The organism is Fulvimarina uroteuthidis (assembly GCF_034321785.1).
Classification (GTDB): Bacteria; Pseudomonadota; Alphaproteobacteria; order Rhizobiales; family Rhizobiaceae; genus Fulvimarina; species Fulvimarina uroteuthidis.
In genome coordinates, this window is sequence record NZ_JAXLPB010000004.1 from 341,112 (window position 1) to 446,929 (window position 105,818).

The following is a 105,818-nucleotide window of genomic DNA, read 5'->3' on the forward strand; positions in this document are numbered from 1 at the left end:
GGATGATCGCGAACAGCGTCTCGACTTCGGCCGCATCGAGGCTGGCCGTCGGCTCGTCGAGGATGAGCACCTTGCCGGACAGATCGACGGCGCGGGCGATCGCGACGATCTGCCGGATGGCGACCGAATAGTCCGACAGCAGGGCCGCGACGTCGATCGCAAGGCCGTAACGCGACACGATCGCGGCCGCCATGCGGTTCATCGCGCGCACGTCGATGAAACCGAAGCGTTTCGGCTCGCGTCCCAGAAACAGGTTTTCGGCGACCGTCAGGTTCGGCAGCAGGTTGACCTCCTGATAGACCGTGCCGATGCCCAGCGCCTGGGCTTCGGTCACGTCGCGCGGATCGACCGGCACGCCGTCGAGGCGGACCGTGCCGCCATCCCTGCGATAGGCTCCGGTCAGGACCTTGATCATCGTCGACTTGCCCGCGCCGTTCTCGCCGAGGAGCGCGTGGACCTCCCCGGCTCGCAGCGAGAAGTCGACCTGATCCAGCGCCTTCATGCCGAGAAAGGTCTTCGTGATCTGCCGGGCGTCCAGAAGCGGGTGGCCCGCACCCTCGCCCGCTGCGGGCATGGACGCGCGCTGCGCCCCCGATCCGGCAGCCCGATCGGCCAAACGGTCATCGACCATCCCTTGCTCCGAAGTCAAAGCGGCCGACCGCACGAGGACATGATCGTCGACGCGGACAAGACGGTTGCGGCCGTGAAGAACGAGTGGCAGGGGCGCGCCCCGATCCCGCATGTTGGGAAAGGGACCCGGGCGCGCCCTGCCGTGCGAGGACGAAGAGCGCGACGGCTTAGTAGCCGAGGCCCTTCTTTTCCTCGTAGACCTTCATCGGGTCGTCCGCCTGGGTATAGAGCTTGGATTCGGTCTGAATCCATTTCGGCGGCTCGGTCCCGTCGGCCTTGTACTTTTCGAGGGCATCGAAGGCCGGGCCTGCCATGTTCGGCGTCAATTCGACGGTGGCGTTCGCCTCGCCGGCCGCCATGGCCTGGAAGATGTCCGGAACCGCATCGATCGAGACCACCTTGATATCGGTGCCGGGCTTGAGGCCCGCTTCCTTGATCGCCTGGATGGCGCCGACCGCCATGTCGTCATTGTGCGCGTAGAGGGCGCAGATGTTCTTGCCGCCGTCTTCCGCCTTGATGAAGCTTTCCATCACTTCCTTGCCCTTGGTCCGGGTGAAGTCGCCGGTCTGGGATCGGATGATCTTGATGTTGTCGTGGCCGGCGATCGCCTCCTCGAAACCCTGCTTGCGGTTGATCGCGGGCGAGGAGCCCGTGGTGCCCTGAAGCTCGACGACGTTGCACTCCGCATCGCCGACATCCTTGACCAGCCATTCGCCGGCCACCTTGCCTTCATGCACCTGATCGGACGTGACGGCGGTCAGATAGAGATCCTCCGGCGCATCAATCTGGCGGTCGAGCAGGACGACCGGAATTTCGGCATCCTTGGCTTCTTCCAGAACGCCTTCCCAACCGGTCGCCACGACCGGTGCGATCAGGATCGCGTCGACGCCCTGGGCGATGAACGAACGGACCGCCTTGATCTGATTTTCCTGCTTCTGCTGGGCATCGGCGAATTTGAGGTCGATGCCGCGCTCTTCCGCCTGACTCTTGGTCAGCGAGGTTTCGGCGGCGCGCCATCCCGATTCGGAGCCGATCTGCGAAAAGCCGACGGTCATGTCGGCGGCACCGGCTGCGATGGTGGTGGAGGCCATGAGGCCCGAAATCAGGGTTGCGGCAAGCGCACGGCGGATGAGCATGAAATTCCTCCCAGAAGTGAACGAGGGCGACCTCCCGTCGCCTCGATCGAAAAGTATTACTATATTACTCAACAGCGCAATCTCTTTTTTCGGCCCGATGACGCAATCCCGACGGCGACCGCGTTCGCAGCGCGATCGTCGCTCTCTCGCACGTCCAGAGATCGCGGGCGCGTCGGCAGGCACGGAGGCACGGTTTTCCGGCTCACCGGAACCAATTCCGGTCGCATCGATTGTGGTGGCGTCGATCTTCCGGCACAGTTGCGACCGGCGATCCTTCCCCTCTTTCCTTCGAGGCGCTCAATGAGCATGCGATACCGTTTCGGCTGTGACCTTTCCTACGAGGTGACGGCACCGACCCTTTTCGTCTTCAATGTGGAGGCGGCACGGATCCCGCACCATCGCCGGCTTTCCGAGACCTTGACCCTCACGCCGGATTATGCGCGTCGGATCCACGTGGTGCCGGGCAACGACACGCGCTATCTCGCGATCAATGCGGAGCCGGGTCCCTTCAACCTGCATTACGAAGCGAGCGTCGATCTCGACGTCCTCCACGCCGATCCGGCCTCGATCGCCGAAACGCCGGTCAGCGACCTGCCGCTCGAGGTGCTGCCCTACCTCCTGCCCTCGCGCTTCGTCTCCTCGGACAGGCTCGCCTCGTTCGCCTTGCGCGAATTCGGCCAGCTGGACACCGGCTTCGAGCGCGTCACGTCGATCTGCAACTGGATCTGCGCCAATATCGACTACAAGCGCGGCACGTCCGATGGCGAGACGACGGCGGACGAGAGCCTTCTTTTGCGCGCCGGCGTGTGCCGCGACTTCTCCCACATCGCGATCGCATTCTGCCGCGCGCTCGGCATTCCGGCCCGGTTCGTCAGTTGCTACGCCTACGGCCTCGTCCCGCCGGATTTCCACGCGATCTTCGAAGCCTATATGGGCGGACGCTGGTGGTTGTTCGACGCGACCCGACAGGCCGATCTCGACGGTCTCGTGCGCATCGGCGTTGGCCGCGACGCGGCGGAGATCGCGTTCTGCACGCCGTTCGGGCAGATGCAGGCCGGCCCGGTCAACGTCTTCATCGAACGTCTCGACGGCGAAGGCGAAAGCGCGCCGCGCACCACCGACGCGGTGTCGACGGACGAGTCGGCCCCGCCTCCCGAACATTGATGTTGCGGATCGCGGGCGGCCGGTGGCACCGGCGACCGGCAAAAAAAATGACTGGGTGCCTTTTTGAGGAAAAGGCACCCAGTCATGACGTTCGGTCCGGAAGGGACGGGACGAACCGAACGTGTCCGTGAATTCGCTGGGACAGGATTAACGCCGTCTGGATGAACGGTGCATGAACCCGCTTTCCTGATCGAGACGATGGCGCGGTTGCGCCGATCGTCCGCGATCGCGTCGTTCACCCACCCCAGATCATGCGGATCGGCATCCAGAGGCCCATGCCGATCATGACGAGGTTCTCGGTCAGCGACACGAAGCCGAGCGGAACGTTGGAGCCGCCGCCGACACAGGCGCATTTCAGTTCGCGCTTCTGGATATAGACCGCATAGAAGACCGACACCGCGCCGATCGTTCCGATCACCAGGGCGATCGGCGCGGACAGCCAGGTGAGCGCGCCGGAAATCATCAGGATACCGGCCAAGGTTTCCGCGAACGGATAGATGTAGCCGTAGCGCACCCAGCGCTTGGCGAGGAGATCGTAGTTGAGGAACATGGTCGAGAAGCTCTCGACGTTCTGCAGCTTCTGGATTCCGAGCAGACACATGGAGATCGCGAAGAACCACTCGATCGCGCGCAGCGTGAAGATCGTGTCGTAGGTCACGTAGGACACGGCGAGCCCCATCAGGAACGCGACGGAAAAGATCGCGATCACCGGCTGGTAGCTGGTCTCGTCGGCCGATTTCACGTGCTGGCCGAAATGCTCGCGAAGCCCGTCATAGCCGCCGACGCGCTCGCCCCCGATGAAGGTCTGGGGCGTCGTCTTCACGTCATGCTTTTGCTTGAAGGCGTCCGTCTCGGCCCGGCTCGTCAGCCAGTGGTCCTCGACCTCGTAACCCTTGCGTTCCAGAAGATCCTTCGATTTCAGCCCGTAGGGGCAGGTGTGCTTCTCCATCACCATCCGGTAGAGAACCGCGTGTTTTCCCGTGTCTGCGGCTTGTGTCGCGCTCATGCCTGTCGTCCTTTGTTCGTTGTCCTTAAGCCAGCCGATGGACCGGGCGCATGATCTGCCATGCCCGATCTCCAACGCGCCGGTTCACGGCTGCCGGCGCCGGCAGCACGTCGATCCTGAAAATGTGTCCTGTTGCGGCTTCGGAGGCGCCGCGGCGATGCTTGCCTGATAGCCGGCGGCCTTCACCGCCGAAAAAAGGTCGGTCGGCGCCGCCCTCCCCTCGACCTTCGCGGTCTTCGACGCCGGATCGGCATGGACGGCCGTGACGCCGGGCACCGCGATCAACGCCTTTTCGATCGTCGCGGCGCACCCGCCGCAATGCATGCCGCCGATCGCCAGCATCGTGACGTCGCCCGTTCCAGCCTCATCCATCATCGTCCAACCCTCGTGCGTTCGCGTGCCGCCAACCGATCTCCATGTGGGGATTCCAGTGGCTGGAAGGTCAAGAGAGCGCCATGCGATTTTCCGGCAATGTTCGAATGCGGCGGTTCGAATGGAGAATTCGCTCGCGCATCGGCCCGAAGATCGGAAGGTCGGCGAAGGCGAAGGCGAAGGCGAAGGCAAAGGCAAAGGCAAAGGCCGAACCGGGTGCGGTGGATCAGCCGGACGGTGAGCGGAACCGCGAGGACGGGCGCGTCGCGCACCATCCCGGCACCCGGCAGGATCAGGATCTCAGACCGCCCGCCCGGCGGCGATCCAGTCCAGGCGCATTCGGATTCCTTCTCATCCCGCGAAGAAGCGCGACGAGCTCGGCGGCAACGGTTAACCGTTCCTTACGAACGTCATGATAGCAAGAGATCCGCAACCGATGCGGTTTGTCGAGAGAAGCGACGTGCCCGTGCAGAAGAGATTGACGTCGACGGGCGCGTGCCGAACACTGCGACCCCGGCCGGCCGACCTTGCGTGCCACGTCACCGCCTTTCCATCGCATCCGACGAAACGATACGATCCGAAGAGCCGATCATGCCGAAAGCCTTGACCATCACCGCCGGCGAATTCACGTTCGATGCGCGTCTCGAAACCGAGCTCGCGCCGAAGACCTCGGCCGCCTTTCTGGAGCGCATGCCCTTCGAAAGCCGCATCGTCCACGTCCGCTGGAGCGGCGAAGGCGTCTGGCTGCCCTTGGGCGACATGGATTTCGGAGTCTCCTACGAGAACCATACGAGCTATCCCGCGCCGGGCCAGATCATTCTCTATCCCGGCGGCATCAGCGAAACCGAGATCCTGCTCGCCTATGGCGGCGTCGCCTTCGCCTCCAAGGTGGGGCAGCTTGCGGGCAACCACTTCATCACGATCACGTCGGGCCTTTCCACCCTGCACGAACTGGGCACGAGCGTCCTGTGGAACGGCGCCCAGCCGATCCGCTTCACGCTGGCCTGAGACGCCGGCCGGGACGCTCGCGCCGGGGCGAAGGCCCACCCGCGCGGCGGCCTTGGCAAGGGAAAACGCCCGACCTTTCGGCGGGGGCTTGGCAAGCGAGGCGGCGGACTGCAAACTCCCGTCACTGCAACCGGTTGTCGCGCGTCCCGCCGAGGGTTCGATCGCCCGACGCCCAGCCTCCGCAAAAAGGCCCGTCCCATGCCCGAGATGCTTTCGCCCGACGCGATCCGCACCCTGTTCTCGGCCGCAATGTCCGAGATGTATCGCCAGGAAGTGCCGCAATACGGCACGCTGATGTCGCTCGTCGAGGACGTCAACCGGGCCACGCTCTCGGCCGAACCGGAGCTGGCGCGACGCTTGGAGCGCGCGGGCGAACTCGCTCGCCTGTCGGACGAGCGGCACGGCGCGATCCGCCTCGGCACCGCGCAGGAGCTTGCGACCATGGCGCGGCTCTTTGCCGTCATGGGCATGCATCCCGTCGGCTATTACGATCTTTCCGTCGCCGGCATTCCGGTTCACTCGACCGCCTTCCGCCCGATCGACGACGCCGCGCTGCGAGCCAACCCGTTCCGCGTCTTCACGTCCCTGCTGCGGCTCGACGCCATCGAAGACGAGGCCCTTCGCGGCGAAGCCGAGGCCATTCTGTCCCGCCGCGCGATCTTCACGCCGCAGGCCCTCGAGCTCATCGAACGCGGCGAGGCGAAGGGCGGCCTGACCGCGCCGGAGGCGACGCAGTTCGTCGCGCAAGCGCTCGAAACCTTTCGCTGGCACGCGCACGCGACCGTCGATCGGGCGACCTATGAGCGCCTGTCGCGCGTCCACCGGCTCGTCGCCGACGTCGTCTGCTTCAAGGGCCCGCACATCAACCATCTGACGCCGCGCACGCTCGACATCGAAGCGGTGCAGCGCCAGATGCCGGCGCGTGGCATCGACCCGAAGGCGGTTATCGAGGGCCCGCCCGAGCGCGCCTGCCCGCTCCTCCTGCGCCAGACGAGCTTCAAGGCGCTGGAAGAGCCGGTCGTCTTCCCCGCAGACGACGGGAGCCCGCAGGCTGGCGAGGCCGGCACCCACACGGCGCGGTTCGGCGAGATCGAACAGCGCGGCGCTGCGCTGACGCCGAAGGGCCGCGCACTCTACGACGCGCTTCTGGCAAAGGCGCGCGCCGCGGCCTCCGTCGGCGCCGGTGGCGAGGGATCGCAGGATTACGAGACGGGGCTCGCGGACGCGTTCACCGCCTTCCCGGATACGGTCGACGCGATGCGGACGCAGGCGCTCGCCTATTTCCGCTACACCCCGACCGAGGCCGGCCTTGCCGCCGCCGGACGGGGAGAAGCCGCATCGGACATCGAGGCCCTGATCGATGCCGGTCATGTCCGCTTCGACCCGATCGTCTACGAGGACTTCCTGCCGGTCTCGGCCGCCGGAATCTTCCAGTCCAATCTCGGCACGGACGCCCAGTCGAACGCCGATGCGAGCGGCAGCCGCACGGCCTTCGAAGCCGCGCTCGGACAGCCCGTGGCCGACGAGTTCGCGCTGTACGAAGAGGCTGAGGCGCGATCGGCCGCGGCCGCGCTCGAAGCGGTCGGAGCATCCGCGTTCGCCTCCGGCGCACCGCGCCGCGCGGCCCTTGCCCGATGATCGGGCACGGCAGCCATCGTCCATGCTGAACGATGGCCGCACCCACGGGCTTTGGGAAAGGACCGCGCCGCCCGCGCCCGCCACCGAAGCGTTGAACGGTTACCCCCACGTCGATGTCGCGGTCGTCGGAGCAGGCTTCACCGGCCTGTCCGCGGCCCTTCGTTGAGCCAGGCCGGCGTCGGGACCGCAGTCCTCGAAGCCGTCGAGATCGGGTTCGGCGGATCGGGCCGCAATGTCGGCCTCGTCAATGCTTAGCTGTGGACCCTGCCGGACGAGCCGGCGAAAATCCTCGGAGCCGAAACCGGAGAGCGTCTGGTCTCGATGACATGGGGCTGCAAGGGATGGACCGCAGGTCTTTGGAATTGCCCGCGTGCTCGGGGGCGCGTTCGATCCGGCCCCTGGCGGCGGCTGGTGGGATCGGTCGCCTCCGCTTCGATCGAATGAACGGTCCGGCACCCGGGCACCCGCGCGGTGATTCAAGAAATATTATCATCTGCAAGTGATTCATGATCATACCTGTTTCTACCGAAGACGGCGCCCGCGATCATGGTTCCCCAACACTTCGTATTCCTGATTGGCCTGCCGGTCTTCGTGGGGGTCGCCTACGGGCTGACCGCCATCCTGAAGCGGCTCGTCGCCTGAGCCGTTCGGCTGCCGCGCGCCCGGATCCCGCCCCCGCCCACACCGCCATCCACGGATCCGCGGACACGGGTCCGCCACCGAATGCAGTCGGTCGGCCCTCCCTCCTCTTCTGTCCCCGTGCAGGCCCCGACCAGCCGGTCCACCGCCGGACCGGGCCGGCTTTCGGTCCCGCGCACAGTTTTCCGCTTATGTCACAAGACGAGCCTCCCGGACCCACGGTTCGCACGCGCTCCCGCGAACGCTACGCGCGGTCGTCGGACGGTTCGATCGCGATCACCGCCGCATGACGATTGCCGCGCGGGCGGCGTCCAATCATCATATCATTGAGTGGTATACCCCGAAAAACGGCTTGCGATCCGGTATGGGAACCTCTAATAGTATGACTATTGGACTTGAGTGGGAGGCTCAAATCGATGACGAGCCCGGCTCGCAAACCCGGACGAACACCTGAACTTGCCGGCGAATACGGTCGGCGCATCACGGCCGGACTGCTCAAGCCGGACGACAGCCTGCCGATCGAGGCCGAGCTGGCGGCCGAATGGCGCGTGTCGCGCACCGTCGTCCGCGAGGCCATGCGACTTCTGGCCGCCAAGGGCCTGCTCAAGGTCGGACCGAAGGTCGGCACCCGCGTGCTTCCGGCCGAGCACTGGAACATGCTCGATGCCGACGTCATGGCTTGGCATCTGATGGCGTCCGAGCCGCGCGAATTCGTCGAGGCGCTCTACGAGATGCGGCTGATCAACGAGCCGGCCGCCGCGCGCCGGGCCGCCCGCAACATCACCCATGTCGATCGCCAGCGCCTCGTCAGCGCGCTGGACGCCATGGGCCGGTTCGAGCGCGGGACGGACGAGCTGATCGCGGCTGATCTCGCCTTTCACCGGATCGTGCTGGAGGCCAGCGGCAATCCGATCCTCAGATCGCTGGGCGCGATGATCGAGAAGAGTCTGTCGATCTCCTTCTCGCTCTCCTGGCGCCAGAATCCACAGGCCGAAACGCTGCGGCAGCACAGGCGCGTCTGCGACGCGATCTGCGCGGGCGACGGCGAGGCCGCGGAACTCTTCATGCGGCGGCTCATCGAAAGCGCCTTCGAGGACGTGATGACGGCGCTCTACGCGCAAGGCGGCCCCCCATCACCTGCGCGCCGGGGAGACGATGCTCGCACGCAGGCAAAGAACGAAGCGGCCTGAACGGCCGCCTCGACGACTGAACACACCAAGGGAGGATATCTCATGAAACGACTGAAGACACTTGGCATCGCACTGGCCACCGCGGGCTTCATGGCCGCGCTGCCGATGGGCGCGACGGCGCAGGAAAAGGGCACCGTCGGCATCTCGATGCCCACGAAATCGTCCGCGCGCTGGATCGATGACGGCAACAACATGGTCAAGCAGTTCGAGGAAGCCGGCTTTGCCGCCGACCTGCAATATGCCGACGACGACATTCCGAACCAGCTCTCCCAGGTCGAGAACATGGTCACGAAGGGCGTCGACGCCCTCGTCATCGCCGCGATCGACGGCACGACCCTGTCCAACGTTCTGGCGAACGCGGCGGCCTCGGACATTCCGGTCATCGCCTACGACCGCCTGATCCGCGATTCCGGCGATGTCAGCTATTACGCGACCTTCGACAACTTCCAGGTCGGCGTCCTGCAGGGCCAGTCGATCGTCGACGGCCTGAAGGAGCGCTTCCCCGACGAGGAGACCTGGAACGTGGAACTCTTCGGCGGCTCGCCCGACGACAACAACGCGTACTTCTTCTACGATGGCGCGATGAGCGTGCTCCAGCCCCTGATCGACGAGGGCAAGATCGAGATCGTCTCCGGTCAGACCGGCATGGCGACGGTCGGCACGCTTCGCTGGGACGGCTCGGTCGCCCAGGCCCGCATGGACAATCTTCTGTCGGCGAACTACACCGACAAGCGGGTCCACGGTGTCCTCTCCCCCTATGACGGCCTTTCGATCGGCATCATCTCCTCGCTCAAGGGCGTGGGCTACGGGTCGGGCGACCAGACCATGCCGATCATCTCCGGCCAGGACGCGGAGGTCCAGTCGGTCAAGGCGATCGAGCGCGGCGACCAGTATTCGACGATCTTCAAGGACACCCGCGAACTCGCCAAGGTGACCGTCTCGATGGTCGAGGCCGTGCTGAACGGCAGCGAGCCCGAGATCAACGACACCGAAACCTACGACAACGGCGTCAAGGTCGTCCCGTCCTATCTGCTGAAGCCGGTTCTGGTGAAGAAGGACGACATCGGCTCGACCCTCGTCGAGAGCGGCTACTACACCGAAGACCAGCTCAAATAGGCAGACCGCAGAAGACCGGCGTGCGGGGGGCGGCACCGTCCCCCGCACGCCGGACGCCCGAACGCCGTTCCCATCCTTCACGCGAGATCATGTTCATGCAGCCCATTCTCGAAATGCGGGGCATCACCAAGACGTTTCCGGGCGTCAAGGCGCTCGACAACGTCAATCTCCGGGTCGCGGAGGGCGAGATCCACGCGCTCTGCGGGGAGAACGGCGCCGGCAAGTCGACCCTGATGAAGGTGCTCTCCGGAATCTATCCGCATGGCAGCTACGAGGGCGAGATCGCCTTTCGTGGCGAGGTCTGCCGCTTTTCGGGCATTCGCGATTCCGAAAACCTCGGCATCATCATCATCCACCAGGAACTGGCGCTCATCCCGCTCCTGTCGATCGCCGAGAACATCTTTCTGGGCAACGAACGCGCCTCGAAGGGCATCATCGACTGGAAGAAGACCTTCGAGCGGACCGGCGAACTCCTGAAGCGCGTCGGCCTGAAGGAAAGCCCCCAGGAACTCGTCACCAATCTCGGCCTCGGCAAGCAGCAGCTCGTGGAGATCGCCAAGGCCCTGTCGAAGGAGGTGAAACTCCTCATTCTCGACGAGCCGACCTCGTCGCTCAACGAGACGGATTCGCAGGCGCTCCTGGAACTGCTCCTGGAATTCAAGCAACGCGGCATCGCCTCGATCATGATCAGCCACAAGCTGAACGAGATCGCCAGGATCGCCGATTCCATCACCGTCCTGCGCGACGGCTCGGCCGTCTCGACCCTCGACTGCAGCGACGGCCAGGTCTCCGAAGACGATATCATCCGGGACATGGTGGGGCGCTCGCTCGACGATCGCTACCCGCCCCGGCACCCGAAGATCGGCGAGACGATCTTCGAGGTGCGCAACTGGACTTCGACGCATCCGCTGCACGCCAGCCGCAAGGTGGTCGACGATGTTTCGTTCGCGGTGAGGAGCGGAGAGGTCGTCGGCATTGCCGGGCTGATGGGCGCGGGCCGCACCGAACTGGCCATGAGCGTCTTCGGGCGCTCCTACGGCAACTATGTCTCGGGCGAGGTGCTGCTGCGCGGCAGACCGGTCGACACGTCCACCGTCGGCCGGGCGATCGCGGCCGGCATCTGCTACGTCACGGAAGACCGCAAGGGCTACGGTCTCGTCCTCGACGAAACCATTCGCCGCAACGTGCCGCTCGCCAACCTGCCGGGCATTTCCAACGGCATCGTGATCGACGAGCGCAAGGAGGCACGGATCGCGAACGAGTATCGCGACCGCCTGCGCATCAAGAGTTCGTCGATCGCACAGGAAACCGTCAACCTGTCCGGCGGCAACCAGCAGAAGGTCGTGCTCGCCAAATGGCTGTTCGCGGGGCCCGAGGTGCTGATCCTCGACGAGCCGACCCGCGGCATCGACGTCGGCGCGAAATACGAAATCTATTCGATCATCGGCGAGCTTGCCGCCCAGGGCAAGGCGGTGGTCGTCATCTCGTCGGAAATGCCGGAACTTCTGGGCATCTCCGACCGGATCTACGTGATGAACGAGGGGCGCTTCGTCGGCGAGATGGCGACGCGCGAGGCCTCACAGGAAAAGATCATGGCGGCCATCATACGGTCGTCGGGCCGGGCTTGACGCCCCGCCGGCCCTTCAGGGAGGAACCGACATGTCCCAGCAATTGACCACCGAGGCCGCGGTCGGCGCGTCCGCAGACAAGGCCAGCCCCTGGTCCTTCCTGCGCCGCCACATGCGCGAATACGGTATTCTCATCGCGCTCGTCGTGATCATGGCGTTCTTCCAGGTCGCCACCGACGGCATCCTGATGAAGCCGATCAACCTGACGAACCTCGTCCTGCAGAACAGCTACATCATCATCATGGCGCTCGGCATGCTGCTCGTCATCGTGTCCGGCCATATCGACCTGTCGGTGGGCTCGGTCCTCGGCTTCGTCGGCGCGCTCGCCGCCGTGATGATCGTCCAGTGGGACATGAACTTCGTCGTCGCCAGCATCATCTGCCTCTGCGTCGGCGGGATCATCGGCGCGGCACAGGGCTACTGGATCGCCTACTGGAAGATCCCGAGCTTCATCGTCACGCTCGCCGGCATGCTGGTCTTCAAGGGCCTGACGCTGTGGCTCCTCGCCGGCCAGTCCGTCGGCCCGTTCCCGGCCAACTTCCAGCTTCTGTCCTCCGGCTTCCTGCCCGACGTCATCGACGTGCGCGGCTTCCACCTCGTCTCCTTCGTCATCGGCGCGGGCGTCGCCGCCCTGATCCTCGGTATGGCGCTGAAGCACCGGTTCCAATCGCGCGCCGGCGGCCACGACGACGAGCCGTTCGGCTTCTTCCTCGCCAAGACCATCCTCATCTCGGTCGCGATCCTCTATCTCACCTGGCTGCTCGCGACTTTCCGGGGCTATCCCAACGTCCTCATTGTGATGGCGGTGCTCATCGCGATCTATTCCTTCGTCACCTCCCGGACCACCATCGGACGGCGGATCTACGCGATCGGCGGCAACGAGAAGGCGGCAAAGCTCTCCGGCATCAACACCGAGCGCCTGACCTTCCTCACCTTCGCCAACATGGGCATGCTGGCCGCCCTTGCGGGCCTCGTCTTTGCCGCCCGTCTCAACACGGCGACGCCGAAGGCGGGCCTTGCCTTCGAGCTCGACGTGATCGCGGCGGTGTTCATCGGCGGCGCCTCGATGGCCGGCGGCGTCGGCACCATCGTCGGCGCCGTGATCGGCGCCTTCATCATGGGCGTGATGAACAACGGCATGTCGATCCTCGGCATCGGCATCGACTATCAGCAGGTGATCAAGGGCCTCGTGCTCCTGCTTGCCGTCATCTTCGACGTGGTCAACCGCTCGAAGGCGACCTGACGCGAGCGAACGACCTTCGACCCGCGGCCGACGACGTTCGTCGGCCGCAGAACCCATGAACGTGAAGCGAAGAAATGCAGACCATGTCCCCTCTCCGCCTCGGCCTCGTCGGCGTCGGCAAGATCGCCCGCGACCAGCATGTTCCCTCGATCGAGGCGACGAGCGGCATCACCCTGACGGCCGCGGCCAGCCGGTCCGCGACGATCGAGGGCGCGGCGAACTTCGCCTCGCTCATCGACATGCTGGAGGGCGCCCGGATCGACGCGGTCGCCCTGTGCACGCCGCCCCAGGTCCGCCATGCGCTGGCGCTCCAGGCGCTGCGGGCCGGAAAGCACGTGCTGCTCGAGAAGCCACCGGGCGCGACCCTGAGCGAGATGGACGATCTGGTCGCCGCCGCGCGCGACGCCGGCGTCACGCTGTTTGCCACCTGGCATTCGCGCTTTGCGCCCGCCGTCGAACCGGCACGCGACTATCTGAAGGACAAGCGCGTGCTGCGCGCGGTCATCACATGGAAGGAGGACGTGCGGCGCTGGCATCCGGGACAGGACTGGATCTGGGAGCCCGGCGGGCTCGGCGTCTTCGATCCCGGCATCAACGCCCTGTCGATCGCGACGCGCATACTTCCCAAGCCGTTCTTCCTCACCGGCGGCACCCTCGAGACGCCGGAAAACCGGCAGGCGCCCATCGCCGCAAGGCTCTCCTTCACCGATGCGGACGGGCTCGATCTCTTCGCCGATTTCGACTGGCGGCAGGAAGGTCCGCAGACCTGGGACATCGAAGTGGAACTGTCCGGTGGCCACGGGCTGAAACTGTCCGGCGGGGGCAAGACCTTGCACATCGACGGCGAAAAGCGCATCGACGCGCCGGACGCGGAATATCGCGGCATCTACCGGCATTTCGTCGACCTTGTCGCGAGCGGCCGGAGCGATGTCGACGTCTCGCCGCTGCGCCACGTCGCCGATGCCTTCATGCTCGGCCGGCGCGAAACCGTCGCAGCCTTTCACGACGAGACGGCCGCGCATTGAGCGCGCCTGCCCCATCGACCACACCCGAAGAGCGGATGCCCGTCGCCCGTTCTTTCTTCACGTGACAATCACCAGGAGGTTCCCCATGTCCGAGATCACGACCACCAAGGCCAGGCAGCTCCGCTCGCGCGCATGGTTCGACAATCCGGACAATCCGGACATGACCGCGCTCTATCTGGAACGCTATCTCAACTACGGCATCAGCCAGGAAGAGCTGCAGTCCGGCAAGCCGATCATCGGCATCGCACAGACCGGCTCGGACCTTTCGCCGTGCAACCGTCACCATCTGGAACTGGCCAAGCGCGTGCGCGACGGTATCGTCGAGGCCGGCGGCATTCCAATGGAGTTTCCGGTCCATCCGATCCAGGAGACCGGCAAGCGCCCGACCGCGGCGCTCGACCGCAACCTTGCCTATCTCGGCCTGGTCGAACTTCTCTACGGCTATCCGCTGGACGGCGTGGTGCTGACGATCGGCTGCGACAAGACCACGCCCGCCTGCCTGATGGCCGCGGCCACCGTCAACATCCCGGCGATCGCCCTCTCCGTCGGGCCCATGCTGAACGGCTGGTTCCGCGGCGAGCGCACCGGCTCGGGCACGATCGTGTGGAAGGCGCGCGAGATGATGGCGGCCGGCGAGATCGACTATGCCGGCTTCATCAAGCTCGTCGCCTCGTCGGCGCCCTCCACGGGCTATTGCAACACGATGGGCACCGCGACGACCATGAACTCGCTCGCCGAGGCCCTCGGCATGCAGCTTCCCGGCGCCGCCGCGATCCCCGCACCCTACCGCGATCGCCAGGAATGCGCCTGGAAGACCGGCAAGCGCATCGTCGACATGGTCCACGAGGACCTGAAGCCCACCGACATCATGACGCGACAGGCCTTCGAGAACGCGATCCGCGTCAATTCCGCCATCGGCGGCTCGACCAACGCACCGATCCATCTCAACGCCATCGCCCGGCATCTGGGCGTCGAACTCGACATCAACGACTGGCAGGATCTGGGCGAGGACATTCCGCTGCTCGTCAACCTCCAGCCGGCCGGGGAATATCTCGGCGAGGACTATTATCACGCCGGCGGCGTTCCGGCCGTCGTCAACCAGTTGATGGGTCAGGGTCTCATCCACGAGGACGCGATCACCGCCAACGGCCGGTCGATCGGCGAGAACTGCCGCAACGCGGCCATCGAGGACGGCAACGTCATCAAGACATTCGACGCGCCGCTGCGCCAGCGCGCCGGATTCCGCGTGCTGACGGGCAATCTCTTCAACTCCGCGATCATGAAGCTTTCGGTCATCTCCGAGGAATTCAAGAACCGGTACCTGCAGAACCCGGACGATCCGATGGCCTTCGAGGGGAACGCCGTCGTCTTCGACGGCCCCGAGGACTACCATCACCGCATCGACGACCCCTCGCTCGCCATCGACGAACACTCGGTGCTCTTCATGCGCGGCACCGGACCGATCGGCTATCCGGGCGCGGCAGAGGTCGTGAACATGCGCGCGCCGGACTATCTGATCAAGCGCGGCGTCACCTCGCTCGCCTGCATCGGCGACGGTCGCCAGTCCGGCACGTCGGGCAGCCCGTCCATTCTCAATGCCTCGCCGGAAGCGGCCGCCGGCGGCGGTCTCGCACTCCTGAAGACCGGCGACAGGGTTCGCATCGATCTCGGCCGGGGCACGGCCGACATCCTGATCCCGCAGGAAGAGCTCGAGGAACGCCGTGCACGGCTCGAGGCCGACGGCGGCTTCCCCTACCCCGCCCACCAGACCCCGTGGCAGGAGATCCAGCGCGGCCTCGTCGGCCAGATGGAGACCGGGGCCTGCCTCGACATGGCGACGGCCTATCGCGCCGTCGCCCAGACCAAAGGCATTCCGAGGGACAATCACTGACATGGCTCTGTCGCTTTCCGCAGTCCGCCCGTTCCGGGGCGTCTATCCCGTGGCTCCGACGATCTTTCACGAGGACGGGGCACCCGACATCGAGGGCCAGAAGCGCGCGCTCGACTTCATGATCGACGCCGGCTCGACCGGCATCTGCATCCTGGCGAACTTCTCCGAACAGTTTCTCCTGTCGGACGCGGAGCGCGACGAGCAGATGCGGCTCTGCCTCGATCATGTCGCGGGCCGCGTGCCGGTGATCGTCACGATCAGCCACTTCTCGACCGACATTACGGTGGCGCGGGCGAAAGCCGCCGAGGCCGGGGGCGCCGCCATGGTCATGGTCATGCCGCCCTATCACGGCGCCACGATGCGGGTCGGCGAAGGCCAGATCATGGCCTTCTTCCAGGCCCTGTCCGACGCGATCTCGATCCCGATCATGATCCAGGACGCGCCGATCTCCGGAACGCCCCTGCCGCCCTCGCTTCTGGCGCGCATGGCTGGCGAGATCGAGAACGTCGCCTATTTCAAGATCGAGACGGCGGGTGCGGCCTCCAAGCTGCGGGACCTGATCGCGCTCGGCGGCGCCGCGATCGAAGGCCCGTGGGACGGCGAGGAGGCGATCACGCTGATGGCGGATCTCGATGCCGGCGCGACCGGCGCCATGACCGGTGCGGGCTTTCCCGACGGCATCCGCCAGATCATCGATCCGTTCTTTGCCGGCGATCGGGACGGCGCGGTCCGGGCCTATGCCCGCTGGCTGCCCTTGATCAACTACGAGAACCGGCAGACGAGCTTCGCCACCGCCAAGATCCTCATGAAGGAAGGCGGCATCATCGCGAGCGATGCGGTCCGCCGGCCGATCGCGCCGGCTCACCCGGCGACCCGCGCGGGCCTCGTGGAACTGGCGCGCACGCTCGATCCGCTCGTTTTGCGCTGGGGCGCCTGAGCCCCCCGCAAAGCCCCGGACAGGCCTCCCTGCGGGAGGCTTGCCCGCATATTTCGTCACAACAGAACTGGAAGACCCTCATGACACTCGACCTCAAGGCCAAGCATCTGATCGCCGGCGAATGGGTCGGCTCCAGCGAGAGCTTCGAATCCTCCCCGCTCGACGCTGCCCCGCGCACCTTCGCCGCCGGCACGCCCGAACTCGTGGACCGGGCGGCCGAGGCCGCCGAGGACGCGTTCTGGACCTATGCCTATCTGTCCCGCGAGGCCCGCGCCGCCTTCCTCGACACGATCGCCGACGAAATCGAGGCGCGCGGCGAGGCGATCACGCAGATCGGCACCGAGGAGAGCGGGCTGCCGGCCGGCCGGCTTCAGGGCGAGCGCGGCCGCACCACGGGCCAGCTCAGGCTCTTTGCCAAGCACATTCGCGAGGGCGCCTATCTCGACAAGCGCCACGATGCGGCGATGCCGGACCGCGAGCCCGCCCCGCGTCCCGAACTCAAGATGATCCAGCGGCCGGTCGGCCCCGTCGCGGTCTTCGGCGCGTCGAACTTCCCGCTCGCCTTCTCGACGGCCGGCGGCGACACCGCGGCCGCGCTCGCGGCCGGCTGCCCGGTCGTTGTCAAGGGTCACGAAGCCCATCCCGGCACCGCGGAGATCGTCGCCGACGCCATCCATGCCGCGATCCGGGCGCACGATCTGCATCCCGGCGTCTTCTCGCTGGTGCAGGGCGGCAGCCGCGCGGTCGGCGAGCGCCTCGTCACCCATCCGCTGATCAAGGCCGTCGGCTTCACCGGTTCGCTCGGCGCAGGCCGCGCGCTCTTCGACCTTTGCGCCCAGCGCCCCGAACCGATCCCGTTCTTCGGCGAACTCGGCTCCACCAATCCGGTCTTCGCCATGCCGGAGGCCCTCAAGGCCCGCGGCGAGGCGCTCGGCAAGGGCTGGACCGGATCGCTCACCATGGGCGCCGGCCAGTTCTGCACCAATCCGGGCATCGTGATCGCGATCGACGGGCCGGAGGTCGACGGTTTCGTTTCGGCCGCCGTCGAGGCCGCGAAGGCGAGCGACAGCCAGGCCATGCTCACCGACGGCATCGCCGCCGCCTATCGCAAGGGCGCAGAGCGCGTTTCCGGCACCAGCGGCGTCACCGCCCTGACCGGCAAGGCCGACGACAGCCGGCACGCCTCGCCCTACATCTTCGAGACGACGGGCGAGGTCTTCGAGAAGGATGAGAGTCTCGGCGAGGAAGTCTTCGGTCCGCTCGGCATCGTGGTGCGGGTCGAGAATGCCGAGGCGATGCAGCGGATCGCCCGGAAGCTGCACGGCCAGCTGACGGTCACCCTGCAGATGGACGAGGGCGACGCCGAGGCGGTCAAACCGCTGATTCCGATCCTGGAGCGCAAGGCCGGCCGTCTGCTCGCCAACGGCTTTCCGACGGGCGTCGAGGTCGCGGAAGCCATGGTCCATGGCGGACCCTATCCGGCGACCACCAATTTCGGCGCGACCTCGGTCGGCACCCTTTCCATCAGGCGCTTCCTGCGCCCGGTCTGCTACCAGAACCTGCCCGCGTCGGTTCTGCCCGAAGACCTGCGCTGACCGGTTCTTCCGAGCGGAAACCCGATCCCGCCGCCGCGGGATCGGGCACGGTCCGCTCGTTCATGCAATCAACGCTCCGATTGGGCTTGCGTGACATCGCCGAACCGATTATCTCTCGCCCCGACGGAGCGTAGCGCAGCCTGGTAGCGCACTTGGATGGGGTCCAAGGGGTCGGAGGTTCGAATCCTCTCGCTCCGACCATTTTCTTCCAGAAAGCACCGAGAACGACGCGCCTTCGGGCGCCCGGCCTGTGGCGTTCGGCATTCATCCTGCGCCAGCGGCCGACACCGTCTCGCACGAGCCGCCCTTGCAGGTGCGCCTGCGCCGCCGGGCCTCCGGTACCGTCCGGCCGCTTCGGCCGGACGGTGCGCGGCCTTTTCTCAGACCGCGTCCGCACCGATCGCGGCAAGCCCGGCGCGTCCGACCTCCAGATCCTGGTCGCCGGTGCCCGAACCCACGCCGATTCCGCCCACGACCTCGCCGTCGAACTTGATCGGAAGGCCGCCCGGCAACCCGGTGACGCTTAGCTGCGTCGCCATTTCCAGATGCGGCCGCATGGCCGCCGGCACGTCGCCGGACGCCCCGCGGTTCGATGCGGCCGTCCGCGCCTTCGTCGCCGCGCTCTTGCGGCTGAGGAACTTCGCGCCCGTCATCCGCACCTCGGCGACGACTTCGCCGGACGCATCGACGACGACGATGCATTGCGGCTGGCCGATCTCGTCGGCCTTGTCGATGGCGGCCGACAGCATCGCCATCGCCCCCTGATGGGTGAGAATCCGGGCCTGTCTCGTATAGTTCGTCAAAGCGATTCCTCCGCCAAATGCTAGGTGTTTGTGAGCAGATGGAACAGGGAGGGCGTGCGGCAAATCTAATTCGGCTGGACCGCGGTTCCGTTCGCACCAGCCGCCACCGATGCCGTCAGCGCGCGCTCGAGCCGGCCTTCGAGATCGATCGTCCTGCTGATATAGGGCACGATCCGCCCTTCGATGGTGCAATCAGTGCCCACCAGTCGGCCGTCCGCGTCGAGCGCACCGGCGCACAGCGCCGTCCCCGGCAGGCGCAGCTTGTCGGCTGTCAGACCGAGAAAGTCGAGGATCACGCCGTTGGACGAAGGCTGGCAGCCGATCCCGATCGTCGCCTCGAAGGTTCCGCCATTCTCGATGAATGTCGAGACGGTGTGCGCGTTCTGGTTCCAGCGCAGATTGGGATCGATCGGCAGGTAGCTCGGAATCGCGACGCCGAACAGGCTCGTGACATCGTTGAGATCGAGGGAAAGCGGCGCGCAGACGTCGGAGGCGTTGAGCCGCGTGGCAAGCTCTTCGGCGGTGAAGTTCGCCTTCGGGCCGTCTGCCGGAGCCTGCGCCGGCGCTGCGGTTGTAGCGGGGGCCGAACCGGTCGCCGGAGCTGCCGGTGTCGTCGCCGGCGCCGGTTTTGCCGCCGCGTCGGCGGCCGCACCGGCCGCGTCTTCCGCCGGGATCCGGGCCGTCTGCGCCAGGGACGGATGGGCTGCGCCGCTTAAAAAGGCCATCGTCGAAATCGCCAGAACCGTGATCGTCCGCATCAAACTCGTTCCTTTCGCCGCAAGGGGCGCTCGTCCGTTTCGTGTCCGCTCGTACCGCAGCTTTATGCCGGCGCGTGTGACCGCAGGCTGAACGATGCCCGAAGGCATCCGCCGGATCGCCGCGGTCAGGCCGCCTTCTTCTGCGCGTCGTCCACCATTCTGGCCAACTGGCTGGCAATGGTCGCGGTTCCATTGAGGCGCTTTTCGGGCGTCGCCCAGTCCCGGATGAGGACGATCGACTGGTCCGGCCTGATCTTGGCCGAAGAGCCCTGCTCGGAGATATAGCGGATGAGCGCTGCGGGATTGGCGAAGTTCTTCTCCCGGAACTGGACGACCAGCCCCTTCGGACCGGCATCCAGCTTCTCGATATTGGCCTTGCGGCACATGGCCTTGATCACCATCACCTTCAGCAGATGCTCGACCTCGTCCGGCATCGGTCCGAACCGGTCGATCAGCTCCGCGCCGAAGGCGTCGATCTCGCGAATGTCGAGAAGCTCGGCGAGCCTGCGATAGAGCGTCATGCGCAGCTGCAGATCGGGCACGTAGCCTTCCGGAATCATCACGGCCGTTCCGATCGCGATCTGCGGCGACCAGGTCCCGCTCGCCTCGCTCGCCTCGCCCTTCATTTCGGCGACCGCCTCTTCCAGCATCTGCTGATAGAGCTCGTAGCCGACTTCCTTCACATGGCCGGACTGCTCGTCCCCCAGGAGATTGCCGGCGCCGCGCTGGTCGAGATCGTGGGTGGCGAGCTGGAAGCCCGCGCCCAGCGTGTCCAGCGACTGCAGGACCTTCAGCCGGCGGTCCGCCCCCTTGGTCGGCGTCTTGTTGGCGGGGATCGTCATCAGCGCATAGGCGCGCAGCTTGGAGCGCCCGACGCGGCCGCGGATCTGGTAGAGCTGCGACAGGCCGAACATGTCGGCCCGGTGCACGATCATCGTGTTGGCGCGCGGCACGTCGAGGCCGGATTCGACGATGGTCGTCGACAGGAGAACGTCGTACTGGCCTTCGTAGAAGGCGTTCATGATGTCGTCGAGTTCGGTCGCCGCCATCTGTCCATGGGCGACGGCGACTTTCAATTCGGGCACCTGGGCGTCGAGAAACGCCTTCACCCCGGCAATGTCGGAGACGCGCGGGCAGACATAGAAGCTCTGGCCGCCGCGATAGCGCTCGCGCAGCAGCGTCTCGCGCACCACCAGCGCGTCGAACGGCACGACAAAGGTGCGCACCGCCATGCGGTCGACCGGCGGCGTGGTGATCAGCGAAAGCTCGCGCACGCCGGTCAGCGCCAGCTGCAGCGTGCGGGGGATCGGCGTCGCGGACAGGGTCAGGACGTGAACGTCCGATTTCAACTCCTTCAGCCGCTCCTTGTGCTTGACGCCGAAATGCTGCTCCTCGTCGATGATCAGGAGGCCGAGATTCTTGAAGTCGACGCCCTTGCCGAGAAGCGCATGGGTACCGACGACGATATCCACAGTCCCCTCCGTCACGCCCTTCTTCGTCGCCGCCAGCTCCTTGCCGGTGACGAGGCGGGAGGCCTGCGCGACATTCAGGGGCAGGCCCCGGAAACGCTCGGAAAACGTCTTGAAATGCTGGCGCGCGAGCAGCGTCGTCGGCACGACGACGGCCACCTGCAGGCCGTTCATCGCCGCCACGAACGCGGCCCGCAACGCGACCTCGGTCTTGCCGAAGCCGACATCGCCGCAGATCAGCCGGTCCATCGGGCGCCCGGCGGCCAGATCGTCCACCACCGCGTCGATGGCGTTCGCCTGGTCTTCGGTCTCTTCGTAGGGGAAGCGCGCCGCGAACTCGTCGAACAGGCCGTCCGGCGGCAGCAGCCTGGGCGCGCCGCGCATGGCGCGGGCCGCCGCGATCCGGATCAGCCCGTCCGCCATGTCGAGAAGGCGCTTCTTCAGCTTGGCCTTACGCGCCTGCCAGGCGCCGCCGCCGAGCCGGTCGAGATTGGCCTCCATCCCCTCGCCGCCATAGCGCGACAGGAGCTCGATGTTCTCGACGGGCAGGAACAACCGGTCGTCATTGGCGTAGCGCAGTTCCAGGCAATCGTGCGGCGCGCCCGCCGCCTCGATCTGGCGAAGACCCACGAAGCGCCCGATGCCATGGTCCACGTGAACGACGATATCGCCCTCGTCGAGACCGGAGACCTCGGAGATGAAATCGGAGCCGCGCCGCTTGCGCCTGGACTTGCGCACCAGCCGGTCGCCGAGAATATCCTGCTCGCCGACGACCACCATGTCGGGCGTCGCGAAGCCGGCTTCGAGGCCGACGACGGCGGTGACGACGAAGTTCTTCGGCGCCTCGCGCACCTGCTTGAAGCTTGCGACCGGCTTGATCTGGCCGAGCCCGTGCTCTTCCAGCACCTGGGTCAGCCGGTCGCGCGAGCCTTCCGTCCAGGCCGCCACGACGACGCGCAGGCCCTTGGCCCGCTCGTTCGAGATATGGTCCACCGCCGCGCGAAAGACGTTGGCATCCTCGCTCTGGCGCTCGGCGGCGAAGTTGCGCCCGCGCGTGACCTCCAGATTGTACGTTTCGCGAAGGCTGGTCTCGGCCGCCGCATAGGCCGACAGGCGGATCGGGTCGGCGATCGCCAGCGCCCCGTCGAGTTCGTCCTTCGTCAGGTACAACTCGCCCGGATCCACCGGATTGTAGACGACGCTCTCCGCGTTCTTTGCGGCCGCCTCGCCGCTGGTGCGCTTGCGCGCCTCGTAATGGTCCTCGATCGTCGTGCGGCGCTCGCCGACGCTTTCGAGCGTCAGATGGTCGAGGACGATGGGAAAGCCCGCGCAATAGTCGAACAGCGTATCGAGCGTCTCGTAGAAGAACGGCAGCCAGTGTTCCATGCCGGCGAAGCGCTTGCCCTCGGAGATCGAGGCATAGAGCGCGTCGCCCCGCTCGGCCGCGCCGAAGCGCTTCACGTAATTGGTGCGGAACCGGCTGATCGTCTCCTTCGTCAGGGACACTTCGGAGACGGGCGCGAGTTCGAAGCTCTTGCGCTGTTCGGTGGTGCGCTGGCTTGCCGGGTCGAAGGCACGGATGGTCTCCAGCGTATCGCCGAAGAAGTCGAGCCGCACCGGCTCGTCCTCGCCCGGCGCGAACAGGTCGAGAATGCCGCCGCGCACGGCGAACTCGCCGCGATCGCGCACGGTCGCCACCCGCTCGAACCCGCCGCGCACCAGCGCCTCGACGATATCGTCCATCTTGATGCGGCCGCCGGCTTCCGCCTTGACGGCCTCCTTCGCCAGGACGTCGGCCGGTGGCATCTTCTGGAGCAGCGCGTTCGCGCTCGTCAGCACCAGCGCCCGGTGCGGGTTCCGGCGCAGCGCGTTGAGCGCGGCCATGGCCGACAGGCGGCGGGCCGCAGCTTCCCCGGAGGGGCCGACGCGGTCGTAGGGCAGGCAGTCCCAGGCCGGCAGCGTCAGAACGGGAAGGTCGGGCTGCACGAAGCGAAGCGCTTCTTCCAGCTCCGCCATGCGGCTGCCATCGCGCATGATGTAGACGACGGGCGTCTTGCCGCCGCGCTCGCGCGCGATGTCGGCGAGCAGGAACGCCTCGTAGCCGTCGAGCACATTGCCGATTTCGATCCCGCCGCCCTTCTTGAGCGCGCGCTTCAGTTTGTCGGAAAGGCTCATGGATCTCGGTCTTCGTCGCAAAACTTCGGGTTGATCGACATGCAATGGCCCTTCGAGGCAAGCCATTCAAGGAAAAATGCCACGGCGGGCCTCATCCGGCGACAAAGGGTCCGGACCGAAACGCTTCGGCTTCCAGCATCTGGCGTCTATCCGGACACACGATTGTCTGCCCTCGCCACCTGTCCGGTTTCACGCTTCGGTCTGTCCGAACATCGGTTTCGATTTTCGGGCCGCGGCGCGGAATGTTTCGCAAGGCGGAGCGATCCGGTCGCACGGGGATGAACGGCCCGGCCTTGAAAAAGAGCGACGGGGCGTGGCCATAGCGGCCCCGCCGAACCGGCACGCTGACCCCCTCGGACCCTCAGGCGCCCTTTTCCGCCGAACTCAGCGCGTCGATGTCGAAGCGCGTGTAGAACGCCTTGATGCGCCGGAACACGGTCGTATCGTAATTGCCCGGCACCTCACGCTCGCCGGACACCCATTTGAAGATGTCGGGATCGGGCGCGAGCATCAGCTCCTCGTAGATCTGCATCTCCTCGTCCGAGAGCGAGGCGATCTCGGCATCGGCAAAGCGCCCGAAGACCAGATCCATCTCCCTTGTACCCCGGTGCCAGGAGCGGAACAGCGCCTTCTTGCGCCGCACATCGAGATCGGAAGACGAGCGTTGGCTGCCGGTTTTCATCGTGTCGGGGACCTTTCGTTGCACAGATCCTATAGCGAAAAAGCACCCGCGCGTCAGCCGCGACGTTTCGTTGCTCGACAGCGTTCGGTCGCCCGCGCACAGGCGTTGGTGATGCCGACCGTTCCGACCCGTTCGAAACGGTCGGCATAAGGTGCCGCTCATCCTCGGGCGCAGGCGGGTTAGCGTCCGTCCCGCGAACCGTGTATGCCGGGCGGCGATGACGAACGAGATCCACTCCCGCACCTATGTGCTGAATGGCACGACCCGCGAGGCGCCGCGTGCCGAGCGCGGGCTCTATCTCGTGGCGACGCCGATCGGCCATCTGGGCGACATCACGCTGCGGGCGCTCGATCTGATCGCGGGGGCCGATGTGCTGGCCTGCGAGGATACGCGGGTCACCGGCAAGCTGCTCTCGCGCTTCCAGATCAAGCGGCGCATGACGCCCTATCACGATCATTCGTCGGACGAGACCGCTGCAAGCCTCGTCGAGACGGTGCAGGCCGGCAGATCGGTCGCCATCGTGTCGGATGCGGGAACGCCGCTTGTGTCCGATCCGGGATACCGCCTCGTGCGCGCCGCGATCGAGGCCGATGTTCCGATCTTCGCCATTCCCGGCGCCTCGGCCATCCTCACCGCGCTTGCCGTTTCCGGCCTGCCGTCGGACGCGTTCTTCTTTGCCGGCTTCCTTCCATCGAAGGAAAAGGCGCGCCTCGATCGGATCGCGGCGCTGACGCGGGTTCCCGGCACGCTGGTGATCTACGAGGCGCCGCACCGGATTGCTCAAAGCCTTGCGGCGATGGCCGAAGGGCTGGGCGACCGGGAGGCCGCCGTCTGCCGCGAACTCACGAAGATGCACGAGACCGTCTATCGCGGCACGCTGACGCGGCTTGCGCAGGATTTTTGCGCGATGGATCAGGTCAAGGGCGAGATCGTGGTCTGCATCGCCCCGCCGCCGCAGGAGGCAGCGCCGGCCGAGCAGGATGTGGATGCGATTCTCGCCGGCCTTCTGGCCGAGATGAAGCCGACGCAAGCCGCGCGCGAAGCCGCCAGGCTCACCGGCCTCAACCGTCGCGACCTCTACCAGCGCGCGCTCGCCCTCAAGGATGGGCAGGCATGAGCAGGGAGGCGGAGAAAGCGGAGCGCCGCGCGCGGTTTCGGCGCGGTCACCTGTCGGAATATTACGCCGCCTTCGCCCTGATGTTGAAGGGCTACCGGATCGTCGCGCGGCGCTACAGGGTGACGGGCGGGGAAATCGATCTCATCGCCCGGCGCGGCGACCTCGTCGCCATCGTCGAAGTGAAGGCGCGCACGAGCCTTGCGGCTGCGATGGATGCGGTGGGGCCGATGGCCCGGCGCCGGATCGAAAACGCCGCCGACCACTGGCTGCGTACCCAGCGCGATCACGCGGCGATCAGCCTGCGCTTCGACATCGTGGCGGTGCTGCCGCGAAAGTGGCCGATGCATGTCCCAAATGCTTGGACGGCCCGATAGAGCGGGCCGTCCGGCGTTTCATGGGGCGAATCAGTGGATGCTGACCGTCTCCAGCATGTTTTCGCTGGCGCTCGTGATGATCGAGCCGGGATCGTCGGAGACCGCCAGCGGCGTTCCATCGGCGCCGAACAGCGCCCACAGGTCGAGGCCCGGCTGGATCTGGTTGGCGACGGGAAAGCGCCGGATCATCTCGTCGGACGACATGCGGCGCATATAGGCGATGTTGCCCTCGCCGATCGATGCGAGTTCGGTCGTGGAAATGGTGTCGATTGTCATGTCAGTCATAGTCGTCTCCTCGTGAGGCAAACGGAAATGTCGGCTTATTCTTCCACCGCGATTTCAATCCGTCTGACGATCTTTTCCGGTTCCGGCTTTGCCAGATCGATGGACAAAAGGCCGTTTTTCAGTTGGGCACCGATGATTTCCATGCCGTCGGCCAGAAGAAAGCCTTTTTGGAACTGCCGTGCGGCTATTCCCCGATGAAGGTAGACCCGTTCGCCGTCCTCGGCCTGACGGCCACGGATGATGAGCTGGTTTTCTTCCGTCACGACTTCCAGATCCTCCGGGCGGAAGCCCGCGACCGCGAGCGTAATCCGGATCATCTGAACGTAGGCTGAAGCCTTCGAGGCCTCGATGCGTTCGATGTTGTAGGGCGGATAACCGTCGCCGCCCTTCGCGAACCGTTCGAGGGTCCGCTCGATTCCGTCGAATCCGAGAAGCAACGGGCTGGAAAATACAGTGGTTCGGCTCATGGTGCGGGTTTCAGATCCTTCGTGAAGCGACCTCGACGCAGGCAGCCCCCAAGGCACCGCTGCCGTCCCACCCGATATGGGGCTCGACATGCCTCGCTTCAATGAGAGCCGGCGCACCCTTCATGCGCAAAACGCCGCGTTCCAGGCGGAACGCGGCGTTCGCGACGGCTTCACGGATAGAATGCGTGTCCGTCAGCCTACGCTGGTCGCGCCGGGCACGAAATTCAGCGCGACGCCATTGAGGCAGTGACGCTTTCCCGTGGGCTTCGGACCATCGTTGAAAATATGACCGAGATGACCGCCGCAGCTTGCGCAGTGAACCTCCGTGCGCGGATAGATCAGCTTGTAGTCGGTTGCGGTGCCGACGGCGCTTTCGCTGAGCGGAGCGTAGAAGCTCGGCCAGCCGGTGCCGGAATCGAACTTCGTCCGCGACGAATAGACCGGATTGTCGCACCCCGCGCATGCATAGATGCCGGCCTTCTCGTTCTTGTTGAGTGGGCTGGAGAACGGCGCTTCGGTCGCCTCTTCACGCAGCACCGAGAACTGGGCCGGCGTCAGGCGCTCGCGCCATTCCTCCGTCGACAGGGACACCGGAAATTCGCCCTCGGCGCTTTCCGCGTTTCCACGCATGAAGAGCCCGAACGTGGCGGCGCCGACAAGAGCCGTGGCCGATGCGAGGAAGGTTCGTCGTGGCATGGACATCACTCGTCTCCGTTTCATGCCACCCCGCCGGCCTTCCGAACGCGATGACAAGGTTTTTCATCAATATAAGAAGACATTCGCGAAAGCGGACCGAATTGTTTCATGGCACGCCCGGACCTTTCGGATCCCGCCGTTCCAACCGGAAAGACCCGGCATGTCTCTCGTCAACGCGAACAAACGCGAATGACCTGCCCGCCCCTTGAGGCAAGGAGCGGGCAGGTCGTCATAGTCCCGGCCCCGTCGAAGACGGGATGGCGAAACCGATTACTCGGACGGCATCAGGACGGTGTCGATGACATGCACGACGCCGTTCGACTGCGTCACGTCGGCCTGCGTGACCGTCGCCTTGTTGCCCTGCGCGTCCGTGACGACAATGCTCTCGCCTTCCATCGTCAGGGTGATCTCTTCCCCTTCGATGGTCTTGACCGCGTGCGAGCCGCCATCGTCCTCGATCATCTTCATAACCGCTTCGGACGTCGCCTCGGCAGGCACCACGTGATAGGTCAGGATCTTGGTGAGCTTTTCCTTGCCTTCAGCCTTCATGAGCTCGTCGACGGTGCCTTCGGGCAGCTTTTCGAAGGCTTCGTTGGCCGGCGCGAACACCGTGAACGGCCCTTCGCCCGCCAGCGTCTCCTCGAGTTCGGCTGCCTTCACGGCCGCGACAAGGGTCGTGAGATTGGAAGCCTGCGAGGCGTTCTCGACAATGTTCTTCTGCGGATCCATCGGAGCGCCGCCGACGACCGGCATCTCGTCCGACATGGACGTCGTCGCGGGGGTTTCGGCAGCGGGGGTCTCGGCCGTCGGCGCGCTCGCGCCATTGTCCTGCGCATAGGCTGCGCCGGCTGCGAACAGCGTTGCGATGGCGGTGGTGCGGATAAGGGTCTTCAACATAAGGGGACCTCCTCGGTCGTCGTCTTGTTTCCTGTCCTTCGCGAAACGCCGACAGGCGCCTTTCTCTTGAAGGATCATGTGGAAGATACGCACTCGGCCGGGGTTTCGTTTCCAAACGACGCTTCACAAAATCGTTTTTCTTCGAAAACGCTTTTCCGAGGACGACGACAGACCTTCCAATACAGGGAATTCGCAGATTTTTACCCCGACATTGTTAAATCTGGAAGAAACGGCAAGACGTTTTGCCACGCCTGATGTTCATTCAAGGTTCATATGACTTTAGGGCAAGGTTCGGTGCCGAGGGCTGCGGCGGGGGCTTCGGCGTGGTCGCCCCGATCCGTGAGGTGGGCGGGCCTTCTGCCGGTCCCCGCGCGCCGTCGCCGGCTTCGGACAGCGCGGCGCCCGCGCCTGTGCAGAGATCACCCCGTCACCGCACCGATCATCCGTCGTCGACCCTGCCGCGCATCGCCTTGATCGCGCCGCGCCCCTTCTTCTCCTTGATGCGCCGCTCGATCGACCCGCGCGAGGGCCGGGTCTTCTTGCGCGGCGGGGGCGGCGGCTTCAGCGCTTCGATCACGAGGGCGCGCAACCGATCGCGCGCATCTTCCCGGTTGCGCTCCTGGGTGCGATGGCGCGAGGCCTCGATCAGGATCTCGCCCTCCTTCGTCGCCCGCCGTCCCGCCAGCTTGATCAACCGGCGCTTGGCGTCCGGACTGATCGCTCCCGATTGCGCCGCGTAGAACCGCAACTGGACGGCGCTCGCGACCTTGTTGACATTCTGCCCCCCCGGACCGCCGGCCGTCAGGAACTGCTCGGCCATCTCGTAGTCCGGTATGGTGATGCGATGGGTGATGACGAGAGGGTCGGGCATTCACGCTTCCAGAACCGTGCGCAGCGGAAAATTCCGTTCCTTATAGAACGCCGGGCGCCGCGCAGAAAGTCTTCCGCGCGGCCGAGCGCAAGACAACGGGGGCGAGCCGGGGCTCCGCCGGCACCGTTCGAGACAAAAGAGCCCGTGCCGCCGAAGGTGGAGGCACGGGCTCTTGCATGGCGCGATCATCGTCCGGAACGCCCGGACGGGGCGTCACTCGGCGGCGATCTGAAAGCTCGGCGCCGCATCGATGACGGAGCTGTCCACCGAATCCTCGAAGCGATGGAAGTTTTCCCGGAACATCTCGATGAGACGCTTGGCCTGCCGGTCATAGGCATGCGGATCGGCCCAGGTCGACCGCGGATCGAGAATGCGGTCCTCCACCCCATCGACCGAGACGGGAACGGCAAAGCCGAAGTGCGGATCGGTTCGGAACTGCGCGCTTTTCAAGGATCCGTCGAGCGCGGCGGCGAGCAGGCGGCGCGTCACCTTGATGGGCATGCGCTGGCCGGTGCCGTAGGCGCCGCCCGTCCAGCCCGTATTGACGAGCCAGCAGTCGACTCCGTGCCTGGCGATCAGGTCACGCAGCAGATTGCCGTATGCGGACGGATGGCGCGGCATGAACGGCGCGCCGAAGCAGGTGGAGAAGGTCGCCTCCGGCTCGGTCACGCCCTTTTCCGTGCCCGCCACCTTCGCCGTGTAGCCCGACAGGAAATGGTACATGGCTTCCGACGGCGTCAGCCGCGCGATCGGCGGCAGCACGCCGAAGGCGTCGGCGGTCAGCATGACGATCGAGGTCGGATGCCCGTCGCGCCCGGTCGCCGATGCGTTGGGAATGTAGTGGAGCGGATAGGCCGCCCTGGTGTTCTCGGTCAACGAGCCATCGTCGAAGTCCGGCACGCGGTTCGCGTCGAGAACGACGTTCTCGAGCACGGTCCCGAACTTGCGGGTCGTGCCGAAGATCTCGGGCTCGCTGTCCTGCGAAAGCCGGATCGTCTTGGCGTAACAGCCGCCCTCGAAGTTGAAGATGCCCTCCTCGCCCCAGCCATGCTCGTCGTCGCCGATAAGCGTCCGGGCGGGATCGGCCGAAAGCGTCGTCTTGCCGGTGCCGGACAGGCCGAAGAAGACGGCGGAATTGCCCGCATCGTCGACATTGGCCGAGCAATGCATCGGCATCACCCCGGTCTTCGGCAAGCGGTAGTTCAAAGCGGTGAAGACGCTCTTCTTCATCTCGCCGCCATAAGACGTGCCGCCGATGAGAACGACGAGGTTTTCCAGATCGCAGCCGATCACCGTCTCGGTCCGGCAGCCGTGGCGCTCGGGGTCCGCCCTGAAGGACGGCAGGTCGATGATCGTCATCTCGGGCACCAAGTCGGCCAGCGCTTCGGTGGCCGGACGGATGAGAAGGTTGCGGATGAAGAGGGCGTGCCAGGCGAACTCGGTCACCACGCGCACCTTGATGGCGTTGGCCGGATCGGCACCGCCGATGAGATCCTGGACGAAGATGTCCTTGCCGCGGGCATGGGCGATAAAGTCCTCGCGCAGCGCTGCGAAGGCGGCCGGCGTCATCGGCTTGTTATTGTCCCACCAGATCGCGTCCTCGGTGGCTTCGTCGCGCACGACGAACTTGTCCTTGGCCGAACGCCCGGTATGCTTGCCGGTCGTCACGTTCAGCGCGCCGTGCGCGGTCAGCTCGCCCTCCCCGCGCCGGACGGCCGCCTCGACGAGTTCCGCCTCGGACAGGTTCCACCGGATGGAGGACAGGTCCGCAAGTCCCGTCGTCTCGATGCCCGCCTTCGGGTTGCGTGGTCCGATCTCGTTCATGGTGCCCTGCCCGTCCTTGAAACAATTGCGGCCTGGCAAACGCCAAGCCGTTGAAGATGGCAGGAGGGTACCGCACCGTCGGGAATGTGACAACAGTATTACTAGCCGGAACCAAGCACATTCAAATATTTAATCGATTATATGGGGTGATTGGCAAATTCAAACGGTTTGATTTGGCATTCAATCGGTTCAAGAACCAAGTTGATGGAAAGCTCAGCCAGGTGGAACCGTCCGTTTCATCTCATGGGACGGACGTTGCCGGACTCGTCAGGCAAACTGATCTGTTCAATTGGACCCATCGTGCAGCTTTGCGGGCATCCTCGATCATCCGTTGCACCAGTCGGTCGGCCGGAAAGGTTGAGGCGAGATGTCCACGAACCGGACAATCCTAACGAAATCCTATGAGAGGTAACGTTCGCTTAAGGATCATGGTTTCATAATGGGGGCTTGTAAGTGATGTGTTTCGAAGGCCATTCCATGATGAATTTTGTTGCCACCGCTGCGGGAGCCGGCATTGCTGCCGTGATTCTCGTCGCCAATCTCCAGGGCGGCCCGCTCCCCTCCGAGACCACACGGGCCGGCGCCACGCTCATCGATCCCATGACCACGGCGGCCGTCGCCCCCGTCACCCAGACCCCGAAGACATCGCCGACCATCCGCATGATCGATCTGCGCAGCGGCGCCACCTGCCGGATTCCCGACCTCGGCGGTGCGACCGCGCAGTACACGATCGCTCCGCTCGGTCCCGATTGCCAGACCTCGCCGGCCCTCGCGCAGATCGTGAAATGGCGTCAGACGGCCGAGGGCACGCTGGAAATGGCCGACGAGCACAGCAAGACCATTCTTCGCTTCATGCCGGGCGACGGCGTTCTGTACGAAAGCTTCTATCCCGCCGAGGCGCTGATCACCATCGTGTCGGCGAACGGATAAGCGACGAGCCCAGCCTATCGCGACAGGTCTGACGCCGCGCTCGTGAGCGATCCGAGCGATCGGCGCTGCATGCCGTCGCGATCGAAGTTCGCCGCGTCGAGCCATGTCGCGAACGCCGGCTCCAGCGCCGCCCATTCACGGTCGAGGACCGCGTACCAGGCCGTATCGCGGTTGCGGCCCTTGACGATCTGGTGCTGGCGGAACACGCCCTCGAAGCGCAAGCCGAGCCGCTCGGCCGCACGCTTGGACGGGACGTTCTCATCGTTGCATTTCCATTCGAGGCGCCGGTAGCCGAGATCCCGGATGACGTGCCGCATGATCAGGTGAAACGCCTCCGTCGCCGCCGGCGTCCTTTGAAGGGACGGGGCAAGGCAGATGTGACCAATCTCGATCACCCCGTTCGCAAGGTCGGCCCGGAACAGGGCCGCGACACCGGCGGCCCTGCCGCTCCCGTTCGGAACGATGGCGTAGAAGCGGTGGCCGTCCTGCAGGTAGACCCGCGCGGCGAACGCCCGGAACTGCGCTTCGTCCGCGAACGGGCCATCGTGCATCCAGCGCCACAGTTCGCCGTCCGTGTCGGCCGAATAGGCCTGCCACAGCGCGCCGAACGCCCGGTCGTCGACGATCGGCTCGAGCGTCGCGAACCGGCCGATCAAGGATGCAAGGCCCGGAAATCGGCGCGGCTCGTAGGATCTGAGATCGTCTCCATTCGTCATGGTCGACAAGCCTTCAGGAGCGCGCCGCGATGAAGGCCAGCACGTCGGCCCTGATCGACTGGTCGCTGAGCTTCAGGGCGGTTGCGAACGAGGTGATCGCGCCGATGTGATCGACGCCCGGAACGATCCGGGACGTCACGGGAATGCCCGCCGCCTTCAGCCGCGCGGCGAACAAGCGCGTGTTCTGCGGGTCGACGGTCGTATCGGCGCTCCCAGCGATCAGCAGCATCGGCGGTTCGTCCCCGTCGACGAAGTTGATCGGCTGGCTGGCCTCGCGCGACGGCTCTGGAAAGACGCGCTTGTAGCGATCCTCGGTGAGCGGCAGGAAATCATAAGGCCCGGCAAGGCCGATGAACCCGGCGATCCGGCCGATCGCGCCGCCGGCCCGCGCCAGGTAGCGCGCATCGGTCGAAAGCAGGCCGGCGATCTGCGCGCCCGCCGAATGCCCCATCAGGAACAGCGGATGCCGGCCGGCGGGAATGCCGTTCCGGCCCTCGCGCGCCATCGCATCGACCGCCACCACGGCCGACGCGCCGTCCTCGACGAAGCCGGGAAACGTCACCTGGGGATAGAGGCGATAATTCGGAACCGCGACGATGATGCCCTGGCTTGCGAGCGACTGGCCGACGAAGAGGTACATGTCCTTGTCGCCCATGTCCCAGCTACCGCCGTGAACGAACACGACCAGGGGGGAATTGGGGCCGGCGCTCTCCGGCACGTAGAGATCGAACGTGCCGCGCGCGCCCGCCGCGTAGGCGACGTCCTCGACGAGCCTATAGCCGGCTCCGGTGGTGACGGCGTTGAGGGCGCCCGCGCAGCCGGCGAACGCCATGGCCATCAGCGAGGCGACGAACGCCGCCGCGATACGGCCCGAGCGGTGCTGGCGGGGAAAGCGGCGGATGGCGGGGGGGCTCTCGTTCATGGGCGGGCTATCTAAGCCACGCTCACGCGAGCGCAATGCGGCCCTTGCGCCGCCCACAGGCTTGTGATCGCACCGTCACGACAGCCGGCTCGTCAGGCTTTCCATCAGCTGGGAGGCACGGTCCATCGCCCGCGCGAAGCGGGTCCTGAGATCGGAGAGCCGGGCATCGAGGGTCACGATGCGCTTTTGCAGCGTCTCGTTCTCGGCTTCGAGATAACGGATGCGGACCTTCGCGTCGGACAGTTCGTCGGCGGTCATGATGGCGGCCATGATGGTCAGGCGCTGGTCGCCGATCTGCCCGACGCCGTCCTTCAGCCCGGCGATCTTTTCCTCGATGTCGAGGGCGAGCTCGTGCAGATGGTCCTCCTCGCCCGGCCCGCAGGCCATGCGATAGGTCTTTCCATCGATTTCGACGACCACCTGCGGCATCGGCGCTCTACCCCCTTCCCGGCTTCGTCGTCGCGCGCGCCCTGGCTTGGGTCATTCCGGCGCCTCGGGCGGTGAAATCACGTCGCGCACCCGCTCCATGGCGTCGACCAGACGGTGCGAGACCTCGCGATTGGCCTTTTCCAGACGCTCGCTGCGGGCCAGCGCGCCGTCGAGTTCGCGGGCAAGGCGGCCGCGATCGGTCGTCATGCGCTGGATCATAGCCTCGGTGTCGACGAGCACGCTCTCGCGCGCGAGCCGTGCCTCGATCGCCCCTGAAAGCGCTTCGCCGGCCGCGGCCAGCCGCGCCTCGCTCCTGTCGAACTCGTCGTCCATCACCGATCTTACCTGTTTGGCGTCCGCGCTGCACACCGTGCCGGATCCAGCCATGGTCTAGCCTGCATGAGGCGGAAGGAAAAGGCGAGAGGGCCTTCCACGCAACGCCGACAGGATCGTCCGGCCGGCATTTTGCCGCCCCGGTGCCCGCATTGACAGCGCAAAAGACGTGTGATGTGTCACCGGGCACTTGCCGGGAGGACAGCCTCGCCGAGGCATATCGCGTGAAAACGAGAAGACTGGGGCCCGATCCATGACGACAGGTGAAACCGCGCGCGACATGGCGAACGCCATTCGGTTCCTCAGCGCCGACGCGGTGGAAAACGCCGCTTCGGGTCATCCCGGACTGCCGCTGGGGGCGGCCGATATCGCCACTGTCCTCATGACGCGGTTCATGACGTTCGACCCGACGCAGCCCGACTGGCCGAACCGCGACCGGTTCGTGTTTTCGGCCGGGCACGGCTCGATGCTGCTCTACAGCCTGCTCTATCTCCTGGGTTACAAGGATATCGGGCTCGACGAGATCCGAACCTTCCGCCGCCTCGGCTCGAAAGCGGCGGGCCATCCCGAATACGGCCACGCCGCCGGGATCGAGACGACCACCGGCCCGCTCGGCCAGGGCATCGCCAACGCCGTCGGCATGGCGATCGCCGAGCGCCACCTGTCCGCCCGCTTCGGCGAGGACATCGTCGATCACCGCACCTACGTGCTGGCCGGCGACGGCTGCCTGATGGAGGGCATCTCCCAGGAAGCCATTTCCCTGGCCGGCCATCTCAAGCTGTCGAAGCTCGTCGTTCTGTGGGACGATAACGGCATCACCATCGACGGCAAGGTGTCGCTGGCCGATTCCACCGACCAGATCGCCCGTTTCGAGGCCTGCGGCTGGTCGACCTTCACCTGCGATGGTCACGATCAGGAGGAGATCGCCGCTGCCCTCGAGGCCGCCAACGCCTCCGACAGGCCGAGCCTCGTCGCCTGCCGCACGACGATCGGGTTCGGCGCAAGCACCAAGGCCGGCACCGCGAAAGCGCACGGCTCGCCGCTCGGGACCGACGAGATCAAGGCCATGCGCGAGACGCTCGGCTGGCCGCACGAGCCGTTCGAAATTCCCGCCACCATCGTCGATCAGTGGCGCATCGCCGGGCTGCGATCGAGCGCGGCACGGCGCACATGGGATCAGAAGCTGTCCAGCCTCGACGCCGTGCAGCGCGGCGAATTCGACCGCGTCCACCGCGGCGACCTGCCGAGCGGCCTGAAGCAGGGCATCGAACGGGCCAAGCGCGAGGCCAACGAGACACGGCCCGACATCGCGACGCGAAAATCTTCGGAACTCTCGCTCGCGATCATCAACGAACTGGTTCCCGAAACCATTGGCGGTTCCGCGGATCTGACAGGCTCGAACAACACGCTGACCGGATCGCTCGAACGGCTCGACGCCGACAATTATGGCGGGCGCTATCTGCACTATGGCATTCGCGAGCATGCCATGGCCGGCATCATGAACGGCATGGCACTGCATGGCGGCGTCATTCCCTATGGCGGCACGTTCCTGGTCTTCTCCGACTATGCACGGGGCGCCATCCGGCTGTCCGCCCTCATGGGCATCCGCACGATCTACGTCCTCACCCATGATTCGATCGGGCTGGGCGAAGATGGCCCGACCCATCAGCCGGTCGAGCATCTGGCGGCGCTTCGGGCAATTCCGAACCTGGCCGTCATGCGCCCCGCCGATTACGTCGAAACCCTCGAGTGCTGGGACATCGCGCTGCAGTCGCGCACGATGCCGAGCGTGCTCGCGCTGTCGCGCCAGAACGTGCCGGCGCTGCGTACCGACCAGCACGACGAGAATCGCTCGGCGCGCGGCGCCTACGAGCTTGCGTCCGCCAACGGCGAAGCCGCCGTCACGCTGTTCGCGACGGGCTCGGAGGTTCAGATCGCGATCGAGGCCAAGGCGGTGCTCGACCGCGACGCCATCGCGACCCGCGTCGTCTCGGTCCCCTGCTTCGAACTCTTCGAACGGCAGAGCGAGGAATATCGCGCCGCGTTCCTCGACGACCGCTCCCTCAAGGTCGCGATCGAGGCAGGCGTGCGCCAGGGCTGGGACGCGCTGATCGGCCGGCGCGGCCTCTTCGTCGGCATGGACGGGTTCGGCGCCAGCGGACGGGCGGGCGAGCTCTACGCCCATTTCGGCATCACCACCGACACCGTGGTGAGCCGCGTTCGAGCGGCCCTTGCCGCCACGCCCCGGGCCGAGGCCCCTCAGCCCGACGGGTCCTGATCAGCCCGGATCGGCGTGCGCGCGCGTCTCGCCATCGGACGTGCCGCGCTCGCGGGCGTAGGCCCAGGTGAATTCGGCACCGAACAGGAAGATCTGGCAGGTGTAGAAGATCCACAGCAGGATCGTGACGAGCGAGGCGGCCGACCCGTAGGTCGACGTGATCCCGCTCCGGCCGATATAGAGCCCGATCAGGAACTTGCCGATCTCGATCAACGCGCCCGTCAGCGCCGCGCCGACGATGACCGTGTGCCATTCCAGCCGCTTTTCCGGCAGCAGCCGAAAGATCAGCGCGAACATCGTCGACGCGATCAACCAGGCGAACAGCACGTTGAGCACGACGATGAAGGGCCGCATGTCCTCGAAGCGATCGAGGAGATAGGACGACAGCGCCGTGAGGCCGGCATCGAGGACCAGCGAGATCAAGAGCAGGAAGCCGAGGGTCAGCACCAGGGCGGCGCTGATCAGCCGGCTCTTGATCATGACCCACACATTGCCGCCCTCCGGCTGCGAGCGAAAGATGATGTTGAGGTCGTCCTGCAGCTCGACGATCGCACCGGTCGCCAGGATGAAGAACATCGCGATGCCGAACAGGAGCGACAGGGGTCCGGTGCCGAACTGCTTGGCCGCACTCAGCATGGAATCGAGCGCGGCGGCGGCATCGGCCCCGATCAGGCCGCCGGCCTCGTCGACGACCGCAAGACGCGCCGCGTCCTGGCCGAAGAAGAGCCCGGCAATGGTCACGCTCGCCAGAAGAACCGGCGCCAGCGAGAACAGGGCGTAGAACGAGATCGCCGCGCCGAGGCTGAGCGCACGGTCGTTCCACCAGCCGACCATGGCAGCCTTGGTCACGCGCAGGAAAGTCTTCATGCCTGCCCTTTCCGGGAGTGAGCGTTTGGACAAACGCGTTTCGGCCATCGGCGCCGCGGCGGGCCTTCGATGCCGGGAGCCGATCGAATGGGACGAGAAGCGGCGATTCGCCAAGCGGGCGATCCATGATCGCCCGCCCGCCGCTCCGCAACCATCGTCGCGCCGGCCCGCGATATCACAAAAGCTGATGAGCGTTGCACATTGATCACGGAGAAACTTGTCGTTACGTGCATAGCCAACGCCCGGCGTCCTGCCCGGCTATCCACGAAGACCTCGAACGAACCGGGAGACACCCCATGGCAGTCCGCGTCGCAATCAACGGTTTTGGCCGCATCGGCCGGAACATCCTTCGCGCCATCATCGAATCGGGCCGTACCGATATCGAGGTGGTCGGCATCAACGATCTCGGCCCGGTCGAGACCAACGCTCATCTCATCCGCTATGATTCGGTGCACGGCCGCTTTCCCGGCGAGGTCCGGGTCGACGGCGACACGATCGATGTCGGCCGCGGCCCGATCCGCGTCACCGCCGAGCGCGACCCGAAGAACCTGCCCTGGGGCGAACTCGACGTCGACGTCGCGCTGGAATGCACCGGCCTCTTCACCGCCCGCGACAAGGCATCGGCCCATCTGGATGCGGGCGCCAAGAAGGTGCTCATCTCCGCGCCCGGCACCGATTCCGATCTCACCGTCGTTTACGGCGTCAACCACGACAAGCTGACCGGCGAGCACAGGGTCGTCTCCAACGCGTCCTGCACGACGAACTGCCTCGCGCCGGTCGCCAAGGTCCTCAACGATGCCATCGGCATCGAGCGGGGCATGATGACGACGATCCACTCCTATACGGGCGACCAGCCGACCCTCGATACGATGCACAAGGATCTTTATCGGGGCCGCGCCGCGGCGCTGTCGATGATCCCGACCTCGACCGGCGCGGCCAAGGCCGTCGGTCTCGTGCTGCCGGAACTCAACGGCAAGCTCGACGGCTTCGCGATGCGCGTGCCGACCCCGAACGTCTCGGTCGTCGATCTGAAGTTCATCGCCAGCCGGACGACCAGCGTCGACGAGATCAAGAGCCTGATCAGGGCCGCTGCGGACGGTCCGCTGAAGACCATTCTCGGCTACACCGACGCTCCCAATGTCTCGATCGACTTCAACCACGATCCGCATTCCTCGATCTTCCACATGGACCAGACCAAGGTCATGGACGGCACCTTCGTCCAGATCCTGTCCTGGTACGACAATGAGTGGGGCTTCTCGAACCGCATGTCGGACACGGCGATCGCCCTGCACAATGCCGGCTGACCAGCCGCACGCGGCCTGACGGCAAAGCGGACATACGATCAGCCGGACACGGGCCGCGTCATGCGGCCCGTTTTTTTTCGCGGCGCACATGAAAATCCGTGGCCGGGGCGTGCCGCAGGCGCATATCCTCCGCCGAAGCCATTCTTTCGGCGAAAACCCGCCGCAAGACCGATCGCGGCGGGCTTGTTCGATCGGCGTCCGCGATCGCGGTGGATTAGCAGGCGCCCATGCTCGACGACCTCTATATTCTCATCCTCGTCGGCACGCTTCTCGTGCTGCTTGCAGCATTTTCCAGCATTCTCGCCTCGCGGTTCGGCACGCCGCTCCTGCTGCTCTTCCTGTCCGTCGGGCTGATCGCCGGCACGGACGGGCTCGGCCTCGAATTCGACAACGCCCCGCTGGCCTATTTCGTCGGCACGCTGGCGCTGGCCGTCATCCTCTTCGATTCCGGATTCCAGACGCCGTTCTCGACGTTCCGGCAGGCCGCCGCGCCCGCCATCACACTCGCCACCATCGGCGTTCTCGTCACCTCGGTCCTGTTCGGCCTCGCCGCCGAGTGGCTCCTGGGCGTCGGACTGCTGGAGGGCATCCTGCTCGGGGCCATCGTCGGCTCGACCGATGCGGCCGCCGTCTTCTTCCTCCTGAAGACCAGCGGCATCACGCTGCGGGACCGGGTCAAATCGCTGCTCGAGATCGAATCGGGCACCAACGATCCGATGGCGATCTTCCTGACGATCGCGCTCGTCGAACTGTTGCGGGAGGGCAGCGGCACGGACGCGCTGGGTTTCGGCATTCTCCTCGGCTTCATTCAGCAGATGGGCCTCGGCCTCGTCGCCGGCCTGATCGGCGGGCGCGGCATCGCCTATTTCATCGCCAAGCTCGACGTCGACCGCGCGCTCCTGCCGATCCTCATCATCGCGCTGTCGCTCGCCGTCTTCGCCCTGACCGGCGCGCTCGACGGCTCGGGCTTCCTCGCCGTCTACGTCGCGGGGCTCTATGCGGGCAACGCCAACCTCAAGCGCGCCGCCTCCATCAAGCGGTTCCAGGAGGGCATGACCTGGCTTGCCCAGATCATCATGTTCCTCATTCTCGGACTGCTGGCGACGCCGCGCAACTTCGACACGATCCTCATCCCCGGCGTCTTGCTGGCGCTCTTCCTCATCTTCCTCGCCCGCCCCCTCGCCGTCTGGCTCTGCCTCGTCCCGTTCGGCTTTCGCCGCCGCGAGACCGTGTTCGTCTCGTGGGTGGGCCTGCGCGGCGCGGTCTCGATCCTTCTTGCGATCCTGCCGATCCTCGCCGGGCTCGACGTCTCGACCACCTTCTTCAACATCGCCTTCGTCATCGTCCTCACCTCCCTTCTCCTCCAGGGCTGGACGCTGGCGAGCGTCGCCCGCTGGCTGCGTCTCACGGTCCCGCCCCGCATCGGCCCGGTCGAGAAGTTCGAGCTGGAGCTGCCTGGCGATGCCAGCCACGAGCTCCTGTCCTACAAGGTGGTGGAAAACAGTCCCGTCGCGACCGGCGCCCGGGTTCCGCGCTGGGCCCGGCCCTCGCTCGTCATCCGCGACGGGCGCTCGATGCGCTACCAGTATGCCGGTCGCCTGAAGCCCGGCGACTACGTCTTCCTGTTCATCTCGCCGCGCTACCCGCCGCTGCTCGACCGCCTGTTCGCAAGCCCCGCGCCCGTGGCCGACGACGACGACGAGTTCTTCGGCGAGTTCACGATCAATCCCGCGTCCCTTGCCGGATCCCTCGCCGAAGCCTACGGGCTTCAGCTCGGCGAGGACGAGAGCACCCTGACGGTCGCGGCCCTCATCGCGCGGCGCCTGGGCGGGCGGGCCTCCTACGGCGACCGGGCGGTGATCGAGCCGGTCGAGCTCATCGTGCGCGAGACCGATGCGGACGGCGTCGTCACCAGCGCCGGCCTGTCCCTCTCGCCGCCCGACGATTCGCTGCTGCCGTTTCCGGTGCCGACGAACCCGCGCGAGACCTGGCGGACGATCAAGCGGCTCTTCCGGCGCCCCTAGCGCCCCGCACGGAGGCGAAATCCGACGCTGGCCACGCGAAACCGCGCGCAAACGACATCGCGGAACGCACGGCACGCTTGCCGCGATGGCAGGCATCGCCTTAAACCTGTCTCATGCAGGCGACATAGGATGTCGCAGACTGTTCCCCCAACGACCAATCAGGGCTCGGCACGCTTTTCATGACCTTTCAGTTCAGAACACTCGACGATGCGGACGTCACCGGAAAGCGGGTTCTCCTGCGCGTCGATTTCAACCTTCCGATGAAGGACGGACGCGTCACGGACGCGACGCGCATCGAAAAGGCGCTGCCGACCATTCGCGAACTGTCCGACAAGGGCGCGCGGGTGATCCTCCTTGCCCATTTCGGCCGTCCCAAGGGCAAGCCGAACATGGAGATGTCGCTTCAGCCCATCGCACCGGTGCTCGCCGACCTCCTGGGCAAGCCCGTCGGCTTTGCCGACGATTGCATCGGCCCGGTCGCCGCCGGCATCGTCGAGGCGCTGTCCGACGGCGATGTCGTGCTTCTCGAAAACACCCGCTTCCACGCCGGCGAGGAGACGAACGATCCCGCCTTCTCCGAAAGCCTCGCCTCCCTCGGCGAACTCTATGTGAACGACGCGTTTTCCGCCGCGCACCGCGCCCATGGCTCGACCGAGGGCCTCGCCCACCATCTTCCCGCCTATGCGGGCCGCACCATGCAGGCCGAGATCGAGGCGCTCCAGAAGGGCCTCGAAGCACCGGACAAGCCCGTCATCGCGATCGTCGGCGGCTCCAAGGTCTCCACCAAGATCGACGTCCTGACCAATCTCGTCGGGCGGGTCGACATCCTCGTCATCGGCGGCGGCATGGCCAACACGTTCCTGGCCGCCCAGGGCATCGCCGTCGGCAAGTCGCTGTGCGAACACGATCTGGCCGACACCGCGCGCGCGATCATGGCGCGGGCGCAGGAGACCGGCTGCGAGATCGTCCTGCCGACCGACGCTGTCCTCGCAAGAGGCCTCCGCTCGGGCGCCTCGACCGAAACCGCGCCGATCGACGAGGTGGCCGAGGACATGATGATCCTCGATGCGGGACCGAAATCGCTCGAGACGATCAAGGACCGGATGGACCGTGCCAGGACGCTTGTCTGGAACGGCCCGCTCGGCGCATTCGAGATCGAGCCCTTCGACGAGGCGACGATGGGAGCGGCGCGGCATGCGGCCGAATTGACGCGGGCCGGCAGGCTCGTCTCCATCGCCGGCGGCGGCGATACGGTCGCGGCCTTGAATCAGGCGGGGGTCAGTGACGACTTTACCTATATCTCGATGGCGGGCGGTGCCTTCCTCGAATGGATGGAGGGCAAGGTCTTGCCCGGCGTGGAGGTCCTGAAGGCATGAGCCAGTTGCGCATCGACGATCTTCTGCCGGCGCTGAACGGCTTCGACGCAGGCGGCATCTCGGCGTCCGGCAAGACGGCGCTGATCTCGTGGCTGATGTTCCCGGTCTACATCTGGCAGGGCCTCAAGGCGCGCAAGCAGATCGTGCGCCTCGGCCTTCCGGAAGGCCCGCTCACCGGCACGATCGGGGCCCCGTCGATGGATGCGGCGGACGTTCGCCTGCTGGTCATCGGCGATTCGTGCGCGGCCGGCGTCGGCGTCGACGATATCGGCGATTCCCTCGGCCCCAAGCTGGCCGAGCGGATCTACGCCATCACCGGCAATTCCGTGTTCTGGCGGACGGCCGGCTCCAACTCGGCGGTTTCGGCCGAGGTGCGCGACCATGTCGTGCCGAACCTGGCCCGCGAAGCCTATACCCACATCGTCCTGATGATCGGCACCAACGACGCCAAGAACTTCCATGGCGCGCGCCGGTTCAAGAAGAATTTCGGCACGCTTCTCTATGCGCTGAAGGCCAAGTGGCCCGAGGCCCGCATCATCTGGTCGCCGCCCGTCGACTTCAAGCGCGTGCCCGCTTTGCCGAAGGCGCTCGCGCACGTCCTCGAACTGCGCGCGCGGATCATCCGGCGCACGGGCGCCGATCTGTGCTACGAGCGCGGCGCGTTCGTCTCGACCACGCTTCCGCGCGTTGAGCCGATCGGCTTTTCCAAGGACGGCTTCCACGCCTCGGTCGACGGTTACGTCTACTACGCCAACCATCTCCTGGATTACGTGATTCGCCGGGGCTGAGGAAACGGCGTCCACTCTCGTCAACCTTACCCGAAGCTTGACGCGCGCAGGCTTCGGGGATGGTTTCGCGTTCCCCGCCCATTTGTGGACGAATTTGTTGCCTACCAGCAACAGGGTGCGAACGAAATCGTGCGGGCGGCGGCCATGGCCGCGTCCGGCTTCGATTTCGCCGCAGTTGGGCGCTTCTCATCCTCCTCGACGGGGACAGGTGCGGGGACACGATGGTCAAATTCAGGGACGAAATTGTCAGGGGGCTCTCAAGCATGAACCGATGGAACCAGGCGGATCGCTTTCGCCTGCTCAAGACCCTCGTGGGCGAGCACCGGACGGCAGGTGAACTCGCAAACCGTTTCGTCGCCAGCACGTCCTTCCGTTTCATTCTTCTCGCTGTCGCCATTTCCTGCGTCACCTTCGCGGTGCGCACGAGCGACGCATTCCAGAGCGCGCAGTTCGCCGCCCTGAAGGCCGAAACGAAAGAACGCGTCGCAAGCGCCTCCGACATCACGACCGCCCCTTACCTCCAGGCGACCCAGATGACCGCCGCCGAACCGCGCCTTCTGAAGCCCGTCGCGCTGAAGAGCGCCGACCTTCCGCCGGCCGAGCCCGACGCGCCGGCCGCCGCCGCCGCCGCCGCCGCCGAAGATGACGGGATCGCCGATCCGGTCAGACTCTGCAAAGCGTTCGATGGCGCGAACTGGAACGAAAGCACGCTGTTTTCCGGACAGAAGGAATGCTTCTCGCGCAGCGAGGGCAAGGGTTTCGCCTTGGCGCAGATCGCTCGCGGCACCGCCGGCGATCGCGTCGACACGATCCGCATGAAGCTCGACGTGGAGAGCGACGATGCCAGCGACGAAGCCGGATCGTCCCTCAGCGAGAATCTCGACGAAGCGCTCGAAATCGCCGATATATCCGCCCCCTCCAGCTTCCTGGAAAGCGTTGCCAAGCTCGAATCCGCGCGGGCCGAAGCCGGTGAACTCGCCTTCAAGCTGGAGCAGGAGGTCGGAAGCCCCAACCGGTTCACCCTGATCGTCGAGAAGAAGGAAGACGAGAAGAATCCGATCTTCGTTCAGCTCCGTCCCTGATTCTCTTCTCGACACGCTGCCGATCGTCCCGGGGCCGGTTTCAGGAAGCCTCGCATTCCGTCCCCCAGACGGCGACGTGGCAAAGGGGGCCGATCGTCGAACGGGATTCGCGGCCGCGACACCTGCATGACATCACGGCGCTAACCCTCTGATCGGAAAGCGTCTGATGCCGTCAGCCGCGTCGGGCCCGGGTTCGGCCGCGCAGCACGAACGCGCCCGATGTGGCGATTTGCCCGAAGAATCCGCGCTCAACAATGCTTGATGCCGCTTGTGCCTGCGATTGCCGGCTCCACATCAATGGCCTACGAAGCTGCCAAACTTGCAGCTGCCAACGAACAATGGACGACACAATCATATGGCTGACAAACTGAACGAAACCGATGCCCGCCAGGGTCGCACGGGCAGGCCCATTCTGTTTGTCCTGATCGCCGGCGTGGCGCTGATCGTGATCGGTTACATCGTGGTCGCAAGCATCGGCGTCTCCACCTCGCCCGACGGCAGCAGCCTCGAGGAGACCGAGCAACTGGCGGCCCCCGAAGCGGATGGTGCCGCAGGCGGCGAGGCCGCGACCGGCGAGCTCGTATCCCCGTCCGAAGCGGAGCCAGCCGGCGCCGGCTCCGACGCCAACGCGGTCGACGTTCCCGACTGATCATCGGGTTGAAGTGGAGACGGAGGCGGGATCCTATTCCGCCTCGTCCTCGTAGCCGACAAGGTGGAGTGGTCGGGCCTTGACCCCGGCCAGTTGACACCAGCGCACCAGCGCCTCCTCGCGGCCATGCGTCACCCAGATCTCCTCTGCCTCCACATCGCGGATCGTCTGCGTCAGCTCGTCCCAGTCGGCGTGGTCCGACAGGATGAGCGGCAGTTCGACGCCGCGCTGGCGGGCGCGCTGGCGCACCCGCATCCAGCCGGATGCGAACGACGCCACGGGGTCGGGAAAGCGCCGCGCCCATTTGTCGGCGAAGGCCGAGGGCGTTCCGATGATCAGCGCGCCCGCGAAATCGCCCTTCTTGCCGTTCTCGATCGTCGCGGGCGGGAGCGCGCCGAGGTCGATCCCTTCGCTCTGATAATAGTCGCAGAGTTTCTTCAGCGCGCCGTGAATGTAGATGGGTCGGTCGTGGCCGGCCTCGCGTACATGGCGTATCACCCTCTGGGCCTTGCCGAGCGCATAGGCGCCGACGATGTGGGCCCGCTCCGGAGAGCGCCGCATCGACGCCAGCAGCTTGTCGATCTCGGACGCCGTGTCGGGATGGCGGAACACCGGCAGGGCGAAGGTGGCCTCGGTGATGAAGACATCGCATTTCACCGGCTCGAAGGTCAGGCAGGTCGGGTCCCGACGCCGCTTGTAGTCGCCGCTCGCAACGATCCGCAGCCCCTTCCATTCGACGGCGATCTGCGCCGAGCCGAAGACGTGGCCGGCCGGGTGAAAACTCACGCTCACATCGCCGATCCCCACCGGCCTGCCCAGCTCTGCGATCTGACGCGTCTCGCAAAAATCGTCGCCATACCGGATCGCCATGATGTCGAGCGTCTCGCGCGTCGCCATCACGGCGCGGTTTCCCGGCCGTGCATGGTCCGCATGGCCATGGGTCACGAGCGCCCGGTCCACCTTGCCGACGGGGTCGATGTAGAAGTCGCCGGGCGGGCAATAGAGCCCCTTGGGCGTCGGATGCAGCAGATCGTCGGGTTTCATCCTGACGAAGTAAGGCAAGAACCCGTGCTTTGCCACGCCGTGCCGTCCGCATGCCGGACGGGCGGGCATGCGGCGTATGAGACCCTCCGCCCCGGAAAAGCAGCAGGAATGCACGTTTAACGAACATTTATAAAGTTTGCGTCATGTATTTCAACCATAAGGGGAGCAAAATCACATGAATGCAACTCATCGATTTTACGGCCGCTCGCTGGAGCTCGGCATTCTCACCGAGCTCGTCGACTACATGTTCGCCAGCCTTACCCCGGTCGCCATGTCGGTGCTGTTGTTCACGCTCCTGACAGCCTATGCCGCGACGGGCACCGACGACGACGTTCTCCTGGCGATCGGCCTTGCCGGCATCCTCGCCGGGGTCGTCAGGTGCGCCTATGCCATATCCTACAAGAGAGCGCGTCTCGTCATCCGTTTCCCCGATCGCGGGCAGCTCGAACGGTGGCAGATCCGATATGGCCTTCTGGGTTTTTGCTATCCCATCGCCGTCGGACTGTTTGCCGGCCGCGCCGCCTTCGTCGATCATCCGGTCGTGTTCATGCTCGGCTTCCTGCAGGCCACGACCTTCGCTTTGGGTATCCTGGCCTTTCTGTCGGTAAGGCCGATGATCGCGAATGGGATGTCGTTGACGACCTGTGGCCTTGCAATGGCCATGACATTGATGTCGCCCCACGAGGAACACGCCAAGCTTGCGCCTCTCTACATCATCTGCATGATCGTCTGCCTCAGGTCGTGCAAGCAGCAATATGTCTCGCTTTCGGAGCTCTATCGCACGCGCCTCGTGCTTGCGCGCATCGCCCATGTGGACGGGCTGACCGGCCTTGCCAACCGACGCGCCTTGGACAGCGAGCTGGAGCGGCGAAGCGCGGACGTTGCGTCCGTGCTCTTTCTCGATCTGGACGGGTTCAAGTCCGTCAACGATACGCTCGGACACGAAGCCGGAGACGAGATCCTGAAACAGGTCGCCGACCGGATCCGCGCAAGGCTTTCTCCGGGTGACTTCGCGGCGCGTATCGGCGGCGACGAATTCGTCGTCCTGTGTCGGCATGGCCCGCCGGAAGCTGCGCACGCACTTGGAAAGGTTTTGGACGAAACGATCTCCGGCCACTACGCGATCGGCATGGATCGGGTCGTCCTCGGCGTCAGCGTGGGCATCGCTATCGGCCGAAACTGCGCTTCGAACGACGGCAGGCTGCTTCGCGAGGCCGACAGGGCCATGTATGCGTCCAAACGGGCAAAGCGAGCCTGCGGCGGGGGATTTGCGGCAACGCCGGGCCCGTCGCCCGCTCGGCTGGCGAAGGCCGCCGCATGCGCCGAACCCGCACGAACCCTGCCGCTTTGCCAGATCGTGAATTCCAGACTAGGGTCGCCGTCTCGCAGCGCAGCATAGGGCAAGGCGTCATGGCGGACAGTGTGCCATCCAACTCCGCGACGTCGGACGCCGGTCGGGACACCGGCGTAAAAGCGCCCGCCCCTCGTCCGATCCGCTGGCGGTTCGGCGATTGGCATGCGACCCCCACCCATCACACGCCGATCGAGGATGCGCAGGCGATCCTGACCGGCGTGGTGCTGGCCACGCTCGGTATCGCGATCCTCTCGCATCTCGGCTTTCTGACGAGCGGCGTGGCGGGACTGGCGCTGATCGCCTCCTACGCGTTCGGCATCAATGTCGGGCTCGCCTTCTTCCTCATCAATCTGCCGTTCTACGTCCTTGCGGCGACGCGCATGGGCTTTGCCTTCACCTTCAAGACCTTCCTCGCCGTCGCGCTGCTGTCGATCGCGACCGCGATCCAGCCGGACTATCTCACCTTCGGCACGATCAACCCGGCCATCGGCGCGATGACGGCCGGGCTGCTCCTCGGCTTTGCACTGCTCGCCCTCTTCCGTCACCGCACGAGCCTCGGCGGTGCGGGCATTCTGGCGATCTTCCTTCAGGATACGCTGGGATGGCGCGCCGGGCTGACACAGCTCGGCATCGACCTCGTGATCCTCGGCCTTGCCTTCTTCGTCGTCGACGGCGTGTCGGTGCTCTACTCGATCCTCGGCGCGATCTGCCTCAATGCGTTTCTGGCGATCAACCACCGGACGGACCGGTACCTGGCGCGCTGAACGCCTCTCAGCCTTCGGCGCCCTGCATGTTCTCACCGATCTTCACCTCGCGCTCGCGGGGGAAGTAGGCCGCCTTGCCGCCCGGTTCCCCGCCTGCGGTGTCTTCCAGTCGCGCAGCCGAGGCCAGCAGATGCTCGCGCATGCGGCATTGCATGTTCCAGCCCCTGATGGGATCGGGAGCCGGGGCGACGAAGCGGACCAGCATGCCTGTCGCATCATGACCAACGACCTGGACCTTGGTTTCCGACTTGTCGGTGATGTCTTCCTCGTCCTTGACGAACGCCTCGAACGCCTCGCGCAGCGCATCCACGTCGGCCCGGTGATCGAGCCGCAATTCCACCAGCTTGACGATGGTCGGGTCCTGCTTCGACCAGTTCTCGAACGTGTTGGAGACGAGTTCCGACACCGGGATGATCAGCCGGCGTTCGTCCCAGCTGCGCACCTGCACATGGGTGAACTTGATCTTCTCCACATAGCACCAGTTGCCCTGCCACAGGATCGCGTCGCCGATGCGGGCGGTCTTGGCGATGGCGATCTGCAGGCTCGCCATGATGTCCGCCAGGAGCGTGCGCGCGGCGAAGGCGAGAATGAGGCCGATCACGCCGGCCGAGGCCAGCAGCGAGAAGCCGAGGGTCTGCGCGGCGTTGGTCTGGATCAGGATCAGCGCGCCGCCCACCAGGATTGCGACGACCACGGCCATGCGCCGGATGGCGGAGATGTTGGTGTACAGATCGCGGGTGTCGGCATCCTCGTTCTCGGTCAGGTCCTCCATGTTCCGCGCGACGAGACGCTCAAGAATGGCGTCGACGATGCGGACCGCGATGAGTGCGAGGGCGGTGACGAAGAGCAGCGTCTGGAGCGGTCCGAGAAACTGGCTGACCGGGCCCGAAAAGGTGAACAGGAACCCCTTCACGAGCGAGAAGACGCCGACGAAGGCCAGAAGCGCGATCGGCACCTGCACCGCGTCGAGAATTTCGCGGACGATGCGGCGGACCTTGCGGCGCTTGACGCGGGCGACGCTCTTGTAGGCGACGCCCCCGGCGCCCAGCGCCAGAAGGAACACCAGCGGCAGCGCGATCACCTCCCACCATTTCAACGTCCAGAAGGCCGGCGCGCGCAGGACCTCCGGCATCGCCTGCTCGAGCCGCGAGGGCCCGTAGATCTCGTACAGCGCGTTGATGTTCGCGACGGTTTCGGACGAGAACACCCAGACCGGCTCGCCGTCCTCCGGCTTGAGCCGCTCGATGCGGATCGAGACGGGACGGTTCTGAAGCTCCAGGACCCCGAGCCGGATATTGCGGCGTGTCTCCCCGGCCATCGGGTTCTTCGACGAGGACATCGCTTCCAGCGCATCGGGCCGGTCGGAATAATCGTTCCAGTCGATGGACATGCCGCGCTGGATCACCTCGAAGAGCCGCTCGGTGAGAAACGGCGCGACATCGCTCCGGATCTCCGGCGCGACGCCGTTCAGGTTGAGCGTATACATGGCACGGCCCCAGTCCTCGTCCTGGCCCGCGAACCAGAACGTCTCCATCATGGCCTGCGGGGTGTCGCGATCGACGAAGGGCGGTGTCGGCGGCAGGCCTTCATTGAGGCTGTCGACCTCGAACCAGCGCGTCGCAGGTCCCGAATCCGATTGGGCGCCGGCCGACATGCCGGACACGACAAGGCATGCCAGGGCCATGGCGATGGTCAAAAGCCGCATTCACGTCTCCCGTCTGGCGGCGTGTCTGGCGATACGCCGCATCATTTGCCCGGCGCGCGCATCAAAAGCGCGCGCAGCAGGCGACAAAGTCCCTCGTCAGACACACATTGGACAGGCTGGCCACAAGTCCACGCCAGACGTCCGGCCAAGAACAGGACTTTTCAGACCCTTGAACGACCGTTTCGCCCCGCCTGCCCCAATGAATGCCGACGCGGCGACCGCGTCCTTCGTGCTGCCCAAGGCGTTCACCGACTGGTTCGATCGCAACGGCTGGGCGCCGCGCCCCCATCAATTGGACCTCATCGCGCGCGCGCAGGACGGGCGATCGGTGCTTCTCATCGCGCCCACCGGCGCTGGCAAGACGCTGGCCGGCTTCCTGCCCGCGCTGGTCGATCTTGCGGGCTTGACGCCGCGCAGGCCCGGCACGCGCGCCCGCGGCGTCCACACGCTCTACATCTCGCCTTTGAAGGCGCTTGCCACCGACATTCGCCGCAATCTGGAACGGCCGGTGGAGGAGATGGGCCTGCGCGTGACGCTGGAAACCCGCACGGGCGACACCAGCCAGGCCAAGCGCCAGCGCCAGAAGCTGAAACCGCCCGACATTCTCCTGACGACGCCGGAGCAGCTTGCCCTCCTCATCGCCGGCAAGGACGCGCGGGACTTCTTCGCGGACTTGAAATATGTCGTCTTCGACGAGCTCCACGCCCTCGTCACCTCCAAGCGCGGCCATCTCCTGGCACTGGGGCTCGCGCGCCTGCGCAAGCTCGCGCCGGGGCTGCAGACCGTCGGCCTCTCGGCCACCGTCTCGCAGCCGGCCGAGCTCTGCCGCTGGCTCGTGCCCCAGGTCCAGGGCGCCGACGCGCAGGCCGACCTCATCGAGGTGTCGGGCGGCGCCAAGCCCGACATCGCGATCCTGGAGAGCGAGGCCCGCGTGCCCTGGCAGGGCCATACCTGCCTTTATGCCATGGGCGAGATCTACGAGGCGGTGAAGGCCCACCGCACCGTGCTGCTGTTCGTCAACACGCGCTTCCAGGCCGAGCTTCTGTTCCAGGAGCTGTGGAAGATTAACGAGGACACGCTGCCCATCGCGCTCCATCACGGCTCGCTCGACGTCGCCCAGCGCCGGCGCGTGGAAGCGGCGATGGCGCGCAACGCGCTGCGCGCGGTGGTCGCCACCTCGACCCTCGACCTCGGCATCGACTGGGGCGACGTGGATCTCGTCGTGCATGTGGGCGCGCCCAAGGGCGCCTCGCGCCTCGCCCAGCGCATCGGCCGCGCCAATCACCGCATGGACGAGCCGTCGAAGGCGATCCTCGTGCCGTCCAACCGCTTCGAGGTGATGGAGTGCCAGGCCGCGCTCAACGCCAACTATCTGGGCGACCAGGACACGCCCCCCTTGCGCGAGGGCGCGCTGGACGTTCTTGCCCAGCACGTGCTCGGCATGGCGGTCGCCGAACCGTTTCACGCCGACGCGCTCTACGACGAGATCGTCACCGCCGCCCCCTACGCCTCCCTTGCATGGGAAACCTTCGAGCAGATCGTCGATTTCGTCGCCACCGGCGGCTACGCCCTGCGCGTCTACGAGCGCTACGCCCGCATCCGCCGCACCGAGGACGGCACCTGGCGCATCACCCATCCCCGCATCGCGCAGGCCTACCGGATGAATGCCGGCACCATCGTCGAGGCCCTCTCCCTCGACGTGCGGCTCGTGAAGAAGCGCACCAAAAGCACCATCCAGCGCGGCGGCTTCATTCTCGGCAAGATCGAGGAGGCCTTCCTCGAGACCCTCGGGCCGAAGGACACCTTCCTCTTCGGCGGCGAGGTCCTGCGCTTCGAGGGCATCTTCGAGACCAGCTGCCTCGTCACGCGCGCGCCGGGCACCGAACCGAAGGTGCCCTATTGGGGCGGCTCGAAATTTCCCCTCACAACCTTCCTGGCCGGCGAGGTGCGCGCCATGCTCGCCGACCCCGCCCGCTGGTCGCAGCTGCCCGAGCAGGTCGGCCAGTGGCTGGCGCTGCAGGCGCAGAAATCGGTGATCCCCGGCCCGCAGGACCTTCTGGTCGAGACCTTCCCGCGCGGACCCCATTTCTTCATGGTGCTCTACCCGTTCGAGGGCCGCATCGCGCACCAGACCCTCGGCATGCTGCTCACCCGCCGGCTGGAGCGCGCCCGCGCCAAGCCGCTCGGCTTCGTCGCCACCGACTACGCCATCTCGATCTGGGGCAAGGCGGACATGGGCGCGATGATCCGGGACGGACGCATCGCGCTCGACGATCTCTTCGACGAGGACATGCTCGGCGACGATCTGGAAGCCTGGATGGGCGATTCATGGCTCTTGAAGCGCACCTTCCGCCAGTGCGCGGTGATCGCCCAGCTCGTCCAGCGCAACCAGCCGGGGCAGGAGAAGACCGGGCGCCAGGTGACGGTGTCCACCGACCTCGTCTACGACGTGCTGCGCGCCCACGAGCCGGACCACATCCTCCTGAAGGCGACCTGGGCCGACGCCGCCTCCGGCCTTCTCGACGTCGCCCGCGTCTCCGACCTCCTCGCCCGCATCAAGCACCACATCGTCCACAAGCCCCTCGACAAGATCTCCCCGCTGGCCGTCCCCGTCATGCTCGAAGCCGGGCGCGAACGCGTCGAGGGGGAAGCACGCGACGAGGTGTTCGAAGAGGCGATGGTCCGGGAGGCGTTGGGGTGAGGTGCGCGACCGAAGCCTGAGGCCGCGTTCCGCTTTTTCGGTTTCGCCTTCCGCCTCTGAGCAGAAATCCATTCCGGTAGCCGGTCATCCCTTCGAGGATGGCCGGCGCACGAGCGAAGACGCCGATGGCGAAGAGGAATGGATCCCGGGTCGAGCCCGGGATGACGAAGGTTCGGAAGGCCTATCAGCAATACGCCATTGCCTTCATGGCGTGCGTTTTGCAATCTTCGACAATGACCGGTTTCGTCTACATCATGGCCAGCAGGAAGGGCGGCACGCTCTACAAACCAGATTTGTGCCGGGAGATTCCAGCGCAAATCCCCGCGCCCTCGTCATCCCGGCCTCCGAGCCGGGATCCATTCCTGTGGACCATCCTCGCTGACGTCGTTGACGAGGGCGCCACCATACTTGCCCAGAGGCAAGAGGTATGGATCCCGGATCAAGTCCGGGATGACGAAGGTTCGGAAGGCCTATCAGCAATACGCCATTGCCTTCATGGCGTGCATTTTGCAATCTTCGACAATGACCGGTTTCGTCTACATCATGGCCAGCAGGAAGGGCGGCACGCTCTACACCGGCGTCACCTCCGATCTCTCGCGCCGTGTCCATGAACACAAGAACGACCTGACACCAGGCTTTACCAGCCGTTACGGGGTCAAGCGGCTCGTCTGGTACGAAGAGCATTTCGATATCCGCGACGCGATCTCGCGGGAAAAGACGATCAAGCGGTGGCCGCGCCGGTGGAAGATCGACCTGATCGAGGCGATCAATCCCGACTGGACGGAGCTTTATCGTGGGATTGGCTGGTAGGGCATTGCGGACGTCTGCTCCCTGCGGTCGTCGAGACGAATGACCGGCCTCTCCCCCCTCGTCATCCCGGCCTCTCCCCCCTCGTCATCCCGGCCTCTCCCCCCTCGTCATCCCGGCCTCTCCCCCTCGTCATCCCGGCCTCCGAGCCGGGATCCATTCCGGCAGCCGGTCATCCCGTCGAGGGCGGTGGCCACGGAAACGAGCCGCCGATAGGACCATCGACTGTAACGTCTTGCAGCATATAACGCAGCACGTTATATTGCTCAGTGAAAACGACGTCGGCGGTGCATCGCATGATCCGCAGCTTCCACGACAAGCAGGCCGAGACGATCGCGCGGGGGAAGATCGCTCGGAAATTGCCGGGTGATATGCAGCGAACTGCCTTGAAAACGCTTCGTCAACTCGATGCAGCCGCGGTCCTCGACGATGTGCGTATCCCGCCCGGAAATCGTCTGGAAGCGCTGCAGGGTGACCGTTCGGGCCAGTACAGCATCCGGATCAACGACCAATGGCGCATCTGCTTTCGGTGGGACGGTGGGCACGCGGACGATGTCGAGATCGTCGATTATCACTGAGGCGAGGAGGCAAGCATGAACGAACTCATCACGAACGTGCATCCGGGCGAAATTCTGCTTGAAGACTTTCTGGAGCCCATGGGATTGACGAAGAACGCGTTGGCCACAGCCATCGGTGTCCCGGCCACCCGGATCGGCGATCTGACGCGCGGCCGCCGTGCCATCACCGCCGACACCGACCTCCGGCTTTCCCGCTATTTCGGAACGTCCGAAGGCTACTGGCTCCGCCTGCAGAACGCGTTCGATCTGGAGGAAGCCCGGCGACAGGGCAAGTATCAGGCGATTCAGCCGAGAGCGGCGTAGACATCGCTCGGCGGCATGCGCAACGCTACTCGAACCGTCGGCGCGCAACCACGGGTCCGGCTCACGGTTCTCAAGCCGGGGGACGCGCGCCTTTCGGTCCAAGGCCCGCCCCTAGCGCCAGCCCGCCGCGCCCTGCTCCGGCACCTCTTCGCACCAGACCTTGAACCCTGTGAGGGTGTTCGGGCCGAAGGTGTGGGTGAGCGGGACGTCGGAGGCGTCGCGGCCGATGGCGATGAGGATGCGGCCCCAGCGCGGGGCATTGTTGCGCGGGTCGAAGGTCCACCAGCGGCCGGAGAGATAGACCTCCATCCAGGCGCAGAAATCCTGCTCGCCCCAGGGCTGGGGCAGGTTCACGTCGCTGATGTAGCCGGTGCAGTAGCGCGTCGGAATGTTCAGCGCGCGGCAGAAGGCGACGGCCAGATGGGTGTAGTCGCGGCACACGCCGATGCCTTCGTTGTAGGTTTCGGCGGCGGTGCGCGTCGCGCGGGCCTGCATGTAGTCGAAATGGATGTGGTTGTGCACGAAATTGCAGACCGCCTGCACCTTGTCCCAGCCGGTCTCGATATGGCCGAACAGCCGCCAGGCCTCGTCCGACAGAAGGTCCGTCTCGCAATAGCGGCTGCCCAGAAGATAGACCATCACGTCGGAGGGCAGCTCCTCCACCGGGTGCTGGTAGGCGCCGTAGCCCACCGGGTCGGCATGGCCGTCATCGTGGATCACCGTGTCGGTGCCGATGGTGAAGGTGCCCTGGGGGCCGACGAGCCGGTTGATCCAGTTGCCGAAGCTGTCGCGATAGCTCGTTACCGGAACATAGGGGTTGGTGTGCAGGTAATCAGGCCTCTCGAGCCGTCCGGCCTTGGAGAAGTGGACGTTGAGATTGACGATCATCGGCGTCGGCTGGGCCAGCTGGTAGGTGAGCTGGCAACCGAGATGGATGCGCATGGCAAAAACTTTCGACGAAGGGCATGGCCCCGCACCTCGAGGTCGGGTGCGGATCGATACGGCGTCCATCGGCTATACCGCGACAAGCTTTCGTGAGGCAAATCGGCCAGGTTGCCGCCTGCCCCGCCAAGGTGGCCGTGCGCGGCGGCGCGAGGCGCGGGAGAACCGCCGACCGGACGTAGAGCCGCGCTTCAAATCCCGCCGGTCCTCCTCTATATCGCAAGGATGGCTTCAAGACCCCGCAAGACCCCGCCGCGCCAACCGAAATCCGCCGAGCCCGACGGCGGGGAAGACGTGTTCGACCCCACGGCTCCGGCACGGCGCGGGACCAAGGCGGACGCGCCGAAGGCCGCGGAGCCGTCGGGGTTCGGCGAAGCCCCCCAGGCCGCGTTCGACGCGTCGGAGGCCTTTTCCGGGCCGATCGGCTCCTGGGCCGAGGCGATCGCGAAGACCACCGAAACCCGCGCCGAGCGCGCGGCGGACGCCGATCAGGACCCAGGGCAAGCCGGCGAACAGCCGAAGACATCCGCCGAGGACGCAACCGTCGATCATGCAAGGACCGGTGCCGCGAGCGAAGCGAGACAGGGCCGAACTTCCGCCGCGCAGCCAGCCCGCCCCGGCGGAGCCAAGGCACGCAGTGGCGGCAGCGCGAGCTCGAAGGATCCAAAACCCGCCCGCACCGCGCGCGGCACCTCCATGGGCGCGACCTCCGACCCGCGGGAGCGCGCCGCCGCCGGCCTCAACCCGGTCGCGGGCATGGACGTCTCGCTGGAGGATGCCAAGAGCCTGCCCGAAGGCGGCGTCACCGCCACCGTCGAAGCCCTCACCCGACTAATCTCGGAAGGCAACCCGCTCATCAAGAACGGCGAGGTCTGGCTGCCCCACCGCCCGCCGCGGCCCGACAAGTCCGAGGGCGGCGTGCCGTTCCGCATCGCGTCCGACTACACGCCGAAGGGCGACCAGCCGACCGCGATCCGGGATCTCGTCGCCGGCATTTCCGACCGGGACAAGACCCAGACGCTGCTCGGGGTCACCGGTTCGGGCAAGACCTTCACCGTCGCCAACGTGATCGAGGAAACCCAGCGCCCGGCGCTGATCCTCGCGCCCAACAAGACGCTGGCCGCCCAGCTCTACGGCGAGTTCAAGGCGTTCTTCCCCGACAATGCGGTCGAGTACTTCGTCTCCTATTACGACTATTACCAGCCCGAAGCCTACGTGCCGCGCTCCGACACCTTCATCGAGAAGGAATCCTCGATCAACGAGCAGATCGACCGGATGCGCCATGCCGCGACCCGCGCGCTCTTGGAGCGCGACGACGTCATCATCGTCGCCTCGGTGTCCTGCATCTACGGTATCGGTTCGGTCGAGACCTATACGGCGATGACGTTCCAGATGGCGGTGGGCGACCGGCTGGACCAGCGCCAGCTTCTCGCCGATCTCGTCGCCCAGCAGTACAAGCGCCGGGACATGGATTTCCAGCGCGGCTCCTTCCGCGTGCGCGGCGATACGATCGAGATCTTTCCCGCCCATCTGGAGGATGCCGCCTGGCGCATCTCCATGTTCGGCGACGAGATCGAGAGCATCCAAGAGTTCGACCCGCTGACGGGCAGGAAGACGGACGATCTGAAGAGCGTCAAGATCTACGCCAATTCGCACTATGTGACGCCGCGCCCGACGCTGAACCAGGCGGTGAAATCCATCAAGGAGGAGCTGCGCCACCGGCTGGTGGAGCTGGAAAAGGCCGGGCGGCTTCTGGAAGCCCAAAGGCTGGAACAGCGCACGCGCTTCGACATCGAGATGATCGAGGCCACCGGCTCCTGCCCCGGCATCGAGAACTATTCGCGCTATCTGACCGGCCGCCAGCCCGGCCATCCGCCGCCGACCCTGTTCGAATATCTGCCCGACAACGCCCTTGTCTTTATCGATGAGAGCCATGTCACCGTGCCGCAGATCGGCGCCATGTATCGCGGCGACTTCCGGCGCAAGGCGACGCTGGCCGAATACGGCTTCCGCCTGCCCTCCTGCATGGACAACCGCCCCCTTCGCTTCGAGGAGTGGGACGCCATGCGGCCGCAGACGGTCGCGGTATCGGCGACGCCGTCCAAGTGGGAGATGGAAGAATCCGGCGGCGTCTTCGCCGAGCAGGTCATCCGTCCCACCGGCCTCACCGATCCGCCGGTGGAGATTCGCCCCGCCCGCACCCAGGTCGACGATCTTCTCGGCGAAATCCGCGAGACCGTGGACAAGGGCTACCGCGTGCTCGTCACCGTCCTCACCAAGCGCATGGCCGAGGACCTCACCGAATATCTGCACGAGCAGGGCGTCAAGGTCCGCTACATGCATTCGGACATCGACACGCTGGAGCGCATCGAGATCATCCGCGACCTGCGCCTCGGCGCGTTCGACGTTCTCGTCGGCATCAACCTGTTGCGCGAGGGGCTGGACATTCCCGAATGCGGGCTCGTCGCCATCCTCGACGCCGACAAGGAGGGTTTCCTGCGTTCGGAAACCTCGCTGATCCAGACCATCGGCCGCGCCGCGCGCAATATCGACGGCAAGGTGATCCTCTATGCCGACAACAAGACCGGCTCGATGGAGCGCGCCATCGCCGAGACCGATCGGCGCCGCGAGAAGCAGGAAGCCTACAACGCCGCGAACGGCATCACGCCGCAATCGGTGAAGGCCAGGATCGCCGATATTCTCGACAGCTATTACGAGAAGGACCATGTGCGCGTCGATGTCGGCAGCGCGGGTGCCGGCGAAGGCGCCTATGTGGGCAACAATCTGCGCGCCCATATCGAGCATCTGGAAAAGGAGATGCGCGTCTCCGCCGCCGATCTCGACTTCGAGAAGGCCGCGCGCCTGCGCGACGAGATCAAGAAGCTGCAGGCCAAGGAGCTGGAATTCGGCGGCGATGCCGGCGGTTCGGCCTCCAAAGGCGGGAGGAGCAAGGGCAACGCCGTCGACGACGCCGATCCGCTGACCGCGGCCATTGCGCTCGAGGAGGAGAGCATGTCCCCCGCCTCCGGCCGGTCGAAATACAACAAGAAAGCCAAGCGCGATCGCGGCCCGGTCGGCGGCGAACGCTTCGGCCCGCGCGGCGAACCGCTGAAACCGCGCGGCGAAGGCCGGGTCGACCCCCCACCCTCGCTCTTCCGCAAGCCGTCATTGGATGACATGGGACCCGGCACGGACGCCGTGAAACCCGCAGGCCGCCCCGCCGCCGCTGACCGGGACGCCGGCCCGGACGGGTCGCTGTTCCGCAAGAACTCGCTCGACGAGATGACCGTCGGCCGCACGGAAAAGCCGACCGGCAAGCCCGTGCCGAAGAAGCCGGACCCGTCCCCGGCGGCCCTGCGTGCACCCTCGAAGCCCGACTCCACCAATGACGCAGCCCCGATCCGCCGCGAACGGATCGGGCGGGGAAGTTACGAGGATGAAGGGGATGAGAAGCGGCGGAAGCGGCGGCCGAGCAAGACCGGACGGCCGGGCCGGTGAACACGGACGATGACCGCAACCCGGCACCCCATTCTCGCGGCCTGCAGGCATGGCGGATCGCGGCTGCGCCCCGCACCGCATCGAGGCCGATATCTTCGCCCTGCAGACGCCGGTCGGCTGCGTTCACGGCTCTTGCCGGGTTCCTGGTCAGCGCGCAGGCCTGGTCGTTCGAAGCGACCGATGGGGTTTCGATACAACCGTTCGAGCCGGGCTCGGGCGCAACCGGCAGCTTGTCATCCCTCGACGGGATCGGGAATTCGGAGCATTTGGGCGACCCGAGCCCATTGAGCCTCGATCGCCTGAAGGCGACGCGGGAGAGACCGCTTTTCGTTCCGAGCCGCCGGCCGCCAGCCGAGATGCGCGTGCCCGAACCGCCGCCGCCGGCCCCGGTCGTCGCACCTTCGCCGCCTTCGCCTCCGTCCGCCGCGCTTTTCGGGATCGTTCTGGGGCCGGGCGATGAACGCGCGATCGTCCGGATGTCCGAAGGCGATCCCTCTCGTTCCCTGCGCATTGGCGAGACCATCGAGGGCTGGACATTGATCAGGGTGGAGCCCCGCGCCGCCGTGTTCGGTCTGGGCGACAGACGCGCGACCCTTACGCTACCCGAACCGGACAGGCCCGCGACGCGATCGCGACCGGACCCTTGAGACATGAGCTGGCGCTCCGGTTCCGGACCTTGGTTCAGCGGACCCTTTGTCCCTTCGGCAGGGAGACGAGGGAGCCGGCAAGGATCAGGGGCAAGGCGACGAAGAACGCCCAGTCCGGAACCTCCGCGAAGAACAGGGCACCGGCGGCGGCGGCCCACAGGATCGACAGATATTCGAATGGTGCAAGCGCCGTGGCCTCTGCATGGCGGAAGGACAGCGTCATCAGGATATGCGCGATCCCGCCGGCAAGGCCCGAGCCGAGCAGCAGCGCCGCCTCGCGGGAGCCCGGCACGATCCAGCCGAACGGCAGCGTCGCCAGCCCCGTCACGGCCGAGACGACGGCAAACCAGAATGCGATCGCGCCGGCACTTTCGCCGGCGAGGGTCAGGCGGCGAACCTGAATCAGGGCGCCGGCCGTGAGGACCGCCGTCGCCAGCCCCAGCAGGAAGCCGGGAAGCGCGCCTTGGGAGAGGGTCCCCGAAAGTGCGGGCAGGCAGAAGGCCACGCCGCCGCAAAGACCGAGCAGGATACCGCCGAACCGTCGCATGCCGAGCCGTTCTCCCAAAAGCCCCCACCCCAGAAGCGCCAGCATCACGGGGGCGAGATAGGACAGAAGCGTCGCTTCCGCGAGCGGAAGCAGGTGGATCGTCGCGAAGGCGGTGAACATCGCGCAGGCTCCGAGAAGCGAACGCCAGAGATGCCCGAACGGACGGCGCGTGGCCAGACCGTGCGGGAAACCGCTGCTCCACCACAAGAAGAGCACCAGGGGCAGAAGCGCCACCGCCGAGCGGAAGAACACGATCTGTCCCAGCGGCACCGAGCCGCCCAGGGCCTTGATGCAAACGCCCATCACGGCGAAAGCGAACGTGGAGCCGACGCGCAGCCAGACGCCGAGAGCCTCGCCCGCTGCCGGAAGGCGGAACGCTCCGCGCTTGCCGCTCAAAGGCTGCAGAACCGGATGTGCGGCCGGCCGGACCCCGAAAGCTCGATCACCTCCGCCTCGATGCGGAAGACCTGTCTGAGCAGGGCCTGGTTCAGCACCGCGGCCGGCGGCCCGCATGCCACCAGCGCGCCCTCCTGCATCACCACGATCCTGTCGCAGAACATGGCGGCGAGGTTCAGGTCGTGCAGCGCCACGATGCTTGTCACGTCGAGGTCGCGCACCATGCGCAGGATCTCGATCTGGTGGTGGATGTCGAGATGGTTGGTCGGCTCGTCGAGGAATAGGATCGTGGGCGACTGCGCCAGTGCCCGTGCGATGTGGACCCGCTGGCGTTCGCCGCCCGACAGCGTCTGCCAGGCCTGCGCGCGTCGCCCGTGCATGTCGACTTGCGCCAGAGCGGCCGATACGGCAGCCTCGTCGGCGGACGACCAGCCACCCAGCGCGGAGCGGTGCGGGGTGCGGCCCAGCCGGACCACGTCGCGAACGGACACGTTGGTATCGGTTGCCGCGTTCTGCTGCACGAACGCGACCTCGCGCGCCAGGTTGCGGCGCGAGACCCGCGCGACGTCCCGGCCGTTGATTTCCACCCGTCCCGAGCGAGGGCGCTTCAACCCCGAAAGCAGGCGCAGGAGCGAGGACTTGCCCGATCCGTTCGGACCGATCAGCCCGAGCGTCTCGCCGCCGCACACGGACAGGGAGACATCGCGCACGATGGTCTTCGGGCCCACGCCCCAGATGAGATTGCTGGCGACGATCGTCATGTCTTTGGCCGTGAACGATAGAGGATGAGGGCGAAGAACGGGACGCCGACAAGCGCGGTGACGACGCCGATCGGCACGGTCTGCTGGGTGACGACGATACGCGAGACGATATCCGCCAGAACCATGAAGACCGCCCCGACCGCCGCGCAGGCGGGCAGCAGGCGCAGATGCGTCGGCCCGACGACGTAACGGGCCGCATGGGGCACGACGAGACCGACGAAGCCGATGGCGCCGACCATGCTGACGATCGTCGCCGTGATCATGGCGGTGACGGCGAACAACACCAGCCGAATGCGCGCCACCGGAACGCCGAGCGCCGCCGCATCCTCGTCGCCGAAGGTGAAGGCGTCGAGCGCGCGGGCCATCCACAGGCAGATGGCGAGCCCCAGCACCACCACTCCGATGAGAAGCTGGAAATCGGGCCAGCGCACGCCGCCGAAACTGCCGAGCAGCCAGAACATGACGTCGCGTGCCTGCTGGGCGTTGCCGGAGGTGGTGACGATGTAGGAGGTCAGGGCGTTGAAGAGCTGTGCGGCCGCGACCCCGGCGAGGATCGTATGGTTGGGTCCGCTCGTTGCGCCGTTGGAAAGGACGGCGACGACGGCGAAGGCGGCGAAGGCGCCGGCGAAGGCCCCCATCGAAAGCGACAGGCCGCCCGCCCCGATGCCGAGGACGATCACGCAGACCGCCCCGGTCGAAGCGCCGGCGGAGACGCCGAGGACGAAAGGTTCGGCCAGGGCGTTGCGCAGCAGCGCCTGAAGGATGGCACCGCAGAGCGCGAGGCCGGCGCCGGCAAGCGCGGCCACCAGCGCGCGGCTCAGCCGCAGATCCCAGATCACGCTCTCCTGGATCGGCGGAATGTCGGCATCGGTCAGGCCGAACCCGTTGGTGATCGCAAGGACCACCGTGCCGAGCCCGATACTGTAATCGCCGATGGCGGTCGCCAGAGCGACCGCGAAGCCGAGCGCCACGATGAACAGGACCAGGAACAGGACGAGCCCACCGGCCCCTCGTTCCGCTTCCCTCGGTGTCGTCACGGCAGATCGAGGGTCCGCAACTGCTCGGCGACCTGCTCGGCGCCGTAAAGCGTGCGGATGCTCGGGTTCATCGCCGCGCCGCTCATCACCACGATCCGCCCGGCCTTCACGGCCTCCATCTGGCTGACGGTCGGATCGGAAGTCAGATAGGCGATCTTCGCGTCCGCATTGTCCAGTTCCCAGCGGTCGCGGTCCACCTGAGAGGCGACGAAGATGGTGGGGTCGGCGGCCATGATCCCTTCCCAGCCGAGCGTCGGCCATTCGGCCTCGGTCTTCACCGCGTTCGATCCGCCCAGAATGTCGGCGATATAGCCGGACGGCCCGTTGCCACCGCCCAGATAGGCGTCGTCCGCAGGCGACGGGCTGGAGAACCAGAACAGGAAGGTCAGGTCCTCCCGGTCACCGAACTCGGCGCGCAGGGCGGCCTCGCGTGCCTTGAAATCCTCGATCAGGGCCTGTCCGCGGCCCGCCACGTCGAAGATCCGCGCAAGATCCTCGATCTCCTTGTAGAGGAGGTCCATGGTCCACAAATCGCCGCGGCTGCCATAGGCATCGTTGGCGTCCAGCGTCGTGGAGCAGGCGCTCGGCGACAGATAGGTCGGAACGCCGAGACGTTCGAAATCTTCGCGCTTGGCGACCTTGCTGTCCGGCCCCATCAGCGTCGTCAGCATCGAGGCGACGAAATCGGGCTGCTTCGACAGGACCGCCTCGAGCGTCGGGAATTCGACGGTCAGCACCTCTACCGTCTCGTTGGCGGCCGCGAGTTCGGGCAAAACCTTGTTCGGCCAGAACGCGGTGGCGGCCATCCGGTCCTCCAGCCCCAGCAGCAGCATGACCTCGGCGCTGTTCTGTCCGAGCGCGACGGCGCGTTCGGGCGCCTTGTCGAAGACGACCGCCTGCCCGCAATTCTCGATCGTCAGCGGGTAGCTCGTCGGCTCGGCCAGCACCGGGGTGCAAAGCGCCAGGGCAAAACCACAGGTGGCGACAAGACTTCTGTTCAGCATGTCCATATCCATCGTCCGAGAAGGAAATTTCCCCTTCCGTATTGCGGCGCCATGTCGAAAACAAGAGCTCAACGCTCAAGATTTCACCGCAGATCGAACGACCAAGCAGCGGACGCGCCGGAAAAGCTTTGACCCGCCGCCAGCAGTTCGGCCTTCGGGATTTGAGGGATCGGATGGATCTTGAACCGTACAGGGCCGGATATGCATCTTTTGCAGATGGATTCGTATGGCTTGAACTCGCTAACAGGTCTACCACCGAAAAATTGGTCTTTCATGCCATGCCAACGAAGCCTCAGCCCGCGAGCATCATCAGCGCGACGGGGAGCGCTGCGAGCATGAAGGCGGCGGTGATGCCGAGATTGGGTGAGCGCTTGAATTTCTGCATGTCGGATGTTCCCCTCTCCGGTTGGTATGGATACCGGGAGGGTGGGCGAGCAGGCTGAACGAAACGTTAATGCGACCGTTCAAACACACGTGTTCCGCCGCTGGTTGACAGGCAATCGGGTGCAAACGGCGCGCGGTCAGCTATCCATCTTGAGGGCGGCGATGAAGGCTTCCTGCGGGATTTCCACCTTGCCGAACTGGCGCATGCGCTTCTTGCCCTCCTTCTGCTTGTCGAGGAGCTTGCGCTTGCGGGTGGCGTCGCCGCCATAGCACTTGGCCGTCACGTCCTTGCGGAGCGCCGAGATGGTTTCGCGGGCGATCACCTTGCCGCCGATGGCGGCCTGGATCGGGATCTTGAACAGATGGTTGGGGATCAGCTCCTTCAGCTTCTCGCACATGATCCGGCCGCGCTTCTCGGCCTGGGCGCGGTGCACCAGCATGGACAGCGCGTCCACCGGCTCGGCATTGACGAGAATGCCCATCTTGACGAGATCGCCCTCGCGATAGTCGACCATCTGGTAATCGAAGGAGGCATAGCCCTTCGAGATCGACTTCAACCGGTCGTAGAAGTCGAACACGACCTCGTTGAGCGGCAGCTCGTAGGAGACGAGCGCGCGCTTGCCGACATAGGACAGGTCCACCTGAATGCCGCGCCGCTCCTGGCACAGCTGCAGGATCGGCCCGAGATAGTCGTCGGGCGTCAGGATCGTCGCCTTGATCCAGGGCTCGGCGATATGGTCGATCTTGACCACGTCCGGCATGTCGGCCGGATTGTGCAGCTGGATGAGATCGCCGTTCGTCATCCGGATATCGTAGACCACCGAGGGGGCGGTCGCGATCAGGTCGAGGTCGAACTCGCGGCTGAGGCGCTCCTGGACGATCTCGAGATGCAAGAGCCCGAGAAAGCCGCAGCGGAAGCCGAAGCCGAGGGCGGCGGAGGATTCCATCTCGTAGCTGAACGATGCGTCGTTGAGGCGCAATTTGCCCATGGCGGCGCGCAGATCGTCGAAATCGGCGGCATCGACCGGGAAAAGGCCGCAGAACACGACGGGCTGCGCCGGCTTGAAGCCCGGCAGCATGGTCGCGGTCTGGCGCTTGTCCTCGGTGATCGTATCGCCGACGCGGGTATCGGCGACCTCCTTGATGGAGGCGGTGATGAATCCGAGCTCGCCGGGGCCGAGCGCGTCGACCTGGACCATCTTGGGGGTGAAGACGCCGACCCGGTCCACCGGATATTTCACGTCCGTGCCCATCATGCGGATGATCTGGCCCTTCTTCAGCTCGCCGTCGATGATGCGGACGAGGACGATGACGCCGAGATAGGCATCGTACCAGCTGTCGACGAGCATCGCCTTCAGCGGCGCTGCGCGATCGCCTTCCTTGGGCGCCGGAAGGCGCGTGACGATGGCCTCCAGCACGTCCTCGATGCCGAGGCCGGACTTGGCCGAGATCATCACCGCGTCCGACGCATCGATGCCGATGACGTCCTCGATCTGCTCCTTCACCTTGTCGGGCTCGGCGGCGGGCAGGTCGATCTTGTTGAGGACCGGGACGATGTCAAGATTGTTGTCGAGGGCGAGATAGACGTTGGCGAGCGTCTGCGCCTCCACCCCTTGCGCGGCATCCACCACCAGCAGCGCGCCCTCGCAGGCCGCGAGCGAGCGCGAGACCTCGTAGGCGAAGTCGACGTGGCCCGGCGTGTCGATGAGGTTGAGGACGTAGGTCTCGCCGTCCTTGGCGGTATAGTGCAGGCGCACGGTCTGCGCCTTGATGGTGATGCCGCGCTCGCGCTCGATATCCATGCTGTCGAGCACTTGCTCTTTCATGTCACGGACTTCGAGGCCGCCCGTGCTCTGGATCAGACGGTCGGCAAGGGTCGATTTCCCGTGGTCGATATGGGCGACGATCGAGAAATTGCGGATGCGCGAAAGCGGTGTGTTGGCGGGCATGGTGCTCATGCCGCCCGATATAGAGTTTTGAACAATTTTATGGAAGCGGGGTCGCTTGCGGAAATTGCCGCGTCCGTCCGCTTTCCCGTTTCGGTTTACAAAATCAGAATTTGAGGCTGACGCCCGCGCGCACCGAATGCTCGTCGAAACCGGAGGAAACGCTGGTATTGCCGAGATCGTAGGTCTGCGAACCATAGTCGGAATAGCGGTATTCGAGACGGGTATCGATCGTATCGGTGATCTTCGCCTCGACGCCGGCGCCGAGCGTATAGCCGACGCTGGTCCGCGAATCGGAGGCGGACCCGAGCGAGAGTTCGGACCTGGCGACCGCAAGGCCACCGGTGCCGTAGATCAGGAATGGATCGACATCGACGCCGACGCGGCCGCGCAGGGATCCGAAGACGTTGGATTCGCCGGAGACGTCCCGGTTGCCGACCGCGTTGCGCCCGATCGCGTCGTAGCCCGAGCCGCCGATATCGCCCTCGATGCCGTAGACGAGCGCGCCGCTCTGCAGGTTGAAGCCGCCATAGGCACCGCCGGACACGCCCTCGCCGCTGACCGAAGCGCCGCGCAGATCGTCGTAGCGCGACACGTTGTAGCCGACGAACGTACCGGCATAGGGGCCCGACCAGATGGCGACGGGCGGCGCGCTGTCCGGCATGCGGGCGTCGGGGAACAGGGCTTCGCCGGCAGCCGGCATCGCCCCTTGGGCGTACGCGGTCGCGGGCAGTGCCGAAAGGAGAGCGGCCAGGAAAAGCGTCGTTCTCGGTGGCAAGGCATTTGCTCCCGTTCGATGTTGCGAACCCTCTGTCGAGGCACCGCGTCGGCGACCCGAATCATGCGTCGATGTCCGGCAGGATCGCGACCGTTGCCACATCTAGATGGCATCGCGGCGGCAGGACTGAAGGCCCTGTCCAGCACAATCATGCCACAATCGCACTTTGATGGCGACTGTGGCCGGCAAGGCACGCTTCATGCCGGAGCCGAACCGATCGGGACGCGTCCGGGGCCGCGCGCCATGGCGCCGCCTTGCGCGAAATCGAACATTGCGGGCGATGACGAAACCTCAACAATCCCGCCTCCGTCCCCTATATGGAGCGGGACCCGACGATGACCGCAACGCGCCCTACCCGCTCCCGATCCCGGCCCCAGCGCTTTTCCCGCCATTCCGGACGGGGCCTTGAACCACGCCAATCCGACATGGACGACATGCCCGACACCGATTTCGATCCCGAGGACGAAAGCCCAGACGCCGAGGCCATCGACGCGTCCGACGCAGAGGCTGAGACGCTCGGCGAGGCGGCGGCCGCGCTTCTGAAATCCATCGACTGGAACGATGCCGGCAAGGCCGAGAGCGACGATCTGGAAGGCGCGGAACTGATCGCCTTTCTCGTCAAGCGCCTGCCGAACCAGCCGGGCGTCTACCGCATGTTCGGCGCGGGTGGCGAGGTCCTGTATGTCGGCAAGGCGCGTTCCCTGAAGAAACGTGTCGGCAACTATGCCCGGCTCGGCGGCCATACCCAGCGGATCGCCCGCATGATCCGGCTGACCCGGCAGATGGAGTTCGTCACCACCCGCACCGAAACCGAGGCCCTGCTCCTCGAAGCCAATCTGATCAAGCGCCTGAAGCCGCGCTTCAACGTCCTGATGCGGGACGACAAATCGTTTCCCTACATTCTCGTCACCGACGATCACGGCGCGCCGGCGATCGTCAAGCATCGCGGCGCGCGCAACCGGAAGGGTTCGTTCTTCGGGCCCTTCGCCTCCGCCGGCGCCGTCGACCGGACGATCAATTCGCTGCAGCGGGCGTTCCTGTTGCGCACCTGCACCGATTCCGTCTTCGAAAGCCGCTCGCGCCCCTGTCTTCTCCACCAGATCAAGCGATGCGCTGCGCCCTGCACCGGCGAGATCGCCGAGGAGGACTATCGCGGCCTCGTCAAGCAGGCCAAGGCGTTCCTGTCGGGCCGCTCCGGCCAGGTGAAGCAGTCCATGGCAGAGCAGATGACGCGGGCCTCCGACGATCTCGACTTCGAGCGCGCCGCGCTCTACCGCGACCGTCTCGCCGCACTCTCCCACGTCCAGAGCCACCAGGGGATCAACCCGTCCGGCGTCGAGGAGGCGGACGTCTTCGCGATCCATCAGGAAGGCGGGCTGACCTGCGTGCAGGTGTTCTTCTTCCGCACCGGCCAGAACTGGGGCAACCGCGCCTATTTCCCGAAGGCCGATCCGCTGCTGGAGCCCGAATCCGTGCTGGGCGCCTTCATCGCCCAGTTCTACGACGACAAGCCCGCGCCGCGCCTGATCCTCTCGCCGATCAAGCTCGACGATCAGGAGCTTCTCGCCGAAGCCCTCGGCCTCAAGGCGGATCGCCGGGTGAAGATCGAGACGCCCTCGCGGGGCGTGAAGGGCGACCTCGTCGATCACGCCAAGTCCAATGCGAAGGAAGCGCTCGGCCGCAGGCTGGCCGAGACCTCCTCGCAGGGCCGGCTTCTGGAGGGCCTGAAGGAGACGTTCTCGCTCGAGCGGACCCCGCGCCGCATCGAGGTCTACGACAACTCCCACATCATGGGCACCAATGCGGTGGGCGCCATGATCGTCGCGGGGCAAGAAGGCTTCGTGAAGAGCCAGTACCGCAAGTTCAACATCAGGAGCACCGAGATCACGCCCGGCGACGATTTCGGCATGATGAAGGAGGTGATGACCCGCCGGTTCTCGCGCCTCCTCAAGGAGCATGCCGACGAGGCACCGGGCGCGGCCAAGGAAGCGGCAGCCGGGATCACCGATCCCGACGACATCGAGGACGCCGGCGACGCGCCGTTCCCGGCCTGGCCGGATCTCGTTCTGATCGATGGCGGCAAGGGCCAGATCTCGGCGGTGCGCTCGATCCTCGAGGGGCTCGGCATCGCCGATCAGGTTCTGACCATCGGCGTCGCCAAGGGCGTCGACCGCGATGCGGGGCGCGAGCGCTTCATTCAGGGCTCGAAGGACTTCACCCTGCCGCCGCGCGATCCGGTGCTCTATTTCGTGCAACGCCTGCGCGACGAGGCCCACCGGTTCGCGATCGGCACGCACCGGGCCAAGCGCAAGAAGGAGATGATCAAGAACCCGCTCGACGAGATCGCCGGCATCGGCCCGACGCGAAAGCGCGCCCTGCTTCAGCATTTCGGTACGGCGAAAGCGGTCTCGCGCGCCGGCCTGCCGGATCTGCGCGCCGTGGACGGCATTTCCGAAGCCATCGCCCGGCTCGTCTACGATCATTTCCACGATAATGGCTGACCATCTTAAAAAATCCGCAACCAGGGGCCACCTGTCACGGGAAACGGTTGACCCGGCGCCTTCCAGGCGCTTTGACGGAAGCCAGATTCACTCGGGCCCCCAGCCATGAGGACAAGACCCATTCGCTCTTCGTCATCGACCATCTACAGCCTGCCGAACCTGCTGACCTATGCGCGAATCATCTGCGTGCCGCTGGTGGTCGTCTGCTTCTTCCTGGAAGGGTCGCTGAAGAGCCCCGACTATGCCCGCTGGACGGCGCTCGGCATCTTCATCGTCGCCTCCATCACCGACTATTTCGACGGCTATTTCGCGCGGGCCTGGCAGCAGACCTCGACCATCGGCCGCATGCTGGACCCGATCGCGGACAAGCTGCTGGTGGCCGCCGTGCTGCTGCTGCTGGCCGCCGACGGCACCATCGCCGGCTGGAGCCTGTGGGCGGCGATCGTGATCCTGTGCCGGGAAATCCTGGTGTCGGGCCTGCGCGAATATCTCGCCGAGCTGAAGGTCTCGGTTCCGGTCACCCGGCTCGCCAAATGGAAGACGACCTTCCAGATGGTCGCGATCGGCATCCTGCTGGCCGGCCCGGCCGGCGACAAGCTGATCCCGAACGTCACCGAGATCGGCATCGCCTTCCTCTGGGGCGCCGCCGTCATCACCTTGATGACCGGCTACGACTATTTCCGCGCCGGCCTGCGGCACATCGAGGACTGATCGAGGCGATCGCACGCGCCATGCCCTCGCCCGACCGGCGAAGGTGGGAATGGGACGTCCGGCGTTGTGGCGAAAACGCAGCTTGGCTGCGCACGCGCCCGGCACGCCTGCACCGCCCGTTCAAGCAGAGGCGCGGAGAGGACCAAGGTGCGGGCAAGGACGGGAACACCGGATCGATGCCCCCGCCCGCTTCGAGAATTCTCAGCCCTTGGAGCCGTGATCCATGCCGTGCTCGGCGCCGTCGCCATGGTCCATTCCGTCCATGCCGCCCGCGGGGGGCGTCTTGCCGGATCGGGAGACGCCGACGGGTTCGGCCTGGAGCTCGACATCGAGCGTCTTTCCATCCGAAAATTCGAGCGTCATCGGGATCAACGCGCCCTCTTCGATCGGCTTTGCCAGCCCCATCATCATGACGTGGTAGCCGCCCGGCTCGAGCGTGACGCTCTTGCCCGGCTCGATGGTCAGGCCGCCCTCGACCTTCTCCATCCTCATCACCCCGTCGATCAGTTCCATGGAATGGATCTCCGCCGATTCGGCCGCGGGCGTCGAGGCACCGGTGAGCGTGACGGCCTGACTGCCGGCGTTCTGGATCGAGAGATAGGCGCCCGCGACCGGTGCGTTGGGCAAGGTCGCGCGGGTCCAGGGATGGGCGATCGACAGATCGCCGAGCGTGTAGTCGTGGGCGCTGGCGCCCGGGGCGAAGGAAAGCGCGAGCAGCGCGCCGGCAAGCGAGATGAGCCGTGATGTCATGGCTTGGACTTTCTGAAAGAATTCGACGATTCGAGACGCAACTCCAGCGCAAGGCGATAGGCCGGGCGATGTCTCTGGCGATGAGGGGTCGCGGGACGGTCTGCAAGCGATTTCCGGAAGGCCGCATTTTCCGCGGTGCTTCAGAGCGAGCGTCGCAGATCCGTCGCCGCCGGCGGGTCGCGCGCACCGATCGAGCCGAGCCAGCCGGGCGTTTGAGGCCCGCCGTCCCGGAACCCCGTGCTGCGGCCGGCGCGGCAGAGCCGAAGGCCGGCGAACGCAGGGCCTGCCGCCATGTCCGAGGCAAGCGTGACTCCCGATGCCTGCTGGGCGCACAGGATGGCGCAATGGCGCTCGTCGCAGCAATCCTCGTCGTGATCGCCGTCCGCCATGGTCATGATGCCGGCATCGGTGCAGATATCGGTGGCGATCTCGAGGGCGCGGGAGGCCAGATGCGATACGCCCGCATGCCCCTGCAGAAGCCCGATCAGGACGAGCGCCTGGGCGACGATCAGAACGATCGCAGCCGACGCGGACCGGTCCGCCAGGAGTTTTCGAGCAAAGGCCATGGGAACGAGCCTACCAGAAGCCGCCGCAAAAGCGATGCGCGCGCCACAGCAAATCATGCGAGCGTTAACGCCGGAAGCATCGCGGATCACCGGACGGTTCTCGCGGGCATTCAGGGGCTCGAGACCGAGGCGCCTCACGCGTCCCGCGTTTCCTTGTCGAACACCATGTAGTCGAGCGGCAGTTCCGTCGTGGACTTGATCCGCTCCATGGCGAACGCCGACGACACATCGCGGATCTCGATCTTCTCGATCAGCCGCTTGTAGAAGGCGTCGTAGGCCGCGATATCCGGCACCACCACCCGAAGCAGATAATCGACGTCGCCGCTCATGCGGTAGAACTCGATGACCTCGGGAAAAGTGATGACGACCTCCGAGAACCGCTTCAGCCATTCGGTGGAATGGGAGTTGGTGCGGATCGAGACGAAGACCGTGACGCGGGTGTTCACCTTGTCCGGATCGAGGATCGCGACGCGGCGCTTGATGACGCCCTCCTCCTCCAGCTTCTGGATCCGCCGCCAGCACGGCGTCGTCGAGAGGCCGACCCGCTTGGCGACATCGGCGACCGCAAGCGTCGAATCGGCCTGGAGGAGCCGCAGGATTTTCTTGTCGAGCCGGTCCATCCGCGCCTCGCTTGAAGGTTCAGCGGCCATCGAACCGCACCGGACCTGCATACAGAACCTCGGCGACCCGCGATAGGGACCGCCTCGCGCCCCTGCCCGGCCCGCGCGATCCGCGCGAAAGAATGGTGGTCAATCGCCGGGCATTCTTCTATGGTCCGTTTCGTTCGGTCCATTTCGCGCCATGCGGCGCGAAGGGATAATAGGGAACACGGAAGGAACGGACGCAGACCGCGCGTTCCCCACCGTGGCCGCCCCCGCGACTGTCAGCGGCGAGCGCCCGTCTCATGCCACTGGTTCGCAATCGTTGCGAATCGGGAAGGGAGGCGAAGCGCGACGACCCGTGAGCCAGGAGACCTGCCGAGCGTGAGACACCAACAAACGCCGTCGGGTGGACGGCTACGGAGAACGACATGAACACCCTCACGACCCGCATGCGCGACCTTGCGCAGACCAGGGCCGGCGATCTCGCATCGATCGCCGCCGCAGCCATTCTCGGCCTCGGCATCATCTGGACCGTCGGCATGGCGCAGGCGGCCAGCCTGCACGATGCGGCGCACGACGTGCGCCACACCACCGGCTTTCCCTGCCACTGACGATCCGATCGCTATGTTCAAACAGATCATCGCCGGCGCGATCCTCGCCGGTGCAGGGGCCGGCCTGTGCGCAAGCCTCCTGCAAATTGTCTTCGTGCAGCCCGTATTGCTGCACGCCGAACTCTACGAGTCCGGCCAGCTGGTCCATTTCGGATCGGCCTCCGACGTCAGCGCCGATCAGGCGGTGGCGGGCTTCGATCTTCAGCGTGACAGCCTGACGACGGCGTTCAACCTGCTCGTCTATACAGGCTACGCGCTGATCCTGACGGCGCTGATGGCGCTCGCGCAATTGCGCGGCGCCACCATCTCCGCACGCAACGGCCTCGTCTGGGGCGCGTGTGGGTTCTTCGTCGTCCAGTTCGCCCCGGGCTTCTCGCTCGCGCCGGAGGTGCCCGGCGTCGCGGTGGTGGACGTTCAGACCCGCCAGCTCTGGTGGACGATGACGGTCGCAGCGGCCGGCATCGCGGTCTGGCTCGCAGCCTTCGGCCGCAGCCCCGCGGCCTGGGGGGCGGCGATCGTGCTATTGCTCTTGCCGCACATCGTCGGCGCGCCGGAGCCGGAGTTCTTCGCCGGCCCCGCGCCAACCGAACTCGGCGCTTTGTTCGTCTCGCGCGCCTATGGCGTCAGCCTGGCGGCGTGGACCGCGCTGGGGATCCTCTCGGCCTTCTTCCTGCGGCTCGATCCGGCTCGTGAACGCACGGGCGTCGCCGCCTGACGACGGGTCAGACCAATGGAATGCGGCCGGCGAGGCAGAGGCGCAGCCGGCCGCATTTTGTCGCATTTGCGATATGGCCGCCTTCGGCGGCGAGCCACGCGCGCGCCGTCGCGACGATGTCGGCGACGTCGCCTGCCGGCTCGATGCGGTGGAACAGGTAGGCCGCCTTCCGCGCATCCGACAAGGCCAGCGCGACGGGTGCCCCGCACCCGTTGAGGCAGTCGGTGCCGACCACGCGCAGCGCGTCGACGAGCCCCGCCTCGTCGAGCGCCGCGACGAGATCCGCCACGAGCCTCGCGCCGGTCGTCCCGTCCGCCGCCCTGCAGCTTTCGCATACGATGATGGCCGGCAACCGGCTCTCGTCCGGCATGGCCGTCATTCCCGCCACCAGCTCCCGTCCTGGCTGATCGCTTTGATGCCGTCGTCGGAGAGCCCGGCGAGACGGGCGGAGACGGAGGCACCGCCCAGGAGAAGCGTTCCGTCGAGATCGGCCAGCGGGCGCAGCACGAAGGCGCGATCCGCGGCGCGCGGATGAGGCAGCTCCAGCCGTTCGTCCCTGATCGTTCGCCCGTCATAGTCGATCACGTCGAGATCGAGAGTGCGCGGCCCCCAGCGCTCGCCCCGCTCGCGCCCGTGCAGGCGTTCGATGTGCAGGCAGAGATCGAGCAGCGGCAGCGGTTCGAGCACCGTTTCGACCAGCGCGCAGGCATTGATGAAATCGGGCTGGTCCGTCTTGCCCCAGGGCGGCGTCGCGTAGAGTTTCGAGACCTTCGCCACGCACAGGTCCTCGCGCGCGTCGATCGCCGTCAACGCCGAGCGCATCGCGCCTTTCACGTCCCCCACATTGCCGCCGAGGGCGAGGACCGCGCGAAAACCGGTCACCAGCGCTCGCCCTTGAGGGCGCGCCGCATGGCATCGGCAATGAACAGCGCATCGCGATTGATCGCGACATGATGGACGCGGAAGATGTCGGCGCCGCGCTCGCGCAGCAGCGCGGACGTGGCCGCGGTGGCATGATCGGGATCGGGCAACCGGCCGTCCGGGTCGGTGCGCACGAAGCGCTTGCGGCTGGTGCCGACAAGCACCGGATAGCCGAGCGGCAGCACCTCGTCGAAGCGCGCCATCAGGACCATGTTTTCCGATCCGTCCTTCTCGAAGCCGAAGCCCGGATCGATGACGATCGCCTCCCGCGCCACCCCCGCCGCTTCGGCGATCTCCAGAGACGTCCTGAGAAATGCGAACTGGTCCTCGACGACGTCCGGAAGCCGTTCGCGCCCGCGCCCGGTGTGCATGAGGCAGAGGCCCGATCCGGTGTCGGCGGCGACCTTCGCGATCTCGCGATCCTTCTGCGCCCCCCAGACATCGTTGACGATATGGGCGCCGGCCGCAACGGCGAGCCGGGCGGTTTCGGAACGATAGGTATCGACGGAGATGATGCAGTCGGAAGACGCCGCGAGCGCCTCGATCACCGGCAGGATGCGCCGCTGCTCTTCCCTTGCGTCGACGGGGGTCGCGCCGGGACGCGTGGATTCGCCGCCGATATCGATGATCGTCGCGCCCTGTTCGACCATCGACAGGGATTCGGTCACCGCCGCCTCGACGCTGGCATAGCGGCCGCCGTCGGAAAAGCTGTCGGGCGTCGCGTTGAGAACGCCCATGATGGTCGCCCGCTCGCCGAGGTCGATATGGCGGCCATGGCCCACCTGCCAGCGTCCGCCGCGTGGTTCGATCACCTGCATGGCTTGGCTCTCCTCGTCCTTGCGGGTTTCACTGGCGCGCAGAATTAGCCGCTCGCGCCGCGCGGAGCAATCGGAGGCGAGCGCTTGCGCCCGTCTGTCGAGGCACTTTCGCGCCCCCCTCATTTTCTCCATTGTTCCGAACGGCTTTGCAGCCTAGCATCGTGGCTGGATTTGCTACGGGAGGTTTCTTACCGATGACGCAGCGTCTCAATCCCGCATGGGCCGTGTGCGCGCTGACGGTTGTTCTGGTGCTTCCGGCCCCGCCCGCCCCTGCCGGACAGGTTTCCCAGGCAACCCAGTACTTCGCCGTGCACGGCGCAACGCTTTCGGAAATCGACCGCAGCCTGTCGAAGTCGGGCCCGATGGTCTCCGACACCGGCCAGCGTCATCCCGGCGCGACCTCGGTGCGGTTCGATGGCCATGTCGGCTATGCGCGCGTGCCGCGCGGCTGCGCCGTCGCGGAGACCGACATCAAGCTGCAGCTCAAGACCACGCTTCCCAAATGGCGCCGGCCGCCGCGGACGGAAGCGCGGACGTCGCTCGTCTGGCAAACCCTCGCCGCCGACATTCATCGCCATGAAAAGCAGCACAGCGCCATTGCCATCAGCTACATGAAGCGGCTCGAAAGCGCACTGAAGAACCTGCGTCCCGAGCCGACCTGCCGCCAGATGGAAGCCAAGGCGAACCGCGTCATGTCACGCTATCTTGCCGAACATGAACGGGCCCAGCGCGAATTCGACACGATCGAGGGCCGCGAGGTCGATCTGCGGCTCAACCTGGCGCTCAAACGCAGGCTCGACAGCGGGCAGCGATAGGGCTCGCAGGCGCCGCTCGCGTCGGGGCGAGCCCGTTTCGGCTGTGGAGAGCGGCCTTGCGGTCGTTCTGCGTCGCAGACAAACGGCCTCCGGTTCGATCCGCACGGGGCGGACAGGCCTCACCAGATCAGCCGGACCCCTTGAGCGTGGTACGCGATCGTCTCGAAGGCTTCCTCGAGCTCACCTGCGGTGGCGACCTGGTAGAAGAACGACTTGTTGCTGGCGCACGCCGACAGGAGCTTCGCATCGCCCTCGACGAGATTGATGGTGTGGATCTCGATTCCGGCCTTCCTGGCATTTTCGCAGGCGAGCAGGGTGCGCTGGTTGATCTCTTTCCGGTTTCGCGAGCCCATCCAGCGATTCTGAGTGTTCTCGCCATCGGTCAGGATGACCATGATCTTGCGGACATCGTCGCCATTCTGGGCTCCCGTGAAGGGCGAGGCCGGCGTGAAGGCCTCCATGCCCCACTGGATCCCGATCGTGATGTTGGTGTTTCCCGACGGCGTCAGTTTCTGTGCCGCCGCGTTCACCTTGTTCAGATCCTTCGTCAACCCGGTGATCGGCTCCAGCGTCGGCGTCGCGCAGCTGGCCTCCGGATAGATCGTCGCCGGGATCGCCAGCGTCATCGCGTCGTTCGTCGTGTCGTATGGCTGGGTCCGGTCGACGAAGCAGCGCGGCCATGGGCCCGGCGCGAGCGCGATCAGATCGTTGTTCGCCGTCTCGGACTCGTTCGGCTTGCTGGCGACCGGCACCGCCCTGCCGCTCGGGCCTTCCCACAATTTCGTCGTCGCGGTGGTGTTGATCCAGCCGCAGCCGAAGAAGCAGAAATAGGTCCCCTGGTCCCGATAGACGAAAAGCCTGTTGTTGGCGATGAAGGCCCGGTAGCGGATGTCCGCACCGTAATAGGAACTGTAGATCCGCTCCGACGTCGCGCGAAACCCGTCGGCGGTCGGCGAACACCGGCTGCGGTCCGTGTGGGTCGCGTTGATCAGCGCGTTGCAGTCGACGGCCGACGGCTTGAAGTTGACATTGTCGTAGCAGGCCTGCCGATCCATCGGATCGGTGACCATGTTGCAGGAGACGCCGGCAAACGGGTTTGCGACCGTCGTGTTCGCCACGACCCCGAACAGGCTGCCTGTGGCCTTGACCTGGGAATCGAACGGCACGAGGCCGACCTGGGTATGTTCGTTCGACTTGAACTTCGACAGGAACAACGTGACCGACTTCTTCAGTTCGCCCATGCGGTTGCCGTGGACCATCGAACCGGAAGAATCGAGGACAAGGACGATATCGAGCGGCGAATCGGCGGCCGTTGCCGCCGCTTCCGTTTCCATCGCCAGGCTGTCGACGCCGAGGATCTTCATGAACGGCGTCGCCACCTTGAAGTCGGCCGCATAGATGAACGTGTTCCCGTCCTGCGACAAGGTGGTCTGCCCGATGTCGACCCCCAGATCGCCGAGATTGAAGGCGAAGATCGCGTCGGACGCCGCCTTGCGGGCGGCCGCGTCACGCCCGGTGAAACGGACCGCTGCCAGCGAGGCCGAGTCCGCCGCGGCCTGCACCGCACTCTTGATTCGCACCGCATTGCCGTAATCGAGCGCGCCGCCGCTCGTCATGATGAGAACGGGAAGAGCAAGGGCGAAGATCATGGCGACATTGCCGTCACACGCCCTGCGGAAACGTTCTGAAAAGGACTTGGATCGCAGCATGATCTCACTTCGAAGGACGTATTTCTTTTCTCTCCCTGATTGTGCTCGGAACTGGTCTCGAAATGGTCAACACGCCTCAAAAAATGCTTTGTTTTCCAAGATTTGTTTGATCCGCGTCTCAGGACATCTTCCCGATCTCCCGCGCTTTCATAGCTCTATGGTTGCGCAAAAACCGCTTCGCGTGCCGTCCCTGCGCTGCTCGGTTGCGCTATGACCGCCGCACGGAAGCGCGCGACGATCCGTAAAAATGAAAGGATTGCTTACTTTCAAGCGGGTCGGAACCCGCGAAGCGTTCAGTCCTCGGCCTTGCCCATGGCGAGCAGCCAGGCGACGAACGACTCGACGATCGGCTTCCGCTCGCTCGCCTTGGCGCAGGTGACGAAATAGGACATGCCGAAATCGATCGCACCGCCCGGCAGTTCGTCCAGCTGGTTTTCCCTGACGAGACGCCGGGTGATCGATTTCCAGCCCAGCATCAGGCCGCGCCCGTCCTGCGCCGCCTGAACGGCCTGGATGTAGTTGTCGAAGCTCTGGGTGGGGCCGCGATGCGCAGGAAGGCCCCGTGCGGCGAAATAATCCTCCCAGCCGAGCCATCGCCGTCCCGCCGAGGCGCGCACATGGATGAGCGGCGCGGTGACGAGCCTGCCATGGTCGGATGCGATGGACGCGATGAGCCCGCCTTTGCCGACCGGCCCGGTGATCTCGGCAAACAGGCGCTCGGTCCGCCCATCGCTCCACGGCGTGCTGCCGTAGCGCAAGGCCACGTCGATGCCGTTCGACAGCGTCGGCAGGTCGGAGGGCGGCGCCTGCACGTTCACCGAGACGTCCGGGTGGCGGGCATAGAAATCGGGCAGGCGCGGCATCAGCCAGTAGGTCGCCATGCCGATGGTACAGGACACCGTCAGATGCCGGTCTGACAGCCCCGCCGAAACACGGATGTCCGCGATCGTGCCGGCGATCCGCTCCAACCCCTCCCGGGTCGCCCAGGCGAGACGCTCTCCGGCGTCCGTCGGTCGGGATGGCCTTGAGCGCCGATCGAGCAGTTCGACCCCCACATGGCCCTCCAGAGACTTGATCGCCTGGGTGATCGCCGGCGGCGTCACGTTCAGCTCGTCGGCGGCCGCCTGCATTGAACGCAGGCGCACCACGGCATCGAAGGTCATCAGGAGCCGAAGCGGTGGGAGACGATCCAAGACCTTAACTCGTCGCTTAATTTAGATGAACCATTACCGGACTTTCCCGAAACGACAAAATGCGGTTCCCTCGGCCTTCAACATCGATCCGCACGATCAACGAATGGGCGCACCGACATGACCATCATGACCTCCGTCGCCAGCGACATATCCCTTGGAGACAAGGGGCTGACCCTGCCGCTCGGCCGTGGCCCGGCCTATTTCAACTATCACTGGCTGCGCGACAACTGCCCGACCTCCTTCGACAGGAAAACCCGCGAGCGCAGCTTCGACATCTTTCATCTGGAGGCCGCACCGAAGGCGAAGGCGGCGCACATGGACGCCGATGCACTCGTGATCGACTGGGCGGGCGAGGATCACGTGACCCGCATGCCGATGGGGTGGCTGGAAGCCTACGCATACGGAGAGCGGCGCGCCGATCCGGCGGATCTGCCACGCAAGGCCTGGTACGGCGATCACTATCCGGACGTCGCCCGTTTCAGCCACGCCGAACTGACGACGGACAAGGCCAGGGTGAAGGCCTGGCTCGAGGCGATGATCGTCGAGGGGGTCGCCGTCGTCACCGACATGCCGGACACCGATGCCGGCCTCACCGAACTCGCCCATCTGATGGGGCAGGTGCGCCCGACCTTCTTCGGGGCCTATTTCGACGTCAGGACCCATATCAACCCCACCAACACGGCCTACACCGCCGCGGCCCTCGAACTCCACACCGACACGCCGGCCGAAGAGCACGCGCCCGGCATCCAGTTCCTGCATATGCGGGCCAATTCGGTCGAGGGCGGGCGCAACCTCTTCGGCGACGGCGTCGCGGTCGCCAACGCATTGCGCAGACAGGACCCGGATGGCTTCCGCCTTCTCGCCGAGACCGACATTCCGTTCTTCTGCGAGCACGACAGCTACGACATGCGCTCCTACCAGCGCATCATCGAACTCGACCGGCACGGCGAGGTTTCGGGGCTGACCATCAGCCAGCACATGCTCGACCTGATCGACCTGCCTCAGACGCTTCTGGACGCTTGGTATCCGGCCTTCTGCCGCTTCGGCAAGATGCTGCAGGACGATCGCTACGTGATGCGCTTCACCCTGAAGGCCGGCGAGTGCATCGTCTTCGACAATCACCGCATCGTCCACGGCAGGGCCGCCTATTCGGCCACCAGCGGCGAGCGTTATGTGCGCGGCTGCTATACCGACCGGGCGGAAATGCGCTCGACCTATCGCGCGCTCGTCGGCGAGGGTCGCTTCAAATGACCGTCATGAGCAACCGGCCGGTCGCGGACGACGATCGCCGGGCCTTGCGGGTCGAACTCGCGGCGGCCTTCCGGATCTGCGCGCGAATGAACTGGCACGAATCCGTCGGCAATCATTTCAGCGCGGCCGTCTCCGCCGATGGCCGACAGTTCCTGATGAACCCCCGATGGCGGCACTTCGGTGCGATCAGGGCGAGCGATCTCCTGCTGCTCGATGCCGAGACCGCGGACGTTCTGGAGGGCCGCGGCACACCCGACCAGTCGGCCTGGACGGTGCATGGCACGATTCATCGCAAGCGTCCCGACGTGCGCGTGGTGCTGCATGCCCATCCCCCTTACGCGACCGCCCTTTCGACCTTGAAGGATCCGTCCCTGAAGCCGCTCGACAACAACACCGCGCGCTTTTTCGGCGATCTCGGCATCGATCTCGGCTTCGGCGGCATCGCCGACGACGCCTCGGAGGGCGAGCGGCTCGCCGAGGCGCTCGGCGAGAACTCGTGCCTGATGATGGGCAATCACGGCGTCACCGTCACGGCGGATCGTGTCGCGCTGGCGTTCGAGAAGCTCTATTTCTTCGAAAAGGCGGCCCGGACCCAGATCCTTGCCTATTCGACCGGCCAAGCCCTCAACATCCTTTCCGACGCGGTCGCCCGCAACACGGCGGAGGGCTGGAAGGCCTATGAAGGCATGGCCGATGCGCATTTCGCCCATCTGATGGCGGAACTCGACCAGACCGATCCGTCCTATCGGGACTGAGGTGGCGCCTTCCATGCATGGCCGGTCGCCCCCCGCCCCCGACCGGGCGGCGCTCGTCCCGCGCGTGCTTCCCTATTGCCGGTGCGTGTCTTAAACCGTATGAGCCTCGCCATGGATGAGAGCAAAACCGATAGGGTCGCCAGCCTGGTGGTCATCGTCAGCGGCGTGTTCTGGGGCCTTTACTGGCTGCCGGTGCGCCGGATCGACGAAGCCGGCCTTCCCGGAGCCTGGGCGACGTTCTTTTCCGTCGCCGTCGCGGCCATCGTCCTCGCCCCCTTCGCGCTCTGGCACTGGCGGCGGCTGGCAAGGGCCAACCCGCTCGCGCTCCTCTACATCGCCGTCGGCGGGGCGGCCTTCGTTCTGTATTCGGTCGGCTTCGTCTATGGTCGCGTCGCGATCATCATCCTCCTCTTCTACCTCACCCCGGTCTGGAGCAGTCTGATCGGGCGGTTCGTCCTTGGCTGGCGAAGCCGGGCGTCGCGAACGCTCGTCATCATTCTCGGCGTTCTGGGCCTGCTCGTCATGCTGGGCGGGGAAGGCGAGATTCCCGTTCCGCGCAGCGTCGGCGAGTGGCTCGCGCTCGCAGCGGGGCTTCTCTGGTCGATTTCCTCGACGGGCATAAGGCTGACGTCGAATCTTCGCGCCGTCGAGACGAGCTTCGTCTTCGCGTGCGGGGCGCTGGTCTCCGCCGCCGTTCTCGCACCGATGCTCGCGCCTTTGCCGACCGGCATCGCGCCGGATGCGATGACGCCCCTCGTCGGCTGGAGCCTTGCCGCCGGCATTGGCTGGTGGGTTCTCAACACGACCGGCCTCCTGTGGGCGACGGCACGTCTGGAGCCGGCGCGCGTCGGGATCCTCCTGATGTCCGAAGTCCTCGTCGGTGCGATTTCCGGCGCCTTGCTCGCCGGCGAACATCTCGGTCCGTTCGAATGGGCCGGGGGCACACTCGTCCTCGTCGCGGCCGCGATCGAGATCTTTTCGAGCAGCGCCAAGGGTGGTACCGCGCACGCGGCCAGCTGACCCGAACCCGCGAGGATCTGGGACACGACGGTCTACTTCGAAACGGACCGGATTGACGCGCGCTGGCCCGGAATGGCGCGGACGCGGCGGCGGCGACGCGCTGCCGCCTCGGGCGGCACGTCGGCACCGCCTGAGCCTTCAGGTCTATTGCTCGGCGCGCCGGGGGCTTGCGGGTGACCGGCCGTCCGGCGGATCGATCCGGGCCTTGCCGGACATCGGCCGCCCGGAAAGCCGCCCGGGCAGCCGGACCCAGGACCCCGCCTGTCCAGACCATGCTCCGCGGCGGCGCTACTCCGGCTCCGGCCCCGCGTCCCGATCGCCCGCGGCCAGCGGAATGTCTGCGGAGGGGAAAGGCACCGTAGCCGCAGGGGCCCGGTCCTCGCCGGTCCCGATGGAGGCGTGCCAGTCGCGCATGAAGCGCTCCTTCTTGCGGTCGTCGAGCCAGGTCAGGAGGCCGGGGCGCAGGCGGATCGGAAGGAGGGCCGTGCTGCCCTCGAACGGATCGCCGAGAGTGTCCGGATCGTTGCCGACGAGAGGGGCGAGGAAGGAATGCTCCGCCAATTGCGCCTGACCTTCGGGTGACAGCAGGAAACGCACGAAACCCTTGGCCTCCTCCTGATGGTCCGAGCCCTTGGTCACGAAGACCGAGCGGGTGAAGACGAGAGCGTAGTCGCTGAGAAGCAGGAGGCCGAGGCGCGGATCGTCGGCCACCATCCGGGAAGCGTAGGAACCGATGACATTATAGGCGAGGACGAGCCGTCCCGAGGCGACGTCATCGATCATCTCGCCGGTACAGCAGTAGAGACGGGTTCGCGCCCGTCCGAGGGACTCGACCAGCCGCGACGCCTGATAGCCGCGCTGGGCGTCCTGGGTCGCGAACATGTAGCCGACGCCCGAGAGGGCGACGTCGTAGGTACCCAGGCGACCATCGAAGAAGGCCGGGTCGTCGCGCAGCATGGTGGCAAGGTCCGAGCGGCTGGTCGGCAGCGGACGGTTCTCGAAGGCTTTTCGGTCGTAGACGAGCGCCACGGGCTCGCGCGTGAAGCCGAAGAGCTCGCCGCGCCAGCGCGACCAGTCCGGCGTGTCCGGCATGTTCTCGATGGACACGGCATAGCCGTCATTGACGAGATCGATCTGCAGATCCATGGCCGAGGAGATCACGAGGTCGGGCAAGGTGTCGGCCTCGAGGACGGCCTGATGGAGTTCGGCGGTGTTGAACTCCGTGTAGACGATGTCGATCGCCGGGTTCAAAACCTCGAATCGTTCGATGATCGACTCGATCGCGTCGCGATCGGTCGCGCTCCACAGCTGGAGCACCACCCGTTCCTGGGCGGACGCGCCGGGTCGGCCAGACGGGCCGGAGAGAGGCGCAGATCCGGCAAGGCCGATGAAGGCGACGGCGAGGAGGAAGGCCTTGAGCGTCACGACGACAGGCCCACCCGCTGGGTGACCGGCAGGCACATGACGCATTTGAGGCCGCCGGGCACCGCGTCGTGCAGTTCGAGGCGGCCTGCGTGGCTGGTGGCCACCGCGGCGACGATCGCAAGGCCGATGCCGGAGCCGCCACCTGCGCCGGCGGAATAGAACCGTTCGAGCACTTTGTCCTTTTCCCCGGCCGGCACGCCGGGTCCGCGATCTTCGACCGAAAGCTCGTATGCGGTGACGGATCCGTCCGCTTCATGGACTGGTTCGAGACCGATGGTGATTTCGTTGTCCAAGGGTCCGTGACGGATCGCATTGTCGATCATGTTGCGCAGGGCCTCCCGGATCGCGATGGCGTCGCCCTCGATCATGGCGGGGCGTTTGTCGGGGGGCAAGTCGACGCCGAACTCGATCCCGTCGGCCCCGTCGCCGCGCACGCTCTCCTCCAGAAGACGCAGGATCACGTCCCGCAGATCGACCGACGCGAACATGTCGAGACCGCCGCGATGGATCACCATCGCGTGGCTGAGGAGCTGGTTCGTCATGCGAATGGTGCGCCGGACCTGATCGCGCGCCCGTTGCAGCTGTACGATATCGACGGTGCCGCCGCGATCGGCGGCGTCGAGATGGGTCTGCAGCATCGCAAGCGAGGTCCGGGTCTGATGCGCGACGTCGGCGATGAACGTCTCAGCCTGCTTGCGCGACTGGCCGAGCCGGCTCATGAACCCGTTGATCGCCGCAATCAGACCCTCGATCTCGCGGGGCGGCTCGGCGCGCAGAGGCTCGAGGTCGAGAGGTTCCCGCTCGCGAATGTCACGCTCGATTCCGACGAGGGGGCGCATGGCAAGGCCGATCCCCATGCGGGCGATGACGATACCGGCCAGCGAAAGCGCGGCGAGCGGGACGATCCCCTTCAGCATCAGATCGGTCTGCATGGCGTTGCGGGCCATCCGGGACTGGCCGACCTGCACGCCGACCCAGCGCGGACGTCCCATGCCCGGCAAAAGTCGACCGTTCACGACGAACCGGACCAGCTCCCCGCTATAGTCGCTGTCGAAGAAGATCGGATCCTGCAGGGGCCGCTCGCTCCGCTCGATCCAGTCGCCCGGCAGATCGGCGTCGCCGGTCAGGGTCTGCCCGCGATCGTCGACGACCCGGTAGAAAACGCGATCCCGGTCGTTCAGCGCCAGAATCTCGAAGGCCGACGGCGGAAGATCGATCTCGACGCCGCCCGGGACCATCGTGATGCGCTCCAGCATGGAGATCGCCGCGCCCCGCAGAAGCAGATCATAGGTCTCGTTGGCGGCCGTGCGCGCATAGGTATAGATGCCGACGGCAAGCAGGGTGACCAGGACGATGAACGCGCCGAACGAGACCAGGAGCAGGCGCCGGCGCAGCGAATAGCGGCGCGGCAGGAAACCGTCGAACGGGTTAGACATCGCGCACACTTGCGATGTAGCCGAGACCGCGGATCGTCCGGATGTTCAGGGGGGTGCCCTGAAGCTTGCGGCGCAGGCGGGTCAGGATCTGTTCGACGGCATTGAGACTCGGCGTTTCCTCGAAACTATAGATCCCGTCCGCGACCTGCTCCTTCGTGAGCACCCTGTCGAGATTGCCGAGAAACAGTTCGAGAACCTGAATTTCACGCGAGCGCAGTTCGAGATCGGCGCCGTCGAAGCTTGCCCGCCGGGCCGCCCGGTCGAAGGCGAAGGGTCCGTGCACGAAGATATTGGAGGCTTCGCCGCTGCGACGGCGCAAAAGCGCCCGGCAACGCGCCGACAGTTCGCGGAAATCGAACGGCTTCACCATGAAATCGTCCGCGCCCACGTCGAGGCCGATCACCCGATCCTCGATCTCGCTGCGCGCCGTCAGGACGAGAACCGGGGTCCGGTCGCCACGCACGCGCATGGCGCGCAGGACATCGTAGCCACTTTTGGACGGCAAGTTGATGTCGAGAATCACCAGATCGAACGATGCGTGGCGCAAGAGCGCTTCGGCCTCGCCGCCATCGGTTTCGAGATCCACCGCATGGCCCTCGACGCTCAGCCGCTCGATCATGGCCGCGGCAAGATCCTGATTGTCCTCCACGATGAGAACCCGCATCGGTTGCTACTCCCCGTCAAAACTTGCCGCCTGACGATTGGAACTCCGAATGTGTCAGCGTGGCGTCAGCTTGCGGTCAGGCCCTTGTCAGTCGGCGCGATTAGGTCTGTCAATGGGAGTGAAGAATTTACGCGAGACGGGATTGTCTGACGTCAAGTCACAGGCACAACGTCCGGCTTCATAAGTCGGCCTCCAAACTGGGTCTCGGTTTCGATCTCCCATCGCACCGCAATGGGAGGATATTGCCATGAAATTTCGTCTTTTCGCGTCCAGCCTGGTCGCAGCCGCCTTCGCAGGCCCCGTTCTCGCGCAGGATCAGAATATCACGATCGACCGGCCCGAATGCGTCGCGCCGGCCCAGCCGGGCGGCGGCTTCGACCTCACCTGCCGGATCGCGCAGCGCGGTCTTCAGGAAGTGCTTTCCAACCCGGTCCAGGTGACCTTCATGCCCGGCGGCATCGGCGCCGTGGCGATCAACCTCTTCAACACGACGCGGACGGACGATCCGAACGCCATCGTCGCCTTCTCGTCCGGCTCGATCCTCAACATGGTGACCGGCAAATACGGCGAGTGGGGCGCGGACGACGTCAAGTTCACGGCAACGGCCGGAACGGACTATGGCGCGATCATCGTGCGCGCCGATTCCGAATTCCAGTCGCTCGCGGACGTCATGACGGCCCTGAAGGCAGACATCAGCAGCGTCGTTCTGGGTGCCGGCGGATCCGTCGGATCCCAGGACTGGATGAAAGCTGCGCTTCTGGTGCGCGCCGAAGAGCTCGATCCACGCCAGATGCGCTATGTCGCGTTCGATGGCGGCGGTGACGCGATGAGCGGCCTGCTCGGCGGTTCGATCGACATCTACACCGGCGATGTCGGGGAAGTCATCAGCCAGCTCGAAGCCGGCGCGGTCCGCGTTCTCGCGGTCATGACCCAGGACCGTCTCCCGGCTCCGTTCGCGGACATTCCGACCACGAACGAACTTGGCTATCCGGACGCCGACTGGGCGATCCTGCGCGGCTACTACATGGGCAAAAACGTGTCCGACGAAGCCTACAATGCGTGGGTCGACGCCTTCAAGAGCGCCTACGGCACCGAACAGTGGCAACAGGTGGTCTCCGACCAGGGCCTCCAGGTCTACGACAAGGCGGGCGAGGAGCTGAACCAGGACATTCAGCGGCGCGTCGAAGTCATGCGCGAGATCGCCCAGGAAGCCGGCCTGATCCAGTAGGCACGCCCTCGAGGAGCGGGCGACGTCCTCCCAAGCTCCGACCGCGCGCCGCAGGCGTTCGCGGTCGGACATGCCCGGGACAGGCCACCTCGTCCCCGCATCCATGTTTCCGCTCGTCGGCCACCTGCGCCGACCTTCTCCCAACCCGTTGCCAGGAGTCTGTCCGTGGCCGATCGTATCTTCGCCGGGGTCCTCTTTTTCGTGGCCCTCGGCTATACCTATATCGCCTTCTTCATTCTGCAGGCGCCCTTCCAGTACGATCCGCTCGGGCCGGAGAGCTGGCCGCAGATCCTCGGCATCGTCGCGCTTCTATGTCTGGCCTACATCCTGATCAGGCCGGACACGGAGGGCTTTGATCTCGATCTGCCGACGGGCGGACGGCTCGTCGCGCTCTTCGTCTTCCTGATGGGCTACGCCTATCTCTTCCAGCCGTTCGGCTTCATCATCTCGACCTTCCTGTTCTGCGCCGCGCTGTCCCTGATGCTCGGCGCGAAACCGCTCGCGGCGGTGGTGTTCAGCGCCGCCACCGGGGTCTTCGGCTATTTCATCTGCACAATTCTCCTCGACATCAACCTTCCGGCGGGCCCGATCGTCGCCGCATTCCTTTAAGGACCTTCGACCATGGATGCAGTCCTGTCGGGCTTGGCCTCGGGTTTCGAGACCGCTCTCAGCCCCTTCAACCTGATGCTCGTTCTCATCGGGTGTTTTGCCGGCACGCTCATCGGCGCCCTGCCCGGCATCGGCCCGATCAACGGCGTCGCCATTCTCCTGCCCATCGCCTACGGCCTGAACTTCCCGCCGGAATCGGCGATCATCCTGCTTGCCGGCATCTATTACGGCGCCGAATATGGCGGTCGTATCTCGTCGATCCTGCTCAACGTGCCCGGTGACGCCAGCGCGGTCATGACGACCCTCGACGGAAACCCGATGGCGCGCAGGGGCGAGGCCGGCAAGGCGCTCTCCCTGTCGGCGATCGCCTCCTTCGTCGGCGGCACCCTCGCGGTGATCCTGATGAGCCTGTTCGGGCCGCTGCTCGCGGCCTACGCCGTCACCTTCTCGCCGTCCGACTATGTGGCGCTGATGGTCTTCGCCTTCGCCTCGCTTGCCTCGCTCGTCGGCTCGAATCCGGTGAAGACGCTGCTCGGCGCGGTGATCGGCCTGATTCTCGCTTCGGTCGGGATCGACGCCAACACCGGCGTCGCGCGCTACACCTTCGGCATTCCCGACATTCTCGCCGGCATCGACTTCCTCATCGTCGTGATCGGCCTGTTCGGCATGGCCGAACTTATCCATCTCGTCGAGCAGCAGGCCCGTGGAACCCTGAAGACCCTGAAGATCGACAAGAGCTTCGTGACGATGGCCGATCTGGCGAAGACGAAGTGGACGATCCTGCGGTCCTCGATGATCGGCTTCTTCATCGGCATCCTGCCGGGCACCGGCGCCTCGGTCGCCTCGGCCGTTGCCTACGGTGCGGAGAAACGCGCCTGCAACAATGCCTCCAGCTTCGGCGAGGGCGACGTGCGCGGCCTCGCTGCGCCGGAAGCGGCCAACAACGCGGCCGCGGGCGGCGCCATGGTACCGATGCTGACCCTCGGCATTCCGGGCTCAGGCACCACCGCGATCCTTCTCGGCGCCCTGCTTCTGTTCAACGTCCAGCCCGGTCCGCTGATGTTCGAGCAGCGCCCCGAAGTCGCGTGGGGCCTGATCGCCTCCATGTATATCGGCAACATCGCGCTTCTCGTGATCAACCTGCCGCTCGTCGGGCTCTTCGCCAGAATGCTGACGATCCCGCAACAGTACCTGACCCCGATGATCGCGGTTCTTGCCTTCGTCGGCGTCTACTCGATCGTCTCGAACCCGCACGATCTCTACATGATCACCCTGCTCGGCGTGTTCGGCTGGATCATGCGCAAGCTCGGCTTCTCGCTCGCGCCGGTGATCCTGGGCTTTGTGCTCGGCAGCCTGTTCGAGAACAATCTGCGGCGGGCACTGTCGATCTCGGGCGGCGACTGGTCGATCCTGACCACGTCCTGGAACGCGGTCACGCTGTACATCCTGACCGTGATCATCATCGTGGTTCCGATCGCCTACGGTCGCTACAGCGCCAAGCGCATGGAGGGCGATGCCGCGACGTCGGCGGAGACGCCGAAATCGTGACGGGCCGCTCGACACTCCTGGCCGTGGGGGCCGCGCTTCTTGGCGCGGCCCTTTTTGCTGTTCTGGGTGTTCCGGCGGGGGCGCTCGTCGGTTCCACCATCGCGGCGACCACCGTCGCCGCGCTGAAACTCGATCCCGGCGTGCCCTCCCTCCTGCGCGACCTCGGCTTCACCACGATCGGCGTGACCCTCGGGGCCGGCATCTCGCCGTCCTTCCTCTCCGATCTCGGGCGCTTTCCGGTCAGTCTCGCCGCGCTCACCATGACGATCCTTCTCGTCATGATCGTCTCGAGCTGGTTGCTGCGGTCTTTCTTCAAGGCCGATCGTCCGACCTCGATCCTCGCCTCCTCGCCGGGCGCGCTGTCCTACGCCCTGTCGCTCTCGACGGACGGCCGGGGCGGCGCGATCGACGTGAAGGCGGTCATGGTTCTTCAAAGCCTCCGCCTTCTCCTGATCACGATCGTCCTTCCGCCAGTCATCGCGATCGTCGACGGTGCGACCGGGCACGAGCCGATCGCGTCCATCGAACCCCACACCCTCGACCTGCCGATCAGCTTCGCGCTCATCGCCGTCTCGGCCCTCGTCGGGTCGGTCGCGACCAAGCTGCGCGTGCCGGCCGCCTATCTGCTTGCGGGCGTCACCGTCAGCGGGATCGGTCACGGCATGGGGCTTCTCGAAGGCCGCCCCGCGGCGGCGCTGACCTTCATCGGCTTCTCGCTCGCCGGCGCCGTCATCGGCTCACGGTTCGCCAAGGTCACGCTCGGCGAGATCAGGACGCTCGGCCTCGCCGGCCTCGTGGCGACCGGCGTCGCCGTCGGTCTTTCCGGTTTTGTCAGCCTGGGGATCGCAGAGGCGCTCGACCTGCCCTTCGGCCAGGTCTGGGTGTCCTTCGCTCCCGGCGGCGTCGAAGGCATGAGCGCCATGGCGCTTTCGCTGGGTTACGATCCGGCCTATGTGGCGACCCACCACGTCTTCCGCCTCATCCTCATCATCGCCGTGCTCCCGCTCGTCCTGCGCCGACCCTCCGGTGCCGGCTCGTAAGGGATCGGGCATGCGGGGTCGAACCGGGGTTCCGCGCGCCGTGGGCGTGCGCGCAGCGGCGCTCTTTCAGGTGACGTGATCGCCGGTCCGCAAATCGGGACGCCGACCTGGCGTGGCGCCATGATCGGCCGGCGTCCCGGCGTGAGCGGCATTTTGCAGGGCTGGTGCTTACGCGACGGTCTTCAGCGCCGCGCGGCAGTCGTCGGCGCATTCCCGGCACATGGTGGCGCAGAGCTGACAATGTTCGTCCTCATGCGTTCCGCATTCGTCCGCACAGATCTCGCAAGCCTTGATGCAGAGCTCGAGTTGAGCGCGAAGCAGTTCGACATTCTGTCCGGTGCGTCGAACCGCCAGATGCGCCGTGGCCGCGCAGATGTCGGAGCAGTCGAGGCAGGTTCGAATGCACTGGCGCATATCCATTTTTTCCGCCAGGCAGGCATCCGCGCAGGACGTGCAGAACAGCGAACAGAGCATCGCGTGCCGCGACGCCTTCGCCAGAGCCTCATTGAAATCATCTCCAACTTCCGGATGCAGCCCGATCATCGTCTCGATCGACATGTGAACTCCTTTGCGTCGGTCTCGTTCGGTGGGTGGTCATAACGCAACACGTCTGTTCGCGATTCGATCCAGGCCCGTGGCCGGACGAAGGATCTGTCTGCCCCTCGATGAAGACCGGCAAGGCGTTCCCCTTCGGTGTTTTTCGGCCGCAAGGCCGGGATACGTCCCCGATCGAAGGCCGACGCTGCCCAGAGCCGCAACGGCCTTACAAGGCCGCGGTCTCCGCCGAAAGGGCCCGCGCCATGCCGTCGGTCATCATCGCCTCAAGCAAGGACAGGATGTTCGCCCGAACGCTCCGGTCCTCGGCGAACCGGCTGTCGAAGACGCCTCCAAGCGCCAGAAGGCCGGTCACGAGCCGGGATGCATCGCCTCCGGCTTGCTCGACCACCCGTGCGATCTGCGCCTCGCGCGGATCGCGTCGGTCGTAGGTTTCGCCGCTGTCGGTCCGGCCGAGGCAATAGCGCATCCAAGCCGCGACCGCGAAGGCGAAGGGGCGGATCGATTGGCCGCGCGACAGCGCGTCGAGCGCCGGGGCGACGATCCGCTGGGGCAGCTTTTCCGATCCGTCCATGGCGATCTGGTAGGTGCGGTGGGCGATCGACGGATTTTCGAACCGTTTTGCAAGCTCGTCCGCGTAGATCTTCAGATCAATGCCCGGAAGATCGGGCAGGGTATCGGCGGCGGCGGCGAGATGCCGGCGGACAAGAGCGCTGAGCGCCGCGTCCGTCATCACGTCGCGAACGTAGGCGTGGCCCGCGAGGAAGCCGGCGTAGGCGAGCATGGAATGGGCCCCGTTCAGCATGCGCAGCTTCATCCGCTCGTAAGGCGCGACATCGGCGACGAACAGGGCGCCGCCCGCTTCCCAGTCCGGCCGCCCCTCGCAGAACCGGTCCTCGATCACCCACTGGAAGAAGGGCTCGGTCTCGATCGCCGCCTCGTCGACGAGGCCGGTGAGGGACTCGGCCAGTTGCAGGGTCTCGACGGTCGCGGCGGGCGTGATCCGATCGACCATCGAGGAGGGAAACGCGACCTTCGCCGCGATCCTCTCCGCCAACTCTCCATCGAGCCGTCTTGCGAAGGCGACGACGCCCGTGCGCACGAGGTCGCCATTGTCCGGAAGATTGTCGCAGCACAGAACCGTGAAAGGCGCCGTTCCGGCGTCGAACCGCCGCCTGAGGCCTTCGACGACGAGGCCGAGAACACCGGTCGGCGCATGCGGGTTTTGGAGATCGGCGGCGATCGACGGATGGCTTTCGTCGATATCGCCCTGCGCGCGATCGATGCCATAGGCCTTCTCGGTCACCGTGAGGGAAACGATCTTGGTGGCGGGATCGGCGAGCGCGCCGAGGACCGGATCGATATCCCGGCTGGCGGCCATGACCTTGGCGACCGATCCGACGATCCGCGCTTTCGGGCCGCCCTGCCCTTTCTCGATCAGCGTGAAGAGGCCGTCCTGCGGTGCCATGGCATCGGCGATCTCGCTGGAACGCAGGCTGACGGCGGCGATCCGCCAGTCGCCGCCCTTCGAGGCGAGCGCGGCATCGGTGGCGACGGCCTGATGGGCGCGGTGGAACGCGCCGCAGCCCAGATGAACGATACCGACGCCATGGGCTGCCGGGTCGTAGGCCGGGCGCGCGACGTCCGGCGGACAGGTGCCGAGCGTGCCGAGAGACAGCCGGGTCATGGCCGCTCCCCCGCATAGGAGAGCCCGGCGATGACGCCGCGCAATTCCGCAAGTCCCTTCAGACGCCCGATCGCGGGATAGCCAGGCTGCGCCTTGCGCTTCAGATCGTCGAGAATGTCCTGGCCATGGTCGGGACGGAAGGGAATATCCGCATCCTCGCGACCGTCCGCCCGGCGCCGCTTCTCCTCCTTCAAGACCGCCGCGACGAGCGCGACCATATCGGTGTCGCCGGCCAGATGCTCGGCCTCGTGGAAGGAGGCGTAGAGCCCGTCCATCTCGCGCTTGGTGTTGCGCAGGTGCAGGAAATGGACCCGGTCGCCGAGCCGCTCCATCATTCCCGGCAGATCATTGTCGGCCCGCGCGCCAAGCGAGCCCGAACACAGCGTGATCCCGTTGGCCCGCAAGTCGACCGCCCGCAGGATCTCGCCGTAATGCGCCTCGGTCGACATGATGCGCGGCAGCCCCAGTAGCGAAAAGGGGGGATCGTCGGGATGGCAGCAAAGTCGCATGCCGAGCTCCTCGGCGACCGGTGCGACCTCCTCCAGGAAGGCGACGAGATGGCCGCGAAGTCGCGCCTCGTCGATCGCGGCGTACTCGGCCAGATGGTCGCGGACATCGGCAAGGCTGAAGCGTTCCGCCGCGCCGGGAAGGCCGAAGACCACGTTCTCCGCGATCTCCCGGCGGGCGTCCGTGTCCATGGCCGCGAAACGCTGCTTCGCAACGTCCACGATCTCGCTGTCGAAGCTCTCGGCGGCGCCGGGACGTTCCAGAATGAAGATGTCGAACGCCGCGAAATCGTAGATGTCGAACCGCATGGCGGTGCCGCCATGGCCGACGCGATGCTTCAGATCGGTTCGCGTCCAGTCGAGGACGGGCATGAAATTGTAGCAGACGGTCCTGATACCCGCGGCCCTTAGATTGCGAAGGCTCGCCTTGTAGCTTTCGATGTGCTCGCGCCATGGGCCGGTCTGCTTCTTGATGCTTTCCGACACCGGCAGGCTTTCGACCACATCCCAGGCAAGACCCGACGGGCTTCCATCGGGCCGCGAGGCGATCGCGCGCTGGCGCGCCTCGATCTCCCGTTCCGACCAGACATCGCCGGTCGGAACGTGATGCAGGGCCGAGACGACACCCTCGACGCCGGCCTGAAGCATATCCTCGATACCGACCTGATCGTTCGGCCCGAACCACCGCCACGTCTGCCGCATCCCGTTCTCCCGTTCGTCCTGGTTTCCATCCCCTTCCTAGCAGAGCAGTTCTATGTTGACTAGTATGGTAGTATGCGTCATAAGACCGTTCAGGAGGAATGCGCATGTCGATCACGCAAGCAGGGTTGATGGCCAGGTGGGACGACGGTCTTCCCGTCGGACCGCAGCTGCTCAAGGCTCTGCGCGCAGCGATCATCCAGAGCGAACTCAAGCCGGGCATACGCCTGTCGGAGCAGGACGTCGCGCAGCGCTTCGGTCTTTCGCGTCAACCTGTCCGCGAGGCGTTCATCCGTCTTGCCGATGAGGGCCTTCTCGAGATCAGGCCGCAGCGCGGCACGTTCGTCCGGCGGATCTCGCAGGACGCGGTGATGGATGGGCGCTTCATGCGCGAGGCGATCGAGGCCGATCTCGTGAAAGTCGTCGCGCACCAGTCCGACCGGGCGCTCGTCGCCGATCTGCGTCGGCTCGTCATGCAGCAAAGCGCGACCGCCGAAGGCGATGCGGTCGCGTTCATGCCGCTCGACGAAAGCTTCCACCGCCTCATCGCGGAGGCCGCCGGCCGCAGCCGCACCTGGAACGTCCTGCAACAGATCAAGGCGCAGATGGACCGGGTCCGGTTTCTGACGACGGCCGAATTTCCGAAAGGACGGCTGATCGCCCAGCACACCGCGATCGTGTCGGCGATCGAGGCCGGCGACGTCTCCGCAGCGGAGGATGCCATGCGCTCGCATCTGCGCAAGGTGCTTGTCGATCTGCCGGCGATCATGGCCGCGCATCCGGAATATTTCGAGCCGCCGACGCGCGATACGCCACGCTAGGCGGCTCGCGAACGCTCACACCATCAGCAAAACGGGAGGAACCATCATGCTGAAGACGCTTCTCAAACAATCCCTCGTCGCAGGCTGCACAGCACTGTTCCTGTCGGGCTCCGCGCTCGCTCAGGACATGACGCTGAAGCTCGGCCATCTCGCCAATGAGGACAACACCTGGCACAAGGCTTCCGTGAAGTTCGGCGAGGAGCTTTCGCGGCTGACCGACGGCCGGATCGCCGTCGAGGTCTATCCGAACGAATCCCTCGGCGCCGAAATGGACGTCATCAACGGGATGCAGCTCGGCACCGCCGACATGACGATCACCGGCGAGAGCCTGCAGAACTATGCGCCCATGGCAGCGCTTCTCGCCGTTCCCTACGCCTATCGCTCGCTGGAAGGCATGGACGAAGTCGCCAGCGGCGAGATCGGTGACAAGATCGAGGCCCAGATCATCGAGAACGCGCAGATCCGGCCGATCGCCTATTTCGCGCGTGGCCCGCGCAATCTCACCTCGAACCGCCCGATCACATCGCCGGACGAGCTGAACGGCCTGAAGCTGCGCGTGCCGAACGTGCCCCTCTTTGTCGATACCTGGCAGGCGCTCGGTGCGCAGCCGACGCCGATGGCGTTCTCGGAGGTGTTTACCTCGCTCCAGAACGGCACGATCGACGGCCAGGAAAATCCGCTCGCCTTGATCAATTCGGCGAACTTCGCGGAAGTTCAAAAGCATGTGAACCTGACCGAACATGTCCGCTCGTGGATCTATCTGACGATCTCCGAAATGGTCTGGAACCAGCTGTCGCAAGAGGATCAGCAGGCGGTCATGGAAGCGGCGCAGATCGCGCAGGCGTACGAGCGCGAGCTCTTCCTCGCCGACGAGGAACAGCTCGTCCAGACGCTGAAGGACAAGGGCATGACCTTCGTCGAGGTGGACAATGCCGCGTTCGCGTCGAAGGCCAGGGACGCGGTCCTCGCCAATGTCAACGACGAGATCAAGCCGACGGTGGAAGAGCTCTTCAACCGCTGACGCGGTCCGACCGGCGCTCCCTTTTTACGCGGCCGGAGCGCCGGTTCACCGACCGTCTTCAGGCGTGGACCATGCAACGACGCGGCGACGGATCGGATCGTCGATGCCGGCGTGCCGGCGCCGATGCCGAACACGACGACGCACGTTCCCGTCCCGATCCGTCCTCCTATCCGGGTGATCCCCCATGCTCGCCAAATTCGATCGTTTCCTGAGGGCCGCCTGCCGGATCGGCACGGGCGCCGCATTCGCCGTTCTGATCGTCGCCGTCCTGACGCAGGTGGCCGGGCGCTCGATCTTCAACGATTCCCCCGCATGGACCGAGGAGCTGACGCGCTTTGCGCTCCTCTGGCTGGTCGCCTTCGGAACCGGCCTGTCGCTGCAGTCCGGCGATCTCGTCAATGTGGACATCGTGCAGGAAAGCCTGCCCGAGAGACTGTCCTTTCGGCTTCGCATGATCGCCGCCGCGATCACCGCCGGCTTCTGCGCGCTTCTGATCTGGCCGGCCTGGTTCTACACGTCGATCGGCGTGCGCCAGACCTCGCCCGTCCTGACGATCCGGATGGACTTCATTCATATCAGCGTCCTCGTCCTTCTCGCACTTCTGGGCGTCTTCGCGCTCGTGCGGATCGCGAAAATGCTGACCGGCCAGAGCGACGGGCGTCCCGACGCCATGATTGACCTCGAACCCTGAACGGACTCTCATGGACCTCGCGATTCTCCTCGGCACCTTCGTTCTCGGCCTCGTCATGGGCCTTCCCGTCGCGGTCACGCTCGGCGTCGCCTCGCTCGCCTATCTTCTGGCCGCCGGCATCCCGCTCGTCGTCATCCCGCAGAAAATGTATGCGGGGATGGACGTCTTCGTGCTTCTGTCGATCCCGGGCTTCATCCTCGCCGGCAATCTGATGAACCATGGCGGCATCACGTCGCGCATCGTGCGCTTCGCCAACGCGCTCGTCGGCTGGCTGCGGGGCGGGCTCGGCCTGTCCAACGTCGCGGCCTCGATGCTGTTCGGCGGCATTTCCGGAACCGCGGTCGCCGATGCCGCCTCGATCGGCGGCGTCATGATTCCCGGCATGAAGAAGGCCGGCTATCCGGCGGACTTCTCCGCCGCCGTGACCGCCGCCTCCTCGACCGTCGGCCCGATCATCCCGCCCTCGGTGCCGATGATCATCGTCGGCTCGCTGTCCGGCATCTCCGTCGGGCGGATGTTCATGGCAGGCGCGATCCCCGGCATCCTGCTTGGTCTCGCCATGATGGTCACCGTCTACGTCATCGCCGTCAGAAAAGGGTTTCCGCGCCAGGAATGGCAGGGCATCGGCGAGCTCGGCCGCTCGTTTCTCGATGCGTTCTGGGCGCTCTTCATGACCGCGCTCATCGTCGGAAGCCTGTTGTCCGGCAAGGTGACACCGACCGAGACGGCGGTGGTCGCCAGCCTCTACGCCTTCATCGTCGGCGCATTCTTCTACCGCGAACTGCCGTTCAGGCTCGTGCCGAAGGTGATCGTCGATTCGGCCGTCGCCTCGGCGGCGATCCTGGCGCTCGTCGGCTTCGCCAACGTCTTCGGCTGGATCCTCGTTTCCGAGCGCATTCCGCAGGCCATCGCCGCCACCGTCCTGTCGGTGACGGACAACAAGTTCGTCGTCATCCTCCTCATCAACATCTTCCTGCTCTTCATCGGCATGTTCATGGAGACGATCGCGGCGCTCATCGTCCTGTTCGTCCCGCTTCTGGCCCTTGCGACGAGCGTCGGGGTCGACCCCTTGCATTTCGCGGTCTTCGCCGTCCTCAACCTGATGATCGGGTTGACGACACCGCCCGTCGGCGTCTGCCTTTTCGTCTGCGCCAACATCGCGCGTCTGCCGCTTGGCCCGGTCGTGAGGGCCATCACCCCCTTCATCCTGACCAATATCGGGATCCTCCTCCTCGTCTCCTACGTGCCGGCTCTGTCCACCTGGCTGCCATCCGTCCTTTTCGATTGAAAGACCCCATGACAACACGCGTCGCACGGCTCCACGCCAAACATGATATCCGCCTCGAAACGACCGAACCGGGCAAGCCGGGTCCGGGCGAGGTTCTCCTGGCCATGGGGGCCGGCGGCATCTGCGGCTCCGATCTCCATTACTTCCACGATGGCGGCTTCGGTCCGGTCCGCGTGAAGGAGCCGATCATTCTCGGGCATGAGGCGGCCGGAACCGTCGAGGCGCTCGGTGAAGGCGTGTCGGGTCTGACGGTCGGCCAGACCGTCGCCGTGAATCCGAGCCGGCCCTGCGGCGACTGCGAATATTGCCGCGAGGGCCTCCCCACCCACTGCCTGTCCATGCGCTTTTCCGGATCCGCCATGCGCTTTCCCCACGAGCAGGGCCTGTTTCGCGAGCGGATCGTCGTTCCGGCGGCCCAGTGCGTACCGCTCGGCGCGCATACGACGCTCGGCGAGGGAGCCTGCGCCGAGCCGCTGGCGGTCTGTCTTCACGCGGCCAAACGCGCTGGTGACCTGAAGGACAAGCGGGTGCTCGTCACCGGCGCGGGACCGATCGGCGTTCTTTGTGCCGCCGTCGCAGCGTCACGCGGGGCGGCCGAGATCGTCGTCACGGACCTCCAGTCCGCGCCTTTGGAGGTGGCGCGTGCGATGGGCGCGACGCGAACAATCAATGTTCTCGAAGAGCCCGATGCGATGGCTCTCTATGCCGCGGACAAGGGCCATTTTCACATCGCCTTCGAATGCTCGGCCGCAGCGCCCGCCCTCGCCTCTGCGATCGCCGCGGTGCGGCCCCGTGGCCGGATCGTCCAGGTCGGCGTCACCGGTGATCTTTCGATTCCGATCAACATGCTCGTCGGCAAGGAGATCGAACTCGTCGGCACGCAACGCTTCGACGAGGAGTTTGCCGAAGCCGTGGCAGCGATCGGGTCGGGCGCGATCCCGGTGGCGAAAATGGTCACGCACGCGTTCCCGCTCTCCGAACTCGGGCAGGCGTTCGCGATCGCGGGCGATCGCAGCAAGGCGGTCAAGGTGCATCTGCGGCTCGACCGCTCGCATGGCTGAGCCGCATCAATTCCTGTCCATCGGCGAATGCATGATCGAGCTGTCCGGCGGCGGCGCGCCCGATGCCTGGCGCATGGGCTTTGCCGGCGATACGCTGAACACGCTCTGGTACGCCAAGGCCGGCCTCGATCCCAAACAGGGGCCGGTTGCCTATCTCACCGCGCTTGGAACGGACGATTTTTCGGACAGGATTCTCGCTTTCCTGCGCGACAACGCAATTTCGGTCGATCTGATCCGCCGCGTTCCCGACAGGCGACCCGGCCTCTACATGATCGAACAGAAGCACGGCGACCGCCACTTCACCTACTGGCGGGAGCGCTCGGCCGCGCGTCGTCTCGCCGATGATCCGGTTCATCTGGACACGGCGATCGGAAGCGCGAAACTCGTCTATTTTTCCGGGATAAGCCTCGCGATCCTTTCGCCGCGGAAGCGAACCGACCTGATCGAGCGCCTCGCCGCAGCGCGCGCGAACGGACAGATCGTCGCCTACGATCCCAACATCCGCCCGGTCCTCTGGGAAAGCGGCGAGGCCATGCGGGAGACGATCATGCGCGGTGCAGGCGCCGCGTCGATCGTTCTTCCAAGTTTCGACGACGAGGCGGGAGCCTTCGGCGACGCGACCCCGGCTGACACGGTGGAGCGCTACCGCGCAATCGGCGCAGATATCGTCGCCGTGAAGAATGCCGGAGCACCGGTTCTTCTCGACGACCGGACGAGCCGGTCCGAAATCCAGACACGAAGCGACGTTCAGGTCCTCGATGCGACAGGCGCGGGGGACAGTTTCAACGGTGCCTTCCTTGCAGCCTACATCCGGACCGCCTCGGCATCCGAGGCCGCCCGGGCCGGCTGCGATATGGCGGCAAGGGTGATCGCCGTTCGTGGCGCACTGATGATGGACCTGTGAATAGGGGGCTGCCCGATGTGCGGGCCGCCCTGTCTGCGAGACGCTCGATCGCGGATTGCGAGGGCCCGCGCCTTTCCTGCGGATGAACGGCAAAAGGGCCTCGCCACGCGCATGCGCCCGACGACGACGGACCGCGGCTGATCCGATCGACCGGCCCCGACAGCCGGATGACCACCATGTCCGCGACGGTTCCGCCGCCCGCACATCCCCTCCAAGCGCAACCGGACCGCATCACCACCGTCACGGTGCGGAAAGCAATTCAAATCGACACGCATCGGTATAAGATCGAATGAGGATAAGACTTATCAGTATTACCTTCCTGGTGGGCGATGCCCGTCGATCCGGACGCCGCTTCTTGAAAATACACTTGTTCTGTTTCAAAATATTCTAATTCTCGTATACAATAAGTTTTCCCATTTTTTCGGGAACGAAACCAATTTTATCGGGTTCATCAATACGAAGCGCGTTTCATTTCATCGAAACGCAACATGATTCATATCAATATACGGAAGACACAGACCATGCGTAACATCTTCGTCGTCACACTCCTCGCTGGCTCGGCTCTGAGCGGTGCCGCCTTCGCACAAAGCAACACCGAAACGGACGCCACGTCTGAAGCCGACATCGTAGTCGAACCGACAGCCCCGACTGTCAGCGTCGATGTCCCGGAGCCGGACGTCTCGGTCGAACAGGCCGATCCGCAGGTTTCCGTCACGCAGCCGCAGCCGACGATCACGGTCGACCAGCCGGCACCGACGATCACCGTCGACATTCCGGCGCCGACCATCACGGTGCAGATGCCCGACCCGAACGTCAGCGTCGACATGGCACAGCCGCAGGTCTCCGTCGATCAGGGCGAGCCGAGCGTCTCCGTGAGCGATACGGACGAAGCCGCAGTCGCGACCGACGACGGTGCGGACCAGGCAAGCGTCACGATCGATGAGGGGAACGCCGACGTGCAGCTTCGCGAATCGGCGCAGCGCCCGACGATCAACTATCAGGGCGCAGAAGCGCAGGTGAACGTCACCGAGCAGGGTGAGCCGCGCATCATCTATCAGAACGCCGACGGCTCGCCGATGGCTGGCTCGGAAGACCAGGCTGACAGCAGCACATCGTCCGACAGCGCCGATCAGGCCGCCACCGCATCCGGCAACGAGCAGGATGCCGTGTTGACTGGCGAGGGGCAGGAAGCCCAGACGTCCGAGACCGATAATGAAACGACGGCCGTCAACTCGGCCTCGTCCGGCGAAGTTCAGCTGACGGTCGAGCAGATCACCGATTACGACGTGGTCGGCGCCAATGGCGAGACGCTGGGCGACATTGAGAGCGTCGTGGAAGTCGACAATCGCCTCTTTGCGGTGATCGGCTCCGGCGGTTTCCTCGGCCTCGGTGAGAAGCAGGTGGCCATTCCCCTGTCGTCGCTCGTCGCAACCGACGCCGGCATGGTCGCTCCGAACATCTCGGATTCCCAGGTCTCCGCTCTCGACGAGTTCAACGAAAGCGAATACCCGGCACTGGATTCCAACATGAGCATCACAGTGGGTCAGCAGTAAGCTTTCCCATCTGATGGCTTTGAAGGGCTGCCGGTCGATCCGGCAGCCTTTTTTGTGTCCGCAAATCGCTTTGCGTCGACGATCCGTTGGAGATCCCGAACCTCTCACCGGGCGCGCCGACCCCCCGGCCTGGAAGACGGAGCGGCCACCGTCGACGCGCCCATGAAAGGTCGTGACCGCGGCCATATGGGCGCCGCGCGGACCCGTACGGCGGCAGGGAACGGTTCCGGATGGCGGATCGCCGGTTCCCGCGCGCGGCCCGCGCGGGATCGATCGGCCGGTCGATGGAACGGCCGTGCATCGCCCCTGTTATCCAGACCGGTGTCGCGGAGCGGCGCGCGCTAGGATGTCAGGCGATCCAGAGGAAGATAGGGCTGATCCTTCACGGTCTGGATCGCGATATTGCTTCTGATATCCCGGACGCCGGGCGCCTTCAGCAACGCGCCGAGCAGCAGGCGTTCGTAAGCGTGCAGATCGGGGACGACGACCTGGAGAAGAAAATCGGCATCGCCCGACACGAGATGGCACGTCACGACTTCCGGCAACACGCGGATCGCCGCCCTGAAGGCTTCGGCCGCTTCGTCGTCATGGCGCTCGACCTTCACGTTGACGAACACGGTCAGTCCGAAACCGAGCGCGCTTCGATCGAGACTGGCATGATAGCCCCGGATGATCCCCTCACGTTCCAGGAGACCGACCCGCCTCAAGCAGGGTGACGCCGACAGTCCGACCTCCTCGGCCAGATTCACATTGGCGATCCGGGCGTTTTTCTGAAGGGCGAACAGGATTCGCCGGTCGATGGCGTCAAGCTTGATTTTTGGCATGATCGTCCGAACAGCACCTTGTTCCTGGCAGAAACCGCCATACGAAGACATGGCTTTGACAGTATTTGCAAGGACATTTCACCTGTTCGGGCGCTAGTCTGGGATCGTGCTCCGGCGGATTTCCGGTCCGTGGCAGCCGCGCGCCTGTGCGGCACGAAAACCGTGTCGGTTTCCGCGTCTCGAAGGCGGCGGCAGGCCTCTGGCTTGCCCGGCGCCGCCGCCGCGAGCACGAACGAGGAACGGGAGACCGAATTGACGAACGGCTTTGCCACGCGCGCGATCCATCACGGATATTCACCGCTCGATTATCATGGTGCTTTGAATCCGCCGGTCTTCCTCACCTCGACATACGCGTTCGAGCGCACCGCGACGGGCGGCGAGCGCTTTTCCGGCGAGACGCCCGGCTACATCTATGGCCGCATCGGCAACCCGACGGTGTCCGTCCTCGAACAGCGGCTCGCCGCCCTGGAAGGCGGAGAAGCCGCCCTCGCCACGGCCTCGGGTATGGGCGCCCTCACCGCGCTGATCTGGTCGATGCTGAGCCAGGGCGATCAGATCCTCGCCGACAAGACGCTCTACGGCTGCACCTTCGCCTTGCTCCAGCATCAGCTTCCGCGCTTCGGCATCTCGGTGCGCTTCGTCGACATGACCGATCCGACGGCGCTTGCGGCGGCCATGACGCCGGCGACGCGGATGGTCCTGACCGAGACCCCGTCCAACCCGAACATGCGGGTCGTCGACATCGCCGCGCTTGCGGACATCTGCTCGCGATCGGCTGCGACCTTCGTCGTCGACAACACCTATTGCTCGCCCTACCTCCAGCGCCCCCTGGCGCTCGGCGCCGACGTGGTCATCCATTCGGCCACGAAATATCTTGGCGGTCACGGCGATCTGCTGGCCGGCATGGTGGTCGGCTCGAAAGCAGTGGTCGATCGGGTGCGCACGGTCGGTTTGAAGGAGATGAACGGCGCCTGCATTTCCGCCCTGGACGCCTTCCTGGTCCTGCGCGGGTTGAAGACCCTGACCCTGCGGATGGATCGGCACTGCGAGACGGCGATGTGCCTGGCCCACGACCTCGAGGCGGCGCCTCAGGTGGCGCGGGTTTTCTATCCCGGCCTCGACAGTCACCCCCAGCATGCGCTGGCGGGCCGCCAGATGAAGGCATACGGCGGAATGATCGCCCTGGAGCTGAAAGGCGGGCTGGCCGCCGGTGTCGCCTTCATGGATGCGCTCGAGGTCGTCACACGCGCGGTCAGCCTGGGCGACGCCGAGACGCTCGTCCAGCATCCCGCCAGCATGACACACGCGACCTATTCGCCCGCGGAGCGTGCCCATCATGGCTTTACCGACGGGCTGGTAAGGCTTTCGGTCGGCTTGGAAGACTATGTCGATCTGCGCGACGATCTCATGAACGGCTTGGCAATGGTCAGCCGTTACGAACAGGGTGCCTGACCCATGGCGAAACGCACAACCCCTTCCCATCCCGGTTCCGCTCTGGACACCATCGGAAACACGCCGGTGGTGGAGCTGACACACGTCGTGCCGGAAGGTGCCGGCCGGGTCTTCGTCAAGCTGGAATGTTTCAACCCGACCGGGTCCTACAAGGACCGCATGGCCCGCACGATCATCGAAGGCGCCGAACGGCGCGGCGATCTGCGTCCCGGCGTGACCGTGGTCGAGGCGAGCGGCGGCAGCACCGGATCGTCGCTGGCCTTCGTGTGCGCGGTGAAGGGTCATGCGTTTCACCTGGTGTCGTCCAACGCGTTCGCCCGCGAGAAGCTGGCCACGGTCAAGGCGTTCGGCGCGACGGTCGAACTGATCAACAGTCCGACCGGACAGATCACGGCCGACCTGATTCCGCGCATGATCGAGCGGGCGCGGGAGTTGAGCCGGGACGAGGGCTACCTGTTCACCGACCAGTTCACCAATTCCGACTCGCTCGAAGGCTATCGCGGCATCGGGCAGGAACTCCTCGACCAGGTGCCCGGCGACATCACCGCCTTCTGCGGCGCTGTCGGTATCGGCGGAATGCTGGTGGGGACCGGGCAGGTGCTGAAGGCCGCCGGCGCGGACACGAAGATCGTGCTGCTGGAGCCCGCATCGTCTCCCGTGTTCACCGCCGGCGTGCCGGGCACGCATCATGTCGAGGGCATCGGCATCGGCTTCGTGCCCGCGCTTCTGAACGAGCACCCCGTCTATGACGAGGTCCGGGCGATCGACGAGACCGAGGCCCGTGCGATGTGCAGGCGGCTTGCGGGGGAAGAAGGCATCTTCGCGGGCACGTCGACCGGCTTGAACGTCGTGGCCGCGGTCGCGCTCGCCAAGGAGTTGGGGCCGGACGCGACGATCGTGACGGTCGCCTGCGATTCCGGTCTCAAATATCTGAACGGGTCGCTTTACAGTTGACGCCGACGCAAGGCCGGAGAACCCGCCGATAAGGCCCGGTCGAGACGGCGTCTTCGAAGCCCGGGCGCGGTCGGCGGTTTCGATGCCGCCCGTCAGCCTGGATGCGCGGCCGTCCGGTCGGACCGGGCGTCGACCTGACGCGGGTGCGCGAGCGCCGCGTCAGCTTCGCGTCTGTTTCGTTCGGTCAGCTTCGATCCCGCGATGAGTTGAAGCCTGCCGACGCCCAATAATCGCCCCGGACGGCAGATGGTCCAGACCCGAACATGCTTCGAACTTTATCATTTGTTAGCGTCTTTCTAGTTAGAGCTTTGCTATCGAAAACGGGTGAGTGTCATGACAAAGCGATCCGGTTCCATAGCAAAAAAGTTGGTCGTCTCCACAGGCGCGGCGATCGCGACGATCGTCCTGGCCTATACCGGCTTCAATGCCTGGCGGGCCATCGACAAGACCGAGGACGCCGTCATGGCGCTCGCGTCCGAAAAGGCGGCCCAGGTTGCCCAGAGGACGGCTGTCGACATTTCCCAGGCGACGGCGGCTGGCGCGGCTCTCGCCGGCACCTTGTCCGGCTACCTCGCGCAGGGAACCCCGGACCGGGCCGAGATCGTCGCCATGCTGGAAACGGTCGCCCCCCAGTACAAGAATATCTATGGCGCCTGGATGGCCCATCTGGTCGATACGCCCGAGGCCGATATCGTCCCCGGCGATCTGGCGAACAATGCCGAAGGCATCTTCACGCCCTATTGGACCAAGAACGACCAGGGCGGCGTCGAATTCTCAACCTTCTCGATCAAGACCGGGAACGAATATTACGCAGCACCGCTGACGTCGGGACAGAGCGTCGTCACATCGCCCTATCTTACGCCGACGAAATCGATCCTGACCTCCGTCTCCGTGCCGGTGCGCGTCGACGGGAGGATCGTCGGCCTGACCGGCGTCGACATCAGGCTCGACGAATTGAACGCCGTGCTGGGGGCCATGGTCCCGTTCGAGGGGGGCGAGGTCAGGCTCCTGGCCAACAATGGCAACTGGCTGGTCAATTCCGACAGGACTCAGTTGATGGAACCCTATGCCGGGCTGGGAAGCGACAAGGTCCGGACCGCTCTCGACAGCGGCGAGATGCAGGTCATCGAGGGCTTGCCGGATGGCACGGTGCGGCTGGTCTATCCCTTCACCGCGCCGGGCATGAACACGACATGGGCGGTCGTTCTCGACGTGCCATCCGCGGTGTTCACCGCTCCGGTCTGGAGCGAGATCAAGAACACGGTCCTCGGCGGCGTCGTGATCCTGCTTGTCGCCCTGCTCGTGATCATCCTGGTCTCGCGCGGCTTGATCGGAAGGCCCTTGTCGCGCATTCTGGCGGGCGTCGAAACCATGATCCGCGGCGATTACGCCAAGGAGATCGAAGGCACCGGCCGGTCGGACGAACTGGGAACGCTGGCAAGCGCCCTCGAGAAATTTCGCCACGATTTGGCGAATGGCGAATTGGTCAAGCTCGAGCAGGATCAGCTGCAGAAACGCGTCGAGAGCGAGCGCGAACGGCAGACCAATATCGATAATTCCAAAGCCGAGGATCTTCGCCACTTCGTCCACCTCGTCGAGGCCGGCTTCAACCGGCTGTCGACCGGCGATCTGACCGTCCGGATGGACGAGGCCGTCTCGCCGGATTTCGAGCCGATCCGGTCGAAATTCAACGAAAGCGTCGGCCAGCTCGAAGAGACGATTGCCGTCGTGATCGGCTCGGTGCAGAGCATCCGCAGTGGCCTTGCAGAGATTTCCGTCGCCTCCAACGATCTTGCCCAGCGCACCGAGCAGCAGGCCGCGTCGATCGAAGAGACGGTTGCCGCCCTGTCGGAGGTCAGCCAGGGCGTCGGCCAGACGGCGCGCAAGTCCGGCGATGCGCGCAAGACGGCCGCGTCGGCCTTGGAGAAGGCCAGGGAAGGCGGAGCGATCGTCGGCCGCGCCGTCAAGGCGATGGAGGAAATCGAGAGCTCTTCGAGCAAGATCAACGAGATCATCAGCGTGATCGACGAGATCGCCTTCCAAACCAATCTCCTGGCCCTGAATGCGGGCGTCGAGGCGGCGCGGGCCGGCGAAGCGGGCAAGGGCTTTGCGGTCGTCGCCCAGGAAGTCCGGGAACTGGCTCAGCGCTCGGCACGCGCGGCCAAGCAGATCAAGGAGCTGATCTCGAAGTCGCGTGACCAGGTCGGCACGGGTGTCGAACTGGTCACGGCCTCGGGCACATCCCTGGAGGAAATCGTCGCCGAGGTGAACATGATGTCCGAGGTGATCTCCAGCATCGCCGCTGCGGCCGACGAACAGGCGACGTCGCTTCGCGAGGTCAACAGCACGGCCGATCACATGGACAAGGTCACCCAGCAGAACGCGGCAATGGTCGAGGAGACCACGGCCGCCACCACGAACCTTCAGAGCGAGACCAATTTGCTGGGTGCTGCGGTCGAAGGCTTCAATGTCTCCCGCCACACCGCCAAAGCAGCGCCCGCCGCGCCCTCAAGGCCCGGCCCGGTCGCGGCGAATGCCGGCCACAAGCCGTCCGGAAGCCCGGTCCACGCCATGCAGCAGCGTTTGACCCAGGAGACCAGACGGGGGCATCCTGCGCCGATCGCGTCCGGAGCGAACGCGGTTGACCTGAACTGGGACGATTGAGCCGGGTAGAGTTCGATCGCGCCGATCGGACACCGGTTCGAAGATCGGACCGGCCGTCGGAGCGATCGCACGCTCTCGAACATCGACGCGTCGGTGCGTCGGTGCGTCGGCGCGTGAACGCCAGCCTTGCCGCAACGCCCTTCGAACGCCCCTGCGTCGAGGCGTTGCACGCGTCTGACGCGCGACCGCGACTGCGGCGCGGCGCGGCGGGATCGTCCCGACAGCGGCGACACGCAACCTGCCGGCGCCGGCCATCCGAACGAAACGAACGGGCTTGCGCGGCAGTCCGCCATCCGGATCGCGCGAGCCCGGATCGTCTCCTGCGGAGAAAGTCCGGCCATTCCGTCGACCTTAACCGAAGTGATTATCGGTTTCCACACGAATTGCGGATATAATACCACTTCTAATCCCTCTTTCTCGTTGCGGAACGATCATGTCGACATCACTGTCCCGCCATCTGGGCCGATATCGTCTTGCGAAAGGCGGCAACGTCGCCTTCATATTCGCGCTCGTTCTGCCGATCTTGGTGACGGCCGTCGGCGGGGCGGTGGATTACGGAGCCTTCGCCATGCGCAAGGGCAGTTCGCAACATGCGGCTGTTGATTTCCAAGCGGAACTGACCCGGGTTTTCCATCGAGAAGTGACCCGGCTTCAGTTTACTTTGAGAGGGTCATGTCTGGGTCAAGGGATGTGCGTTCTCCTTCTTCGTGCGGTTGACGA

94 protein-coding genes, 1 tRNA gene, 1 pseudogene and 1 riboswitch (1 of these 97 only partly in view) are annotated in these 105,818 nt (G+C 65.7%); of the genes and pseudogenes, 53 read left to right on the top strand and 43 right to left on the bottom strand.

Going from position 1 to position 105,818, the window contains the following annotated elements:
• Positions 1-574 carry the beginning of a galactofuranose ABC transporter, ATP-binding protein YtfR gene (gene ytfR / locus U0C82_RS13835; protein WP_322187841.1) on the bottom strand. 995 nt of this gene lie to the left of the window's left edge, so only the first 574 of its 1,569 coding nucleotides appear in the window; the start codon lies at positions 572-574; its stop codon lies off the left edge, out of view.
• A gap of 223 nt (positions 575-797) precedes the next feature.
• Positions 798-1,766 carry a galactofuranose ABC transporter, galactofuranose-binding protein YtfQ gene (ytfQ, locus tag U0C82_RS13840; RefSeq protein WP_322187747.1) on the bottom strand — a complete coding sequence of 323 codons (969 nt, stop codon included), beginning with the start codon at positions 1,764-1,766 and terminating at the stop codon, positions 798-800.
• 306 nt (positions 1,767-2,072) lie between these two features.
• Here ytfQ and U0C82_RS13845 point away from each other — a divergent pair, with 306 nt between their 5' ends.
• Positions 2,073-2,930, top strand: coding sequence for a transglutaminase-like domain-containing protein (locus U0C82_RS13845; protein WP_322187748.1), 858 nt, complete (start codon positions 2,073-2,075; stop codon positions 2,928-2,930).
• 235 nt (positions 2,931-3,165) lie between these two features.
• On the opposite strand, the gene U0C82_RS13850 is transcribed toward U0C82_RS13845, so the two are convergent.
• Positions 3,166-3,936, bottom strand: a complete 771-nt coding sequence (locus tag U0C82_RS13850; RefSeq protein ID WP_322187749.1) for a glutaredoxin — start codon at positions 3,934-3,936, stop codon at positions 3,166-3,168.
• An 84-nt stretch (positions 3,937-4,020) separates the two neighbouring features.
• Positions 4,021-4,278: a heavy-metal-associated domain-containing protein gene (locus U0C82_RS13855; RefSeq protein WP_322187750.1), complete on the bottom strand. Its 258-nt coding sequence runs from the start codon at positions 4,276-4,278 to the stop codon at positions 4,021-4,023.
• A 621-nt stretch (positions 4,279-4,899) separates the two neighbouring features.
• Between U0C82_RS13855 and U0C82_RS13860 the strand changes: the two genes are divergently transcribed.
• The 12 genes and pseudogenes from U0C82_RS13860 (at position 4,900) to U0C82_RS13910 (ending at position 18,419) form a co-directional block, all read left to right on the top strand.
• Positions 4,900-5,316: a DUF3830 family protein gene (locus U0C82_RS13860; RefSeq protein ID WP_322187751.1), complete on the top strand. Its 417-nt coding sequence runs from the start codon at positions 4,900-4,902 to the stop codon at positions 5,314-5,316.
• Positions 5,317-5,514: 198 nt separating this feature from the next.
• The gene (hglS, locus tag U0C82_RS13865) at positions 5,515-6,954 is read left to right on the top strand and encodes a 2-oxoadipate dioxygenase/decarboxylase HglS (protein ID WP_322187752.1); all 1,440 of its coding nucleotides are present in this window, start codon (positions 5,515-5,517) and stop codon (positions 6,952-6,954) included.
• Positions 6,955-6,976: 22 nt separating this feature from the next.
• A pseudogene (locus U0C82_RS19045) lies at positions 6,977-7,275 on the top strand (FAD-dependent oxidoreductase); the annotation flags it as partial.
• A gap of 734 nt (positions 7,276-8,009) precedes the next feature.
• The gene (locus tag U0C82_RS13870; RefSeq protein ID WP_322187753.1) at positions 8,010-8,783 is read left to right on the top strand and encodes a FadR/GntR family transcriptional regulator; all 774 of its coding nucleotides are present in this window, start codon (positions 8,010-8,012) and stop codon (positions 8,781-8,783) included.
• A gap of 90 nt (positions 8,784-8,873) precedes the next feature.
• The gene (chvE, locus tag U0C82_RS13875; protein WP_322187842.1) at positions 8,874-9,899 is read left to right on the top strand and encodes a multiple monosaccharide ABC transporter substrate-binding protein; all 1,026 of its coding nucleotides are present in this window, start codon (positions 8,874-8,876) and stop codon (positions 9,897-9,899) included.
• A gap of 95 nt (positions 9,900-9,994) precedes the next feature.
• A complete protein-coding gene (gene mmsA, locus U0C82_RS13880) occupies positions 9,995-11,527 on the top strand; it encodes a multiple monosaccharide ABC transporter ATP-binding protein (RefSeq protein ID WP_322187754.1) in 1,533 nt (510 codons plus the stop codon).
• Between the two features lie 31 nt (positions 11,528-11,558).
• Positions 11,559-12,770: a multiple monosaccharide ABC transporter permease gene (mmsB, locus tag U0C82_RS13885; RefSeq protein ID WP_416186678.1), complete on the top strand. Its 1,212-nt coding sequence runs from the start codon at positions 11,559-11,561 to the stop codon at positions 12,768-12,770.
• A gap of 83 nt (positions 12,771-12,853) precedes the next feature.
• Positions 12,854-13,795: a Gfo/Idh/MocA family protein gene (locus tag U0C82_RS13890; protein WP_322187755.1), complete on the top strand. Its 942-nt coding sequence runs from the start codon at positions 12,854-12,856 to the stop codon at positions 13,793-13,795.
• Positions 13,796-13,880: 85 nt separating this feature from the next.
• On the top strand, positions 13,881-15,686 hold the full coding sequence (locus U0C82_RS13895) for an IlvD/Edd family dehydratase (protein WP_322187756.1): 1,806 nt from the start codon (positions 13,881-13,883) through the stop codon (positions 15,684-15,686).
• Position 15,687: 1 nt separating this feature from the next.
• Complete coding sequence (locus U0C82_RS13900; RefSeq protein WP_322187757.1) at positions 15,688-16,623, top strand: dihydrodipicolinate synthase family protein; 936 nt, start codon at positions 15,688-15,690, stop codon at positions 16,621-16,623.
• A gap of 80 nt (positions 16,624-16,703) precedes the next feature.
• Positions 16,704-18,218, top strand: a complete 1,515-nt coding sequence (locus U0C82_RS13905; RefSeq protein WP_322187758.1) for an aldehyde dehydrogenase (NADP(+)) — start codon at positions 16,704-16,706, stop codon at positions 18,216-18,218.
• Positions 18,219-18,342: 124 nt separating this feature from the next.
• A tRNA-Pro gene (locus tag U0C82_RS13910) sits at positions 18,343-18,419 on the top strand.
• Between the two features lie 179 nt (positions 18,420-18,598).
• Here the strand turns inward: U0C82_RS13910 and U0C82_RS13915 are convergent.
• The 4 genes from U0C82_RS13915 to U0C82_RS13930 form a co-directional block, all read right to left on the bottom strand.
• Positions 18,599-19,021 (bottom strand): GlcG/HbpS family heme-binding protein, encoded by a 423-nt coding sequence (locus U0C82_RS13915; RefSeq protein ID WP_322187759.1) that lies wholly within the window; start codon positions 19,019-19,021, stop codon positions 18,599-18,601.
• 65 nt (positions 19,022-19,086) lie between these two features.
• Positions 19,087-19,779, bottom strand: coding sequence for a hypothetical protein (locus tag U0C82_RS13920; RefSeq protein ID WP_322187760.1), 693 nt, complete (start codon positions 19,777-19,779; stop codon positions 19,087-19,089).
• A gap of 125 nt (positions 19,780-19,904) precedes the next feature.
• Positions 19,905-23,423 carry a transcription-repair coupling factor gene (gene mfd, locus U0C82_RS13925; protein WP_322187761.1) on the bottom strand — a complete coding sequence of 1,173 codons (3,519 nt, stop codon included), beginning with the start codon at positions 23,421-23,423 and terminating at the stop codon, positions 19,905-19,907.
• 361 nt (positions 23,424-23,784) lie between these two features.
• Positions 23,785-24,105 carry an FAD assembly factor SdhE gene (locus U0C82_RS13930; RefSeq protein WP_322187762.1) on the bottom strand — a complete coding sequence of 107 codons (321 nt, stop codon included), beginning with the start codon at positions 24,103-24,105 and terminating at the stop codon, positions 23,785-23,787.
• A gap of 217 nt (positions 24,106-24,322) precedes the next feature.
• Here U0C82_RS13930 and rsmI point away from each other — a divergent pair, with 217 nt between their 5' ends.
• Together rsmI and U0C82_RS13940 are read left to right on the top strand one after the other, a co-directional pair.
• Positions 24,323-25,222, top strand: a complete 900-nt coding sequence (rsmI, locus tag U0C82_RS13935; RefSeq protein ID WP_322187763.1) for a 16S rRNA (cytidine(1402)-2'-O)-methyltransferase — start codon at positions 24,323-24,325, stop codon at positions 25,220-25,222.
• Positions 25,219-25,596 (top strand): YraN family protein, encoded by a 378-nt coding sequence (locus U0C82_RS13940; RefSeq protein ID WP_322187764.1) that lies wholly within the window; start codon positions 25,219-25,221, stop codon positions 25,594-25,596. Before rsmI ends, U0C82_RS13940 begins: the two co-directional genes overlap by 4 nt.
• A gap of 30 nt (positions 25,597-25,626) precedes the next feature.
• On the opposite strand, the gene U0C82_RS13945 is transcribed toward U0C82_RS13940, so the two are convergent.
• The 6 genes from U0C82_RS13945 to U0C82_RS13970 form a co-directional block, all read right to left on the bottom strand.
• A complete protein-coding gene (locus tag U0C82_RS13945) occupies positions 25,627-25,881 on the bottom strand; it encodes a BQ00720 family protein (protein ID WP_322187765.1) in 255 nt (84 codons plus the stop codon).
• Between the two features lie 35 nt (positions 25,882-25,916).
• Positions 25,917-26,348 carry an Hsp20 family protein gene (locus U0C82_RS13950; RefSeq protein WP_322187844.1) on the bottom strand — a complete coding sequence of 144 codons (432 nt, stop codon included), beginning with the start codon at positions 26,346-26,348 and terminating at the stop codon, positions 25,917-25,919.
• Positions 26,349-26,540: 192 nt separating this feature from the next.
• The gene (gene msrB, locus U0C82_RS13955; RefSeq protein WP_322187766.1) at positions 26,541-27,044 is read right to left on the bottom strand and encodes a peptide-methionine (R)-S-oxide reductase MsrB; all 504 of its coding nucleotides are present in this window, start codon (positions 27,042-27,044) and stop codon (positions 26,541-26,543) included.
• A 270-nt stretch (positions 27,045-27,314) separates the two neighbouring features.
• Positions 27,315-27,941, bottom strand: a complete 627-nt coding sequence (locus U0C82_RS13960) for a fasciclin domain-containing protein (RefSeq protein WP_416186679.1) — start codon at positions 27,939-27,941, stop codon at positions 27,315-27,317.
• Positions 27,942-28,380: 439 nt separating this feature from the next.
• A complete protein-coding gene (arfB, locus tag U0C82_RS13965; protein ID WP_322187767.1) occupies positions 28,381-28,812 on the bottom strand; it encodes an alternative ribosome rescue aminoacyl-tRNA hydrolase ArfB in 432 nt (143 codons plus the stop codon).
• Between the two features lie 213 nt (positions 28,813-29,025).
• Positions 29,026-30,636: a phosphoenolpyruvate carboxykinase gene (locus U0C82_RS13970; RefSeq protein WP_322187768.1), complete on the bottom strand. Its 1,611-nt coding sequence runs from the start codon at positions 30,634-30,636 to the stop codon at positions 29,026-29,028.
• Between the two features lie 477 nt (positions 30,637-31,113).
• Here U0C82_RS13970 and U0C82_RS13975 point away from each other — a divergent pair, with 477 nt between their 5' ends.
• Positions 31,114-31,566, top strand: a complete 453-nt coding sequence (locus U0C82_RS13975; protein ID WP_322187769.1) for a hypothetical protein — start codon at positions 31,114-31,116, stop codon at positions 31,564-31,566.
• A gap of 14 nt (positions 31,567-31,580) precedes the next feature.
• Here U0C82_RS13975 and U0C82_RS13980 read toward each other — a convergent pair whose 3' ends face one another.
• From U0C82_RS13980 to U0C82_RS13995, 4 genes are all read right to left on the bottom strand, one after another.
• Entirely contained in the window at positions 31,581-32,282 is a 702-nt protein-coding gene (locus U0C82_RS13980; protein ID WP_322187770.1) for a GNAT family N-acetyltransferase, read from the bottom strand.
• Positions 32,283-32,295: 13 nt separating this feature from the next.
• Entirely contained in the window at positions 32,296-33,204 is a 909-nt protein-coding gene (locus U0C82_RS13985; RefSeq protein WP_322187771.1) for an alpha/beta hydrolase, read from the bottom strand.
• A 75-nt stretch (positions 33,205-33,279) separates the two neighbouring features.
• Positions 33,280-33,633 carry a cell division protein ZapA gene (locus U0C82_RS13990; protein WP_322187772.1) on the bottom strand — a complete coding sequence of 118 codons (354 nt, stop codon included), beginning with the start codon at positions 33,631-33,633 and terminating at the stop codon, positions 33,280-33,282.
• Positions 33,634-33,684: 51 nt separating this feature from the next.
• Entirely contained in the window at positions 33,685-34,020 is a 336-nt protein-coding gene (locus U0C82_RS13995; RefSeq protein WP_416186680.1) for a DUF4164 domain-containing protein, read from the bottom strand.
• 199 nt (positions 34,021-34,219) lie between these two features.
• On the opposite strand from U0C82_RS13995, the gene tkt reads away from it, so the two are divergent.
• On the top strand, positions 34,220-36,244 hold the full coding sequence (tkt, locus tag U0C82_RS14000) for a transketolase (RefSeq protein ID WP_322187773.1): 2,025 nt from the start codon (positions 34,220-34,222) through the stop codon (positions 36,242-36,244).
• Here tkt and U0C82_RS14005 read toward each other — a convergent pair whose 3' ends face one another.
• Entirely contained in the window at positions 36,245-37,111 is an 867-nt protein-coding gene (locus U0C82_RS14005) for a YihY/virulence factor BrkB family protein (RefSeq protein ID WP_322187774.1), read from the bottom strand.
• Between the two features lie 296 nt (positions 37,112-37,407).
• Here U0C82_RS14005 and gap point away from each other — a divergent pair, with 296 nt between their 5' ends.
• The 6 genes from gap (at position 37,408) to U0C82_RS14035 (ending at position 44,334) form a co-directional block, all read left to right on the top strand.
• Positions 37,408-38,415, top strand: coding sequence for a type I glyceraldehyde-3-phosphate dehydrogenase (gene gap / locus U0C82_RS14010; RefSeq protein WP_322187775.1), 1,008 nt, complete (start codon positions 37,408-37,410; stop codon positions 38,413-38,415).
• A gap of 227 nt (positions 38,416-38,642) precedes the next feature.
• Positions 38,643-40,439, top strand: coding sequence for a potassium/proton antiporter (locus U0C82_RS14015; RefSeq protein WP_322187776.1), 1,797 nt, complete (start codon positions 38,643-38,645; stop codon positions 40,437-40,439).
• Between the two features lie 179 nt (positions 40,440-40,618).
• Complete coding sequence (locus U0C82_RS14020) at positions 40,619-41,815, top strand: phosphoglycerate kinase (RefSeq protein WP_322187777.1); 1,197 nt, start codon at positions 40,619-40,621, stop codon at positions 41,813-41,815.
• A complete protein-coding gene (locus U0C82_RS14025) occupies positions 41,812-42,603 on the top strand; it encodes an SGNH/GDSL hydrolase family protein (RefSeq protein ID WP_322187778.1) in 792 nt (263 codons plus the stop codon). The genes U0C82_RS14020 and U0C82_RS14025 overlap by 4 nt, the downstream gene beginning before the upstream one ends.
• A gap of 263 nt (positions 42,604-42,866) precedes the next feature.
• Positions 42,867-43,685 (top strand): DUF6030 family protein, encoded by an 819-nt coding sequence (locus U0C82_RS14030; RefSeq protein WP_322187779.1) that lies wholly within the window; start codon positions 42,867-42,869, stop codon positions 43,683-43,685.
• A gap of 355 nt (positions 43,686-44,040) precedes the next feature.
• Entirely contained in the window at positions 44,041-44,334 is a 294-nt protein-coding gene (locus U0C82_RS14035; protein ID WP_322187780.1) for a hypothetical protein, read from the top strand.
• Positions 44,335-44,367: 33 nt separating this feature from the next.
• Here the strand turns inward: U0C82_RS14035 and U0C82_RS14040 are convergent, their stop codons facing one another.
• Positions 44,368-45,378, bottom strand: coding sequence for a ligase-associated DNA damage response exonuclease (locus U0C82_RS14040; RefSeq protein WP_322187847.1), 1,011 nt, complete (start codon positions 45,376-45,378; stop codon positions 44,368-44,370).
• Between the two features lie 175 nt (positions 45,379-45,553).
• Here U0C82_RS14040 and U0C82_RS14045 point away from each other — a divergent pair, with 175 nt between their 5' ends.
• Positions 45,554-46,777: a GGDEF domain-containing protein gene (locus U0C82_RS14045; RefSeq protein WP_322187781.1), complete on the top strand. Its 1,224-nt coding sequence runs from the start codon at positions 45,554-45,556 to the stop codon at positions 46,775-46,777.
• Positions 46,778-46,788: 11 nt separating this feature from the next.
• On the top strand, positions 46,789-47,496 hold the full coding sequence (locus U0C82_RS14050) for a YitT family protein (RefSeq protein ID WP_322187782.1): 708 nt from the start codon (positions 46,789-46,791) through the stop codon (positions 47,494-47,496).
• Positions 47,497-47,503: 7 nt separating this feature from the next.
• On the opposite strand, the gene U0C82_RS14055 is transcribed toward U0C82_RS14050, so the two are convergent.
• Positions 47,504-49,201, bottom strand: coding sequence for a mechanosensitive ion channel family protein (locus tag U0C82_RS14055; RefSeq protein ID WP_322187783.1), 1,698 nt, complete (start codon positions 49,199-49,201; stop codon positions 47,504-47,506).
• A gap of 199 nt (positions 49,202-49,400) precedes the next feature.
• On the opposite strand from U0C82_RS14055, the gene U0C82_RS14060 reads away from it, so the two are divergent.
• The 4 genes from U0C82_RS14060 (at position 49,401) to U0C82_RS14075 (ending at position 53,590) form a co-directional block, all read left to right on the top strand.
• Positions 49,401-51,902 (top strand): ligase-associated DNA damage response DEXH box helicase, encoded by a 2,502-nt coding sequence (locus U0C82_RS14060; protein WP_322187848.1) that lies wholly within the window; start codon positions 49,401-49,403, stop codon positions 51,900-51,902.
• Positions 51,903-52,424: 522 nt separating this feature from the next.
• Positions 52,425-52,712, top strand: a complete 288-nt coding sequence (locus U0C82_RS14065) for a GIY-YIG nuclease family protein (protein WP_322187849.1) — start codon at positions 52,425-52,427, stop codon at positions 52,710-52,712.
• A gap of 293 nt (positions 52,713-53,005) precedes the next feature.
• Entirely contained in the window at positions 53,006-53,287 is a 282-nt protein-coding gene (locus U0C82_RS14070) for a type II toxin-antitoxin system RelE/ParE family toxin (protein ID WP_322187784.1), read from the top strand.
• Between the two features lie 15 nt (positions 53,288-53,302).
• The gene (locus U0C82_RS14075; RefSeq protein WP_322187785.1) at positions 53,303-53,590 is read left to right on the top strand and encodes a HigA family addiction module antitoxin; all 288 of its coding nucleotides are present in this window, start codon (positions 53,303-53,305) and stop codon (positions 53,588-53,590) included.
• A gap of 111 nt (positions 53,591-53,701) precedes the next feature.
• Here U0C82_RS14075 and U0C82_RS14080 read toward each other — a convergent pair whose 3' ends face one another.
• A complete protein-coding gene (locus U0C82_RS14080; RefSeq protein ID WP_322187786.1) occupies positions 53,702-54,532 on the bottom strand; it encodes a transglutaminase-like domain-containing protein in 831 nt (276 codons plus the stop codon).
• A 225-nt stretch (positions 54,533-54,757) separates the two neighbouring features.
• Here U0C82_RS14080 and uvrB point away from each other — a divergent pair, with 225 nt between their 5' ends.
• Positions 54,758-58,030 carry an excinuclease ABC subunit UvrB gene (gene uvrB, locus U0C82_RS14085; protein WP_416186683.1) on the top strand — a complete coding sequence of 1,091 codons (3,273 nt, stop codon included), beginning with the start codon at positions 54,758-54,760 and terminating at the stop codon, positions 58,028-58,030.
• Between the two features lie 681 nt (positions 58,031-58,711).
• Here uvrB and U0C82_RS14090 read toward each other — a convergent pair.
• The 6 genes from U0C82_RS14090 to U0C82_RS14115 form a co-directional block, all read right to left on the bottom strand.
• The gene (locus U0C82_RS14090; RefSeq protein ID WP_322187788.1) at positions 58,712-59,620 is read right to left on the bottom strand and encodes a DMT family transporter; all 909 of its coding nucleotides are present in this window, start codon (positions 59,618-59,620) and stop codon (positions 58,712-58,714) included.
• Positions 59,617-60,381, bottom strand: a complete 765-nt coding sequence (locus U0C82_RS14095; RefSeq protein ID WP_322187789.1) for an ABC transporter ATP-binding protein — start codon at positions 60,379-60,381, stop codon at positions 59,617-59,619. The genes U0C82_RS14090 and U0C82_RS14095 overlap by 4 nt, the downstream gene beginning before the upstream one ends.
• Positions 60,378-61,373, bottom strand: a complete 996-nt coding sequence (locus U0C82_RS14100; RefSeq protein WP_472924704.1) for a FecCD family ABC transporter permease — start codon at positions 61,371-61,373, stop codon at positions 60,378-60,380. The genes U0C82_RS14095 and U0C82_RS14100 overlap by 4 nt, the downstream gene beginning before the upstream one ends.
• 41 nt (positions 61,374-61,414) lie before the next feature.
• Positions 61,415-62,422: an ABC transporter substrate-binding protein gene (locus U0C82_RS14105; RefSeq protein WP_416186684.1), complete on the bottom strand. Its 1,008-nt coding sequence runs from the start codon at positions 62,420-62,422 to the stop codon at positions 61,415-61,417.
• A 521-nt stretch (positions 62,423-62,943) separates the two neighbouring features.
• Positions 62,944-64,755: a translation elongation factor 4 gene (gene lepA, locus U0C82_RS14110; RefSeq protein WP_322187792.1), complete on the bottom strand. Its 1,812-nt coding sequence runs from the start codon at positions 64,753-64,755 to the stop codon at positions 62,944-62,946.
• Positions 64,756-64,858: 103 nt separating this feature from the next.
• Complete coding sequence (locus U0C82_RS14115) at positions 64,859-65,530, bottom strand: outer membrane protein (protein ID WP_322187793.1); 672 nt, start codon at positions 65,528-65,530, stop codon at positions 64,859-64,861.
• A gap of 425 nt (positions 65,531-65,955) precedes the next feature.
• Between U0C82_RS14115 and uvrC the strand changes: the two genes are divergently transcribed.
• Both uvrC and pgsA read left to right on the top strand, forming a co-directional pair.
• A complete protein-coding gene (uvrC, locus tag U0C82_RS14120; RefSeq protein WP_416186685.1) occupies positions 65,956-68,031 on the top strand; it encodes an excinuclease ABC subunit UvrC in 2,076 nt (691 codons plus the stop codon).
• Positions 68,032-68,136: 105 nt separating this feature from the next.
• Positions 68,137-68,742: a CDP-diacylglycerol--glycerol-3-phosphate 3-phosphatidyltransferase gene (gene pgsA, locus U0C82_RS14125; protein ID WP_322187795.1), complete on the top strand. Its 606-nt coding sequence runs from the start codon at positions 68,137-68,139 to the stop codon at positions 68,740-68,742.
• Between the two features lie 201 nt (positions 68,743-68,943).
• Here pgsA and U0C82_RS14130 read toward each other — a convergent pair whose 3' ends face one another.
• From U0C82_RS14130 to U0C82_RS14140, 3 genes are all read right to left on the bottom strand, one after another.
• A complete protein-coding gene (locus U0C82_RS14130) occupies positions 68,944-69,492 on the bottom strand; it encodes a copper chaperone PCu(A)C (RefSeq protein ID WP_322187796.1) in 549 nt (182 codons plus the stop codon).
• A 140-nt stretch (positions 69,493-69,632) separates the two neighbouring features.
• Positions 69,633-70,058 (bottom strand): hypothetical protein, encoded by a 426-nt coding sequence (locus U0C82_RS14135; RefSeq protein WP_322187797.1) that lies wholly within the window; start codon positions 70,056-70,058, stop codon positions 69,633-69,635.
• Positions 70,059-70,192: 134 nt separating this feature from the next.
• Entirely contained in the window at positions 70,193-70,678 is a 486-nt protein-coding gene (locus U0C82_RS14140) for an Lrp/AsnC family transcriptional regulator (RefSeq protein ID WP_322187850.1), read from the bottom strand.
• Positions 70,679-70,826: 148 nt separating this feature from the next.
• A riboswitch (cobalamin riboswitch) is annotated at positions 70,827-71,054 on the top strand.
• 34 nt (positions 71,055-71,088) lie between these two features.
• Here U0C82_RS14140 and U0C82_RS14145 point away from each other — a divergent pair.
• On the top strand, positions 71,089-71,271 hold the full coding sequence (locus tag U0C82_RS14145; protein ID WP_322187798.1) for a CbtB domain-containing protein: 183 nt from the start codon (positions 71,089-71,091) through the stop codon (positions 71,269-71,271).
• A gap of 13 nt (positions 71,272-71,284) precedes the next feature.
• Complete coding sequence (locus tag U0C82_RS14150) at positions 71,285-71,986, top strand: CbtA family protein (RefSeq protein ID WP_322187799.1); 702 nt, start codon at positions 71,285-71,287, stop codon at positions 71,984-71,986.
• A 7-nt stretch (positions 71,987-71,993) separates the two neighbouring features.
• Here U0C82_RS14150 and U0C82_RS14155 read toward each other — a convergent pair whose 3' ends face one another.
• Genes U0C82_RS14155 through folP form a run of 3 tightly spaced genes read right to left on the bottom strand, consistent with a single transcriptional unit; the run spans position 71,994 to position 73,725 of the window.
• Positions 71,994-72,365 (bottom strand): DUF1636 family protein, encoded by a 372-nt coding sequence (locus U0C82_RS14155; protein ID WP_322187851.1) that lies wholly within the window; start codon positions 72,363-72,365, stop codon positions 71,994-71,996.
• Positions 72,362-72,868 carry a 2-amino-4-hydroxy-6-hydroxymethyldihydropteridine diphosphokinase gene (gene folK / locus U0C82_RS14160; protein WP_322187800.1) on the bottom strand — a complete coding sequence of 169 codons (507 nt, stop codon included), beginning with the start codon at positions 72,866-72,868 and terminating at the stop codon, positions 72,362-72,364. The genes U0C82_RS14155 and folK overlap by 4 nt, the downstream gene beginning before the upstream one ends.
• The gene (gene folP / locus U0C82_RS14165) at positions 72,865-73,725 is read right to left on the bottom strand and encodes a dihydropteroate synthase (protein WP_322187852.1); all 861 of its coding nucleotides are present in this window, start codon (positions 73,723-73,725) and stop codon (positions 72,865-72,867) included. The genes folK and folP overlap by 4 nt, the downstream gene beginning before the upstream one ends.
• Positions 73,726-73,919: 194 nt before the next feature.
• Here folP and U0C82_RS14170 point away from each other — a divergent pair, with 194 nt between their 5' ends.
• On the top strand, positions 73,920-74,540 hold the full coding sequence (locus U0C82_RS14170) for a DUF922 domain-containing Zn-dependent protease (protein WP_322187801.1): 621 nt from the start codon (positions 73,920-73,922) through the stop codon (positions 74,538-74,540).
• 119 nt (positions 74,541-74,659) lie between these two features.
• Here the strand turns inward: U0C82_RS14170 and U0C82_RS14175 are convergent, their stop codons facing one another.
• Together U0C82_RS14175 and U0C82_RS14180 are read right to left on the bottom strand one after the other, a co-directional pair.
• Complete coding sequence (locus U0C82_RS14175) at positions 74,660-76,189, bottom strand: vWA domain-containing protein (protein ID WP_322187802.1); 1,530 nt, start codon at positions 76,187-76,189, stop codon at positions 74,660-74,662.
• A gap of 353 nt (positions 76,190-76,542) precedes the next feature.
• Positions 76,543-77,442 carry a LysR substrate-binding domain-containing protein gene (locus U0C82_RS14180; protein WP_322187803.1) on the bottom strand — a complete coding sequence of 300 codons (900 nt, stop codon included), beginning with the start codon at positions 77,440-77,442 and terminating at the stop codon, positions 76,543-76,545.
• A gap of 117 nt (positions 77,443-77,559) precedes the next feature.
• On the opposite strand from U0C82_RS14180, the gene U0C82_RS14185 reads away from it, so the two are divergent.
• From U0C82_RS14185 to U0C82_RS14195, 3 genes are all read left to right on the top strand, one after another.
• The gene (locus tag U0C82_RS14185; protein ID WP_322187804.1) at positions 77,560-78,693 is read left to right on the top strand and encodes a TauD/TfdA family dioxygenase; all 1,134 of its coding nucleotides are present in this window, start codon (positions 77,560-77,562) and stop codon (positions 78,691-78,693) included.
• Positions 78,690-79,448, top strand: coding sequence for a class II aldolase/adducin family protein (locus U0C82_RS14190; RefSeq protein ID WP_322187805.1), 759 nt, complete (start codon positions 78,690-78,692; stop codon positions 79,446-79,448). The genes U0C82_RS14185 and U0C82_RS14190 overlap by 4 nt, the downstream gene beginning before the upstream one ends.
• 111 nt (positions 79,449-79,559) lie before the next feature.
• A complete protein-coding gene (locus U0C82_RS14195) occupies positions 79,560-80,468 on the top strand; it encodes a DMT family transporter (RefSeq protein WP_322187806.1) in 909 nt (302 codons plus the stop codon).
• A 288-nt stretch (positions 80,469-80,756) separates the two neighbouring features.
• Here U0C82_RS14195 and U0C82_RS14200 read toward each other — a convergent pair whose 3' ends face one another.
• Genes U0C82_RS14200 through U0C82_RS14210 form a run of 3 tightly spaced genes read right to left on the bottom strand, consistent with a single transcriptional unit; the run spans position 80,757 to position 83,993 of the window.
• On the bottom strand, positions 80,757-81,893 hold the full coding sequence (locus tag U0C82_RS14200) for an ABC transporter substrate-binding protein (protein ID WP_322187807.1): 1,137 nt from the start codon (positions 81,891-81,893) through the stop codon (positions 80,757-80,759).
• Positions 81,890-83,329: a sensor histidine kinase gene (locus U0C82_RS14205; protein ID WP_322187808.1), complete on the bottom strand. Its 1,440-nt coding sequence runs from the start codon at positions 83,327-83,329 to the stop codon at positions 81,890-81,892. The genes U0C82_RS14200 and U0C82_RS14205 overlap by 4 nt, the downstream gene beginning before the upstream one ends.
• Complete coding sequence (locus U0C82_RS14210) at positions 83,322-83,993, bottom strand: response regulator transcription factor (RefSeq protein ID WP_322187809.1); 672 nt, start codon at positions 83,991-83,993, stop codon at positions 83,322-83,324. The genes U0C82_RS14205 and U0C82_RS14210 overlap by 8 nt, the downstream gene beginning before the upstream one ends.
• A gap of 247 nt (positions 83,994-84,240) precedes the next feature.
• Between U0C82_RS14210 and U0C82_RS14215 the strand changes: the two genes are divergently transcribed.
• The 4 genes from U0C82_RS14215 (at position 84,241) to U0C82_RS14230 (ending at position 88,418) form a co-directional block, all read left to right on the top strand.
• Positions 84,241-85,221 (top strand): Bug family tripartite tricarboxylate transporter substrate binding protein, encoded by a 981-nt coding sequence (locus U0C82_RS14215; protein WP_322187810.1) that lies wholly within the window; start codon positions 84,241-84,243, stop codon positions 85,219-85,221.
• A 165-nt stretch (positions 85,222-85,386) separates the two neighbouring features.
• A complete protein-coding gene (locus U0C82_RS14220) occupies positions 85,387-85,830 on the top strand; it encodes a tripartite tricarboxylate transporter TctB family protein (RefSeq protein WP_322187811.1) in 444 nt (147 codons plus the stop codon).
• Between the two features lie 12 nt (positions 85,831-85,842).
• A complete protein-coding gene (locus U0C82_RS14225) occupies positions 85,843-87,378 on the top strand; it encodes a tripartite tricarboxylate transporter permease (RefSeq protein ID WP_322187812.1) in 1,536 nt (511 codons plus the stop codon).
• On the top strand, positions 87,375-88,418 hold the full coding sequence (locus U0C82_RS14230; RefSeq protein WP_322187813.1) for an AbrB family transcriptional regulator: 1,044 nt from the start codon (positions 87,375-87,377) through the stop codon (positions 88,416-88,418). The genes U0C82_RS14225 and U0C82_RS14230 overlap by 4 nt, the downstream gene beginning before the upstream one ends.
• Before the next feature lie 168 nt (positions 88,419-88,586).
• On the opposite strand, the gene U0C82_RS14235 is transcribed toward U0C82_RS14230, so the two are convergent.
• From U0C82_RS14235 to uxuA, 3 genes are all read right to left on the bottom strand, one after another.
• A complete protein-coding gene (locus U0C82_RS14235; RefSeq protein WP_322187814.1) occupies positions 88,587-88,976 on the bottom strand; it encodes a four-helix bundle copper-binding protein in 390 nt (129 codons plus the stop codon).
• A 205-nt stretch (positions 88,977-89,181) separates the two neighbouring features.
• On the bottom strand, positions 89,182-90,660 hold the full coding sequence (locus U0C82_RS14240; protein ID WP_322187815.1) for a mannitol dehydrogenase family protein: 1,479 nt from the start codon (positions 90,658-90,660) through the stop codon (positions 89,182-89,184).
• Entirely contained in the window at positions 90,657-91,868 is a 1,212-nt protein-coding gene (uxuA, locus tag U0C82_RS14245) for a mannonate dehydratase (RefSeq protein ID WP_322187816.1), read from the bottom strand. The genes U0C82_RS14240 and uxuA overlap by 4 nt, the downstream gene beginning before the upstream one ends.
• Positions 91,869-91,972: 104 nt before the next feature.
• On the opposite strand from uxuA, the gene U0C82_RS14250 reads away from it, so the two are divergent.
• From U0C82_RS14250 to U0C82_RS14280, 7 genes are all read left to right on the top strand, one after another.
• Positions 91,973-92,686, top strand: a complete 714-nt coding sequence (locus U0C82_RS14250; protein ID WP_322187817.1) for a GntR family transcriptional regulator — start codon at positions 91,973-91,975, stop codon at positions 92,684-92,686.
• 46 nt (positions 92,687-92,732) lie between these two features.
• Complete coding sequence (locus tag U0C82_RS14255; protein ID WP_322187818.1) at positions 92,733-93,707, top strand: TRAP transporter substrate-binding protein; 975 nt, start codon at positions 92,733-92,735, stop codon at positions 93,705-93,707.
• A 184-nt stretch (positions 93,708-93,891) separates the two neighbouring features.
• Positions 93,892-94,398, top strand: a complete 507-nt coding sequence (locus tag U0C82_RS14260; protein ID WP_322187819.1) for a TRAP transporter small permease — start codon at positions 93,892-93,894, stop codon at positions 94,396-94,398.
• Positions 94,399-94,408: 10 nt separating this feature from the next.
• On the top strand, positions 94,409-95,686 hold the full coding sequence (locus U0C82_RS14265; protein ID WP_322187820.1) for a TRAP transporter large permease: 1,278 nt from the start codon (positions 94,409-94,411) through the stop codon (positions 95,684-95,686).
• A gap of 8 nt (positions 95,687-95,694) precedes the next feature.
• Positions 95,695-96,747, top strand: coding sequence for an L-idonate 5-dehydrogenase (locus tag U0C82_RS14270; protein ID WP_322187821.1), 1,053 nt, complete (start codon positions 95,695-95,697; stop codon positions 96,745-96,747).
• On the top strand, positions 96,740-97,651 hold the full coding sequence (locus U0C82_RS14275; protein ID WP_322187822.1) for a sugar kinase: 912 nt from the start codon (positions 96,740-96,742) through the stop codon (positions 97,649-97,651). The genes U0C82_RS14270 and U0C82_RS14275 overlap by 8 nt, the downstream gene beginning before the upstream one ends.
• A 521-nt stretch (positions 97,652-98,172) precedes the next feature.
• Positions 98,173-99,204, top strand: a complete 1,032-nt coding sequence (locus U0C82_RS14280) for a PRC-barrel domain-containing protein (RefSeq protein ID WP_322187823.1) — start codon at positions 98,173-98,175, stop codon at positions 99,202-99,204.
• A gap of 341 nt (positions 99,205-99,545) precedes the next feature.
• Here U0C82_RS14280 and U0C82_RS14285 read toward each other — a convergent pair whose 3' ends face one another.
• The gene (locus U0C82_RS14285) at positions 99,546-100,028 is read right to left on the bottom strand and encodes an Lrp/AsnC family transcriptional regulator (protein ID WP_322187824.1); all 483 of its coding nucleotides are present in this window, start codon (positions 100,026-100,028) and stop codon (positions 99,546-99,548) included.
• 204 nt (positions 100,029-100,232) lie between these two features.
• On the opposite strand from U0C82_RS14285, the gene megL reads away from it, so the two are divergent.
• From megL to U0C82_RS14305, 4 genes are all read left to right on the top strand, one after another.
• Positions 100,233-101,480, top strand: a complete 1,248-nt coding sequence (gene megL / locus U0C82_RS14290; RefSeq protein WP_322187825.1) for a methionine gamma-lyase — start codon at positions 100,233-100,235, stop codon at positions 101,478-101,480.
• 3 nt (positions 101,481-101,483) lie between these two features.
• A complete protein-coding gene (locus tag U0C82_RS14295; RefSeq protein ID WP_322187826.1) occupies positions 101,484-102,434 on the top strand; it encodes a PLP-dependent cysteine synthase family protein in 951 nt (316 codons plus the stop codon).
• Positions 102,435-102,800: 366 nt separating this feature from the next.
• Positions 102,801-105,098, top strand: a complete 2,298-nt coding sequence (locus tag U0C82_RS14300) for a methyl-accepting chemotaxis protein (RefSeq protein ID WP_322187827.1) — start codon at positions 102,801-102,803, stop codon at positions 105,096-105,098.
• 433 nt (positions 105,099-105,531) lie between these two features.
• A partial coding sequence (locus U0C82_RS14305; RefSeq protein ID WP_322187828.1) for a TadE/TadG family type IV pilus assembly protein occupies positions 105,532-105,818 on the top strand: 287 nt, incomplete at its 3' end.

What these genes read in the sequence shown, in the direction of transcription:
- U0C82_RS14170 (WP_322187801.1), top strand. Translation starts at nt 73,920, where the DNA reads ATGACGCAGCGTCTCAATCCCGCATGGGCCGTGTGCGCGCTGACGGTT.
- ytfQ (WP_322187747.1), bottom strand. Translation starts at nt 1,766, where the DNA reads ATGCTCATCCGCCGTGCGCTTGCCGCAACCCTGATTTCGGGCCTCATG.
- U0C82_RS13900 (WP_322187757.1), top strand. Translation starts at nt 15,688, where the DNA reads ATGGCTCTGTCGCTTTCCGCAGTCCGCCCGTTCCGGGGCGTCTATCCC.
- U0C82_RS14210 (WP_322187809.1), bottom strand. Translation starts at nt 83,993, where the DNA reads ATGCGGGTTCTCATCGTGGAGGACAATCAGGATCTTGCCGCGGCCATG.
- U0C82_RS14225 (WP_322187812.1), top strand. Translation starts at nt 85,843, where the DNA reads ATGGATGCAGTCCTGTCGGGCTTGGCCTCGGGTTTCGAGACCGCTCTC.
- U0C82_RS14065 (WP_322187849.1), top strand. Translation starts at nt 52,425, where the DNA reads ATGACCGGTTTCGTCTACATCATGGCCAGCAGGAAGGGCGGCACGCTC.
- U0C82_RS13945 (WP_322187765.1), bottom strand. Translation starts at nt 25,881, where the DNA reads ATGACTGACATGACAATCGACACCATTTCCACGACCGAACTCGCATCG.
- U0C82_RS13950 (WP_322187844.1), bottom strand. Translation starts at nt 26,348, where the DNA reads ATGAGCCGAACCACTGTATTTTCCAGCCCGTTGCTTCTCGGATTCGAC.
- gap (WP_322187775.1), top strand. Translation starts at nt 37,408, where the DNA reads ATGGCAGTCCGCGTCGCAATCAACGGTTTTGGCCGCATCGGCCGGAAC.
- U0C82_RS13905 (WP_322187758.1), top strand. Translation starts at nt 16,704, where the DNA reads ATGACACTCGACCTCAAGGCCAAGCATCTGATCGCCGGCGAATGGGTC.
- U0C82_RS14135 (WP_322187797.1), bottom strand. Translation starts at nt 70,058, where the DNA reads ATGGCCTTTGCTCGAAAACTCCTGGCGGACCGGTCCGCGTCGGCTGCG.
- U0C82_RS13930 (WP_322187762.1), bottom strand. Translation starts at nt 24,105, where the DNA reads ATGAAAACCGGCAGCCAACGCTCGTCTTCCGATCTCGATGTGCGGCGC.
- U0C82_RS14025 (WP_322187778.1), top strand. Translation starts at nt 41,812, where the DNA reads ATGAGCCAGTTGCGCATCGACGATCTTCTGCCGGCGCTGAACGGCTTC.
- U0C82_RS13990 (WP_322187772.1), bottom strand. Translation starts at nt 33,633, where the DNA reads ATGCCGCAGGTGGTCGTCGAAATCGATGGAAAGACCTATCGCATGGCC.
- uvrC (WP_416186685.1), top strand. Translation starts at nt 65,956, where the DNA reads ATGGACGACATGCCCGACACCGATTTCGATCCCGAGGACGAAAGCCCA.
- U0C82_RS14140 (WP_322187850.1), bottom strand. Translation starts at nt 70,678, where the DNA reads ATGGACCGGCTCGACAAGAAAATCCTGCGGCTCCTCCAGGCCGATTCG.
- U0C82_RS14105 (WP_416186684.1), bottom strand. Translation starts at nt 62,422, where the DNA reads ATGCTGAACAGAAGTCTTGTCGCCACCTGTGGTTTTGCCCTGGCGCTT.
- U0C82_RS14095 (WP_322187789.1), bottom strand. Translation starts at nt 60,381, where the DNA reads ATGACGATCGTCGCCAGCAATCTCATCTGGGGCGTGGGCCCGAAGACC.
- lepA (WP_322187792.1), bottom strand. Translation starts at nt 64,755, where the DNA reads ATGCCCGCCAACACACCGCTTTCGCGCATCCGCAATTTCTCGATCGTC.
- U0C82_RS13980 (WP_322187770.1), bottom strand. Translation starts at nt 32,282, where the DNA reads ATGACGAATGGAGACGATCTCAGATCCTACGAGCCGCGCCGATTTCCG.
- U0C82_RS14175 (WP_322187802.1), bottom strand. Translation starts at nt 76,189, where the DNA reads ATGATCTTCGCCCTTGCTCTTCCCGTTCTCATCATGACGAGCGGCGGC.
- U0C82_RS13890 (WP_322187755.1), top strand. Translation starts at nt 12,854, where the DNA reads ATGTCCCCTCTCCGCCTCGGCCTCGTCGGCGTCGGCAAGATCGCCCGC.
- mmsB (WP_416186678.1), top strand. Translation starts at nt 11,559, where the DNA reads ATGTCCCAGCAATTGACCACCGAGGCCGCGGTCGGCGCGTCCGCAGAC.
- U0C82_RS14250 (WP_322187817.1), top strand. Translation starts at nt 91,973, where the DNA reads ATGTCGATCACGCAAGCAGGGTTGATGGCCAGGTGGGACGACGGTCTT.
- U0C82_RS14035 (WP_322187780.1), top strand. Translation starts at nt 44,041, where the DNA reads ATGGCTGACAAACTGAACGAAACCGATGCCCGCCAGGGTCGCACGGGC.
- arfB (WP_322187767.1), bottom strand. Translation starts at nt 28,812, where the DNA reads ATGCCCGACCCTCTCGTCATCACCCATCGCATCACCATACCGGACTAC.
- folP (WP_322187852.1), bottom strand. Translation starts at nt 73,725, where the DNA reads ATGCAGGTGATCGAACCACGCGGCGGACGCTGGCAGGTGGGCCATGGC.
- mmsA (WP_322187754.1), top strand. Translation starts at nt 9,995, where the DNA reads ATGCAGCCCATTCTCGAAATGCGGGGCATCACCAAGACGTTTCCGGGC.
- msrB (WP_322187766.1), bottom strand. Translation starts at nt 27,044, where the DNA reads ATGCCACGACGAACCTTCCTCGCATCGGCCACGGCTCTTGTCGGCGCC.
- U0C82_RS13985 (WP_322187771.1), bottom strand. Translation starts at nt 33,204, where the DNA reads ATGAACGAGAGCCCCCCCGCCATCCGCCGCTTTCCCCGCCAGCACCGC.
- U0C82_RS13895 (WP_322187756.1), top strand. Translation starts at nt 13,881, where the DNA reads ATGTCCGAGATCACGACCACCAAGGCCAGGCAGCTCCGCTCGCGCGCA.
- U0C82_RS14285 (WP_322187824.1), bottom strand. Translation starts at nt 100,028, where the DNA reads ATGCCAAAAATCAAGCTTGACGCCATCGACCGGCGAATCCTGTTCGCC.
- U0C82_RS14015 (WP_322187776.1), top strand. Translation starts at nt 38,643, where the DNA reads ATGCTCGACGACCTCTATATTCTCATCCTCGTCGGCACGCTTCTCGTG.
- U0C82_RS13995 (WP_416186680.1), bottom strand. Translation starts at nt 34,020, where the DNA reads ATGGCTGGATCCGGCACGGTGTGCAGCGCGGACGCCAAACAGGTAAGA.
- U0C82_RS14195 (WP_322187806.1), top strand. Translation starts at nt 79,560, where the DNA reads ATGGATGAGAGCAAAACCGATAGGGTCGCCAGCCTGGTGGTCATCGTC.
- U0C82_RS14070 (WP_322187784.1), top strand. Translation starts at nt 53,006, where the DNA reads ATGATCCGCAGCTTCCACGACAAGCAGGCCGAGACGATCGCGCGGGGG.
- U0C82_RS14205 (WP_322187808.1), bottom strand. Translation starts at nt 83,329, where the DNA reads ATGTCTAACCCGTTCGACGGTTTCCTGCCGCGCCGCTATTCGCTGCGC.
- uvrB (WP_416186683.1), top strand. Translation starts at nt 54,758, where the DNA reads ATGGCTTCAAGACCCCGCAAGACCCCGCCGCGCCAACCGAAATCCGCC.
- U0C82_RS13870 (WP_322187753.1), top strand. Translation starts at nt 8,010, where the DNA reads ATGACGAGCCCGGCTCGCAAACCCGGACGAACACCTGAACTTGCCGGC.
- U0C82_RS13860 (WP_322187751.1), top strand. Translation starts at nt 4,900, where the DNA reads ATGCCGAAAGCCTTGACCATCACCGCCGGCGAATTCACGTTCGATGCG.
- U0C82_RS14255 (WP_322187818.1), top strand. Translation starts at nt 92,733, where the DNA reads ATGCTGAAGACGCTTCTCAAACAATCCCTCGTCGCAGGCTGCACAGCA.
- U0C82_RS13975 (WP_322187769.1), top strand. Translation starts at nt 31,114, where the DNA reads ATGATGAATTTTGTTGCCACCGCTGCGGGAGCCGGCATTGCTGCCGTG.
- U0C82_RS14265 (WP_322187820.1), top strand. Translation starts at nt 94,409, where the DNA reads ATGGACCTCGCGATTCTCCTCGGCACCTTCGTTCTCGGCCTCGTCATG.
- U0C82_RS14005 (WP_322187774.1), bottom strand. Translation starts at nt 37,111, where the DNA reads ATGAAGACTTTCCTGCGCGTGACCAAGGCTGCCATGGTCGGCTGGTGG.
- U0C82_RS14130 (WP_322187796.1), bottom strand. Translation starts at nt 69,492, where the DNA reads ATGACATCACGGCTCATCTCGCTTGCCGGCGCGCTGCTCGCGCTTTCC.
- U0C82_RS13970 (WP_322187768.1), bottom strand. Translation starts at nt 30,636, where the DNA reads ATGAACGAGATCGGACCACGCAACCCGAAGGCGGGCATCGAGACGACG.
- U0C82_RS14145 (WP_322187798.1), top strand. Translation starts at nt 71,089, where the DNA reads ATGAACACCCTCACGACCCGCATGCGCGACCTTGCGCAGACCAGGGCC.
- U0C82_RS14050 (WP_322187782.1), top strand. Translation starts at nt 46,789, where the DNA reads ATGGCGGACAGTGTGCCATCCAACTCCGCGACGTCGGACGCCGGTCGG.
- U0C82_RS14190 (WP_322187805.1), top strand. Translation starts at nt 78,690, where the DNA reads ATGACCGTCATGAGCAACCGGCCGGTCGCGGACGACGATCGCCGGGCC.
- U0C82_RS14235 (WP_322187814.1), bottom strand. Translation starts at nt 88,976, where the DNA reads ATGTCGATCGAGACGATGATCGGGCTGCATCCGGAAGTTGGAGATGAT.
- U0C82_RS14080 (WP_322187786.1), bottom strand. Translation starts at nt 54,532, where the DNA reads ATGCGCATCCATCTCGGTTGCCAGCTCACCTACCAGCTGGCCCAGCCG.
- U0C82_RS14295 (WP_322187826.1), top strand. Translation starts at nt 101,484, where the DNA reads ATGGCGAAACGCACAACCCCTTCCCATCCCGGTTCCGCTCTGGACACC.
- uxuA (WP_322187816.1), bottom strand. Translation starts at nt 91,868, where the DNA reads ATGCGGCAGACGTGGCGGTGGTTCGGGCCGAACGATCAGGTCGGTATC.
- U0C82_RS14275 (WP_322187822.1), top strand. Translation starts at nt 96,740, where the DNA reads ATGGCTGAGCCGCATCAATTCCTGTCCATCGGCGAATGCATGATCGAG.
- pgsA (WP_322187795.1), top strand. Translation starts at nt 68,137, where the DNA reads ATGAGGACAAGACCCATTCGCTCTTCGTCATCGACCATCTACAGCCTG.
- U0C82_RS14185 (WP_322187804.1), top strand. Translation starts at nt 77,560, where the DNA reads ATGACCATCATGACCTCCGTCGCCAGCGACATATCCCTTGGAGACAAG.
- U0C82_RS14020 (WP_322187777.1), top strand. Translation starts at nt 40,619, where the DNA reads ATGACCTTTCAGTTCAGAACACTCGACGATGCGGACGTCACCGGAAAG.
- U0C82_RS14240 (WP_322187815.1), bottom strand. Translation starts at nt 90,660, where the DNA reads ATGACCCGGCTGTCTCTCGGCACGCTCGGCACCTGTCCGCCGGACGTC.
- U0C82_RS14270 (WP_322187821.1), top strand. Translation starts at nt 95,695, where the DNA reads ATGACAACACGCGTCGCACGGCTCCACGCCAAACATGATATCCGCCTC.
- U0C82_RS13940 (WP_322187764.1), top strand. Translation starts at nt 25,219, where the DNA reads ATGAGCAGGGAGGCGGAGAAAGCGGAGCGCCGCGCGCGGTTTCGGCGC.
- hglS (WP_322187752.1), top strand. Translation starts at nt 5,515, where the DNA reads ATGCCCGAGATGCTTTCGCCCGACGCGATCCGCACCCTGTTCTCGGCC.
- U0C82_RS14030 (WP_322187779.1), top strand. Translation starts at nt 42,867, where the DNA reads ATGAACCGATGGAACCAGGCGGATCGCTTTCGCCTGCTCAAGACCCTC.
- U0C82_RS13850 (WP_322187749.1), bottom strand. Translation starts at nt 3,936, where the DNA reads ATGAGCGCGACACAAGCCGCAGACACGGGAAAACACGCGGTTCTCTAC.
- U0C82_RS14150 (WP_322187799.1), top strand. Translation starts at nt 71,285, where the DNA reads ATGTTCAAACAGATCATCGCCGGCGCGATCCTCGCCGGTGCAGGGGCC.
- U0C82_RS13855 (WP_322187750.1), bottom strand. Translation starts at nt 4,278, where the DNA reads ATGCTGGCGATCGGCGGCATGCATTGCGGCGGGTGCGCCGCGACGATC.
- chvE (WP_322187842.1), top strand. Translation starts at nt 8,874, where the DNA reads ATGGCCGCGCTGCCGATGGGCGCGACGGCGCAGGAAAAGGGCACCGTC.
- U0C82_RS14060 (WP_322187848.1), top strand. Translation starts at nt 49,401, where the DNA reads ATGAATGCCGACGCGGCGACCGCGTCCTTCGTGCTGCCCAAGGCGTTC.
- U0C82_RS13845 (WP_322187748.1), top strand. Translation starts at nt 2,073, where the DNA reads ATGCGATACCGTTTCGGCTGTGACCTTTCCTACGAGGTGACGGCACCG.
- U0C82_RS14075 (WP_322187785.1), top strand. Translation starts at nt 53,303, where the DNA reads ATGAACGAACTCATCACGAACGTGCATCCGGGCGAAATTCTGCTTGAA.
- U0C82_RS13920 (WP_322187760.1), bottom strand. Translation starts at nt 19,779, where the DNA reads ATGCGGACGATCACGGTTCTGGCGATTTCGACGATGGCCTTTTTAAGC.
- tkt (WP_322187773.1), top strand. Translation starts at nt 34,220, where the DNA reads ATGACGACAGGTGAAACCGCGCGCGACATGGCGAACGCCATTCGGTTC.
- U0C82_RS14280 (WP_322187823.1), top strand. Translation starts at nt 98,173, where the DNA reads ATGCGTAACATCTTCGTCGTCACACTCCTCGCTGGCTCGGCTCTGAGC.
- U0C82_RS14040 (WP_322187847.1), bottom strand. Translation starts at nt 45,378, where the DNA reads ATGAAACCCGACGATCTGCTGCATCCGACGCCCAAGGGGCTCTATTGC.
- U0C82_RS14055 (WP_322187783.1), bottom strand. Translation starts at nt 49,201, where the DNA reads ATGCGGCTTTTGACCATCGCCATGGCCCTGGCATGCCTTGTCGTGTCC.
- U0C82_RS14045 (WP_322187781.1), top strand. Translation starts at nt 45,554, where the DNA reads ATGAATGCAACTCATCGATTTTACGGCCGCTCGCTGGAGCTCGGCATT.
- rsmI (WP_322187763.1), top strand. Translation starts at nt 24,323, where the DNA reads ATGACGAACGAGATCCACTCCCGCACCTATGTGCTGAATGGCACGACC.
- mfd (WP_322187761.1), bottom strand. Translation starts at nt 23,423, where the DNA reads ATGAGCCTTTCCGACAAACTGAAGCGCGCGCTCAAGAAGGGCGGCGGG.
- U0C82_RS14215 (WP_322187810.1), top strand. Translation starts at nt 84,241, where the DNA reads ATGAAATTTCGTCTTTTCGCGTCCAGCCTGGTCGCAGCCGCCTTCGCA.
- U0C82_RS14260 (WP_322187819.1), top strand. Translation starts at nt 93,892, where the DNA reads ATGCTCGCCAAATTCGATCGTTTCCTGAGGGCCGCCTGCCGGATCGGC.
- U0C82_RS13960 (WP_416186679.1), bottom strand. Translation starts at nt 27,941, where the DNA reads ATGTTGAAGACCCTTATCCGCACCACCGCCATCGCAACGCTGTTCGCA.
- U0C82_RS14155 (WP_322187851.1), bottom strand. Translation starts at nt 72,365, where the DNA reads ATGACGGCCATGCCGGACGAGAGCCGGTTGCCGGCCATCATCGTATGC.